The organism is Streptomyces sp. NPDC021224 (assembly GCF_044332905.1).
Lineage (GTDB): Bacteria > Actinomycetota > Actinomycetes > Streptomycetales > Streptomycetaceae > Actinacidiphila.
Window position 1 is genome coordinate 93,670 of the sequence record NZ_JBIRPW010000007.1, and the last position, 113,663, is coordinate 207,332.

Here is a 113,663-nt window from a genome sequence, read left to right on the forward strand (position 1 = left end):
CTGCTGGTCGCCGCGACGGAGGTGGCCGCCAACACCATCCGGCACGGCGGCGGCACCGGCACCCTGCGCACCTGGACGGAAGGTGACCTGCTGCTCTGCGAGTTCCACGACACGGGGTACATCAGCGACCCCCTGGTGGGCCGCTCGCGGCCGAGCCCGGCCCAGAGCGGGGGCCGCGGCCTGTGGCTGGTCCACCAGCTCTGCGACCTGGTGCAGATCCGCTCGACCCCGGAGCACGGCACGACCGTCCGGCTGACCATGGCGCTGTACTAGGCCGTGTCCGGGCCCGCGGCGACCTCAGCCGGCGGCGCCGTCCCCCGCTCCTTTCGGCGGTTCGAGGCCGTGGACCGTCGTCAGTTCGGTGAGGCCGCAGATGGTCAGCACCGGGCCGAGCAGCGAGGCGGCGACGATCTCGATGCGGTGGGCCCGGACGAGAAGTTCGTTGAGCCCGGCGCTGTCGAGGTACTCCACCGCACTCAGGTCGACGACCAGTGGCCCGGGACCGCATCCCAGAGCCTGGTCGGCGGCCGCTGCCAGCTCGGCGCAGTTGCTCAGGTCCACCTCGCCCGCGGCGCGGAGCACGACGGCGCCGTCCTGGCGCTTGCTGTAGGTGAGGGTCAAAGGCGTGGTCATCGGCTGATCCTCGTGTGCAGGGCGACGGTGGTGCCGCCGGCGTCCGACGTGACGGTGACGTTCTGCATCAGCGCCCGCATGAGCGTGAACCCGCGGCCGCGGTCCGTGCCGGGATCGGGGCGTGGCGTGCGCCATCCCCCGGTGTCGGAAACCGTCAGGTGCATGTCGTCCGCCCGCGCCTCCGCCCGCAGCCGGACGGTGTCCCCGGGGGTGTCGCGGTGCCCGTGCTCCACGGCGTTGGCGCACGCCTCGCCGACGGCGACCAGGACGTTCTGCACCGTCTGCGGCGGCAGCGCGCACTGGTTCAGCCAGTTGCGCAGGGCCCGGCGCACCGGTGCGAGCTGCGCCGCCTCGGCGGGGAAGGCCACGTTCAGCGGCGCCGGGTGCCGGTAGAGCAGCAGCGCGACGTCGTCGTCGTACCCGCCGGGCGGGGCCATCCGGTCCATGAGGCGGGCCGCGAGGTCCTCGACGCCGATGTGCCGCCCGTCGCGCACCGCCGACCCCGCCCGGTCGATGCCCTCGGTGAGCGGGCAGCGGCGGCGCTCCACCAGGCCGTCGGTGTACAGCAGGAGGGTCGCGTGCGGCGGCACCCGGTCGTACGCGCAGGGGCGGGAGTCGGCGGGACGCACCGCCAGCGGGAGGGAGCGCCCCTCGTCGAGCAGCCGGACACCGCCGTCGGGGTGGACCAGCACGCCCGGCGGGTGGCCCGCGCTGGAGTAGGCCAGCCGGCCGCTCGCGGGGTCGAGGACGCCGCAGAAGACGGTGGTGCACATCGCCCCCGGGAGGTCGGCGGCGAAGCGGTCGAGCGCGAGCAGCACCCGGTCGGGGCGCGGGTCCTGCAGCAGCAGCGCGCGGCACGCGCTGCGCAGCTGGCCCATGACCGCCGCGGCCTGCAGGCCGCGGCCGACGCAGTCCCCCACGACGATGCCGATACGCCCGTCGGCGAGCGCGACGGTGTCGTACCAGTCGCCGCCCACTTCCAGCGGGCGGGCGGCCGGCTCGTACCGCACGGCGAAGCCCTCCGGCAGTTCGGACGGCCCCAGGATGGCGCGCTGGAGCGCCAGGGCCGTCTCCCGCTGCTGGTCGATCTGGTGGGCCCGGGACAGGCCCTGCGCCAGGTGCCCGGCCAGCAGCGACAGCAAGGTGACGTCCTGGTCGGTGAACGGCCGGTGCTCGCCGAGGTCGAGCCACAGCACCAGCGGGCCCCGCGGGTGCTCCAGTCGGACGCCGACGCCTCCGCCGCGGGCCGACGGGGTCAGCGACGGGCCGTCCCGCAGGGCGCAGAGGGCGGCCTGCTGCTCGGCCCCAAGGGTGTCCCAGTCCGGAGCCGTGCCGATCGCCGCCGTGACGGGCCTGCCGCTCCCGGGGAAAAGCACCGCCAGCCCGCGGCTGGCCTGCCACAGGCCGGCCAGCTCCTTGAGCGCGCCGTCCAGCGACTCCGCCGTGCTGCCGGCCCTCGACAGTCCCACGGTCAGCGCCGCGACCGCCGTCTCGCGCCGGATGGCGTACCGCTCGGCGGTGACGTCGTGGAAGGTGCCGACCAGCACCCGGTCGCCGCTGTCCGGGTCCTGGACCCGGGCGAGGCTCGCCGACACCCACAGCCGGCGCCCGTCGCGGTGGCGCACAGGCAGGACGCGGTTGCCGCCCGCCCCGTCCGCGGCCGCGGTGAAGGCACGGGCGACCGCCCGGTGGCCTTCGGGGTCCGTAGCGGCGTCCGGCCACCAGGGCGGCTCCTGGGCGTACGGCAGATGCTCGGGCCCGTACCCGAGCACGTCCGCGAAGGCGGGGTTGACCTCGATCACGGCGCCGTCCCGGTCGCACACGAAGAAGGCGTCCTGCATCGAGTCGGTCAGCGCCGTGCGCCAGCGGGCGTGCCGGGTGCGCAGCCGGGCGAGTTCGACGTTCGCCCGCACCCGGGCCAGGAACTCGACGGCGGAGAACGGCTTGACGAGGTAGTCGTCCGCCCCGGCCTCCAGGCCTTCGACGGACGCCTCCTGACCGGCCCGCGCGGACAGCAACAGGACGGGGACGCCCGAGGTGCGCGGCCCGGCGCGCAACTCCGCCACCATCCGCAGCCCGTCCATGACCGGCATCATCACGTCGGCGACCAGCAGGTCGGGCGCCCGGGAGCGGACCTCCTCCAGCGCGGCCCGGCCGTCGGCGACCGTGCGGACCCGGTGTCCGGCGCCCCGCAGCAGCCGGGCGAGGTACTCGCGCATGTCGGCGTTGTCGTCGGCCACCACGACGTCGACGGGTCCGCCGCTCACCGTGTGGCCGGGCGCCGGCACCGGCCCGGCGGGCTCGGCGGCCGCCTCCGGGGTGGGCAGCCAGCGCAGGGCCTCCTGCACGAAGGGTTCGGCGGCGGACCCGACCGCGGGCCCGTCGCCGTCCCCGGCCACCGCGTCCGCCGGCAGGTGCGCGTGCCCGTAGGGCAGCCGGACGGTGAAGGTGGTGCCCTCGCCCTCCCGGCTGGTGGCGCCGATCGTGCCGCCGTGCAGCGTGACCAGCTCCCGGACCAGGGCCAGTCCGATCCCGCTGCCCTCGTTGGAGCGCGAGCGGACGTTCTCCATGCGGTGGAAGCGCTCGAAGAGCCGGGGGATCTCCTGTTCGGGCAGTCCGATGCCCGTGTCGGTGACGGTGACCACCGCCTCGCCGTCCCCGTCCCGCACGGTGAGCCGGATACCCCCGTCGAAGGTGAACTTGAGCGCGTTGCTGAGCAGGTTGAGGATCACCTTCTCCCACATGGCGCGGTCCAGGAAGACCGGTTCGGGCAGCGTGCGGCAGTCCACCTCGAAGAAGAGCCCGGCCCGCTCGACGGCCGACCGGAAGACGCTGGCCAGCTCGGCGGTGAGCGCGGCCAGGTCGGCGCCCTCGTAGCGGGCCTGCAGACGCCCCGCCTCGATGCGGGAGAAGTCCAGCAGGGTGTTGACGAGCTTGCCCAGCCGCATCCCGTTGCGGTGGATCACCTCGACCTCTTCGCGCACCTGCGGGGCGGCGTCCGCCAGCCGGGCGCGCAGCTCCTCGGCGGGACCCATGATCAGGGCCAGCGGGGTGCGGAACTCGTGGCTGACGTTGGAGAAGAAGGCGGTCTTGGCGCGGTCCAGCTCGGCGAGTTCCTCGGCCCGCCGCGCCTGCTCCCGGTAGCTGCGGGCGCTTCCGATGACGGCCGCCAGGTGGGACGCGACCAGTTCCACGAAGCCGCGGGTGGCATCGTCCGGCGGCCGGTAGCGGTTCAGCCCGGCGACCAGGAAGCCGTAGGGCCCGCCGCCCTGCCGGAGCAGCGGCACGAGCAGCGCCCGGTCGGGCGCGGACGGCCAGCCGCCGGTCGGCAGGTCCGCGAAGGCCGGCCCGTCCAGGGTCACGACCGCGGCGCGCGAGGCCGCGGGCTCGGCGGCCGGCCACACGGCCTCCGGGTCGCCGGCGCCGCCCGGCAGCCGGGCGGGCGCGGCCGGGTGCCCGGCAGCGATGCCGGTCGCGCCGGCCAGCCGGGCGCCGCCGTCCTCGTCGAACAGGTAGGTCAGGGTGAAGGGAAGGTCGCGGGCGTTGCCCGCGAGCTGCCGGGCGGCGAAGGCGAGCGCCTGCTCCTCGGTGCGCACCACGCTGGGGTCGGATCCCAGGTCCCGCAGGGTGGCCATGCGGCGCTCGGCGATGACGCGGTCGGTGTCCTCCCGCACCACGCACAGCATGCCGACGACGGCGTCGCCGTCGCGCAGCGGGCTGTAGGAGAAGGTGTGGTAGGTCTCCTCGGGGTAACCGGAGCGTTCCAGCAGGAGCAGCAGCGCCTCGTCCCAGGTGGCCTCCCCGGTCCTGAGGACGCTGTGGACGCGGACGCCGATGTCGTCCCAGATCTCCGCCCAGACCTCGCTCGCCGGACGCCCCAGTGCCCAGGGGTACTTGCGGCCGAGGGTGTCGCGGCGGTAAGCGGCGTTGCAGAAGAAGGTCAGGTCCGGACCCCACGCCATCCACATCGGGAAGCGCGAGGACAGCAGGATGTCGACCGCGGTACGCAGGCTCTGACCCCAGGCCCGTGGCGGTCCCAGCGGTGTCGACTCCCAGTCGACGGCGGCGAGGTCCCGGTGGATCTCGCCGTTCCCGGCGAACACCCCGTCCCGTCCGTGGTCCGGCCGGTCCTCGGCTTCCTCCTGTGCTGCCACGTCCGCCCCTCTCCCTCCTCGGTCTCCCCTACGATGTGTCTCTGCCCGCTGATCGGAAACCAAACGGACCGGCCGCGGGACGAGTGAACGGCGCCGCACGGGACAGCAGTCGCCAGGAGGAGGAACTGTGAGCGATCCCGATCCTGACCCCGTCCTGACCGTCACCGCGGCGCCCCACCCCGCGGGACCCTTCCTGATCACCGTCGTCGGCGAGCTGGACTTCTCCAACGCCGCCGACCTCCGTGACGTGATATGCGACACAGACTTCACACCCGCGGGCGTGGTGATCGATCTCACCGGCGTCCAGTACTGCGACTCGACGGGCATCACCGTGCTCGTCACCGCCTCCCAGCAGGCCGGGAAGGCGGGCTCGCCGCTCGCGCTGGCGGGGCTCGGTGACAGCCTCCAGCGGGTCTTCGCCATCGCCGGGCTGTACGAGGTCTTCTCCTCCTACCCCACCGTGGACGAGGCCGTGCGGGCCCTCTGAGCAGACCCTCCGGGCAGGCCCGCCGACCCGCCGGACCGGCCGCCGCGCGGCCGTCAGGCCACCGGGAGCACGACCCGGATCCGCTTGCCGCCGGACACGTCCTCCACGTGCACCGAGGTGGCGAGCCGCAGCACGATCGGCCAGCCGAACCCACCGGCCCGGGAGGCGTCGTCACCAGGTGACCGGCGGGCCCGCGGCCGCTGCGGGCTGGTGTCCTCGACCTCCAGCCACAGGCCGGACCCGTCGGGCGTGAGGCCCGCCCGGAGTGCGGCGAGGCCGCCGGCGTGCCGCAGCGCGTTGCTCACCAGCTCGGACACGACCAGCTCGGCGTCGCCTCTGGCGCGTGCGGTGCAGCCGGGAACGCCGTCCAGGACCTGGGCCACGGTCCGGCGGGCCACTGCCGCGGGGTGCTCGGACGCGCTGACCGGCGTCCCGGCGAGGGGAATGCTGTGAGCTGACATCTGCGGGCCCCCATCGGGTCGGTGCGACGGACGGTGGCGGGTTCGGCTCCGTTCGTACGGCCCCTGTCGTCGGGGGGCCATGAATGGTCCACTTCCCTGTGGTGTCCCTCGTTACACGGGTTCGTTCCCCGACGCCGCCGGACGACTACGGCACGTGCCGTAGTCTCGCTTCGGAGGGGACGATCAGAAAGAGGTACGCAATGGCGCAGGACAGGCCGGACAGGCTGCTGGACCTCCTGACGGACGGGCAGGGCGATTTCGTGGAGCGGTGGATACGCACCGTGACGTCGTCGCTGGCCGGCCGGCTCACGCCCGCGGAGGTCCAGCAGGACCTGACCGAGCTGTACGAGGCGCTGCTCGGTGCGCTGCGCAACGGTGGCGCGGCCACCAGGAGCGAGGAGTACGGAGAGGTGCGCAGCCTGCTGAGCGAGCTGTCGCGCAACCGCGCCCGCCAGGGCTTCAGCCCGACGGAGACGGCGATCAGCCTCTTCTCGCTCAAGGAGGTGCTGGAACCGGCACTCACCGAGAGCGGTGACCTGGCGGCGTACCTCCAGTTCTCGCGGATGCTCGACGATCTCGGGCTCTACACCATCGAGGTGCACGCCAAGGCGCGCGAGGAGATCATCGCCGCCCAGGCCGAGCAGCTGCTGGAGCTGTCCACGCCGGTGGTCAAGCTCTGGGACGGCATCGTGGGTGTCCCGCTGGTCGGGACGCTGGACTCGGCCCGGACCCAGGTGGTGATGGAGAAGCTGCTCCAGTCGCTGCTCGACCAGAACGCCACGCACGCGATCGTCGACATCACCGGCGTCCCCTCGGTGGACACCCAGGTCGCCCAGCACCTGCTCAAGACCGTGGTGGCCGCCCGCATGATGGGCGCGGAGTGCACCATTTCCGGCATACGCCCGCAGATCGCCCAGACCATCGTTGCGCTGGGGATCGAGTTCGGCGACATCACCACCAAGGCGACACTCGCCGACGCCTTGCGGCACGCGCTGCACAGCATCGACCGGGCCGCGCCCGCGACCGTGATCGGCGGCCAGGCGTGAGCGACCGCGTACCGGTACTCAAGATCGGTGACGTCCTGCTGGTCTCCATCCAGGTCGACCTGGAGGACCAGATGGTCATGGACCTCCAGGAAGACCTGTCGCAGCGGATCGTCGACACCGGGGCGCACGGTGTGGTGATCGACATCTCGGCGCTGGAGATCGTGGACTCCTTCGTCGGCAGGATGCTGGCCACCATCGCCGCGATCTCCCGCGTCCTCGGAGCGGACACGGTGGTCGTGGGCATGCGGCCCGCCGTCGCCATGACGCTGGTCGAGCTGGGCCTGTCCCTGGGCGGGGTGCGCACCGCGCTGAACCTCGAGCAGGGCATCGGCGTGCTGCGCCGGGCCCGGGACCAGGGTTCGGCAGGCGGCCGGTGACGTCCGGTGTCGAGCCGGTCGAGGAGTCGGCGGCAGAAGAGTCCCCCATCGTCGCCAACGCCGACGTGGTCAAGGCCCGGCAGACCGTCCGGGCCCTCGCCCAGCAGGCCCGGCTCTCGCTCGTCGACCAGACGAAGCTGGTCACCGCGGCGAGCGAGCTGGCACGCAACACGTTGACCTACGGCGGTGGCGGGAGCATGCGGGTGAGCATCGTCAGCAGGGGCGTCAAACGCGGGGTGAAGGTGACGTTCCATGACGAGGGGCCGGGTATCGCCGACATGGACCTGGCCCTGACGGACGGCTGGTCCTCGGGCAAGGGCATGGGCCTGGGCCTGAGCGGTGCGCGCCGCCTCGCGGACGAGTTCGAACTCGTCTCGGAACCCGGCAAGGGCACCCGCGTCGTGGTAGTCAAGTGGGCACGGTGAACGCGATGTCGCCCGCCGAGGCGGGCGAAGTGCTGTGGCTGCGGGTCGACCAGGGGCTGGCCTCCGCCGGGCGGCGCGAGGCCGCCGGGCTCGCCCGCCGGGCGGGGCTCACCGAGGGCCGCGCCGCCGACCTCGCACTCGCGGTGACCGAGGCGGCCACCAACCTCCAGAAGCACGCGGACGACGGGGCGCTGGCCCTGCGCATCACCGCCTTCGGCGACGGGGCGGCCGTCGAGGTGCTGGCCCTGGACAGCGGACCGGGCATAGCCGACATCGGCGCGGCGCTGCGGGACGGCTCCTCCACCACCGGCACGCTGGGTGTCGGGCTCGGCGCGATCCAGCGGCTCGCGGACGAGTTCGCCCTCCACACCCTGCCGGGCCGCGGTACGTGCCTGTACGCCCGCTTCACCGCCCTGCCGCCCGGCGCCGCGGAGCCGGTCCCGGCCCCGCGCTTCAGCGGGCTCACCCGTCCGATCGGCGGCGAGACGCAGTGCGGCGACACCTGGGCCGTACGGCAGGAACAGGACGCCGGGGGCGCGCCGCACCTGCTGGCGATGATGTGCGACGGGCTGGGGCACGGCCCGCTCGCGGCGCGGGCCGCCGACGCGGCGCGGACGGCGTTCCGCACCAGTTCGGCGACGGACCCGGCGGCGCTCCTCTCCGACATCCACAGGGGGCTCAGGGGCACCCGGGGCGCCGCCGTCGCGGTGGCGCGGGTGGATCCGGCGGCCCGCACGGTGTCCCTGTGCGGGGTGGGAAACATCGCCGCGTGCGTGCTCGGGGTCGCCTCCCGCCAGCCCCTGATGTCGGTACCCGGCATCGTCGGCCACAACTTCCCCCGGTTGCAGACGTTCAGCGCCGCCCTGCCCCCCGGCCACGTCCTGGTGCTCCACTCCGACGGGCTCACCAGCCGCTGGCAGCCGGCCCAGTTTCCCGGGCTCACCTCGCAGGCACCGGCGGTCGTCGCCGCGCAGCTGCTGTGGCAGGCGGGCACCCGGCGTGACGACGCCGGCGTCGTGGTCGTCAAGGTGCCGTCGTGACAGAGGCCGCGGCCCTTTCCGGCGAATCCCCCCTCGTCCTGCTCTCGACCGCCGTCGCCAGCGACCGGGAGATGCTGGCCCTGCGCAGGGACGTGCAGGAGGCCTGCCGCCGGCTGGGCCTGAAGGAGGCCGAGACCGTGCGGCTGGCCACCGTGGTGGGCGAAGTGGGCCGCAGCCTGCTGGGCGCCCGCGGACTCACCGGCCGGCTCATGCTGGTCGACGCCGAACCTCCCCTGGTCACGGCTGATTTCGGCTGGTCGGGGGCGATGCGGCCGCCGAACGGCGCGCTCGACGCGGCGCGGCGGCTGCTGCACAGCTGCGAATGGCACGAGGACCCGTTTCCCCGGGTGATTCTCGGGCAGCCGCTGGAGGTGACGACTCAGCCTCTCGCCGAGCTGGCTGCCGGACTGCGCAGGGAGCTGATGGGGCTGGGTGGCGTGAGCGTGGCGGAGGAACTGCGGAACCAGAACCACGACCTGCTCGCGGCACTTCAGCAGGCCCGCGCGCACCAGGAGGAGCTCCAGCGGCTCAACCAGGAGCTGGAGGAGACCAACAGCGGCGTTCTGGCGCTGTACGCGGAGCTGTCCAGCGAGCTGGAGGCAACCAACAGCGGTGTGGTGGCCCTGTACGCCGAGCTGGAGGAGAAGACGCGGCAGCTCAGCCTGCTCAACGAGGCCAAGACGCGCTTCTGGGCGAACGTGAGCCATGAGCTGCGCTCCCCGGTCAACGGCGTCCTCGGGCTGTCCCGGCTGCTGCTCTCGCCCGGCGCGGACCCGCTCACCGACGAGCAGGCCCAGCAGGTCCAGATGATCGCCTCCTCGGGCAGCACGATGCTGGCCCTGGTCGAGGAGCTGCTCGACGTGGCGAAGGCCGAGTCGGGGCGGCTGGAACCCGAGCTGGTCCCGGTCGACCTGCGGATGCTGCTGCACCAGATGCGCGGCACGCTGCACGGGACCGCCGCGCCCGGGGTGTCCCTGGTCTTCCCCGACGACGCCCCGCAGGAGCCGGTCCTCACCGACGAGGTGATGCTGACCCGCATCCTGCGCAACGTCCTGTCCAACAGCTTGAAGTTCACCGTGGCGGGCGAGGTCGCCCTGCGGGTCGAACGGGTCGGACGTGAGGGGCGGCCGTGGTGCGTCCTGACCGTCACCGACACCGGTATCGGCATACCGGCCGAGGAGCAGGTGCGGGTGTTCGAGGAGTTCTACCAGGTCCGCGGACCGCATCAGCGGGCGCACTCGGGCACCGGGCTCGGGCTGCCGTACGCCCGCCGGCTCACCGAGCTGCTCGGCGGCCGGATGATGCTCGACAGCAGCCCCGGCGTGGGGACCCGGGTGGTCGTTGAGATCCCGGCGGGCCCGCGGCCCGCAGGGCCCTCCGACAGCCCGGCACCGGCCCCCGTCCACCTGGACCTCCTAGTCGTCGTCGACGACGATCCCGCCTTCCGCGCCAGCGTGCGGCCCGTCCTGGCCGAGCTGTCCCGGGAGGTGGTCGAGGTCGGCGACAGCTCCGAGGCGGTCGCGGTGATACGGCGCCGGTGCCCCGACGCAATCCTGCTCGACCTGACGATGCCGCCGCCCGACGGCTACCAGCTGCTGGAGCGGCTGGCCGCGGACCCCGCCCTGAGCGACGTCCCGGTGGTCGTCCTGACCGCGAACGACCCCTCGGGCCTGGAGAACTCCCGTCTGGTGCACGCGCAGGCCGTGCTGGGCAAGACCCACCTGTCCGCGAGGCGGCTCGCGGACGTGCTCGCCCCGGTGCTCGCGCACGGCCCCGCCGACGGCGGGAGGGCGCAGCGGTGACCGCCTCCCCCGCCGACGACGGCGCCGGCGCGACGGTGCTGCTCGTCGACGACAACCCGACCAACCGGTACGTGCTGGGCGCCTATCTGCGGCGCGCCGGGCACGAGGTGGTGGAGGCCGAGGACGGCGCCAGCGCCCTCGAACTGCTGCGCGACTCCCCGGATCTGCCGGAGCTCGCGGTGATCGACGTGCGGCTGCCCGACATGACCGGCTTCGAGGTCTGCGAGATCGTCAAGGCCGACCCCAGGACTGCGCGGCTGCCCGTCATTCATGTGTCGGCCTCGGCCATCAGCGTCACCGACCGGGCCCAGGGCCTCAACCGCGGCGCCGACGCGTACCTCACCGAGCCCGTCGCCGCCAACGAGCTGCTGGCCACCGTGGCGGCCGTGCTGCGCTACGCGCGGGCGCGGCAGCGGGCCGAGACGCTCGCCGGCCGGCTCAGCCTGCTCAACAGCGTCACGCTCGACTTCTACCACGCCGACGACGTCGCCGACCTCGCCACCCGGGCTGCCCGCGGTGCCCAGCGGATGTTCGGCACCGACGCCCTGGTGGTGGTGCGCACCGCCGAGGACGGCCTGGTGCAGATGATCGGCAGGCAGGACGGCGCGGCTCCGGCCGTGGCCGCGGAGACGCCGGAGCGGTTCGCCCGCGAGGTGCTGCGGTTGCAGTCCCGGGCGGACGCCGGTGTGCGGCTGGAGATGGTGCCGGCGGGCCGGCTGGCGGGCACCGACCCGCTGACCGGCGGCACCCGGGCCCTCGCCGTGGCATCGGCACGGGTCAAGGGCACCGGTTCGACGGCGGGCGTCGTCCTGCCGCAGGACGCGCTCGGCGACGACGACCACGAGGTGCTGACGCAGCTGGCGCACGCCTGCGCGCTGTCCCTGGAGGCGCTGCGCTCCTACCGGGAGGAGCACGCCCTGGCGCTGACCCTGCAGCGCACCTTCCTGCCCGCCTCGCTGCCCACCTCGCCGCTCGCCGAACTGGCCGTGCGCTACCTGCCGGCCAGCCAGACCGCCGAGATCGGCGGCGACTTCTACGAGGCGCTGCCGGTCGCCGGCGGTCTGCTGCTGGCCGTGGGCGACGTCGCGGGCCACTCCCTGGACGCCGCCGTGGTGATGGGGGAGATCCGGCACGCCCTGCGCGCCTACGCCCTGGAGGGCCACGGTCCCGACGTCGTCCTGTCTCATCTGGACCGGCTGCTGCAGCAGGTCGACTCCCCCGTGGGCGCGACGCTGTGCGTGGCGCTGGTGGAGGAGTCCGGGCGGGCCGTCCGGGTGGCCAACGCCGGGCATCTGCCCCTGGCGGTGCGCAACCCCGGGGAGAAGGCGTACTTCGTGCACGAGCACGGGCCCATGCTCGGGCTGGGGTTGTCCCATCCGCCGGCGGTGCGCGTCCCCGTCCGCCCCGGCACCCAGCTGGTCATGGTCACCGACGGCCTGCTGGAGCGGCGCGACGGCGACCTGGACGAGGCGATGGAGCGGATGGCCGACGTGCTGAGCGGCGCCACGCAGGACGCCGAGGACATCTGCGAGCTGCTGCTCACCCGCTTCCCGCCGGACGGCCAGGACGACGTCGCACTGATGGCCGCGCGCCTGCTGTGACGCGCGCCCGCGGCCCTACGGCCCCGGTCCCCCGCAGCCCCCGGAGAACGCACCACCCGCCGCCCGTACACGCGCTGTACGGGCGGCGCCTCCTTTCCGGCGGCGCCTTTCCGTTTTCACTTACCCGGCGGGGAACTCCGGCGGCATACATGACGGGAGCAGGGGAATACGCCGGTTGGAGGTTGATAATCATGGGACCGTTGCTCGTCGTTCTTCTTCTCGCACTGCTTCTGTTCGGCGCCGGATTCGCGCTCCATCTCCTGTGGTGGATAGCGGTCGTCGTCCTTGTGCTGTGGCTGCTGGGATTCGTCCTGCGGGGCACCCACTCCAGCGGCGGACGGGGCCGGTGGTATCGCTGGTAGCAGGACATCGGCAATGTGGTGAGGGCGTTCCCCGACGGGGAACGCCCTCACCACATGCCGTTCCGCCCGGCACGGGCGGGGTTACACCGCCCCCTTGTGGCGGTAATTCCTCAGCCGTGCGACCAGTGCCCGGATGACGGGAAGGCGATTTCGGTGCGCTTTCTCGTACCGGAGCAGGTCGGTCAGCTCCGCCGGGCCCAGATCGGGGAAGAAACTCTCCGCCGTCCGGCCCGCCAGATGGTTGTAGTCGACAATGGGCAGCTGCTCCGTCGACGGATCACGGCTCTCGCCCTCGAATTTCGGCATTCGACCTCCCGAGACGCATGGCCGCCTGCCCTCGAACGGGCGCGCGAAACCGTGGGGGTGCGGGAATCAGCCGAACCGGGTCGCCGCGGCACACCGGGTGTGAGGGCGCCGAACCGGGGCACGCGACCTGTTGGCCCCCCAGGGTGCCGATGTCCCCTCGGGGACCGGCGGCGCTGCCGCCCGGTGGCGCCCGGTCGTCCCTCCCCCCCCTGGACGGCCGGGCGCACCTTTTCCGTACGCCGGGTCGCCGCCGCACACCTGTCGGTCGGGCCCGGAGGGCGCGTCAGAACAGCCGGGCGCGCAGCGCGCCGATCCTGCCGACCGCGGCATCGAAGTCGGCCGCGCCCAGCGCGCCGTTCTGAAGTGCGGCGGCCAGGGCGGAGACGATCGCCTGGCCCTGAGCGACATCACCGGACGCGTCGAGGACGAGGTCCATGCCCGCCGCCGCGGCGGTGACCGCGTTCTGCGCCGGGGTGCCGAGGCCGCTCAGCGCGCCCGCGCCGATCGCGTCGGTGACGGTGACCCCGGTGAAGGTGAAGCGGTCGCGCAGCTCGCTCTGCACCACGGTCGGGGACAGCCCCGCGGGACGCGCCGCGTCGAGCTGCGGGTAGACGGCCCAGGACACCATCACCAGGTCGGCGCCAGCGGCGAGCGCCGCGGTGTACGGGATCTCGTCGATGTGCCGCAGCTGGGAGAGCGTGACCGGCAGGGTGACGGCCCGCAGGTCGGTGTTCTGCGCGGCGCTCGCCGACCCCAGGCCGGGGAAGTGCTTGGCGGCGGCCGCGACTCCGGTGGCGCGCTGGGCCGTGACGAACTCCCGTCCGCAGACCGCGACCACCTCCGGATCGGTGCTGTAGGAGCGCTGGTACTGGTCGTCGAAGTCCCCGGCCGTCCGGTAGACGTCCAGCACCGGGGCCAGGTTGACGTTCATCCCGACGCTGCGCAGCAGGTTGCCCGCGCCCGTGCCGGCGCTCGCCGCTGCGCCCGCCGGGTCGGCCGAGGCACCGATCTGCCGGGCGGACTGGACCGGCGCGCCCGGCAGCCGCCGTATCTGCCCGCCCTCCTGGTCGGTCATCAGGAGCAGCGGCGCGGAGGACGGGCTGCTCGCGTTGGCCTGCCGTATCTGCTGGACGGCCGCCGTGATCTGGGCGAGGCTGCCGATGTTGTCGCCGAAGAAGATCACACCGGCCGCCTGGCCCGCGCTGATCTGCGTGAGCAGGCTCTGCGGGACGGTCGTGCCGGAGTACGAGAAGACGACCCGCTGCCCGGCCTGCTGCTGCGGGGTCGGCGCGGCGGCCCCGGCCGGGCGGAACATGCCGCCCAGGCCCGCGGCGGCGGCTCCGGTGCCGGCCGCCAGGACGGTGCGGCGGGAGAAGGGGCGACCGGGACGGCCGGTATCTGCCATGTCGTCCTCCGGGTGGTGAGCGTGCGGCGGCCGGGACGGGGGTGCGCCCGGATGCGGTCCACGCCAAGAGTGAAGGAAGTCTTCTCGTCGTACAAGATGCGTGAAAGAAAGCGCCATTGACCGGTCGCGCAGGCGGCCCGCAGCGAGGACGCTCGCTGCGGCCCGCCCGCGAAGGGGAACAGCGCCGACCGAGAGGACCGGTCAGCGGACCGTCCACCGCTGCAGCGGAGAGTTCCCGTCCGGCTGCTGGGTGATCAGGGCGCCGTTGGCCTTCGACGCCGCCGTCAGGAGAAGACCGCTGCCGACGGAGGCCAGGGTGTACGTGCCGTCCGCCCCGGCGGTGGCCCTCCAGTGCTGGTTGGCCCTGCCGGTGCACGGCCACTGGATCACCTTCGCGCCCGCCGCGGCCGAGGCGCCGTCGACGTCCGCGCACAGGCCGGACTCGGCGCTCGCCAGTTCGTAGGAGCCGTCGGACTGCCGGGTGAAGGTCCACTTCTGGTTCGCGCCGCCGTTGGCGGTCCACGCCGTGAGCTGGGTGCCCGCGGTGGCGCTGTGGTCGGGAGCGTCGAGCGCCTTCCCGCCCGTGGTGAGGGTGCGGGTGCCGTCCAGCGGGGCGGGCGCGGTGCCTGCCGCCGTGACGGTGAGCGTCTGCTCCGCGGCGGTACGGCCGCCGCCGACGGGGCTGCCGCCGGTGTCGCTCCAGGCGCGCACCGGGGTGGTCTCCGGCTGCCGCACGCCGGGCGCGGACAGCCCGATCACCAGGCCGCTGTAGCGGTTGACGAGCCGGTAGGTGCCGGTGGGCGCGCCGTCGCCGGGCGATGTGCCGGGGAGGACGAACCACTGCTGGGCGGTGGTCGGCCCGCCCGCAGGTGCCGGTGTCACGACGGGCGCGCTGCCCCAGGCCCGGCCCCCGGACGGGGTGGCGGGGACGCCGAGCAGCTGCCCCGTCGCGGCGTTGGTGACGCGGTACGAGCCGTCGCCGTCGGCGCCGAAGAACCAGGTGCCCGCCGGGGACTGGGCACCTGCGGCCAGCGAGACGGTGGCGGACGTGCCGGCGCCCTGGGCGAGCACACCGCCCGCCCCGCTGGTGATGCGGTAGGCCGTCGCCGGGTCGAAGGGCGACGCGGCGGGGGCGGCCGCGCCGATCGTCAGGTTGACGTACTGACCGGAGGCGCCGCCCGAGCAGCCGAAGGAGCAGTAGGAGCGGAAGTCCTTGCCGACGACTGCCGTGCCCGTCCTGGTGGCGCTGTCGAGGAACCAGCGGTACCAGGAGGCGGTGCGGTAGGAGCCCGAGTCGCCGAGCAGCGTCCACTTCTGGGTCGCGAGGTTGTCGGTGGCGTAGAACTGCTGCGGGGCGTTGCCCGACTGGTCGACGGCCTGCGGCTCGCCGATGTAGAGGCCCAGGTAGGCGTCGTAGGTGATGTCCATGACGAACAGCGGCGAGGTCGGCGGGGCGGTGCCGGCCGCGATCTGCTGGCCGGTGGTGCCGGGCGTGTCCGGGCGGTACTCCTTGGCGGGCGGGGTGTAACCGGTGTCGCCGGGCGAGGCCACCGGCACCATGTTGCTCTCCCGGCCGCCGACGCCGGGTTCCGTCCAGTGGCCGTCGTACCACTTCTGCCAGGTGCCGGTGGCCATCTTCCCCGCGATCGGCGCGCGTGCCACGTGCTCGTAGAAGGCCTTCCACCCGCCGTTCTTGTCGACCACGCGCGAGCCGTAATACACGTAGAAGTAGCCGGACGCGGCGTCGACGTAGAGCCGCTGGTCGCCGTCGCCGTAGTAGTACGTCTGCTGCGGGAAGGCCGCGGTGTCACCGCGCCGGGTGCTGTACGGCGAGGTGATGGCGTGGCCCTCGATCGTCCAGTTGCGGCCCCGGTCGGTGGACAGCGCCCAGTCGACGGCGTCGTAGTGCAGGCCGTCGCCGAAGGGCTGCGGGGTGAACTCGTTGTGCACCAGGCCGTACCAGTCGCCGGTGTCGGGATCCACCCACACGCCCGCCAGGTCGCAGAAGTTGCGCTGCGAGTAGCCCGAACCTGCCGGGGGGTCGGTGGCCTCCACGCCCGTCGGGCTGTTGTCGCACAGCACGGTCGTGTCGGGGTTGGTGCCGGCGTCGCTGACGGGGTCCCGGGTGGCCGCGTCGAAGTCGGTGCCGGAGTAGAAGCTCCAGGACCGGCCCTGGGTGGAGCCGTAGAGGGAGTGGGCCTGCTGGAAGTGGAAGGTGCCGTCCCTGTCGAGGTAACCGGCCGCCGGGGTGTCGTCCGGGTGCGTCCAGGACCCGAGGGCGCCCACGGTGACGGTGTACGGGGGCGGGGCGGCGGATGCGCCGGTCTGCCGGGCGGCGGCCACGGAGGGCACGGCCGCGGCCAGGGCGGTGGTCAGGACGGTCAGGAGCGTTCTCCAGGTGCGTCGCACGGGGACTCCTCGAAGGTGGGGGGCGCGTCGATGCGGTCGGGCCGGCGTTCCTCCCATCGGGGTTATCGATGCCATGCCCGACATCGCGGGGTGCGGGGCACATCTGTGCCGCTCGCACGGGGGGCGTGACCTGGCGTACCAGGTGGAACACCGCGGACGGCAGGGGCGGGCGGAGGCTCGCGCCACCACGGGGGTACACCCGTCCGACGGCCTTTCAGGCCGAAGCATGGCAGAGGATGTTATCGATGCCAAGGTGCTGTGCACCGGCACCCGGCCGCGGGCGCGGGGCGGTTCAGCGCGCGGGCGGCGGGGCGGTGCTGGCGCGCACCCGCAGTTCCGGCTCCACCCTGGCGCGCTCCCGCACCGCCGCCGGGTCGCTGACCAGCCGCAGCAGATGACTGATCGCGAGGGCGCCCATGGACGCGAACGGCTGGGCCACGGTGGTCAGGGACGGCGAGCAGAACTCGGCGAGCGGGATGTCGTCGACGCCGACCACCGAGATGTCGTCCGGCACGCGCCGGCCCAGCTCGTGCAGGGCCCGGACGACCCCGAAGGCCATCTCGTCGCCTGCGACGAACACGGCGGTGACGTCCGGGATCTTGCCCAGGACCAGGCCGCACCGGTAGCCGGAGGCCGCGGACCAGTCGCCGTCCAGCTGCGGCGGCACCGCCCGGCCCTCGGCCTCCAGCACCGCGCGCCAGGCGGCCGTGCGGCTGGCCGCGTCGAGCCACTGCTGGGGTCCGGCCACGTGCCAGACCGTCTCGTGGCCGAGGTCGAGCAGATGACGGACCGCCAGCTCGGCCACCCGCCCCTGGTCCACGGCGACGACCTCGGTGGCCGCCGTGCGCGAACCGTCGATGGTGAGGGTGGGCACCACGGCCGTCAGGTGCTCGATCCGCGGGCTCACGTGGATCAGCGGCACCGCCAGGACGACGCCCTCCACGTGCTGCTCGGCCAGCCGCAGCAGCGCGGCCTCGATCGCGGAGGTGTCGAGCGAGGCGGTGGTGGCGGTGTTCACCGAGTAGCCCGCCTCGTGCGCGGCGCGTTCGGCGCCCGCCAGGAAGGCGGCCCGCGAGTGGAAGCCGGTCTCCAGGGTGACCAGCCCGATCGTGCGGCTGCGCCCGGAGGACAGCACCCGGGCGGCGTTGTTCTTGCGGTAGCCGAGCTGCTCGGCGGCGGCCAGGACCCGGGCGCGCGTCGCTGCCTGGACGTTCGGATGCCCGCCCAGCGCCCGGGACACCGTCTGGGCGGAGACGCCCGCGACCCTGGCGACGTCGGTCATCCCCGGCGGCCGGGATCCGCCGCCGCCGTCCGGCTCCCTCACCATGTGCGCCCCTTCGCCCCTGTGTCGCGCCATGCTACCGCTCCCATCCACGGGTGTGGCCCGGTACGCGGGGGAAGGCCCGTACCGCCCGGGGGATGAGATTGGCATCGATAACATCCCGTGCCACAGTAGGGGCCGCACCTGGCGGAGCCCGACGCAGAGGGCCGGCAGGCCTCGAGAAGGAGTGGTCCGTGGGGTCATCGGGCAACGACGCGATATCGATAGCGTTCCGCGGCATGGTCGTCCGCCCGGACGAGCTGCGGGACGGGCCCTCCCCCGCCGCGGAACCCGTTGCCGCCTCCGCCTTCTCCCGGCAGCCGCCCGCAGGCGCCGAACCGGCGCTGTCGTGGCGGGACGGCGAACTGCTGCGGGAGGGCCGTCCGCACCGGATCCTCGCCGGATCCCTGCACTACTTCCGGGTCCACCCGGCGCAGTGGGCCGACCGGCTGGCGCGCCTGGCCGCCATGGGCCTCAACACCGTGGACACGTACGTCGCCTGGAACTTCCACCAGCCGCGGCGCGGGCGGCCGCGTTTCGACGGGTGGCAGGACATCGGGCGTTTCCTGGAGCTGGCGCAGGAGGCGGGCCTCGACGCCGTCGTCCGCCCCGGCCCGTACATCTGCGCCGAGTGGGACAACGGCGGCCTGCCCGCGTGGCTGACCGGCACGCCCGGGATGCGCCCGCGCACCTCGCACCGCCCCTACCAGGACGCCGTGGCGGACTGGTTCGACGAGCTGATCCCGCGGATCGCCGCCGCCCAGGCCGGACGCGGCGGGCCGGTCGTCGCGGTGCAGGTGGAGAACGAGTACGGCAGCTACGGCGACGACACCGCCCACCTGGAGTGGCTGCGGGACGCGCTGACCGGGCGCGGGATCACCGAGCTGCTCTACACCGCCGACGGCCCGACCGACCTCATGCTCGACGCCGGGATGCTGCCGGGTGTGCTGGCCGCCGCCACCTTCGGGTCGAAGCCCGCGGACGCGGCGGCCGCGCTGCGCCGGAGGCGGCCCGGCGAGCCCTTCGTGTGCGCGGAGTTCTGGAGCGGCTGGTTCGACCACTGGGGCGAGCAGCACCACGTCCGTTCCCCGCACAGCGCCGCGCAGACACTGTCCGGCATCCTGGACGGCGGCGGCTCGGTGAGCTTCTACATGGCGCACGGCGGCACCAACTTCGGCCTCACCTCGGGAGCCAACCACGACGGGGTCCGTCTCCAGCCGACGGTCACCAGCTACGACAGCGACGCCCCGATCGCCGAGCACGGCGCCCCGACGCCGAAGTTCTTCGCGATACGCGACCGGCTGCTGGCCCTGACCGGCGCCGAGGCCCCTCCCCCGCCCGCCGGTGTCCCGCTGCTCCCGCCCCGCGTGCTGCGGACGGAGCGGGGCGCCGGACTGCTGGACGGCCTGACCGCCATGGCCCGGCCCGCGGTCGGCTCCCCGACCCCGCTGAGCTTCGAGGAGCTGGAGCAGCCCTCGGGCCTGGTGCTCTACCGGGCCGCCCCGCGCATCCCGGCCGGGCGCCACGAGCTGGGCGTGCACGGCCTGCACGACCGCGCCCAGGTCTTCCTCGACGGAGCACCGGCCGGGATTCTCGACGGGGAGACCTCCGCCCTCACCGTCGAGGGCACCGGCGGGCCGGTCCGGCTCGACCTGCTCGTGGAGAACCAGGGGCGTATCAACTACGGCCCCCTCCTCGGCCAGGGCAAGGGCATCCTCGGCGGCGTCCGCGTCGGCCGGCGCCTGGTCCACACCTGGCGGATGCACGGGCTCCCGCTGGACGAGTGGACCCCGCGGGACGTCCGCCGGGCCCCTGCCTCCGCCCCGCCGGACGGCCGGGCCGGTTTCGCCACCGCGCACTTCACCGCGCCCGAACCCGCCGACACCTTCCTGGCGCTGCCCGGCTTCGGCAAGGGCTTCGCCTGGATCAACGGCACCCTGCTGGGCCGCTACTGGCACACCGGTCCGCAGACCACCCTGTACGTGCCCGCGCCGCTGCTGGCACCGGGCCGCAACACCGTCACCGTGCTGGAACTGGAGCGGTTCGGGGAGGCCGTCGAACTGCGCGACCGGCCGGAACTGGGCCCGCCGCAGGAGTACGTCGAGACGTTCTGACCGCGACCGCGACCGCCTACCCCAGCAGCGCCAGCAGCCGGGCCAGCGCGGCGGCCACGGGCTCGGCCAGCGGGCCGACCGCAGCCGCGACCCGCCCGAGCCGTTCCAGCGCCGGGCGGTTCGCGGTCATCGCGGCCCGGTCCGTCACGAGCACCGGCCGGACCTCCTCGACCGTGCGGCTCTGCGCCGGGGTGAGGTGGGCGGCGACGGCGAGGAGCGCGGTGGCCAACTGGCCGACAGCGGCGCGCAGTTCCGCGTCCGGGGCGCGGCCGACGTCGCCGTGGTTGATCCCTATGTTCGTTTCGCCGTGCTGGTGGATGACCGGGCCGTTGTAGGTCGTCCGGTGTGTCGGTTCGGTCACTGTCTGATCCCCGTGTTCGTCCTGCCGTGCTGGTTGAAGACCGGACCGTTGTAGGTGTATTGGTACACAAAGCGCGTGAACTCGGCCTCCGGGTGGTCGATCGCGTGAACGATCTGCCGGGCGATCTCCGCGAGCTGTTCCAGGTTCGGCAGCGTCACGGCCACGCAGGAGCCGCCTGCCGTCTCCACGGCCAGGACGGGCCGCACCTGTCCGGACCTGAGCAGGACGAACAGGAGCACGGCGGTCACGGCCAGGGGGGCGAGCGAGAGTTCGTCGGCTCCGGCGGCGCGCAACGCCAGGACCACCGCACCCGAGACGGCAGCGGTCTTCCACATCAGGCGCTGGCCCCAGGTCCGGGTCAGGGCGGGTCTGACCATGGACGCCTCGACCCGGGTGATGTTGTGCAGCGGGACGGCCGCCGGGCCCACCCACAGCGTCCGGCGCCGGACCGCGATCTCCACGTACGGCCCAAACGGCGCCGGAGCGCGGCCCGAAGGCCCCGACAGCGGTCCGTACGGCCCCGGCCCCGGCGGTGGCGGTGGCGGTACGAAATGTCCCCCGGCTGTCATGCACTCCCCCTCGTACCCACAGGCGCTCCGCCCTGCCGCACGGACGGGCGGCGGTGCCGCGAACCGTCCGCGGCCCGGCGTCCCCCCCCGACGCCGGACCCCCTATCGTCGTGCTCCGCACGCCCGTTCAGCAGGCCGCCGGTGCGCGGCGAATGTGCATTCAGCGCGAGGTCCGCGCCGCCGCCGTCTCGTTCCGGAACTGCCGGGGTGTCGTGCCGTACGTCCTTTTGAAGACCCGGCTGAACTCCGCCGCGCTGGAGAAGCCCCAGCGCGCGGCGAGGACACCGATCGGCAGCTCGCGCAGGGCGGGGGTGGCGAGGGCGGCGCGGCAGCGTTCCAGGCGGCGGCGCCGCACCGTGGCCATGACGCTCTCCGCCTCACTGCCGAACACCTGGTGCAGGGTGCGGACCGAGATGTGGTGGCGGGCGGCGATGACCCCCGGGGTGAGCCCGGGGTCGCCGAGGTTCGCCTCGATGAAGGCCTCGATCCTCGCCCTCAGGGTCCGGCTCCGGGTGTCGGCCGGGAGCAGGCCGGCCGCGTCGAGGTGCCCGGCGAGGAACGCGGCCGCCAGGTCGACGGCGATGGTGCCCAGGCGCAGGGTTTCGGCCACCGTCTGGTCCGCGACCTGGCCGAGGGCCGTGCCCATGAGCTGCCGCAGCAGGGATCCGGTGGCGCCGCGGGTCGGGACCGGCCTTGCGTGCAGCCGCTCCATCCGGTCACCGGGCAGCGGGAAGGAGGCCCTGGGCAGCTGGAGGACCGTGACGACGGAGCGCTCCGCGAGGTCCGGGAACACCGCCTCCAGCGGATAGGCCATGTCGAAGAAGACCAGCCCGCCACGGTCGACGGCCACGCTCGCGCGCTGCTGAGTCACCTGGATGGGGCTGCGGTGGACGAGTCCCAGCATGTAGGCCTCCGCGCCACCGCGCCGGATGTGCCGGGGCGTACGGGTGGCGTCCAGTGCGGGGAAGGAGAAGCGGGCCAGCTGCGCGGCGCCGAGATCGGTGTGCACGATCTCGGCGGGGAAGTCCCGCGCGTAGGGGCTGGCCATGGCGAGCGGCGCGAGCCGGTCCTGGATGACGTCGACGTACCAGCCGAAGCGGTCCTGGGCGGCGAGCGCGCTGTTCGACAGCGTGACCACGGACGGGGTGGTGGATGGCGTCACGCTGCCATGGTCGGGAAGCAGGTCCCGCCGGGGAAGCAGGTCTTCGGCCACGTCGGGGCCCGCGGGCCCCGCGGCGGCCGGGTCAGTGGAACTGCGGGACGAGCAGGTAGAGCCCGTAGGCCACCGCGGCGGCGCACACCGTGAAGCACGCTCCCGCCGCGACGTTGCGGGCGGGGCCGGCCGGACGGTCCGCCGCGCGCCCGGCCAGCGCGCGCACCCCCAGCGCGAACACCAGCACCACGCCGACGGTGGCGCCGAAGCTCACCACCGCGACCTCCGCGAGCGATCCCCATTTCACGTCCATGCGGTGCCTCCTGCTCCCCGGTCGGTGCCTGGTGCGGTCACGCCCCGGCCTCCGCGTCGGCCGGCGGGGTCGCGGCGGTGCCCGGCGCGTTGTTGACGTTCGCGGCGTGCACCGGGTTGCGGCGCGAGAGCAGGACGACGACGACGGCGACGACGGCCGCGGCCACCGCGATCAGCACCGTGCCCAGCGTGCCGCCGTGCACCACCGCGCCCGCCGCGACCGCGCCGACCCCGGCGGCGGCCGGCAGCGTCACCAGCCAGGCCAGCGCCATCCGCCCCGCCGTGTTCCAGTGCACCTCGGCGAGCCGGCGGCCGACTCCGGCGCCCAGGATGCCACCGGAGCACACCTGTGTGGTGGACAGCGCGAACCCGAGGCCGGCAGAGCTGAGGATGACCGTGGCGGACGTCGACTCGGCCGTGAACCCTTGCGGCGACTCGATCTCGACGAGCTGTCTGCCCATGGTGCGCATGATCCGCCAGCCGCCCACGTACGTGCCGCTCGCGATGGCCAGTCCCGCGGTCAGGATCACCCACGTCGGCGGGCCCGCGTCCTGGCCGAGTGCCCCGCAGGAGATGAGGGCGAGGGTGATGACGCCCATCGTCTTCTGCGCGTCGTTGGTGCCGTGCGCGAGCGAGACCAGCGAGGCGGAGGCGATCTGGCCGGACCTGAAGCCCCGTGAGACGCCGTCCTTCGGTGCGCGGGCGGTGACCCGGTACGCCAGGTACGTGGCGGCGAGGGCGGTCAGGCCCGCCACCACCGGGGAGGCGACGGCGGGGAGGACGATCTTCTCCAGCACCTTGTCGAAGTTCACCCCGCTGCGGCCCGCGCCCACCCACACCGCGCCGATCAGGCCGCCGAACAGCGCGTGCGAGGAGCTGGACGGCAGCCCGAGCAGCCACGTCGTCAGGTTCCACAGGATGGCGCCGACCAGCCCGGCGAAGATCATCCCCGGTGTGACCAGGGCGTCGTCCACGATCCCGCCCGAGATCGTCTTCGCCACCTCCGTGGACAGGAACGCCCCCGCCAGGTTCAGCACCCCGCTGATGCCGACGGCGACCTTGGGGCGCAGCGCGCCGGTCGCGACGGACGTCGCCATCGCGTTGGCGGTGTCGTGGAAGCCGTTGGTGAAGTCGAAGGCCAGGGCCGTGACGATGACCGTTCCCACGAGGAAGGTGATGTGGTCCATCCGCTCAGGTAAACAGGGCCGGGCGTCCGGCCGGGCGAAGGACACGGGATGCCGGACCGCCGCCCGGGACCTCCCCCGAACGCACCACGGGAGAACCGCGCCGGTGGAAGCCTCTGCGATGAACCCGGGACCGGACGGGCGCACGCGGCATCACCCCGGGTACGCCGAACCGCCGGGCGCGGCAGGTCGATTGTGCTGGGGTTCTCTGCGCAGGCCGGAGCTATCCGGCCGGCGGTGCCGGGGCGGCCGCCCCGCACCCGGCCGAACAGGTGTCCAGTTCGCGCGGTCCGCGGAGCACCGCGGTGTGCTCCGCCGGCCGCCCGGGGTTGCGGGGGCCACCGCCACCGCGGTCGGCATCGCCCTGCCGTACACCTTCGCCCCCAGGACCCAGACGCTGTCCGTCCAGGGGTCGGCCGACGGGGCGGTCTGGACGACGCTCGTCGGGCCCAGGACCTACCAGTGGGCCCCGAGCTGACCGCCTGACCGCCGTGCCCGCCCGCGGCGCCTCCGTTCGCTGATTACCGGCCCGGTGCGCGGGCCCGGAACCTCCCGGGGTTCCGGGCCCGCGCGCCCGCGCCGCGGGCGGTCCGTCAGCCGCGCGTTCCCGGAGCGCCGTCGTACAGAACGGGGTTGAGGGGGGTGGCGGGGACCTGGCCGACGGCGGCGCCGGGCATCCAGGCGCGGTCGCGCGCCTGGTGCGCGTTGACGGGCTCGGTGACCCTGATGTAGGCGTCCATGTAGATGACCGTCATGACACGGCGGGGCTGCGTACCGCCGTTCGGGCCGGCGTGGTGGAAGGTCCATCCGCGGTGGAAACCGGCGTCGCCGAGGGCGAACGGCTCGACGACGTCCTCGAAGTCCTGCTCGGCCAGGGCCCGCACGAGCTGCCGCTCGGACTCGTCGGAGATCGGCAGGTCGCGGCCGCGCGCGAAGTTGTGGCTGCCGCGCGCGAAGGCCAGCGGGCCCATCGCGAGGGGGGTCTCCTGGAGCGGCAGCCAGACGGTCACACAGCGGTCGGAGGACAGCGGCCAGTAGTACTGGTCGGCATGCCACGGGGTGATGCCGCCGCCCGGTTCCTTGTAGAGGGCCTGGTCGTGGTAGAGCCGGACGGCGTGCACTCCCAGCAGGGCCGCCGCGATACCGGCCAGCCGCCGGGAGAAGACCAGTCGCCTGACCCTCTCGTTCTCCCGCCACAGGTTGGTCACCTGGAGGAACGCCCTGCCGTAGGTGTCGCGTTCGCCCAGCGGCAGGTGCTGGGTGTTCAGCCGGATCACCTCCGCGGTGATCACCGGCTCGTAGCGTCCGACCGTCTCCGGCGAGAGCACACCGGACAGGTGCACGAAGCCGTCGCGGTTGAAGTCGGCGGCCGCGGTCGGCGGCAGGCCCGGATAGGGGACGTCCAGTTCGTCGGTCCCGGTTGCCGTGGTCACGGTCACTTCGGTGTCACTCCTTGCGTCCGGGGGTGGGGCGGGGATCACGGTCGCAGGCGGGGCACGGGTGCTGCCACGTCTGTGTTGCCCACTTCCGGTACTCAGTTGACACTTATCCGGCGGCGCTCATCCGGGCTACGCTCGCCCGCGTGAAGCCGCGCTACGAGCAGCCGCACTCCCCCGACGGCACGACGCTCCTCAGCTACCTCCGCCGGGAGGCGGCGTACGGCTTCGGCTGGCACTACCACCGCGAGTACGAACTCACCCTCGTCACCGAGGGCTCGGGCACCCGCTATGTGGGTACCACCGTCGAGCGCTACCGGCGGGGGGATCTCGTCCTGCTCGGCCCCGACCTGCCGCACACCTTCGTCTCGGACCCGGACGCCGGACCGGCCGGGGCGGCGGTGACGCAGTTCCGGCACGACTTCCTCGGCCCCGGCTTCTTCGCCCTGCCGCAGTTCCACGCTCTCGCGGACCTGCTGGCCCGTTCCGTCCGCGGCCTGCGCTTCGACGGTGCCGACGACGGGACGCGGGCGCTGCTGGCCGCGCTCCCGGCGGCGGAGGCCGCGGCGCAGACGGTGACGCTGCTGGACGTGCTGTGCCGGCTCGCCGCGGACTCCGCCCCCACCGCGATCACCGGCCCCGGCTACACCCCGGCCCCGGGCAGCGCGGTACGCAGCCGTATCGACGCGGTGTGCCGGCACCTCCAGCACACCCACACCGGCCCGGTGCACCAGGACGAGGTCGCCGCCCTGGTGCACATGTCCCCGACCTCCTTCAGCCGCTTCTTCCGCACCGCGATGGGCCGCACCTTCACCGACTACGTCAACCAGCTGCGCGTGGAGACCGCGTGCGCCCTCCTCACCACCACGTCCCTCCCGGTCACGACCGTCGCCACCCGCAGCGGCTACCGCAACCTGTCCAACTTCAACCGCCGCTTCCGCGAACTGAAAGGCCTGCGCCCGACCGAATACCGCGCGGCCCACCGCGAACCCCCGCCCACGTCCTCCGGCCCCCCCCGCTCACCGACCGCGGGCCGATCCCGCTCCGGCCGACGCAGCGTCAGTACTGGAGCGCATGATCGTGGTGTGACGGGTGCTTCCGTCGAATGATTGCAGTTCTTGCTGGATCTCCTCAAAACCTTGCGGAGCCGGGGGCGCCGGACCCAGGATGACCCGGCTGGTGTCGGGGCACGGCGGACAAGTCGAGGGGCGGCGGGCGATGGCTGGACCGGTACCGGGGGCGTTGCTGGGCGGGGTGCGGATGACCGACCGGGTCGTGGTGCCCTTCGAGGGGGCGGGGGCCGGGGTCGGCGGGCTGACCTGGGGACAGCGCAAGGTGTGGACGCTGATGGGGCAGGCGGGCACATCGATGAGCATGGGCGGGGCCGTGCCCGTCACCGACGGCCGTAACGTCGCCCACCTCGCGGCCGAACTGCGGTTCTTCCTCAGCCGCTACGCCTCGATGCGGGCCCGTGTCCGCACCGGCGCGGACGGCGATCCCGTGCAGGAGGTGTACGGCTCGGGCCGGGCCGAGCTGGGGATCCTCGACACCCCGGACGGCGGCGACCCGGACCGGGTCGCGCGGGAACTGGCCGAGCGGTGGGAGGCCACGCCGTTCGACCACGCCGAGGAGTGGCCGATCCGGATGGCGGCGGTGCGCAGCCACGGCCGGGTCACCCATGTGCTGGTGACGATCTCGCACATCGCCACCGACGGGGGCGGCATCGCCGTCATGCTCCGCGAACTGGCCGAGCGCGACCGGGGCACGGGCGGGGCGGAGGGACCGGCGCCCGCGATGGGTCCGCTGGAACTGGCCGCGCTCCAGCGGACACCGTCCGCCCGGCGGCAGAACGACATCTCGCTGCGCCACTGGGAGCGTCTGCTGCGCACGGCAGGACCCCGGCGGTTCGGCCCCCGTGTCGACCGCGGCGAACCGCGCTACCGGCTCGGCGTCTTCACCTCCCCCGCCCTGCACCTGGCCTCGAAGGCGGTGGCCGCCCGTACCGGTGACACGGCGTCCTCGGTGCTGCTCGCCGCGTACGCGGTCGCGGTGGCGCGGCTGACGGGCATCACCCCCGCCCTGATCCAGGTCGTCGTCAGCAACCGGTTCCGGCCGGGGCTGGCCGGGGTGTCCCACCCGCTCTCCGTGAACGGCCTGTTCATGGTCGATGTCGCCGACGCGTCCTTCGACGAGGTCGTGGCGCGCACCCGGCGGGCGCTGGCCGTGTGCTCGAAGCACGCCTACTACGACCCGGGCGCGCTGGACGACCTGCGTGCCCGCGTCGACCGGGAGCGCGGCGAATCCGTCGAGACCTCCTGCCTGTTCAACGACCGCAGGCTCGGCGCGGTCGCCGAACCGCCGGGCCGGGTGCCGCCCTCCCGGCAGGAGCTGGAGGCCGCGCGGGCGGGAAGCGCCCTGCGCTGGGGCAAGCCGTTCGACACGTACCTGGACACGCTGATGGTCCAGGTCGGGGCGGCCGAGGACACGGTGGAGCTGGAGATCCAGGTGGACACCCACCATGTGTCCGCGGACGGCGTGCACGCGCTGATGCTCGACCTGGAGGAGCTGGTCGTCACGGCGGCGCTCGACCCGGCCACCCCGACCGGTGTGCGGGCGGCGGTGCCGGTCAGCGATCTCTGAGCGGCCGTACGGCGTGGCCGGAGATCCACACCACCACACCGCCGTCGTTCTCGCGGATCGCGGCGATCAGCTCCTTCGCGCCCTCCACTCCCTGGTCCGCGAAGCCCTGGAGCTTGTCGATGTCGTCCTTGGTGAGATGGCACTCCTCGCTGTCGCGTCCGCCTCCGTCGTGCCCCCAGAGCCAGGGGGCGATCGCACGCTTGAGGGCGTCGGGCAGCTCGTGCCTCGGGCGGGGGCTGCCCGGCCGCCAGTACAACCTGCGGGGCATGGTGACCTTCCCGGTGCGTCGGGCGCCCGCCACACGCCTGCGGGGGCGCAGATCACGTTCGTCCGCTCAGCTTTCCAGACCTACGGCCCCCGGGTGGCGCACGGTCCCCGGCACGCCGTCTAGAACCGCCCCTGCCGCGGGGCCTCCACGCGCAGCAGCTCGACGTCGTGGGCGGGGAGGGAGGGCCGCCGGAGGAACACCAGCGTGACGGCCAGCTGCGTGGAGACGAAGGCGAAGCCGTTCTCCACAGCGAGTACCGTGATGTTGTGCGCCGACGACAGGTTGCGGTGCGGCACCAGGCCGTAGAGGAAGACGCGGCCGGGCACGAGTCCCTCGGGCAGGACGACGTCCTCGGGGGGCAGCAGCGTCCGCAGCTGCCATCCCCCGGCCACCGCCCGCTCGCTGAGGGACGCACAGTAGGCCTCGACGGCCTCCGCCACCGAGCCGGGCGGCGGGACCGCCGCCGACAGCCGGGGGGCGGGCGGGGCGTCGACGGGCAGGTGCAGGGGCACCACGCGGTCCGGCGCAGCGCCGCGTGCTCCAGGAAGTACGTGAGCAGGCCGCTGCCGGACAGTCCCGGGTCGGCGCGCAGCGGTTCGTGGGTGTCGCGCCGCGGCGTGTTCAGTTCGGCCATCGCCCGGTGCACCGTGTAGCTCGTCAGCTCACGCCCGGCCCACTTGAGCAGGAACCCGGCGGTGTCGTGCGCCAGCAGCAGCGCGACCGCGTCCTGGCTCCCCAACGCCCCGATCAGCGCGTCGCGGTAGAAGCTCACGGGGACGAACTCGCCCGCGTCGTCGAAGCCCTCCCGGATCCGGTGGGTGATCTGCCGGGTGAAGTCCAGCGCGTAGGCGGGTTCCCCCGGCGGGGGCCGCGGCGAGCACCGCGACCCGCACCTGACGCCCGGCCACGCCCTGCTGGTTGGCCGCCGCCGTGATCAGGCCGTTCACGTCGACCGAACTGTTCGCGTCCTCCGGCAGGGAGTTGCTCGCCATGTCCTGGCCCGGTGGACCGGGTCCGGGACCACCGCGTTCATGACGGGACGGCGGAAAGACGTGCGACCGCGGCCATCACCGGTTCGGCGACTTCCTCGCGCCGCAGGTAGGTGGTGGCCGGATGCGTCCACAGGGCCCGGGACGACAGCGGCACCGGCTCGGGCCGTACCCCGCCGGGGCCGGGCGCCACCAGGTCGGCGAGGCGGCGCCGGGGGGCGACGGGGTCGTCGCCGTCCCAGAGGTCCAGCCACCGCTCCACGGTCGGCGGCACCGCGGGGGGCCGGGGCGAAAGCCGCTGCCAGATCAGCGCGTTGGTCGCGAGGGGCGATCCGAGGGTGACGAAGAGCGGGACGGGACCCCCGTACTCGGCGAGGGCCTCCAGGGCCACCACGGAGCCGAGGGAGTGTCCGACGACGATCGCCGGCCGCCGGGGATCCAGGACGTCGAGCACCCGGGCCCTGATCCGCGCGTCCAGCGTCGTCGTCCGGCCGTCCGGACCGGGTCGTTCCTCGCCGCGGCGCAGATAGCGTCCGGGCTGGGACAGGATCCCGAGGGCCCGGGCGGCGCTGGCCCGCTGCACGCCGGTCTGCACCCCGGGTAAGCGGGCGAGTTTCGCGCACACCGCCGCGGCCCGGCGGACCACGCCGCCCACTCCCTCGTGCTCCAGGGGCCGCCCGGCCGGGTCCACCGGCTCCGGTTCCGCCTGGACCCGCAGCCGGGCGAGCGCGGCGGCCTGACCGGGCTCGGACGGGACCGGTAACGCGTCGATGACCTCGCACACGACGGCGAGGGTGAGCCGCGCGAGCTCCTCGTCCTGCTCCGGCCCATCGGGGCCCTGCTCGTGGCGGCCGGATCCGAAGAGGTCGCCGTAGTGGGCGAAGGCGGTGTCCACCGCCCAGTCCATCGTCAGACCCGACACGGCGTCCGCGTACCCGGCCTTCCTCGCGCCCTCGGCCAGCGCGCTCTTCCAGCTGTGCCGCTCCTCGTCCACCTCGCGCGGCCCGCCGATGCCGTGGACCAGCACCAGCTGCGGTTTGCCCGTCGTCCCCACGACCGTCCTCCCCCTGCCCCCGCCCTGTGCCCGACGGCCGCGGAGGCCGTCCTCGTAAGAGCGATGAAACCGTACCAACGTGCGCATCACGCGGTGCGGTAATCGGGTCACATTCACGGACAACCCACGGCCGATCCCCCACGGTCCGCCGCACCGTCCGACGGCGCCGCTCGCGCCGCCCGCCCGGAAGCGGCGCGGCCGGGGCCCGGCACGGCCGTCTTGACGGCGCTCGCGGTTCCCCCGAAGCTTTCGTGGGAGCGCTCCCATCTCCACTTCCACCCCAGAAGGAGCACCCCGTGATCCCCCACTCACTCCGCTCCCACCCGCCGAGACCGCGCGGGCGGGCCCGGCGGCTGCGTTCCCGCGTCCTCGGGACGCTGGCCGTGGCCGGTCTCCTCGGCGCCGCGCTGGCCGCCCCGGCAGGCGCCGCGACCGGCGCCGGCGACGAGGCGCCGGAGCAGATCCGCAACGGCGACTTCTCCGGCGGCACCACCGCACCCTGGTGGTGGACGGACAACAACCCGGCCTCCGTGGTGGACGGCCGGCTCTGCGCCGACATCCCCGCGGGCACGACCAACCCGTGGGACGCCATCATCGGGCAGAACGACCTGCCCCTCCTGGCCGGTGAGAGCTACACGCTCAGCTACACCGCGACCGCCTCCGTACCGGTCACGATCACCACCAACGTGCAGATGGCCGTCGACCCGTACACGACCGAGCTGTCCGAGCACGACCAGCTCACCGACGCCGCGGTGCCGATCGTCCACACCTTCACCGCCCGCACGGACAACGACGCCGCGCAGCTCGCCTTCCAGGTCGGCGGCAGCTCCAAGGCGTTCACCCTGTGCCTCGACGACATCTCCCTGCGCGGCGGCGCGGAACCCCCCGTCTACACGCCCGACACCGGCTCCCCGGTCCGGGTCAACCAGGTCGGCTACCTGCCCGGCGGGCCCAAGGACGGCACCTTCGTCACCGAGGCGACCGACCCGCAGACCTGGACGCTGAAGAACGCGGCCGGGACCGCCGTCGCCACCGGTGCCACCGTGCCCGGCGGCACCGACCCGACCTCCGGCCAGAACGTCCAGACGTTCGACTTCAGCGGCTACACCACCACGGGCGACGGCTACACCGTCACCATCGGCGACCGGACGAGCGAGCCGTTCACCATCGCCGACGACGTCTACGCCGCGCTGCGGACCGACTCGCTCGCCTACTACTACGACCAGCGCAGCGGTATCGCGATCGACGGCTCGATCGCCGGAGCCGCCTACGCCCGCCCCGCCGGGCACCTGAACGTCGCCCCCAACACGGGTGACAACGGCGTGCCCTGCCAGCCGGGTGTGTGCGACTACACCCTGGACGCCGCGGGCGGCTGGTACGACGCGGGCGACCAGGGCAAGTACGTGGTCAACGGCGGCATCGCGGTCTCCGAGCTGATGAACGCCTACGAGCGCACGCTGACCGCCCACGGCGCCGACGGCGCGCCGCTCGGCGACGGCAAGCTGAAGGTGCCCGAGCACGGCAACGGCGTGCCGGACATCCTCGACGAGGCCCGCTGGGAACTGAACTTCCTGATGGAGATGCAGGTCCCCGACGGTCAGCAGCTGGCCGGCATGGCCCACCACAAGCTGCACGACCAGGCCTGGACCGGTCTCCCGCAGGCGCCGGACAAGGACGCGCAGCCGCGCCGGCTCCACCCGCCGTCCACCGCGGCCACCCTCAACCTGGCCGCGGCCGGTGCCCAGTGCGCCCGGCTGTTCCAGCCCTACGACGCGGCCTTCGCCGACCGCTGCCTCACCGCGTCGCAGAAGGCGTGGACCGCGGCCCTGGCCCACCCGGACCTCTACGCCGACCCGAACGACGCCACCGGCGGCGGCGCCTACAGCGACGACAACGTCACCGACGAGTTCTACTGGGCCGCGGCGGAGCTGTTCATCACCACCGGCGACGACACCTACCGCCAGGCGGTCCTCGACTCCCCGCTGCACGGCGACACCGCCGCGGTCTTCCCGCCCGACGGGTTCTCCTGGGGCTCCACCGCGGCGCTCGGCGCCCTGGACCTGGCCACCGTGCCCAGCAAGCTGACGGCCGACCAGCTCGCGGGCGTGCGCGCCATGGTGACGCAGGCCGCCGACGGCTACGCCCGGGACTCCCGCGACGCGCTCTACGGCCTGCCGTACGCGCCCGCGGGCAACCACTACGTGTGGGGGTCCAACAGCCAGGTCCTCAACAACGCGGTCGTGCTCGGCGTCGCCGCCGACCTGACCGGCGACACGGCCTACCGCGACGCGGTCGTGCACGCCCTCGACTACGTCCTGGGCCGCAACCCGCTCAACCAGTCGTACGTCACCGGTTTCGGCGAGCGCAACTCGCACAACCAGCACAGCCGCATCTGGGCACACGAACTCGACGCGGACCTGCCCAACCCGCCCGCGGGCACCCTGGCCGGAGGCCCGGACAACGCGCTGGAGGACCCCACCGCGCAGAGCAAGCTGACCGGCTGCGCACCGGCCATGTGCTACATCGACGACATCGAGTCGTACTCCACCAACGAGAGCGCCATCAACTGGAACGCGCCGCTGGCCTGGGTCGCCTCCTACGCCGACGACCTCGGCATCGCCGGGGAGGGCGGCGGTACGGCGCCCTGCCAGGTCACGTACACCTCGTACCGGTGGAGCGGCGGCTTCACCACCCTGGTGACGCTTCGGAACACCGGCACCGCGCCGCTGTCCCCGTGGAAGCTGACGTGGTCCTTCGCCGACGACCAGCGGATCACCGACCGCTGGCAGGCGGAGATCTCCCAGAACGGACGGGACGTCACGGCGGGGCCGGTGAGCTGGAACGCCACCCTGGCACCCGGCGCGTCGGCCGGTTTCGGCTTCAACGGCACATCGAGCGGCCAGGTGAGCGATCCGAAGGCGTTCACGGTGAACGGCCGTACCTGCGCCACAACCGGGTGACAAGCGGGCGCCGCTGAGCGCCCCCGTCCCCGGCGCCCGTCCCGGTCCGTGCGTGGGCGTCGGGGGCAACTCGGGGGACAGCCCGCGCGCCACCCGGCGCGCGGGCTAAAATCCCAGCGGACGGGTCCGGGGCCATGGCCTCCCGCACCACCGGGGTCCGGGGTCCGGGGTCCGGGGCGCGGGACCGCGCGGTACCGGCGGAGCGCCTTCGGCGCCGGCACGAGAGGCGAGGCTCCCTTGCGCGACCACGAGAACACCCGCGACGCGGGAGTCCGCGCCCCACGCGGCGCACGTACCGCCCGCACCGCGGCCGCCGGGCCGGCGCGCCCGGTGCGGCGCGGTCCGCTGGGCCTCCAGGCCACGGCCGGCAACGCCGCGGTGGTCCAGATGCTCCGCCGGACGGGCGGGGACAGGAGCCTGCGGGACGAGGAGGACACGGCCGAGGCCGACCGTGTCCTGACCCCGCCCGCGCGGACACTGGCGACGGCGGAGACGCGCGGGACGGCGGAGACGTCCGGCGGCGAGGTGCTCCAGCGCGTCTCGACCCGGGGCGCCACCGGGAGTCTGCCGCTGCCCGCGTGGGACCGGCACCCTCCGGTGTGGACCGCCGCCGTCTTCGGCGCGGCGGGCAACGGCGGCCCGCTCCAGCGGATGGGCGGCACGAGCGTCACGGTGACCCTGGGCCCGAGCGTCAACGCGCCCGCGTTCTCGTACGGCGGCTCACGCCCCGGCGCCACCGAGTGCACCCTGGTCAACGAACTGAACGCCCGGGACGGCAGCGGCTGGATCAAGGGCCACCTGTGGAACGACAACCTGGGCGGCCACGGGGTGTCGCAGAACCTGACGCCCATGACCGACAGCACGAACCAGAACTTCAACCACCAGTTCGAGGAACCGCTCAAGCGGATGCTCCTGAAGTGCACCAACCACGCGCAGCAGAACCCCAACTCGCCCTTCTGGTACGGGGTCACCTTCACCGTCAGCACGTACGGCAGGATGTCCACCGACGCGACCACGCTGGAGTACCTCGTCCCCGAGGGGGTCGAGTACACGGCGAGCTATGTGCAGATGGACAGGACGACGAACGCCGTCGCCCCCGTCGCCGCCGCCCCGCAGGGTTTCCCGGCGGTGATCAGCTAGGCGCGGGACCGCGGGGCCGGCGGGGGCGGGGCCGTGGAGCCGCGGGGGACCAGGATGGGGACCTGGGCGGCGTGGGAGACGGCCTCGCGGTGCGTCATCACGTCGAAGAGCGTCTCGGTGACGTCGGCCCCGAAGGAGAAGATGTCGTGCTGCATGGCCGAGAGCGTGGGCCGGGTCAGCTGGCACAGCTGGGAGTCGTCCCAGGCCAGCACCGACAGGTCCTGCGGCACGGACAGGCCGAACTCGGCGATGACGCCGAGTGCGGTGACGGCCATGATGTCGTTGTCGAACACGATCGCCGTGGGGCGCTCGGGTGACAGCAGCAGCGTGCGGCAGGCGCGGCTGCCCTGGTCGGCGGAGAAGTCGGCGACCACGGTGCGCGCGGTCAGACCGAGCTGCTGCGCGGTCTCGGCGAACGCCTTGGTGCGGATGGCGCTGTGGCCGAGTTCGGCGGGGCCGCTGACCCGGGCGATGGTGCGGTGGCCGAGGGCGGCCAGGTACTGCACGGCCTCCGCGGTCGCGGCGGCGTCGTCGGTCCACACCGAGGCGAACGGACCGGCGAGCGAGGGGTGCCCGACGACGACGGCCGGCAGGCCGATCTCCGCCAGCACCGGGATACGCGGGTCGTCCGTCCGCAGGTCGACGAGGATCGACCCGTTGACCCGGTTGCCCTGCCACCACCCGCGCTGGACCTCGATCTCCTCCTCGGGCTCCACCAGGCGGAGCAGCAGGGAGCACGAGTGCCGTGACAGCACGCTCTCGATGCCGGAGATGAACTCCATGTAGAACGGCTCCAGGCCGAGCATGCGGGCCGGGCGGGCGATCGCCAGGCCGACGGTGTGCATCGCGCGTCCCGACAGCGACTGCGCCGCCTGGTTCGGGCTCCACCCCAGCTCGCGGGCCGCCTGGAGGATGCGCTCCTTGGTCTTCGAGGACACGCCCGGCTTGTCGTGCACGGCGATGGTGACCGCGGACGGGGACACCCCCGCGAGTTTCGCCACGTCCTTGATCGTGGCCTTGCGACCCTCCTCCGACGCTGTCGTGCGAGCCACCAGGATGTCCACCTTCAGATCGTTGCCGGAAATACCGGGCCGCGAACCCGGGTAGAGCGCGCGAGTACCTGCGGTCCCCACCCGGCTCGGCCCGATACAACGCCCCTCACTTTAGCCTTTGACCGTTCGGAGCACCATGTCCCCCGGGACGGGCCGCCCGCGGTGGGAGCGCCGGGCGGCCGACGTCGCACCCGAAGGCTACTCGAACGTTTTATGGACAGCTGTCCCCGGCCGCCCTAGGGTGAGGGCGCCTCGCCGACACCGCGGCCACCGGCCGGTCGGCTCTTCCGGACGAGCAACGAGAACCGAGGGACCGCCGTGCCTGAACTCCCGCGTCTGTCCGACCGCGACGCCGCCGCCCTTCCGGTACCGGCGCGCGCCGGCCTGCTGCCGCCCGGATTCCGCTTCGGGGTGGCCACGTCCGCCTACCAGATCGAGGGGGCGGTGGACGCCGACGGGCGCACCGACTCGATCTGGGACACCTTCTGCCGGACACCGGGCGCGGTGACCGGCGGCGACACCGGACGGGTCGCCTGCGACCACTACCGGCTGATGCCGCAGGACGTGGACCTGATGGCCGGTCTCGGCGTGGACACCTACCGCTTCTCGATCTCCTGGCCGCGCGTCCAGCCGGGCGGGCGCGGACCGGCCAACGCGGCCGGGCTGGCCTTCTACGACCGCCTGGTGGACCGCCTGCTGGAGCAGGGCGTGGACCCGTGGGTGACGCTCTACCACTGGGACCTGCCCCAGGAGCTGGAGGACGCGGGCGGCTGGCCGCACCGCGACACCGCCCACCGCTTCGCGGACTACGCCGAGCTGGTCTTCGACCGGCTCGGCGACCGGGTGACGTCCTGGACCACGCTGAACGAGCCGTGGTGCGTCGCGACGTACGGGTACGCCGACGGCATGCACGCCCCCGGCCGCCGCGACCGGTCCGCGGCCATGCACGCCGTGCACCACCTGCTGCTGGGGCACGGCGAGGCGGTGCGCCGGATGCGGGCGCGCGGCGGCCCGGAGCACTCCTTCGGCCTGACGCTCAACCTGACGCCCACGCTGCCCGCCACGCAGGACCCGCGGGACGTCGCCGCCGCCCGCCGCGCGGACGGCTTCGGCATCCGCATGTACCTCGACCCGCTGCTGCTGGGCCGCTACCCCGAGGACGTCGTCGCGGCCCTGCGGGAGGAGGGCATCACGCTGCCGGTCCGCGACGGCGACGCGGCGGTCGTCGCCACCGCGCTGGACGTCCTCGGCGTCAACTACTACTTCAGCGAACGGGTGCGCGCCGACGGTGTCCCCGTCCGCGAGGGCGGCACGACGGCGCTGGGGTGGCCGATCACCCCGGAGGGGCTGACCGACCTGCTGCTGCGGGTGCACCGGGAGTATCCGGCGGTGCCGCTGGTGATCACCGAGAACGGGGGCGCCTTCCCCGACACGCTGCGGGACCCGGCGGGCGGCCGGGTCCAGGACACCGACCGCGTGGCGTTCCTGTCGGCGCACATCGACGCCGTCGCGGCCGCCTGCGCCGAGGGCGCCGACGTGCGCGGGTACTTCCCCTGGACGCTGCTGGACAACTTCGAGTGGGCGCACGGCTACGGCCCCACGTTCGGCCTGGTCTCGGTGGACCGGGAGAGCATGGAGCGCACCCCCAAGCTCAGCGCCCTGTGGTTCGCGCGCTTCCTGCACGGCCGGGCGGAGGCGGCCCGGACCGCGACCGGGCGCGCCCGCTGACCGTGGTGACCGTGCGCACCCCGTTCGGCAGCGTGCGGGGCAGGACCGTGCGCGGCCCGTACGGGGAGGCCGAGGAGTATCTCGGCGTCCCCTACGCCGGGATCGGGGGCCGCTTCACCGCGCCGGGCCCGCCTCCCGGCTGGACCGGCACGCGGGACGCGCTCGCCCACGGCCCGGCGTGCCCGCAGGAGCCGTCCGGTACGGCCGGGCTACGCACCGACGAGCGGGGCTGCCTGCACATGAACGTGTGGCGGCCCGCGTCCGGCCCGGGAGACGCCGGTCCGCTGCCGGTCATGGTGTGGATCCACGGGGGCGCCCACCTCTACGGGCACAACGCGAACCCCGTCACCCGCGGGGCCCGCCTCGCCGCGCGGTACGGCGTCGTCGTCGCGGCGCCCAACTACCGGCTGGGCGCGCTGGGCCACCTGACGCTCGACCACCTGCTGGGCCCGGACTACGCGGACGCGTCGAACGCGGCCCTGCTGGACCTGGCCGCCGCGCTGCGGTGGGTCCGGCGGGCGGCGCCCGCGTTCGGCGGCGACCCCGGCAACGTCACCGTGTTCGGGCAGTCGGCGGGCGGCGCGAACGTCGCGGCCCTGATGGCGATGCCCGCGGCCCGCGGCCTGTTCCGGCGCGCGATCGTCGAGAGCGGCAGCGCCGACCGGGCCCAGGACCCGGAGTACGGCCGGCAGCGCACCGCCGACCTGCTGCGGCTGTGCGGGCTGACCGAGCCGCGTGCCGGGGAGCTGCTCGCGCTGCCCGTCGGGCGGCTGGTGGCAGCGCAGCAGCTCCTGGTCCGCCGCCGTACCCGGCACCGGCCGGGCCCCGGTGTCGTCTTCCAGCCGACGCGGGACGGGCGGATCCTCCCCGCCGTCCCGGTCGACGCCGTCGCGGCCGGGAGTTCCTCGGACGTCGACCTCGTGGTCGGGACCAACCTCAACGAGGCCTCCGGCTACGCCCCGCTGGACGCGCGTGGGGCGGAGATCCGCCAGGATCTGCCGGCGCTGCTGGCCCCCGCGGACTTCCCGCACGTCCACGACCTCGCGGGCCGGCTGCCCGGACGCCTCGGCCGCCTCCTCGGCAGGCCCGCCGGGGCGGCCGAGACCGTCGAGGCGTATCTCGCCGAGCAGCTCTACCGCGAACCGTCGAACCGGCTGCTGGACGCCCGCCGCACGGCCCGCGGCCGCACCTACGCCTACCTGTTCACCTGGGCCGCCCCCCACGCCCGCGAACGGCGCGGCGCGCACCACGGCCTGGAGGCACCTTTCGTGTTCCAGACCCAGGACCTTCCCGGGGCCCGCGCGGAGACCGGGGCGGCCCCTCCGGCGGACCTCGCCGCGGCGCTCGGCGCCTACTGGACCGGTTTCGCCCGCACCGGGGTCCCCGGCGGGGAGGGACTGCCGGTGTGGCGCCCGTACACCCCTCCCGCGCGTGCGACCGCCGTCCTCGACACCCCCGTGCGGATCGCCGACGACCCGCTGTGTCCGTTGCGCGAACTGCTGGAGCGTCGCTGAACCGCAGACGCCGGGAAAGCGGAATCGGATGTTCTCCGCGGCCGCCGCGCAATTGCGCTCCGGGCCCGCCCGCGGTTCCCCGACCCGATGTCAGGACAGTTCCGGAACCGGCCGCCCCGGGGTAGATTCATGGGGAACGCCTGACGCGTTCACCCGTGCCCCGAACAATGCCGCAGCCTATTTCGCGCAATTGCGCTCGCGTCACCGGGAAGCGGCGCGACGACCGCCCCGGCTCCTGTTCCGCCGCATGACCACATCCTCGCCACAGCCGCACGGGAGGCCCGTTGTGAGCGATGCCCGCCTTTTGGCGACCGCCCTGGAAGACCGTGGCCGAAAACTCACCGAAGTGCTGACCGAAATGGCGACCCTGGCGAGCGCGTCCGCGGAGATCGCGGCCGGGGCGCGGGCCCTGCGAGGTGCCGAACGGGAAATGGACGCGGCCGGGGCGATAGACCCGGCACTGCGTCTGACCGTGTTCCTCCCCTCCAACAACATCCTCTACAGTTGCGTGCTTTTCGGACTGATTCCGGCCACCTATCTCGGACAGGTGGACATGCGTCCGTCCTCCCGGGCCAAGGCGACCTACTTCGCGGTCATGGACGTCCTCTCGGACCTGCTTCCCCCCGGTGTGCGGATGTTCGACGAGACGCAGCGGGAATTCGTCCGGCGGGCCCGCGGGTCGGATCTTGTGGTGTTCACCGGCAGGCTCGCCAACGGGCGGGAGCTGTACCGCGGCATGCCGGAGCCGAAGCCGACGTTCCTCGGCTTCGGCTCCGGCCCGAATCCCGTGGTCGTCGGCCCCGCGGCCGACCTGGGCGCCGCGGTCGGCGACCTGGTGACCGCCCGCCTGCACAACGGCGGCCAGGACTGCCTGTGCCCCGACGTGGTCTTCGTCCACGAGAGCCGGTCCGCGGAGTTCGGGGACCGGCTCCGTACGGCCCTGGCCGGTGTCCGGCCCGGCTCCCGCCGGGACGAGGGCCTGGTCAACTGCCCGCTGTCGTACGAGGACGCGTGGCTGCGCGCCACGGCCTTCCTCGACGAGCACCGCGACGCGGTCACCTGGCAGGGCCGCGGCGCCGCCGGGCGGTGGTTCGTCCCGGTCACCGTCGTGGAACGGCGGCTGGACGACCTGGGCGGGGTGCCGGAGCTGTTCGCCCCGGTGTTCAACGTGGTGTCCTACCCGGACGCGGACCGGCTGCTGTCCTGGTTCGAGGCCCCGGCGCAGCGCGACAGCGGCTTCTACGCGAGCGTCTACGGCGAACCCGCCTTCGACGGCAGGGACGTGCTGGGGACCTCGGTGAACTGCGGTACGCGGTCGGCCCTGGCGGCGGAGGACGGCAACCGGCCCTTCGGCGGCTTCGGCCGCGACGCGTCCTGGGTGCAGTCCGCCGACGGGCTGGCCGGACGCCCGCTGCTGGTCTCCGCGGAGGCCGCGCGGATCTCCGTGAAGTCCCCGGGGACGGCGGCCCGATGAGCGGCCGCGCAGCCGCGTGGGACATGCTCCTGGAACTCCTCACCGCCGGGGGCGACCGCCTGGTGTGCGGGGTGCCCGGCGACACCCCCGACCTGCTGGACGCGGCGGACGCCGCGGGCGGCAGCGTGCTGACCACCCGTGACCAGCGCACCGCCGTCTTCGCCGCCGTCGGGTGGTCGCGGGTACGGCGGCGCACCGCGGTCGTGCTGCTGCACGCCGGGCCGGGGTACCTCACCGCGCTCCCCGCCGTCTCGGAGGCATCGTCGCTGCGCCAGCCCCTGCTGGTGCTGGTGGTCGACGCGCCGGAGGAAGGCGTGGGGCGCGGCGGCTTCCAGGAACTGGACCCGATGGACTTCCGCGGCGGTCTTTACGCGTGGTCCCACCGGGTCCGCAGCCCGGCCGAGCTGGGCTGGGCGGTGACACGCGCCCTGCGGACCGCGGAAGGCCCGGTGGGCGGCCCGGTGCTCGTGGCGCTGTCCCGGACGGCGCTGGACGGCCTGCCCGCCGAGCGCTCCGGGTGGGCGCGGGAGTGCCGGGCGCTCGCCGCGGACCCGCCGCCCGCGCCCGCGGCGCCCTCCGCGAGCGGCGTCCGGGAGGCGGCCGCCGTCCTGCGCGGTGCCCGGCGCCCGGTCGTCCTGCTCGGCGGCGGGGCCCGCGACACCCTCGGGGACGGCCTCGCGACCGGCCTCGCGGCGCGGCTGGGCGCACGCGTGCTGGTCACCGCCTCCGGCCGCGGCGGCTACCCGGAATCACGCCCCGAATTCGCCGGGGTCGCGGGCCTGTACGCGAGCCGCGACGGGCTGCGCGCCCTCGGCGGAGCGGACGTGATCCTCGCGCTGGGCACCGCGCTGGAGGAGACCGCCCGGACGGGCTGGACCCCGGCCGAGGGGGCCCGCCTGGTCCATGTCGACCACGACCCCCGGGTGCCGGGGCGCGCCGTCCCCGCCCTCGGCCTCGTCGGGGATGTCCGCGAGACCGCCCTCCTGCTGCTGGACGCCCTGCCCGCGTCCGGTGGCGACCGGCCGCCGCCGGGCGCCGGTCGGGGGCCCGCTCCGGCGCCGGGGGCCCGGGGCACCGTGACCGCGCCCTTCTTCTGGCGCGCGCTGGAGGAGGCGCTGCGCGGGCTCGACCGGCCGGTGGTGCTGACCCAGGAGAACGGCCTGTGCGACCTGTGGGGTTACCACGTGCCCGTCTTCCGGCGTCCGGACCACGTCACCTGTGTGGTGCCGGGCGAGCAGACGGTCATGGGGTTCGGCTTCGGCGCCGCCGCCGGGGTCGCGCTGGCCGGGCAGCCGGCGGTGGGCGTCGGCGGCGACGTGGCGATGGAGTGCGCGCTGTCCTCGATGCTGGTGGCGGCCGACAGGGCACTCGACGTCCTCTACGTCGTGCTGCGCAACCGCTCCTTCGGCTGGCCGTCGCTCTCCCGGGCGGGCGGCCGGACCACCGCGTTCGACGGCGGGCGGGCCTATCCGGAGCTGTTCGCGGCGGCCGGGGCCCACGCGCGGGCCGTCACCTCGGCCGCGTCGCTCGCCCCGGCGCTCGACGCGCTGCTGCGCCTGGGCGGCACCCGCCTGCTGGAGGTCGGGATCACCGGACGGCATGTCGTCCCCGGCGCCGCGGAGCACGGGTCGTGACCGGGCGCCCGGCCCGGGGCGACCCGGGCCGGGCGGGGTGGGTCAGCGGCCGCCCCAGGTGTAGGTGACGGTCGCGCCCGGGGCGACCGTGGTGGTCACCCGCACGCCCGGTGCGCTGATGGTGGTGGTGTGCGCGGCCGTGGTGCCGGGGTTGTGGACGACGAGCGCGGTGCTGCCGTCGGGGTTGGTGAACGCCGAGGCCTGGAGCGGGGCGGGGTCGCCCTCGGCGGCGGTGACGTTCGCGGCGACGCGGACCGCGCCGGGCCGGGTGAAGCGGGAGAAGTGCGCGAGGGTGTAGTAGTTGCCGGTGTAGGTGACGGCGCCGGTGGCCGAGTCGACGTCGACGGTGCCGTTGCAGCCGGTGCAGCCGCCGGTGTGCGGGCCGTGGTTCTCGTCCAGGGCGAGGTTCCAGAAGATCATGCTGCGGGCCCAGTTGTTCATGGCGCCGATGGTGCGGGTGACGCCGCCGCCGCTGCACTCGGTCTCGAAGACGTCCTTGCCCGGGAAGGACGCCTTGAGCGCGGTCTGCGCGGCGGGGTCGCCGTAGTAGCAGTGGTAGGCCGTACCCGAGATCCACTTGGCCGCGGGCGAGCCGAGCAGGTCGAACGGGTAGTTCGGCTCGGGGTCCTCCCCGGCGTCGACGTGCGACTGGACGTCGAAGGGGTGCTCGGCCCAGTTGTGGTCGAAGCCGAGGATCTTCGTGCCGAGTCCCGCCGCCCTCAGCAGCGGGCCGAGCCGTTCGATGACCGCCGCCTCCTGGGCGACGGGCAGGTCGGTACCGGGGTAGTCGGCGCGCAGCAGGGCCTGCGGCTCGTTCTGGACGGTGAGGTAGTCCACGCGGACACCGGCTGCCGCGTAGGCCTGGACGAACTTCACCAGGTACCGGGCGTAGGCGTCGTAGATCCTGGGCGAGTCGATGAGCTTGCCGTCGATCATCGAGTCACCGGTCTTCATCCACGCCGGCGGGCTCCACGGGCTGGCGACGATCTGCAGCCGCGGGTTGAGGGCCTTCGCCTGCCGCAGCAGCGGCAGGATCCGCGCCGTGTCGTGGGCGACGGAGAAGTGCCGGAGCGCGTAGTCGGTCTGCCCGGCCGGTACGTCGTCGAAGCTGTAGTCGTACGTGGCGAAGTCCGACGCGCCGATGGGCTGGCGCAGCATGCTGAGGCCGATGCCCCGCTGCGGGGAGAACAGCTGGGTCATCAGGGCGTCACGGTGCTTCTTGTCCAGCCGGTAGAGCACGGTGGCCGAGGAGTCGGTGACGGAGGCGCCGAAGCCGGTCAGCTGCTGGAACCGCAGGCCCGGGTCGACGCGGACGGTCGTGTCGGCGACCGCGGAGGTGGTGGTGACCGCGGTGGGGGCGCCCAGTTGCGGTCCGGTGGTGCCCGCGTCGGAGACCCACTGCCGCACTCCGGCCGCGGGGGCGCGGTGCGGTGCGGCGGGGCTGGCGGAGGCGGTTCCGGTCTGGGCGGTCACCAGGGCGGTCAGCAGGGTCAGACCGGCGGCCGCGGCGGCCGCGCGGCGCCGGCCCGGTCTGCCGGGGCTGCGGTGGGAGGGGAGCACCGAGCGTGCGGACGTAGGGGGCTTCATGTCGCTCCAGAGGGCGTCGGGGCGCGCGGACGCGGAACACCGCGCGGTGGGGAACGGCCGGTCCGGCGGACCGGCCCCGGCACCGGGGCGGGCCGCCCTCGCGGGGCGGCCCGCCCCGGGCGTCACTGGGTGCGGATCAGGCCGTGGGCGTTCCAGAAGTCGCAGTGGTGGTCGGCGGCGAAACCAGCCGTCAGGCCCGGTCCTGGCAGGCGGAACTGCAGGGTCTCGGGGCGGTCCGTGCGGTAGGACGGCCACGGGCCCTGCCGCGGGTCGGGGTGTCCGGTGGCGACGAAGGCGCCCCACTGGGCGCGCATCGCCCGCGCCAGCCGCTCCTGCGCCGGGTCCAGACCGGTCAGGAACTTCTGCGTCCCGTCGCTGCGGGTGAACGTGAACAGGTATTCCAGCTCGGTGGTGTGGTAGGCGCCCCAGGCGAATCCGGGGGTCACGGCCTCGGCGGGCGCGGTGGGATCCGCGAACTCGTAGGCGTACGTGGGTGTTTGCGGCGCCAGCGCGTTCTCGATCGTCCAGGCGCGGCAGACCCGGTCGGGGTCGGAGGCGATGGCACCGGCCGCGTCGGCCGGGGTTCGGCCGGAGTACAGGTCGAGGATCCGGTCGGCCAGTTGCGGGTAGGACTGCCGCACCCACGCGGTCAGCGTCGCCTCGGTGGCCGGCTGGGCGATGCCCGGGTAGGGGCGGTTCTCGTCGTGGGTGTTGCCGATCAGGACGGGGACGTGCGTGAAGCGCCCCTCCGCGATGGCCTGGCGGGGGTCGAGCGGCAGCACGCTGCCGCCGATCGCCGGGGTGCCGGGGGCGCCGGGCCGGTCGACGAGGGTGGAGACGTCCTTGCCGCGCAGGCACCGCGCCGCGGTGGCCGGGTCGGTGCAGCCGACGGACGCGGCGAACGCCGTCCCGGACTCCTGCGCCGGGCCGAGCGGCTGCGCGTCGCACGCCCCGCTCTCGATGACCGCCCGGGTGAACAGGCCGCGGGCCGGCGGCGCGGCCAGCAGCCGGCACACGGCGCGCCCGCCCGCCGACTGCCCGGCCACGGTCACCTGGCGGGGGTCGCCGCCGAACGCGCGGGCGTTGGAGCGCAGCCACCGGAGTCCGGCGATCTGGTCCATGAGCCCGTACTGTCCGGACATGCCGTCGGAGGCCTCGGCGCCGAGCGCGGGAAGCGCCAGGAAACCGAGCCAGCCCAGCCGGTGGTTGACCGTCACGACGACGGAGCCGGTCTCGGCGGCGAGCGCCGCCGCCTGGTACTGGCTGCCCGACCCGTTGATGCCGCCGCCGCCGAAGATCCAGTACAGCACCGGGGCCCGGCCCGCGCGGACGGCCGGGGTGTCGGGTCGCCAGACGTCCAGGTAGAGGCAGTCCTCGGCGAGCGAGCGCGGGCCGTTGCTGTTCTCCGTCTGCGGGCACGCCGGGGACGGCCGGGAGGCGTCCCGTACACCGTGCCAGTCCGGGGCGGGCTGCGGCGGGCGCCACCGCAGGGAGCCCACCGGCGGCGCCGCGTAGGGGACGCGGCCGAAGAAGTCCACGCCCGGTGCGGCCTGACGCCCCGCCAGCACGCCCTGCTGGGTGCGCGCGTGCGGGGCGCCGTGCGCGGTGCGCGCGGCGGCGTCCGGGACGGCGGTCAGGGTCGCGGCGAGCGCCGCGACGAGGGCCAGGAGGACACCGGCGAGCCGTCTGCTGCGACTTCGGTGAAGAGCTGTGAGCACGTGTCATCTCCTCGACGGAATGCGGGAGCTGGATCGTCCGTACCGGCAAGCCGGTCACCCGGCGTCCGTCCGGGTGTGCGGCCCGGGGCGGGCCTTCCCCTCGCGGGGGCGCTCGCGGGCACGGCGGACCGGGCGGCCGCGGCCGCCGCGGGTGTGCGGGACGCAGGGCCGCCGTCCCCGCCCGGTCTGCGCCTCACCGTAGACGCCGCACCACCACTGCGTCTATAAAACGTTCAAGAACAGATCCCGGGAGCCCCCTACCCGGCCCGCCCTCCACCCCACCGGAACCGACACTGCCACCGGCATCACACTCCTGGTACGCCGCCCGTGACCGCACCACGGCCGCTCCGGCAACCGGGTCTAAAACGGTGCACTCCGGTGCCGCGACCGGCCCCCTGCCCGGGGTCGGCCTCCCGCCCCTCCTCCCGGACGGAGACAACAGTCATGGTCGTCAGCACTCCCGAGACGTCGCCCACCCCCTGCCCACCGGCCGGTGACCGGCTGCTGGCCGCCCTCGACATCGGCGGCACCAAGATCGCCGGCGCGGTCGTCGACGCGCACGGCACCGTCCTGCACCGGGCACAGCGCCCGACGCCGCCGGGCGGCGGGGCCGAGGAGGTGTTCGGAGCCCTGCGCGCGGTGCTGGAGGAGCTGGGCGGACTGCCGTCCTGGGCGCGGGTGGCCTGCCTGGGCGTCGCCAGCGCGGGACCGGTCGACATCGCCCGCGGCAGCGTGAGCCCGGTCAACATCCCCGGCTGGCGGGACTTCCCCGTCGTCGAACGGGTGCGGGGCCTGCCGCAGGCAACCGGTCTGCCGGTGGCGCTGTGCGGGGACGCCGTCGCGATGACGGCGGCCGAGCACCGGTTCGGCGCCGCCCGCGGCTGCCGGGACGCCCTGTGCATGGTGGTGTCCACCGGAGTGGGCGCGGGCCTGGTCATGGACGGTGCCGTCCGCAACGGCCCGACCGGCAACGCGGGCCACCTCGGGCACATGACCGTCGACCTGCTGGGCGATCCGTGCGTGTGCGGCTCCCGGGGCTGCGTCGAACAGCTCGCGAGCGGCACGTCCCTGACCCGGCGGGCACTGCGGAACGGCTGGCGGCCGACGGGCGCGACCGACGGCGCCGCGCTGGCGGCCGACGCGCGCACCGGCGACGTCGCGGCCCTGGCCGCCTTCGACACCGCCGCGCGCGCCCTGGCCGCCGCCGTCGCGGCCGTGGCCACGCTGGTCGAGATCGAGGTGGCCGTCATCGGCGGCGGTGTCGCCGAGGCGCACGACGTCCTCTTCCCGCCGCTGCGGCGGCACCTCGCCTCCTACGCGGTCCTGCCGTTCGCCGCGGGGGTGCGCGTGGAGGCGGCCGCGCTGCGCGCCGACGCCGGTCTGATCGGGGCCGCTCTGCTCGCGGACGGCCCGCGCCCCGCCCGCGGCAGGGAGTTTCAGGGCGCGGGGGCGACGGAGTCCCGGTAGGCGGGGTAGGGCGTGGCACCGGCCACCGGCGGGACCGCCCGGTGGCCGAGCACGGCCAGCAGTCGGCGCACGGCGTGGCCGCCCAGGTCGGCGGCGCCGTGCGCCATCGCGGTGATCCGGGGGCGGGCGAGGACGCACAACGGGGAGTCCTGCCAGGCCAGGACGCTCAGCGAGTCCGGAACGGCGATCCCCATCTCGCCCGCGACGCCCAGTCCCGTCACGGCTCCGGCGGCGGAGTCGTAGAGCACGGCGGTGGGCGGGCGCGGGCCCGACAGCAGCCCCCGGGTGGCCCAGGCCACCTCGGCAGCGCGGCCGGTGGTGACGGCCACCGCCGACGGCTCGACCCGGTGCGCGGTGGCACCGGCCCGGAACCGTCCGGGGCGTCCGCGCACCGGCTGGTCGGCGACGTAGCCGACGCGGCGGTGGCCCAGGGCGGCGAGGTAGCCGAGCATGGCCTCCGCGACCGTCCGGTCGTCCCACCACACCGTGGGGTGACCGCCCGGCGAGCGGTGCGCGGGTGCGGCCGTGACGACGGGGACACCGTCGGCGGCCAGTCCGCCGGTCGCCGCGAGGTGCCCGCTCCCGTCGTACAGCACCGCCCCGCAGATCCGCCCCGCCTGCCACCACTGACGTACCGTCGCCGGCCCGCCGTGCCCGGTCGCCCCGGACGTCAGGAACGCCTGGCACCCGGCGCGGTCCAGTGCCTCCAGGGCGCCGGCGAGGAAGTCGTCCGGGACGAGCCGCCCGCCGCTCCCCGGCGGGACGGCCGCCGCCAGGGCGACGGTGCCGCCGTGTGTCGCGGAGCTGCTGGCCAGGATCCGGGCCAGAGGGCTGGGGCGCCAGTCCAGGGCGGCGGCCGCGGCCTCGATCCGCCGCCGGGTCGCGGGCGAGACGCCAGGCTTCCCGCTGAAGGTGAGGGACACGGCCGCGGCCGACACCCCGGCGCGGCGCGCGACGTCCCGGATCGTCACGCGCCGCGCGAGCGGGTGGCCCGCCCGTGGACCGGTCACCGCACCGCGACCGGGTCCACCGCGTCGGAGGAGTTGACGCAGCGCAGTGCGGCGGGCAGTGCTTCCAGGCCCTCCCTCGTCCAGCCGGTGACGAGGAAGTCGGCGCTCTCGCCGGGCAGCAGGGTGACCAGGCCGCGGTCGGTCCGCGCGTCGGGGTGCAGCCGGTCGGCCTGGAGCAGCAGGTCGCGGACCAGGGTGTGCGCGGTGACGCGCACCAGCGCACCGCCGGGCCGCGGGACGACCTCGGTGGTCATCTCGGCGGCCGGGTAGGCGAAGTCGCGGTCGGGTACGGGGAAGCGCAGCGCGCGCAGCCCGTCGGCGTCGGCGACGAGGAAGTCGCGGCGGGAACCGGCCGGGAGGGTCACCTCCCCCGGCAGATCGACGAGGGCGACCGAGCGGGCGGCGACGGTGACGGGCACCAGGTGCTCGGCGGCCTGCCCGCCGTGGGCGTCGAGCCTGCGCACCCGCGCCCGGCACGTCCAGGGCGTACCGCTCTGGTTGACGGCGGCGAGCACGGTCCGCCCGCCGCGGTCCTGGAAGGTCAGCAGCCGGTCGGCGTAGAGGCGCTTGAGCTCGTGGTAGAGCGGCTTCTCCCGGCCGTCGCCGTCGATGGCGGCCCAGGACGTCACCGGCCAGCAGTCGTTGAGCTGCCACAGGATCGCCCCGGCGCAGCGTGGCCAGTGCGCGCGCCAGTGCTCGACGCCGGTGGCGATCGCCCGTGCCTGGTTGACCTGGGTGAGGTAGTGCCAGGTGTCGAAGTCGGCGGGGAGGGCGAAGTGGTGGGCGAGCCCGCGGTCCAGTTTGCCGTTGCCGTCCTCGGCCTTCTGGTGGTGCAGCATGCCGGGCGAGTCCGGCGTCAGCGGCTCGTCACCGATCGCCCGGCGGACGGTCGCGTACGCGGGCGGGGCCTGCCAGCCGAATTCGGCGACGAAGCGCGGCACGTCGGCGAGGTAGTCGGTGTAGTCCTGGCGGTTCCACACCTCCCAGGAGTGGGCGGTGCCGTGCCGCGGGTCGTTGGGGTGCAGGTCGCGGGAGCCGGACCAGGGGCTGCCGGCCCAGTACGGGCGCGTGGGGTCGGTCTCGGCGACGACGGCGGGCAGCAGGTCGAGGTAGTAGCCCTCGCCCCACGACGCGCCCGCCAGCGCGGGCTCCCAGTCCCAGTCGCGGAAGCCCCACAGGTTCTCGTTGTTGCCGTTCCAGAGCACCAGCGAGGGGTGGGGCATGAGGCGGACGACGTTCTCCCGGGCCTCCGCCTCGACCTCCGAGCGCAGCGGCTCCTCCTCGGGGTAGGCGGCGCACGCGAACAGGAAGTCCTGCCACACCATCAGGCCCAGCTCGTCGCAGACGGCGTAGAAGTCGCCGCTCTCGTAGATGCCGCCGCCCCACACCCGCACCAGGTCCACCCCCGCGTCCGCGGCCTGTTCCAGGCGCCGCCGGTAGTCCCCGGGCGTGACGCGGGAGGGGAAGACGTCGTCGGGGATCCAGTTGACGCCCCGGGCGAAGACGGGCGTGCCGTTGACGACCAGGGTGAAGGCGCTGCCGTGCGCGTCCGCCGCGGTGTCGAGTTCCACGGTGCGGAAGCCGACGGAGCGCTCCCACCGGTCGAGCGGGACTCCCCCGTCGTCCGCGAGGGCGACGGTGCACGCGTACAGGTGCTGGTCGCCGTAGCCGCGCGGCCACCACCGCTGCACCCCGGTGGCCTCGGCGCGCAGGGTCACCTCGCTTGCGCCGGGCGGGAGTTCGGCGCGTACCTCACTACCGGCGACGCCGAGGACGAGGGTCAGCGCGCGATCGGCGCCGCGGGCGGAGCGCACGACGCGGACGTGCACGGAAACGATTCCGGTGCCGTCCTCCCCCACCGTCACCTGCGGGCGGACCTCGGCGAGCCGGGCCGTCGACCAGCGTTCGAGCCGCGGCTCGCGCCACAGTCCGGCGGTGACCAGGGTCGGCCCCCAGTCCCAGCCGAAGGAGCAGGCCATCTTGCGGACGTACTGGTACGGCTCGGCGTAGGCGCCGGGCCGTTCGCCGACGAGGTCGCGGACGCGTTCGGCCTCCTGGTAGGCGGAGGTGAAGGCCACGGTGAGCGGCGCGGGTCCGGCGGCGAGTGCCTCGGTGACGTCGAAGCGGAAGGAACGGTGCATGTTGCGGGTACGGCCCAGCACGCCGTCGCCGAGGCGGATCTCGGCGACGGTGTCGAGACCGTCGAAGACCAGGTCGGCGCATTCGTGGTCGCCGTCCAGGCGGGGCAGTTGGGTGCCGTAGGTCCAGTCGGCCCGCCCCACCCATGCCGCGTCCGCCTCGTTGCGGTCCAGGAACGGGTCGGCGATCAGGCCCGCGGCCAGCAGGTCGGTGTGCACACAGCCCGGCACCGCCGCCGCGACGGCGGCGCCCACCAGGGCGTCCGGTACCTGCTCGGGGTGGGACCTGGTGGTGTCCAGGCGCAGGGTCCAGCCGCGGGTGAGCGGCGTGCTGACCTTCATACGGTCTCCTTGGGCCCGAAAGGGCTCGGCAGTAGAGGGGTGAGCGGCGGCGGTCGCCGGGCGCGGACGGCTACTTGGTCGCACCGGAGGCGAAGCCGTTGTAGATGAAGCGCTGCAGGGCCAGGAACACGACGAGGCTGGGGATGATCACCAGCGCGGCACCGGCGGAGATGACCTCCCAGTGGGCGCCGAACGGTCCCTTGAAGCGGAACAGCGAGGTGGAGATGGTGCCGAGGTTGTCGTCCGGCATGTAGAGGAACGGGATGTAGAAGTCGTTGTAGATCGCGACGCCCTTGATGATCACCACGGTGGCGATGGCGGGCTTCAGCAGCGGCACGATGATGCGCCAGTAGATGGTGAACGAGTTGGCGCCGTCCAGGCGTGCCGCCTCGTCCAGCGAGGTCGGGATGGAGCGGATGAACTGGAGGAAGATGTAGATGGACACGATGTCGGTGCCCATGTAGAGCAGCACCGGCGCCCAGCGGGTGTCCATCACGCCCAGGTTGTTGACGATCTGGTAGGTCGCGACCTGGGTGGTGACGCTCGGCACGAGCGAGGCGACGAGGAACAGCGCCATCACGAGCTTCTTGAAGGGGAAGTGGAAGCGGTCGATGGCGTAGGCGGTCATCGAGCCGATCAGCACCGTGCCGAGGACGGAGAAGAAGAGGATGAACGAGGTGTTCCACAGCGCCCGCAGCATGTGGCCGTCGGTGAACGCGACCGCGTAGTTGTGGAAGTTGAACCAGTGGTGCGGTGCGGCGAGCGCCCCGCCGTCGGCCATCTCGCCGCTGGTGCGCAGGGAGGTGAGCAGCACCGCGGCCAGCGGGACCAGGACGACGGCGCTGGCCAGGACGAGGGAGAGGTACTTCAGCAGCACGGCGACCCGGCCGCGGACCGGCGTCCGGCCGCGGGACCGCGGCGCCCTGGTGATGGCGGGACCGTCGAGCACCGTCATGACTGTTCCACCCTCTCGTCGGGGAACAGCAGGCGCTGCGCCCAGGTCACCAGCAGCACGATGAGCAGCAGCACCACGGCGGCGGCCGACGCGAGTCCGGTCTTGTTGAAGTTGAAGGCGAGCTTGATCGTCTGGATGACGAAGGTCTCGCTGTTGTTGGAACCGCCGGTCATGATGAAGGGGATCTCGAAGACCGACAGCGATCCGGAGATGGCCAGGATCACGCTGAGGCTGATGATCGGCCGGATGCTGGGAGCGATGACGTAGCGGAACTGCTGCCAGCGGCTCGCGCCGTCCAGGGCCGCGGCCTCGTACAGCTGCGGGGGGATGGACTGGATGGCGCCGATGAACAGCACCATGTTCAGGCCCATGAACCGCCACACCGACACCCCGGCCAGTGAGGTGTTGACCAGGTGCGGGTTGCCCAGCCACAGGTGCGGGCCGGCGCCGAACCAGTGCAGCACGGTGTCGAGCGTGCCGCCGGGCTGGAAGAAGTACAGGAACACGAAGCCGACGGCGACACCGTTGATCAGGTACGGGAAGAACAGGATGCCCTTGAACAGGTTCCGCAGCCGGGTGTCGAAGCTGAGGACGGTGGCGAAGTACAGCGCCGCGCAGATCTGCACGGCGGACGCGCCGAGGTAGAACAGGCTGACCCAGAAGACCTGGAACAGCTGCGGCCGGGTGAACAGGTCGGTGTAGTTGGCGAGTCCGACCCAGTTGCGGGTGGGGCTGATGCCGTCCCAGTCGGTGAAGCTGTACGAGAACATGTCCGCGACGGGCAGCAGGGTGAAGGTCACCAGCAGCGCGAGCGGGGCGAGCAGGTACAGCCAGGGGGTGCCCCACCAGGCCCCCGTCCTGCGCCGCGGGGCCGGGCGGCGGCGCGGCGGGCGGGAGCGGGCCGCGTCCGGCGGCGGCAGGGTGCGGGCGGGAGTCATGCGGCCCGCGGTCCGCGGTGCGCTCATGTGGTCCTTCTTCCGGTCGCCGCGCGGTGGAGGCGGCAGGGGTGTGCGGCAGTCATGGGGGTGGGGCTGCTCCGGCCCGGGCCGGGCCGGGCCGGGCCGGAGCAGCGGTGCGGCGGGGGCGGTCAGCCGAGGGTGCCCTGGGCGTCGGACCACTTCTTGTTCAGGTCCTGGAAGATGCTGTCCTTGTCGCCGCCCGCGGCTCCCCGGGCGACGTCGACGATGTGCTGCGGGTAGTCCTGGTTGTTCAGGCCGATCTCGGAGGCCTTGTCGATCTCGTCCACCAGGGCGGTCCTGCCGTACGCCATGTGCACGAACTGCACGCCGCCGTCCTGGAAGGGCTGGAGGTCGGCGGGCAGCGGCGAGCCCTTGACCGAGGAGATCGACAGCGCCGCCTGCGCGTCGCCCGACTTGTTGATGAACCAGTCGATCCACGCCCGCGCCGCGGCCTTGTTCTTGGAGTGGATGTTGATGCCGTACTGGTAGTCCGGGCGGACGACGGAGCAGAAGTGGCCGTCCTTCTGCGTCGGGAAGGGCATGAAGCCGATGTCGTCGGGGTTCTTCCCGGCCTTCTTCGCGGCGTCCTGCATCTGCACCACGGCCCAGGAGCCCAGCCACATGGTGGCGACCTTGCCGGTGCCGATCAGGGCCTTGGAGTTCTCCCAGTTGGTGGTGTTGGGGTCGGCCTCGGACAGCTTGTCGTGGACGACGTCGTACAGGAGCGAGTCGACGACGTTCAGGTCCTGCCCGGGTGCCCAGGGCTCCTTGGTGGTGGCGAGCTTGTCGTTGGCGGCCGGGTCGCAGCTCGGCGAGCCGAGCGCGTTGCCCCAGTTCGTCATGGGCCAGCCGTCGTGGTAGTTCGTGTAGTAGGGGGTGGCGCCGGTCTTGGCCTTGATCGCCTTGAGGTCGTCGACGAACTGCTGCGGCGTGGTCGGCCAGGTGGTGACACCGGCCTGCTTCCACACGGCCTTGTTGTAGACGAAGCCGTTGGCGGTGCCGATGTTGGCGATGCCGTAGACCTTGCCGCCGACCGTGGCGTGGTCGGTGAAGTCGTAGGTCTTCGACAGGTCGGCGGAGGTGCCCAGCGGGGCGAAGAAGGCCGGGTACTGCTTGAGCGGCACGGAGTTGGGGATGGACAGCACGTCGCCGTAGTTCGTGCTGTTCATCCGGATCTTGACGTCGCCCTCGTAGTCGGTGAGGCCCTGGAACTTCACCGTCACGTGCGGGTAGATCTTGTTGAACTCCGCCGCGTACTTCTTGGCGGTGCCGTCCTGCACCTGGTCGGTGCGGTTGGTGAGCACGGTGATGGTGCCGGTCACCTTCGCCGGGTCGGTGGGCACCGGCACCACGTCCGAGGACGCGCTGCCGCCGCCTCCGCTCCCGCTGCCGCAGGCGGACAGTCCCAGCGCGAGCACCACGCCCGTGGCCGCAAGTGCTGTTCTTCGCATGCCGATCCCACTCCCTTGTCACTGAACGGAAAGCGCCGCACTGCATGCCGCGCAGCGACGGACGTCTCGTCGTCGGGGCGAAGCGGCTCGATGGCTGCTTAACGTAGACGGAACACAGGCGGGGTGTCCATAGAACGGTCTAGTTTCGTGCAAGCGCGCCACTTCGGCCGCCGACGACCGGCAGACAACTGTCTCTTTACTTAACTTCTCTCACCAGGAGGCACTGTTCGGCCTTCCGGTGTACGGGGACGGCGCCGGTCTTGACGATCCCGGCGCCGGGTCGCTTGAATCGGTCGGGTAAAACGTACGATCAGGTGCTCAGGAGGATCCCGGCAGAGGGTGCTGCTGGAAGAACTGCCACATCAGGCTGTCGGCGCTGATCTCGTGCGTGACGGTCCCGTTTCCGTTGTCCTGCGGGGAGCCCGGCCAGGTATGGCCGCCGTCGGAGACCGTGTAGAGCTGCACCTCGGCGCCGTCCCGGCAGCCGCTGTACACCGTCCTGCTCACATGGGTGCTGACCTGGCTCACGGCGGGCCCCGCCGTGCACCCGTCGAGCCCGGCCCACGTCTGCTGCGCCACCGGCACCGAGTACTGCCAGGCCGTGGTGTCGCCGCCGCCGTTGTACGGGTTCGTGGCGTCCTGCTGCCCGTGGAAGGCGATCACCGGGACGGCGCGCGAGGGGGTGCAGGTCGACGGGTCCGGCCTGCTGCGGTCGGCGGGGTCGGGCCGCCCGGCCCGGACGCCGGCCACCGGAGCGATCGCGGCGATCCGGTCGGCGAGCAGGCAGCCCAGGGCGGAGGTCATCCGGCCGCCCCCGGAGTAGCCGGTGGCGTACACCCGGGCCGGATCGACGCAGGCGTTCGCGGTGAGGGTGTCGATCACCTGCCGCAGGAAGCCGACGTCGTCACGGGTGCCGCTGGGCGTGACGTACGGGACGTTCCAGATGTACCCGCTGCCGCTGGGCACCACCCCGGTGGGCGCGGCCACGATGAAGCCGCCCGCGTCGGCGGTGGGCGCCATGTCGCTGTACGCGAGCTGCCCGGCGCCGGTGGACTGGCTGCCGTGCAGGTCGAGGACCAGCGGCAGCCGCTCCCCCGCGGCGCGGGCCGGGACGTGCACCAGGACCTGGTAGGTCACGCCGCCGAAGGACACCGGTGTGTTGTACTGCCCGCTGCCCAGGCTCGGGGTGCACGAGCCGGGCGGCGTGGTCGTGCCGCCCCCCTGCGGCAGGTGCCAGAGCTGCCAGGCGTTGGTGTTGCGGTCCCAGATCTGCAGCCGGGTCCCGTTCGCCGTGGCACCCCCGGGCGCGTCGAGATAACGCCCGGACTGGGGGTTGCGCAGATGCCCGTCGGACTCCGCGACCCACTGCTGCGCACCCGAACCGTTGCAGTCCCACAGCTGCAGCTTCGTCCCGTTGGCGGTGCCCTGACCCGTCACGTCCAGGCACTTGCCCAGCGCGCGGACCGTACCGTCGGAACCGGCCGACCACACCTGCGCGGCCGTCCCGTTGCAGTCGTACAACTGCACCGCCGTCCCGTTCACCGAACTGCCACCCGCCACATCCACACACCGGCCACCCACACCCGTGAACGCACCCGAACCCCCACCCGGAGGCGTCGTCGGAGTGCCGGTCGGGATGTGGATGTCGCCGCGGCTGAGCACCCGGGAGTCGTAGTAGCCGGCCTTGACCGAGTCGTTGGTGTTGTAGCCGGAGTTGGTGAGGTAATCCAGCCACACGTTCCAGTAGACCCACTTGGGCTGGGCCGACAGCTGCGCGGGCTGCGGGACGCTGCCGACCTCCGCGAGGGCCATCGGCTTGTTGCCGCCGGCGATGGCCGACAGCGCGTTGTACCAGTCGGTGGCCGGGAACTTCTGCCACCACACGTCCAGGCCCACCACGTCGACGTAGTTGTCACCGGGGTAGTAGGCGGCCGCCTGGGACGCGGCGCCCTGGACGTCCTTGAGTGCCCAGACCCAGATGATGTTGTCCAGGCCCTTGGACTGCAGGTAGTCGTGGGTGATCTGGAACAGCCGCGCGCTGCCGTTCGGCCCGGGACGGCCGCCCCACCACGCCCAGCCGTCGTTCATCTCGTGCAGCGGCCGGAACAGCACCGGGATGCCGGCGTCCTTGAGCTGCTGGAAGTAGGGCACGAACTGGTCGAGCTTGTGCTTGTAGTCGGTGTTGAGCGTGGTGCCGTCGGTGATGACCTGCTGCCACTCGGCGTCGGACAGCTTGCTGCCGTTGACGGGGTTGGAGCCGCCCTCGAAGTCGCAGGTGGCCACGTCGGGGCGGCAGGCGTGCATCATCAGGCCGGGCAGCGCGCCCGCGTTCCACTCGGCCTCGGCCTCGTTGATCACGGTCTGCCGGTTGTCGATGTCGTTCTGGCTGAACCCGAAGTCGCCGTTCCACAGGCCCGGGTACTTCCCGGTGATGTCGTGGACCTTGCCGATCCACTGCGCGGGGTTGCTGTTGGCGCCGCCCTGCTGCCCGGACAGGACATGGTTGCCGGTCAGGCTCTTGAGGTAGGCGATCTCGTCGGCCTTGGTCACACCGGACGCGGCGGGCGGTGCCGCGGCGGCGCTCCCGCCGGTCACGGTGAGCGTGACGCCCGCGACCACTGCGGCCACCGTGCCGGCCAGCAGCGCGCGGGTTCTGGCGCGTAGGGACATGGAGGTGCCTTTCGTGAGGGGAGGGGTGATCTGCCGAGCGCCCTGCTCACGGCCCCGGCCGTGCCCGGTGCGGGGCCGTGCGGAAGGGGGGCGGCGTCACAGTAGACCCGGGGTGTGCCGGTGTCCATATATCGTTCAAGTAAAATTCCCGGCCGCCTCGCCGACACGATCACCCGCATACCGCCTGACCTGGGGTGTCGCTACTGCACAGCTTCTTCGCCTTTGAGCGTGGGAAGTGCCGTGGCGGGGCGTGGAGCCCGTCGGCGCGCGCGGTCCGCGGGCTGCCGGGGCAGTCGCGAAGGGCGGCGAGCCCCCCGCCGCTGGCACGTTTTACACCCGGATTGGTCCGCTCCATTGACACCGGCAGGGCGCAGTCCTAGCTTCTGGCGTCAGTTCGGTGCGCGACCGCGATGCCGTCACGGCCCAGTCGGCCAGGCCCGGTTGCCTACGCACATGCAACGTTCCACCCCCATGACTGCTCATGAGAGGGTTACCCCTTGAGGTCGAAGATCTTCAGGCGCAAGGCTGCCGCCCTGCTGGCCGTGATCCCACTGGCGGGCGCCGCGTGGCTGGCCACCTCCTCGTCACCCGCGTCCGCGACCGGCGCCTCGACCCCCGGCGCGGTGGTCGACTACCTGCACCAGATCAGCGGCAACCACACGATCAGCGGCGTGCACAACAAGGAACCGCTGAGCAACCCGTCGCAGTACACCGCCCAGGCGCACTCGATCACCGGCAAGTGGCCGGGACTGTGGGGCGGCGAGTTGGGATTCACCACGACCGACATCGCCAACCGGCAGACGATGATCAACCAGGCCAAGACCGAGTGGGCCAACGGCTCGCTGGTGAACCTCACCTGGCACATGTGCCGGCCCGACGTCGCCACCTGCGCCTTCGACGGCGGTGTCAACGGCACGTCGATGTCGGACGCCGAGTGGAGCCAGCTCGTCACCGACGGCACCACGCTCAACAACGACTACAAGGCCAAGCTGAACACCGCCGTCCCGTATTTCCAGCAGCTCAAGGACGCCGGCATCCCGGTGCTGTTCCGGCCGCTGCACGAGATGAACGAGGGCTGGGCGTGGTGGGGCGGCCGTCCCGGGCCGAACGGCAGCGCGCGGCTGTTCCAGATCACCCACGACTACCTGCGGTCCAAGGGCCTGACCAACATCATCTGGGTGTGGAACGTCAAGGACAGCGACGCCAACGGCGGTTCCGGCGGCGTCTCCAGCTTCTACCCCGGTGACAACTACGTCGACGTGGCCAGCCTCGACCCGTGGGTGCACGGCTTCCCGACCGGCGACTGGTACCAGGCGATCCTCAACACCGCGCACGGCAAGCCCGTCTCCCTGGCGGAGGTCGGCACGGTGCCCACACCGTCGCAGCTCGCGTCGCAGCCGCAGTGGACCTGGTTCATGATCTGGGCCGACTACATCACCTCGGCCAACTCCAGCTCCGGGCTGCAGGCCACCTTCAACTCCTCGCGCGTCCTCAGCCAGGGCCAGTTCACGCTTCCCGCGGGCGGCGGCACGACGCCTCCGACGACGCCTCCGGGTGGGGGTTCGGGTGCGTTCACGGGTGTGGGTGGCCGGTGTGTGGATGTGGCGGGCGGCAGTTCGGTGAACGGGACGGCGGTGCAGTTGTACGACTGCAACGGGACGGCCGCGCAGGTGTGGTCGGCCGGTTCCGACGGTACGGTCCGCGCGCTGGGCAAGTGCCTGGACGTGACGGGTCAGGGCACCGCCAACGGGACGAAGCTGCAGCTGTGGGACTGCAACGGTTCGGGTGCGCAGCAGTGGGTCGCGGAGTCCGACGGGCATCTGCGCAACCCCCAGTCCGGGCGTTATCTCGACGCGCCCGGGGGTGCCACGGCGAACGGGACCCGGCTGCAGATCTGGGACCGCAACACCAACGCCTGGCAGCTCTGGCACCTGCCCGCCTGAGCAGACCAAACCAGGGCGCCGGACCACCGGCACCCGCGCACGTCCCGCCCGCCCCGGCCCGTCGAACGGATGGCCGGGGCGGGCGCGACACGGCAGGATGCCCCGCATGACACTGCCCACTCCCGAACTGCGCACCGCCCGCCTGCGGCTGCGGCCCTTCACCGACGCCGACGCGGAGCCCCTCTACGCGCTGCACCGCAGCGCCCACGTGCTGCGGTACTGGGACTCGCCGCCGTGGACCGACCCGGCCCGCGCCCAGCGCTTCCTCGCGACCTGCCGGACGATGCAGGAGGACGGCACGGGGGCGCGGCTGGCCGTCGAGCGTGCCGACGACGGCGCGTTCATCGGCTGGTGCGGTCTGACCGGCTGGAACCCGGACTTCCGCAGCGCGTCCCTGGGCTATGTCTTCGACGCCTCCGCGTGGGGCCACGGCTACGCGACGGAGACCGCCCGTGCCGTCCTGCGGTGGGCGTTCGACACCCTGGACCTGAACCGCGTCCAGGCCGAGGCCGACACCCGCAACGCGGCCTCCGCCCGGGTCCTGGAGAAGCTCGGCTTCGTCCTCGAAGGCACCCTCCGCGAGGACTGCGTCGTCGACGGCGACGTCTCCGACTCCTGGATCTTCGGCCTCCTGCGCCGCGAATGGGACCCCACGACCGTTCCGGCAGCCGGCCGGCAGGCCGCGGCCCCGCCCGGCGCCGGGGCCGCCCGGCGCTGACGGCACCGCTCGCCTGCGACACGGCGGGCGCCCCGGCCCCGTGGAGGACTCCCAGGGCGCACGCGCGTGTCGGCCGACGGGCGGGCCGGTCCTACCGGGTCAGGATGGTGCCGTTGGCGAAGCTGTCGCCGCCGTCGCTCGACACGTAGTGCCAGCCGACGACGGTCAGGTGGTTGCCGGAGGCCGCCACGGCGCCGACGCCCAGCGGCAGTTGCGGGTCGCTCTCGGGCAGGCCGAGGGACTTCCAGCCGCCCGTGGAGGTGAGGCTCAGGCCTACGGCGCCGTCGTCGATGCCGCCCACGACGACGACTCCGTTCCTGCCCCGCAGAGCCACGGACTGGAGGGCGAACGTGCCCCGCGGCAGTCGCACCTCGGTCCACGCGGTGCCGTCCCAGTGCAGGGCGAGGCCCGCCGGTCGCTGCTTGTCGGTGTCGCGGGACCAGCCGACGGCCCATACGTCGTCGGGGGTGCGGGCGGCGACGTCGAAGAGGACGGCGGAGTCGGGGAAGGCCGGGGTCGGCGTGCGGGTCCAGCGGTGTCCGTCCCAGTGCGCGGCGACGGACTGGCCGGTGGCCTCGTCCACGCCGACCACCCAGACGTCGTCCGGCGCCACCTCGTCCACCTGGTTCAGGCTCCAGTCCTGGGATCCCGGGATCCGTACGGAACGCCACCGCCTGCCGTCCCAGTGCTGCACCACGGGGACGGCCGCAAAGGTGTCCTCGGTGTAGCCCTGCCCCACCGCCCAGGCGTCCGTCGCGGAGACCGCGCTCACCGACAGGAGGGCGGCCTCGACGGTTCCGGCGGGCAGGCCCTTGTCCGCGGTCAGGCGCCAGTGGCCGCCGGTGTAGCGCCCGACCAGCACGCCCTGGCCGTCCGCCCCCTGGTCGCCGACGAAGAAGGCCGAGCCGTCGGCGGCGGTGGCGATGTCGTTGATCCTGCTGTTCCACGCGCCCGCGCCCGGCAGCGACAGCTGCCGCCATTTCCCGCCCTTGCCGAGATCGCGCTCGTACAGGGTCGGGGTGAACGAGATCCCCCCGTCGGGGTCGGTGACGACGGTGGCGCCCCCGGCCCAGGTGACCGAAGGGCCCTGCTGGGCCACCGTCATCATCGACACCTGCCCCGTCGGCGTCTCCACCCACGGCCTGCCCCCCACCGGCTCGGCCGCCGCCGTACCGCTCAGCGCCAGCGCGCCGACCCCGGCTCCCGCCAACGCCGCCGCGATTCCGCGTCTGACGGTCACTGCTGCGTGTGCCATCGTCCGTGCTCCCCCTCGGTCGGTTCGGCGCATCGGGCGTGTGCCGGGCCGGCGGCCCGGCGCCCGTGCACAGTGAGAGAGGCCGTGGCCCGGACAACGGTTGCAGGGAACTCCTCCGTTCACCGGTCGTCGGGACACCGCCCGGCCGCCCGGCCGCCCGGCCGTCCGCCCGGGTGCCGCGGCCCCCGGGCCCCGGGGCCGTGGTCTACTGCCGTCCGGACGTCCCACCCGACGGAGGCACCCGCCATGACCACTCCCTCCCCCTCCACCCCGGAGCGCGCGGCCGCCTTCGGGCGCGTCGCCGAGGACTACGGCCGGCTCCGCCCGGCCCCGCAGCACGAGGCGATCGACTGGATGCTGCCGGAGCGCCCGTCCGCGGTCCTCGACCTCGCGGCCGGCGCGGGCACCCTCACCGCGCTGCTGCCGTCCCGCGTACCGCGGGTGTACGCGGTCGAGCCGGACGACCGGATGCGCGCGGTGCTCGCCGAGCGCCTCCCGGACGCCGATGTCCGGCGCGGCACCGCGGAGTCGATCCCGCTGTCCGACGCGGCCGTGGACGCGGTGATCGTCTCCTCCGCCTGGCACTGGTTCGACACCGACCGGGCCGTTCCGGAGATCGCCCGGGTGCTGCGGCCCGGCGGGCGGCTCGGCATCGTCTGGAACGGTGTCGACCGCGACGTCGAATGGGTGGACCGCTGGACGGGCGCCCTCGGCCGCAGCGGCGGCGGGCAGGCGCCCGGGGGCCGCTCGGAGCGCCGCGGGGAGATGCTGCGCGCGGCGCTGGAGCACGCGGACTCGCCCTTCGACGCGCCGGAGCACGCCGTCTTCACCACCACCCGCCGTACGACCCCGGTCGAGGCGGCGGCGCTGCTCGGCACCTACAGCCGTGTCATCCTGCTGCCCGAGGAGGATCGCCGTGCCCTGCTGGCCCGAGCCCTGGACACGCTCTGCGCCGAACTCGGCATCGGCCCGGACGACGGCTTCGACCTCCCGTTCCGCGCCCTCACCTGGCGGACGGCACGCCGGTGACTCCTGTTCGCAGAGGCTCGCTTGAGGAAATATGTAGGCCGGTCTATTCTCGCCCCATGGGACAGAAGGGCGCCGAGACGCGGGACCGGCTGACGGAGGCGACGCGGGAACTGATCGAGACCGGCGGATACTTCAGCGCCGGGCTCAACCAGGTGGTCGCGGCCAGCGGGGCGCCCCGCGGGTCGCTCTACTTCCACTTCCCCGGCGGCAAGGACGAGTTGGTCGGGACGTCACTGCGGCAGGCCGGGCGGTCGGTCAACGGCGCCATGGAGGCGCTGGCCGACTCCCCCGCGTCCGCGGCGGAGTTCGTCGACGCGGTGCTGCGGCACCTCGGCGACCGGCTGGAGGAGTCGGGCTGGCGCAAGGGGTGTCCGGTGGCCACCGTGGCACTGGAGGTGGCCGCGACCAGCGATCCGCTGCAGAAGGCCTGCTCGGAGGTCTACACCCAGTGGGAGGCGACCTTGCGCGCACGGCTGGAGGGCCGCGCGGACGCCGACGACCTCGCGGTCACCGTCCTGGCGCTGATCGAGGGGGCGCTCCTGCTGGCCAGGACGCACCGCAGCCGCGCCCCGCTGGCGTCCGTCGCCCGTCAGATCACCGCATTGCTCGGCTGAGACCGCCCGCCGCCACCGCCGCTCCCGGCGGATCCCGGTGGCGGGCCTTTTGCGGCCCTCAAAATATGTAGACCGATCTATTAGGAGGTCGTCATGGACGCGATCGTCTTCGGCGCCACCGGCTTCATCGGCCGCTCCCTGGTCGCCGAACTGCTCGGCAGGGGACAGCGGGTGGCGGCCGTCGTCCGCAACGACACCCTCACCCCCTGGCTCACCGGCCAGGGCATCGGCACCGGCGGCCTGACCGTCGCCACCGCCGACATCACGCGACCGCTCGGCGGACTGCCCGACGCGCGGGTCGTCTACAACTGCGCGGCCCGCTACGCCTTCGGCCTCGGGGTGGACGAGGCACGGGCGGCCAATGTCACCGGGGCGCTCAACGTGCTCGAATGGGCCGCCACGCTGCCGCGGCCGCGCAGGCTCGTGCACGTCAGCGGTTACCGGGTGAGCGCGCCCGAGGGCCGCCCCGACTACGCCGGGCTGGGCGCGTACGAGGCCTCGAAGTTCGAGGGGGATCTCGCGGTACGCGCTCGGGCCCACGCGCTGGACGTACCCCTGACCCTCGCCAATCCCAGCAGCGTGATCGGGCCGGGGCAGTACGTCGGCCCGGCCGCCCTCGTGGAGAACCTGTGGAACGGGCGGCTCCCCGCGCTGCCCGGCGGTCCGGACGTCTTCGTGCCGGTCGTCACCGTCGGCTACTTCGCGCGCTTCCTCGCGGAGATCCCCGCGGCGCCCGCGGGCGAGCACTACTGGGTGCTCGACGACGCCACCCCCCTCCTCCCCGGGCTGATCGGCACGATCGCCGACCACATGGGCGTACGGGCGCCCCGCCGCTTTGTCCCCGTCGGCCTGTTGCGGCGTCTGCCGCGCAAGCTCACCGGCGCGGACCCGGAGACGCTCTCCTTCCTGTCGGCGGACCGCTACCCGACGGCCTCCGCCGCGGCCTTCGCCGCAAGCGCCGGCCTGGAGATGCCGCCGGTCGCGGACGCGCTGCGCACCTGGGCCGACGACCTGGTGGCCGCCCGCTTCGGCGCCGCCACCCCCGGGATACGGCCGTACGGCTTCCGGTCCGTCGCGGGCTCCCGTACCTGGGTGACCGGCGAGCGCCACCGGCCGGACCACGTCCTGCTGCACGGGCTGCCGATGAACGCCGACCTCTGGGCACCTCTCGCCGCGCGCCTGACCGGCCCGGTCCTGGCCCCCGACCTGCCCGGACTGGGACGGTCGGCCGCCTCCTCCCGGCCGGTTGAGGAGTGGCTGGCCGACCTCATGCGCCCGGTCAGGACCCGGCCCGTACTGGTCGCGCACTCCCTGGCCTGCGGGCCCGCGCTGCGCTTCGCCGCCGCGCGTCCGGAACGCATCCGCAAGCTCGTGCTCGTCTCCCCCTCGTTCCTCCAGGCCCCCGCCGGGCGGCTCACCCGCTCGCGGATCGCGGTGCCGGCCCTGCGCCGCATGTCTGCCGCCCGGCTGGCCGCGGCGCTCGGCCTCCCGGAGGGACCCGAGGTGGCCGGCGCCGCAGCCGACCTGCGGCGCCCGGGAGCCGCGCGCCGCGTGGTCGGGGCCCTGCGCACGGACCACGCCGCACGCGAGCTGTCGCGCTCGCTCCTGCCCCGGGTGGAGGTCCCCGTCGAGATGGTCGTGGGCGCCGCCGACCCGCTGACCGTGCCGGTCGGCACCCCGGTGACCGAGATCGCCGGCGCAGGCCACTACCCGCAGCTCACCCATCCGGCGCAGCTCGCCCGCCACCTCGGCCCCGCGGCGGCCGTGCCGCCCCGGTGAGCGCAGAGCGCGCCGCCCGACGCGGCCGGGCGCCTTCCGGCGGGGCCCCGCCCGCGTCCGGGAAGCCGGCTGTCCGCACGGGCGGGAACGCCCTGATGACGCCTCACCCGCTCGCCGGGTCACCGGTGGCGGCGGTTCGGCCGTCCGCCGAGACTGGGGGCGTGGCCAGGCCCGATGAGCGGCATCCGGCGGGGAGCGACCTGCTGCGCGCGGCCGTCGTCTCGGTCGGCACGACCGCGGACGTGCTGCGCACCGCGGACGAGCTGGTGCGCGCCGTCGTACCCGGACTCGCGGACTTCGCCGCGGTCGACCTGCTGGACGGCGTGGTGGACGGCGACGTGCCGCCGCCCGGCCCGGTCGACGGTGCGGCGGCGGGCCTGCGGCGGGCGGCCTCCTGCCGCGCGGGCGGCGGCGTGCCCGGCGAGGTGCCCGTGGGCGCCGACATGACGTATCCGCCGGGCAGCCCGTACGCCCGCTCGCTGACCGGCGGGATGCCGCTGCTGGAGTCGGGCACGGGGCCCGACACGCCGTGGCTCGTCCCCGACGCGCGGCCCGCGCACGCGCTCGCCGCCCTGCCGCTGACGGCGCACGGGACCGCGCTCGGCCTGCTCCACCTCTACCGCGGACCCGGAGCGCCCCCGTTCGCGCCGGGCGACCTGGAGCTGGCCGCCGCGGTGGCGGTGCACGGCGCGGTCTGCCTGGACAACGCCCGCCGGGAGGCGCGCTCGGCGCGTTCGCGGCAGTCCCTGCGGCACGCGCTGCTGCGCGACGTCGTCCCGGCCCACCCCTCCATGGAGCACACCCGGCGCTATCTGCCGGGGCGGCTGTACAAGGGCAAGGGCGGCAGCTGGTGCGACGTCATCGCGCTGTCGAGCGCGCGGGTCGCGCTCGTCGCGGGGGACGCGACCGGTCACGGCATCCAGGCCGTCGCGCGGGCCGGGCGGGCCCGTACCGCCGTGCGCGCGCTGCTCAGCATGGATCTGGCGCCGGACGAGCTGCTGACGCACCTGGAGCACCTGGTACGGCAGATCCTGGCGACGAACGCGGCCTCGGGCGAGCGTCCGGGACCCACCACGACGTGCCTGCTGGTCTTCTACGACCCGGTGACCGGTCGCTGTCAGGCCGCGAGCGCCGGGCACCCGCCGCCGCTCGTCGTCCGGCCGGACCGGCCGCCGGAGGCGGTGGACATGCCCGTGGGGCCGCCCTTCGGCGAGCACGGCACCTTCGAGTCGGTCGGCCTCGACCTGCCCGAGGACGGAGTCCTCGCCCTCTACACGCGCGGTGTGGTCAGCACCGACGACGGCGCCGACGGGCCGGACGCCCTGGTGCGCGCCCTGGGCCGTCCCGCGGAGGATCTGGACGCGCTGGCCGCGCACGCGGTCGACGCGATCGGGCCGGTGCGGTCCGGCGAGGAGGACGGCGTGCTGCTGCTCGCCCGGCCGCGGCCCGTGCCGGGGCGCGACGTCGTGTCGTGGGAGGTGCCGCCGGAGCCCGCCTCGGTGTCGCGGGCCCGCGACCTGGCCGCCGAGCAGCTGACGCTGTGGAACGCCGCCGAGGAGGCGCCGACGACGCAGCTCATCGTCAGCGAGCTGGTCACCAACGCGATCCGCTACGGCCGTCCGCCGCTGACCCTGCGGCTGATCCGTACCGACCGGCTCGTGTGCGAGGTCACCGACACCTCCAGCACGTCGCCGCACCTGCGGCACGCCGGCGGGCTGGACGAGGGCGGCCGCGGCCTCTTCTTGGTGGCCCAGCTCGCCGACACCTGGGGCACCCGCTACACCACCCAGGGCAAGACCATCTGGGCCGAGCAGCCGCTCTCCGGCTGACCGGCGGCACGTGCGCCGCGGACGGGGGCCGTACGCCTGGTGCCGCGGGCGGTTCAGCCGCCCGGACCCATACCCGGGGGCGGGGGCGGCGGCTCGGCGCGGCGGTGCCGACCGGCGCGGTAGACCGCCCAGCTCGCCACGCCCGCCAGTGCGCACACGCTCGCGGCGAGCAGCTGCGCGGCCGCCGACAGGGCGAGGGCCGCGAAGAGCAGCACCAGCGCGAGGACGCTCGCCCACGCGGTGACCCGGCCGGAGCGCCCGGCGCGCGGCGGGGGCTCCACCGGGGCCGGTTCGACATCGGGCGCGGGTGGTGCCGGTGGGTGCAGCGGCTCCGGGCGGGTGCGCCCGAAGTCCGCGAGCGTCTTGGAGAGCTTCGGATCCTCGCGGGTGAGCAACCGTTCGAGGTCGGCGATCACTCGTCGTTCGTGCAGGGAAAGGACCATCGTGCGCCTCCTCACCCGAGGGGCCCGGCTACCGTCGCCGGCGTTCACTGACCGTAGCGGCGGCTTCGGCCGCTCATGTCCACCGACTACCCGGCGACATACCCGCCCAATCGGGTGAATCCCGGGCTTTTCTCCGGACCGCGCACCGGGGGGCGGCAGCGCCGGGCCGGGGCCACGATGGAGGGATGGACACGCACACGGGGTGCGCGCTCGTGGTCGTCGACATGATCAGCACCTACGACCACCCGGACGCGGATCTGCTGGTCGCGTCGGTGCGGGAGGCGCTGCCCGCCGTCACCCGGGCACTGGCCGGGGCCCGGCGGCACGGCACCGAGGTGATCTACGTCAACGACAACTTCGGCCGCTGGCGCTCCCACCACGACGAGCTGGTGGCGGCCGCGCTCCGCGGCCCGCACGCCGACCTGGTGCGGCCCGTGGTGCCCGACGAGGACTCGCTCTTCGTGGTCAAGGCCCGTCATTCGGTCTTCTTCCAGACACCGCTGGAGTACCTGCTCCAGCAGCATCGCATCGGCCATGTGGTGCTGTGCGGCCAGGCGACCGAGCAGTGCGTGCTCTACTCGGCGCTGGACGCGCACATCCGGCATCTGGACGTGACGGTGCTGCGCGACGCCGTGGCCCACATCCACGCCGACCTGGCGGACGCGGCGCTGCGGATGATGGAGCGCAACATGGGCGCCCGGCTCACGGACACCGACGCCATGCGCTGGTGACGCCCGCCGGGCCGGTGACAGCCCGGTGACGGCCCGGACGCGGATCGCCCGCCGTACCGGGGTTCGGCCGGCTCCTCACGGGTAGCCGCAGGGCCTACGCACCAGGTGGGAGGTGGGTCGCATGGCCGGGACCGACCGGCAGGACATCACGCACGCGCTCCTGGACGGCTACGGCCGCACGTACGCCGAGCAGGCGGGGATCCGTATGCGGGACACCCCGCAGCCGCTCTACCGGCTGCTGGTGCTCGCGGATCTGCTGAGCGCCCGGATCAGGGCCGACATCGCGGTGGCCGCGGCGAAGGAGCTGTCCGCGGCGGGCATGCGCGATCCGCGCGGGATGGCGGACGCCACGTGGCAGCAGCGGGTCGACGCGCTCGGCCGGGGCGGCTACCGCCGCTACGACGAGAGCACCGCGACCCGGCTCGGCGAGGGCGCCGACCTGGCGCAGGAGCGCTACGGCGGCGATCTGCGCCGGCTGCGCGACGCCGCGGACGGCGACGTGGCGGAGATCCGCGGGCGCCTGCGCGACTTCCCCGGCATCGGTCCGGCCGGTGCGGACATCTTCCTGCGCGAGGTGCAGACGGTGTGGCCGCAGGTCGCCCCCTACTTCGGCGCGAAGGCCGAGCAGGGCGCCGGTGCGCTGGGACTGCCGCGCTCGCCGGGGAGGCTCGCCGGTCTCGCGGAGGACGCGGAGACCGATCCGGCGGTGCTCGCGGCCGCGCTGGTACGGGTCTCGCTGGACAGGAAGGGCCCCGAGACGGTCCGCGAGGCCGCGCGCTGAACGCGTCCGCCGCGTGCCGCCCGGCCGGGCGGCGCGCGGCGGACGGGCCGTCAGTGGACCAGCAGGTAGACGTAGCCGCCGGAGCTCTGGCACAGGAAGTTCGGGCCCCAGAGGTTGTAGCCGGCGATCCCGGCGGCCTGGCACTGGTCGTAGGTGTAGTAGACGCCCTGGGTGCGCCATTCGCCCGCCGCGTGGGCGGAGGTCGCGGTGGCGAGGGGGGCGAGGACGGCGGCCGCGGCTGCGGCGACGGCGGCCGTTGCGATACGTCGCTTCACGTGCCAACTCCTTTTGTGTCGAGACGTGCTGACATAACGTCATATCTCATGGGAGGTGGTGCGATGTCGCTCGCATGCTAGCCGCCGCCGCACCAAGAGGTCCAGACCAATAGGAAGCCTCGTTCGCCCCCCTCCCCGCACCCGCCCCGCCGTTCACTGCGGCCTCGGGAGCCGACGCCGCCGCAGCAGGCCGGGGAGGGTCACGAGCGCCGAGCACCAGCACGGACGCGCCGACGACACGCAGTCCGGTGTCCGCGGCCGTGACGAACGCGGTGACGACCGCGGGACGGTGCGCCGGGCCCGCCACGGCCAGCGCCTGGGCGACGGTGTGCGGGTCGCCGTGCGCGCGGACGGCCTCCGGCAGGGCCGCGGTGAAACGCGCGGTCAGAACGGTGCCGATGACCGCGACGCCCAGCGCGCTGCCGAACTCCCGGGTCGTCGCCTGGAGTCCGGCGCCCACGCCCGCCCGGTCCGGCGGCAGCGAGCCCGCGATGGCGCCCGAGAGCGTGGGCAGCGCGAGGGCCACACCGACGCCGGTGACGACGAGCCAGCAGGCGTACACCGCGTACGGCGTGCCGGTGCCGCTTAGGGACAGACCCAGCAGGCCGCCGCCGGTGAAGGCGAAGGCGAGCGCGGTGGTCGCGTCCAGCCCGATCCGCCGGACGAGGGCGCCGGTGTACCGGGCGGCGACAATGACCGGCCCGGTCAGCGGGATCACGCCGAGCCCGGTGCGCAGCACCCCGAACCCCTTGCCGTACTGGAGGAAGGAGGCGTTGACGTAGAAGAGGGCGAACATCCCGAAGAAGACGGCCGTCATGCCCAGGCAGGCGGCGCGCAGCCCGGGCACGCGCAGCAGGCGCGGGTCGAACAGCGGGTCCGCGACGCGCAGCTCCACCAGCGTCCACGCGGTGAACAGCAGGGCGGCTCCCACGAAGCCGCCGATCACGACCGGGCTCCCCCAGCCGGACTCCGGGCCCTGCACGATGCCAACCAGCAGCGCCACGGACGCGGCGACCAGCAGCGCCGTGCCCGGCGGGTCCAGGCGGCGGGCGTGCCGGGCGGAGACCGGGACGAGTCGCGCGGTGAGCGCGGCCAGCAGCAGGGCGGCTGGCACACCCGCGGCGAACAGCCAGCGCCACGACCCCGCGTCCAGCACCGTGCCGCCCCCGACGTTGCCCGCGACCCCGCCGACGCCGGTCATCGCGGCCCAGGTCGCGACGGCCGCGCCCGCGCGCTCGCGCGGCACCGCGTGCAGCAGCACCGCGAGGGTGTTGGGCAGCACGGCCGCGGCGCCGACACCGGTGACCGCGCGCCCGGCGAGCAGCAGCGGCAGCCCGGGGGCGAGGGCCGACAGCAGCGCGCCGCACGCGAAGAGCACGAGTCCGGCGAGCAGCACGCCCTTGCGGCCGAACCGGTCGCCGGCCGCGCCACCGGGTATGACCAGGCACGCGAAGACCACCACATAGGTGTCGACGATCCACACCAGCGCGGAGGCCGACGGGTGCAGGGCGCTCGCCGCGAGCATCGGGACGGTGAGGTTGACGGCGGCGACCGTGCCGACGACGAGGACGACGCAGGCGCACATCAGCGCGAGCGCCGCGCCCTGGTGGCGCGCGGGCGGCGCGGCGGGCGGTACCGGGGGCGGGGCCGCGGGCGCGCGGTCCGCGGGGCGTTCGAGTCCGTTGGTTCCCATGCCCGCGACGCTAGAAAGAGCGGACACTTTCCCGCCACGCAACTTTGACAAGCCACCGTTGCGTGGCACGCAATCTACACTCCCCGTGTGACCGTTCCGTCCGCCGAACTCGACCTCAACCTCCTGCGGGTCTTCGACGCCCTGCTGGCCGAGTCGAGCGTGACGGCCGCCGCCGAGCGGCTGCATCTGTCCGTCCCGGCGACCAGCCGCGCCCTCGCCCGGCTGCGGCGGGCCATGGGCGACCCGGTGCTGGTGCGGGCCGGGCGCGGCATGGCGCCGACGCCGTACGCGCTGCGCGTCGCACCGCGGGTGCGCTCGCTGCTGGACGAGGCCGCCGCGCTGGTCAGCGCGGACCGCGAGGTCAGGCCCGCGGACCTGGAGCGCACCTTCACCGTCCGGATCAACGACGGGGTGGCCGCGACGCTCGCTGCCGCGGCCGTGGCGGCGATCTCGGCGGCCGCGCCGGGCGTGGTGCTGCGGTTCGTGGCCGAGGGCGCCGAGAGCGTGGAGGCGCTGCGGGACGGCAGCGTCGATCTGGACATCGGCGTCGGCGAGGACGCGGCGCCCGACGTCCGGTCGGCGCGGCTCTACCGCGAGCAGGTCGTCGCGGTGGTGCGCGCCACGAGCCCGCTGGGCCGCGGGCGTCCGCCGACCCTGCGCGAGCTGTGCGGGCCCCCGCACGTCTCGGCCTCCCGCCGGGGACGCGGCCGGGGCCCGCTCGACGACGTCCTGGAGGCGGCGGGGCTGCGCCGCCGGGTCGCCGTCGTGGTGCCGACCTTCGCGGTGGCGGCGCTGCTGGTGGCGTCCAGCCCGTACGTGGGGCTGGTGCCGCGGCGGCTGGCCGAGTCGTACGCGGACGGGCTGGGGCTGCGCTGGTTCCCCGTCCCGGCCCCGCTGCCCGCGATCGACGTGCGCCAGCAGTGGCACGCCCGGCTCGACGCCGACCCCGCCCACCGCTGGCTGCGCACGACCCTGGCCGCCGCCCTGGACTGACGTGCGGTCAGCCGAGCGGTCCGGCCCCCCTTCCCGCCGCCGCGCCCCGCACCAGGACGGCGAGGGTGCTGCGGGCCGCGCCGCGCAGGGCGGGGCGGCGTGCGAAGGTCGCGGTGAAGGCGAGGACGGAGACCGTGCCGCCGTAGAGGACGGCGGCCACTGCGGAGAGGAGCCCGATCACCATCGGGCACGCACCCTTCTTCCCCCACTCGGCCCGCCCGGGAACGAAGAGCCGGGGCGGGCGACGATGCGTCCTCCCCAGGATACCCGCGCCGTCAACTCCCCCGCGGGGCACGGAAGTAGCCTGCGCCCCATGCCGTTTCCCGATGAGCCGGGCCGCCCGCTCGCGGTGGTCGGGCACCGGCCCGAGTGGGCCGCGGAGTTCGAACGGATCGCCGCGCCGCTGCGGCAGTCGCTGGGCGGCGCCGCGCTCGCGATCGACCATGTGGGGTCCACGTCCGTGCCGGGGCCGGCCGCCGAGGACTGCGTGGACGTGCAGGTGCGGGTGCGGTCGCTGACCGGGCAGGACGACGAGCGGTACACCGCGCCGCTCGCCGCGCTCGGCTTCCGCCGCCGCCCCGAGCCGTGGAACCGCGCCGAGATCTGCGGCGGCCGGGAGTGCCGCAAGCTGGTCTTCGCGCCGCCCGTCGGCGCCCGCTCCTGCAACGTCCACCTGCGCGTGTACGACGGGCCGAACACCCGCTTCGCGCTGCTCTTCCGGGACTACCTGCGCGCGGACGCCGAATCCCGGCAGGCATGGGGTGACTTCAAGCAGCGGCTCGCGCTCGCCGTGCCCGACCTGTCCGGCTACGGGCAGATCAAGGCGCCCGCGACGCTGGTGCTGATGGCGGCGGCCGAGCGCTGGGCCGCCGCCACCGGCCGGCGCGTCCCGCCGCCCGCTACGCCCGGTCCTCCACCACGTCCGCGACCACGCAGCTGACGTTGTCGGGGCCGCCGCGGCCGTTGGCGAGGCCGACGAGTTCGCGTACCGCGGGCTCGGGTCCCGCCGCCGAGGCGAGGATCCGGTGGATCTCCTCGGTGGGCACGGCGGCCGGCAGTCCGTCGGAGCACAGCAGGTAGCGGTCGCCGCGCCGGGCGTCCTGGAGCTTCAGATCCGCGGTGGCGTCGGCGCCGCCGCCGAGCGCCCGCACCAGCAGCGACCGCTGCGGGTGGGAGGCGGCCTCGTCGGGGCTCAGCCGCCCGTCGTCGATCATCGCCTGCACCGCGGTGTGGTCGTGCGTGATGCGGAACAGCTCCCCGTCGCGCAGCAGGTAGACACGGGAGTCGCCGATGTGGACGAGGGCGAGCTGCGACCCGGTCCACAGCATCGCGGTGAGCGTGGTCCCGGACCCGCCGGCGTCGGCGGCCGCGGCGGCGCCGTGCACGGCCCGTCCGGCCTGCTCGACGGCGTCCTCCAGGGCGCCCAGCAGCTCGCCCGCCGGGAGGGCGGCGGCGTCCAGGTGCTCGAACGCGCCGACGGCGGCGGCGCTCGCGGGGCCGCCCGCGCCGCCGTAGCCGTCGGCGACGGCCAGCAGCCGGGAACCGGCGTAGGCGGTGTCCTGGTTGCGCTCGCGGACCAGGCCGCGGTCGGAGAGGACGGCGTAGCGGATGGCGAGCGGTGCGGTGGCGGCGGTCATGGACGGGTCCTTCCCCGAGAGGTGGCCGACGAGGAAGGCGGCGAGGTCGCGCCGCGCGGCGGTGTCGGCCTCGACTCCGGCCCAGAAGGCGCGTACCTCCTGCGCGGCCTGCCCCTCCGGAAGGGCGCAGACGTGCCGGATGCGGGCCAGCGGCATGCCGAGGCGCCGCAGCCACGCCACGAGCCGGGCCTGCTCCAGCTGCCCGGGCGCGTAGTAGCGGTAGCCGGTGGCCGGGTCGACGCGCGCGGGGGTCAGCAGGCCCAGCTCGTCGTAGAGGCGCAGTGCCTTCGGCGAGAGCCGGGAGGCCCGCGCGAACGCGCCGATGGTCAGCAGTCCCATGCCCGCCCTCCTCGTACCGGGCGGTGTCGCCCGGCCCGTCCGATGCTGTGTCCTCCCCCAGGGTGAAGGTCAACGGGCCGGGCGGGGAAGGTCAGACGGTCGGCGGCGGGGTGGTGCGGAAGCGGTTGATGGCGTCGGCGTGCCGGGCCCGCAGCTCCTCGTCGCGCACGCCGAGACCCTCGCGGGGGGCCAGGCACAGCACGCCGACCTTGCCGTGGTGCAGGTTGCGGTGCACGTCGTACGCGGCCTGGCCGGTCTGCGCCAGCGGGTAGACGCGGGAGAGGGTGGGGTGGATGCGGCCCTTCGTCACAAGGCGGTTGGCCTCCCACGACTCGCGGTAGTTGGCGAAGTGGGTGCCGACGATGCGCTTGAGCGACATCCACAAGTAGCGGTTGTCGTATTCGTGGGTGTAGCCGGAGGTGGAGGCGCAGGTGACGACGGTGCCGCCCTTGCGGGTGACGTAGACGCTGGCGCCGAAGGTCTCGCGGCCGGGGTGCTCGAAGACGATGTCGACGTCCTCGCCGCCGGTCAGTTCGCGGATCCGGCCGCCGAAGCGCTTCCACTCCTTCGGGTCCTGGGTGTGCTCGTCGCGCCAGAAGCGGTAGCCCTCGGCGCTGCGGTCGATGACCGCCTCGGCCCCCATCGCCCGGCAGATCGCCGCCTTGTGCTCGCTGGAGACGACGCAGACGGGGGTGCCGCCGCCCGCCAGGACGAGCTGGGTGGCGTAGGAGCCGAGTCCGCCGCTGGCGCCCCAGATGAGGACGTTGTCGCCCTGCTTCATCCCGGCGCCGTTGCGGGAGACCAGCTGCCGGTACGCGGTGGAGTTGACCAGACCGGGGGCCGCGGCCTCCTCCCAGGTGAGGTGGCCGGGCTTGGGCATCAGCTGGTTGGACTTGACCAGGGCGATCTCGGCGAGGCCGCCGAAGTTGGTCTCGTAGCCCCAGATGCGCTGCTCGGGGTCGAGCATCGTGTCGCCGTGCCCGTCGGCCGACTCCAGTTCGACGCTCAGGCAGTGCGCCACGACGTCGTCGCCCGGCTGCCACCGTGTCACGCCGGGGCCGGTGCGCAGGACGACGCCCGCGAGGTCGGAGCCGATGACGTGGTAGGGCAGGTCGTGCCGGGCCGCGAGGTCCCCGCGGCGGCCGTAGCGCTCCAGGAAGGCGAAGGTCGGCACGGGCTCGAAGATCGACGACCACACGGTGTTGTAGTTGACGGAGGAGGCCATGACCGCGACCAGGGCCTCGCCGGGCCCCAGTTCGGGCACCGGCACCTCGTCGAGGTGGATCGACTTGCGGGGGTCCTTGTCGGCGGTGGCCATGCCCTCGAACATGCCGGTCTCGGTGCTGTGCAGCGTCGCGGCCCGGTAGCTGCCGGGCAGCCGGAGGGCGGCGATGTCCCGGGCGCCGGTGTGCCCGGAGACGACGGCGTCGACGATGTCCTTCACCGCGCGGCCCCCTGCGCGCGCAGGTAGTCCGCGAGCGCGGGCACGGTGTCCAGCGCGGTCAGGTCGTCGTCGGTCCCGACGGCGACGCCGTAGCGCAGCTCGACGGCCTGGATCAGCCGGACGAAGCCCAGCGACGTCAGGCCGAGCAGCCCCAGCGACTCGGGCTCCTCCAGCGCCTCCTCGGCGCTGATCAGCCCGTCGCTGGCCTCGGCGACGAGAGCGGCCAGCTCGTGGTGGAGCCCGGAGTCGGGGGTGGCGGGGGCGGTCATGCGCTCTCCTCCTGCAGCAGCTCGTCGACGGTGGCGACGACCCCCTCGACGGTGGGGGTGTCGAAGAAGGCGTCGAAGGGCACGTCGACGCCGAGCCGGTCGCGGATCCGGGCGGTGATCTGCATGATCGTCAGGGAGTGCCCGCCCAGGTCGAACAGCGCGGTGTCCGGGGCGATCGCCTCGACCCGCAGCACCTCCCGCCAGATGTCCGTCACGATCCCGGTCAGGTCCGCGTCACCGGTGGGGGCCGGGGCCTGCGCCACGGTGTCCCGCGGTGCGGGCAGGGCGGCCCGGTCGAGCTTGCCGTTGAAGGTGAGCGGCAGCGCGTCCAGCGGTACGAGGTCGCGCGGGATCATGTAGCGCGGCAGCCGCCCGGCGGCGTGGGCCCGTACCGCGGCGGGGTCGGCGCCGCCGACGAGGTAGGCCGCCAGCTCACCGCCGTGCACGGCGACCGCGGCCTGCGCGACGCCGGGCGCGTCCAGCAGGACACGCTCGATCTCGCCGAGTTCGACGCGGTGGCCGCGCAGCTTGATCTGGTCGTCCCAGCGGCCCAGGAACTCCGGCTGCCCGTCGGGGCCGAGGACGACGCGGTCGCCCGTGCGGTACCAGCGGCCGCCGTCCGGGGCGGTGACGAAGCGTTCGGCGGTGAGGTCGGGCCGGCCGCGGTAGCCGCGGGCCAGTCCCGCGCCGCCGATGCACAGCTCGCCGGGGACGCCGGGCGGCACGGGGCGCAGCCGGTCGTCCACGACACGCAGCGCGGTGTTGGCGAGCGGGCCGCCGAGGGTGATCCGGCCGGGGTCGGCGGGGATGTCGGCGGCGGTGGACCAGATGGTGGTCTCGGTCGGGCCGTAGACGTTGACGAGCCGCCGTACGAGCGGGCGCAGCCCGCGGGCCAGCGGCAGCGGCAGCGCCTCGCCGCCGCACAGGGCGGTGACCGGGGCACCGGTCCACCCGGCGTCCAGCAGCAGCTGCCAGCCGGACGGGGTGGCCTGGACGTGCGTGATCCCGGCGTCCTCGACGAGCCGGGCGAGCGCGGCGCCCTCGCGTACGGCCGCGTCGGCGGCGACCACGACCCGGCCGCCGGTGGTGAGCGGCGCGAACAGCTCCAGGCCGCTGATGTCGAAGGACAGGCTGGTCAGGTGCAGCCAGCGGTCGGCCGGGTCGGCGCCGACCAGCTCGCCGACGGCGGCGACGAGGTTGGCGAGCGCGGCGTGGCCGACCTCGACACCCTTGGGGCGGCCGGTGGAGCCGGAGGTGTAGATGACGTACGCGAGCCCGTCGGGGTCGGCCGCAGCGGGCGCGGTGGCCGGCTCGTCCGCGAAGGCGGCCAGGCCGTCCAGCGGCAGCGGTTCCGCGGGGCTCGCGGCGACGCCCGGCAGGGCGTCGGCGTGGCCGAGGACCAGCTTCGCCCCGGCGTCGGCGGCGAGGAAGTCCAGCCGGGCCGGGGGCAGGGAGGGGTCCAGCGGGAGGTAGGCGGCACCGGCCGCGAGGATGCCCAGCAGCCCGGCGACGAGTTCGGTGCCGCGGTGCGCGCACAGCCCGACGACGTCCCCGGCGCCGATGCCGCGGCGGCGCAGCCCGTGGCCCACGCGGTGCGCGGCGGCGACGAGTTCGCCGTACGTCAGGGTGCCGTCGGCGGCGGTCACGGCGACCGCGCCGGGCGCCGCCGCGGCGGCGGACCGCACCTGGTCCAGGACGGTGGTGGCGGGCCGCGGACGGGCGGGGCCGTCGAGCCGCGCCAGCAGCGCGCGTTCGGCCGGCAGCAGCAGGTCGAGGTCGCCGACCGGCCGGTCGGGCTCGGCGAGCGCGGCGGCGAGCAGGGTACGGAAGTGGGCGACGGCACGCTCCCCGTCGGCGGCGGCCAGCAGCCGGGTGGGGATGTGGACGCGCCCGGTGAGGCCGCCCGGCGTGTCGATGAAGTGCAGGTGCATCGCGGCGCGGACGGTCGCGGTGGCGAAGAGCCGGTCCACCGGGGCGGACGCCTGGCCCTCGGACTCCGCGCCGAGCCGGATGTAGCTGGTCGACACAGGGGCCATCGCCAGCCGCGGCGGCAGGTGCGGCACGGCCCTGCCGAACGGCACCTCGCGGTGGCCGTAGACCGCGCGGGCCTCCTCCCGCACCGCGCGGGCCAGCTCGGCGAAGGAGGCCTGCGGGCGGGCGTCGAGCGTGACGGGCAGCTCGCTGACCCACATGCCCAGCTCCCCCGCCGTCTGCGGGGTGCGAGTGGAGACGTCCACGGCCACCGACACCAGCGGGTTGCCGTAGCGGGCGAGCAGGGCGTGGATCCCGGCGAGCAGTACCTCGAAACGGGTGACGCCCAGCGCCTCCTTGCCCGCGGCGAGGGCTTCGTCCAGCTCCGGCGTCCAGCCGAGGTCGAGGTGGGTGGCGGGTTCGGCGGCGGTGGGCGTGGCGGCGAGCCTCGGCAGGACGGCGTCGGCGGGCGGCACCGGCCGCTGCGCCCAGAAGCCGCGCGCGGCGGGCAGGGCCGCCGCGACACGCTCCGTCTGCGCCTGCGCCAGGGCGGCGAAGCTGGCGAGGTCGCCGCTGCCGAGGTCGCGGCCGCCCACGGCGGCGCCCAGGTCGGCGACCAGGATGTCGCGGCCGAGCCCGTCCAGGACGAGGTGGTGGGCGACGGCCATGACGACGGTCCGCCCGTCGTCCACGCGCAGCACCGTGCAGCGGGCGAACGGCCCCGCGCTCCCGCCGGTGTCCGCGAAGCCGAAGCCGGTGGCGAGTTCGGCCGCCAGCTCGGCGGTCAGCCGGTCCGCGCCGACCGTGCGGTGCACGACCGGCGCCGGGGCGCCGGGGCGCAACAGCGGTTCGCCGTCCGTCTCGGCGACGGTCGCGCCGAGCAGCGGATGCCGCCGGACCAGCGCCGCCCAGGCCGCCTCCAGGGCGGCGGCCCCGACGCCGTCCGGCGCGGTCACGATCGCCGGAACCAGGTACGCCGCCGAAGCCCCGATGGCCCGCTCGGCGAACCACAACCCCTGCTGGGCGGGAGTCATGGGAATCCCGGTCGCTGCCTCAGCCATGTGCTGCCGCTTCCTCTCCTGTGAGCTTGCCGTCACCGGCGCTTGTGCCGTCGCGATCGCCACCACCCGGGCCTCCGCCCGCGCTGGGGCTGTCGCTCGCGTCCGTGCGGGCGGGCGCGCCTGCGCACGAAGTCGTGCCGTCGCCGCGGCCTTCGCCCGCGCGTGGGCCGGGGTACGCACCCGAGCCGGTGTTCGCGCCCGCGTGCGGGCCCGGCGTCGCGCCCGCACCGAGGTGCCCAATCGAAGTGGGTTGCGTGGGCGTGCCGGTGTCCGGGGCCGGGGCTGGCGCTGTGGGACCGAACAGGTCCCGGAGTCGGTGTTTGACGACCTTGCCGCCCGCGTTGCGGGGCAGTTCGGTGACGTACGCGATACGGCTGGGCTGTTCGTGGGCGGCCAGGCGGGTGGCGAGGAAGCGGCGCACCTCGGCGAGCCGCAGTTCGCGGGTGGCGACGAGCACCGCGGCGGGGGCCCGTCCGAGGACGGGGTCGGGCAGGCCGAGGACGGCCGCCTCGACGATGTCCGGGTGCTCGTGCAGCGCCGCCTCCACGGCGATCGTCGACACCTTGTCCGCGCCGCTCTTGATGACGTCGCTCTCCCGGTCGACGAGGAAGAGGTAGCCGTCGTCGTCGAGGTAGCCGATGTCGCCCATCCGCGTCCAGCCGCCCCGGAAGACGCGCGCGGTGGCGGCGGGGTCGTCGAGGTAGGAGCGGGGCGCGCCGCCCGCGCCGCGCATCCACACCTCGCCGGTCACCCCGGCGGGGCAGGCCCGGCCGTCCGCGTCGCACACCCGGAGCACCCCGCCCCCGGCGGCCAGGCCGATGGCCGCGGGGCGCCGGGGGCTGAAGACCATGCTGGTCTGAGTGGGCGCGGCCTCGGTGGAGGTGTAGTAGTTGACGATCGTCGCGCCGGGCAGCGCCGCGGCGAGCCCGGTGGCCACGCTGGGCGGGAGCGCGGCGGCGGTGGAGCCGAACAGCGCGACGCCGGAGGTGTCGTGCCGCTCCAGCGCGCCGGAGGCGAGCAGCTCGATCGCCATCGCCGGGACGACGAAGACGCTGCCCACCCGGTGCTGCTCGATCAGCCGCGCGAAGGGGTCGGGCGCGAAACGCGCGGTGACGAGCATCCCGGGGTGCGCGGTGAGCGCGTTGAAGAGCATGGTCTGGGCGGCGTTGGTGCCGATCGGGAAGGCGTGCAGGAAGACCCGGGAGTGCGCGAGGGTCCGCAGCGGCGGGTCGAGCCGCATGCCGTACGTGAGGTTGGCGTGCGCGGCGAGGACGCCCTTGGGCCGCCCGGTCGTGCCGGAGGTGTAGAGGATCTGTGCCGGGTCCCCGGGCCGCGGCCCTCCGGCGGGTCCGGCCTGCGGCAGCGCGTCCACGTCCTGCGGGCCCCAGCGCAGCCGCACGGGGGCGTCGAAGCGCTCGGCGCCGGGTCCGTGCAGCAGGGCGGTCGCGCCGCTGTGCTCCAGCATGTACGCGGCTTCCGCGGGCGCGGTGCGGGTGGAGATGGGTACGGCGACGGCCCCGGCGGCGAGCACGCCGGTGTAGGAGCAGGCGTACGCGATCCAGTCCCGCGCCCCGTACAGCAGCCCGACCCGCTCACCGGGCCGCACTCCCGCGGCCCGCAGCCCGGCGGCGACGGCCTGGGTACGGTCCTGCCACGCGTGCAGCGAGAGCGTGTCGTCGCCCTGCCGCACGGCGACGTGGTCCGGCTGGGCCGCCGACCGGGCCGCGAGCAGGTGCGGCACGGTGAGGGCGGCCCGGGCCGCGGCGGCGGCCGGTCGTCGCCCGCTCATCGCACCTCCCGCGCGCCGGGGTGGTTGCGGACGGCGCGGCCACCACCCCGTACGGCCCCGGGCGGCCCGCCCGTGGCGACAGCCATCCGGCGGACGACGACCGGCGGGTGGCTCCCGTCAGCCCCGGGACGGCGCCGGGCCGCGACGCGGGCTCGCGTGGCAGCGGTGGCGGGGCCGGTGGCGCCGCCCTGCCGCGGGCCCGCCGCGCCGCGGACCGGCCTCGGCGCCTCCGTGGCGCCGGAACGGTTTACTCCCCGGCCTCGGGGCGCCCGCGGCCTCGCGGCATCGCGAGCGGCGCCGGAACCGGGTACGGGCGCGGCCGGTGGCTTCGGTGTGCGGGAACCGGTCACGGTGCCCCCGTTCCGGCGGCGAGTTCCTGGGCCGCCTCGTCGTCCGTCAGGCGTGCGATCTCCGCGACGAGTTCGGCCTCGACGGCGCGGGCGAGCGACTCGACGGTGGGCTGTTCGAACAGCAGGCGGACGGGCAGGTCGAGGCCGACGGCCGCGCGCAGGCGGCCGATCGCCCGCACCGCGAGCAGGGAGTGGCCGCCGAGGGCGAAGAAGTCGTCGAGGGCGCCGACGCGTCCGGCTGTCAGCAGTTCGGCGAAGACCTCGGCGACCAGCCGTTCGGCGTCGGTGCGCGGCGGGCGGAAGGTGCCGGGGGCGGGGCCCGGTGCCGGAGCGGGCAGCGCGGCGAGGTCGATCTTGCCGTTGGCGGTGAGCGGCAGCTCGGGCAGGACGGTGACGGCGCCGGGGACCAGCAGCGCGGGCAGCCGTTCGGCGGCGTGGGCGCGTACCTCCTGCGGTGTGGCGGCGCCGGTGACGTAGGCGACCAGCAGCTGGCCGGCCACGGTGACGGCGGCCTGGCCCACTGCCGGGTGGGCGGTCAGCACGGCCTCGACCTCGCCGGGTTCGACGCGCACGCCGCGCACCTTGAGCTGGCGGTCGAGTCGGCCGAGGAATTCGAGCACGGGCGCGTCGGTGTGCCAGCGGACGCGGTCGCCGGTGCGGTACATGCGGCCGCCGCCGCGCGGGTCGGGGACGAAGCGTTCGGCGGTGAGGTCGGGGCGGCCGAGGTAGCCGTCGGCGAGGCCGCCGCCGGCCAGGTGCAGCTCGCCCGCGGCGCCGCGCGGCACCAGCCGCCCCGAGGCGTCCAGCACGTACGCGCGTACCCCGGCGACGGGGCGGCCGATCGGCGGGCGGCGGACGGCGTCGGCGGCGGTCAGGTCGGTCGCGGTGGCGATGACCGCGGCCTCGGTCGGGCCGTAGGTGTTGACGAGCCGGACCCGGTCGCCGTGCCGCTCGCGCCAGCGGGCGACCGCGGAGGCGTCGGCCTGTTCGCCGCCGAGGATCACCAGCCGCAGCGCCTCGGGCCAGGCCGGGTCGAGGTCGAGCAGCGCGTGCCAGTAGGCCGTCGGAAGGTCCAGCACGGTGATGCGGGGGTCGGCGGCGAGCACGTCGGGCAGGGTGCGGGTGCCGCCGGGCAACAGCACCAGGGTGGCGCCCGCGGCGAGGGAGGGCCAGATCTCCTCGGCGTGGGTGTCGAAGCCGAGGTCGGCGAACTGCACGACGCGGTCGGCGCCGGTCAGCGCGTACGCCCCGGCCATCCAGGCAACGCGTTCGCGCAGTGCGGCGCGCCCGACCAGGACGGGCTTGGGCGTGCCGGTGGAGCCGGAGGTGAACAGCACGTAGCCCGGCTCGTCCGGCACCCGCACCGGGTCTGGCGTTCCGGGCCCGACGCCGTCGGCGGTCAGGACCGCGGCCACCGCGGACCGCGCGGTCATGGCGTCCCGGCGGCGCTCGGGCAGTGCGGGGTCGAGGGGGACGTACCCGGCTCCGGCCCGCCAGACCGCGAGCAGCGCGGCGATCTGCCCGGGGCCGCGCGGCAGGCTCACCCCCACCAGGTGTCCGGGGCGGACGCCTGCCGCGCGCAGGTCCCCGGCGAGTGCCCCGGCGCGCTCCCACAGATCCCGGTAGGTGACCTCGACCGGGCCGCTGCGGACGGCGACCGCGTCGGGCGTCGCGACGACGGCCGCCGCCACCGCGTCGAGCAGCGGCGGGCCGCAGTCGGGGTCCGGGCCGGTGCCGAGCGCGATCAGCTCGGCCTCGGCGTCGGCGCCGACCAGCGGCAGGTCCCGTACGGGGGTGTCCAGTCCGGTCAGGACGGCGCGCAGCACGGCGGCGAAGCGGTCGGCGAACCGCTCGGCGGTGTCCGGGGTGAAGACGTCGGCGCCGGCGGTGAGCAGCACGTCCATGCGGTCCTGCCCGGCGCGGGCGTTGATCGCGGTCGGGGTGACGAAGACGTCCATGGCGATGTCGGTGAGGGTGTGCCGCGGCCCGTCGCCGTATCCCTCGGCGGTGACGCCGGGGAAGCCCTCGGCTCCGTCGAAGCCGGTCGCGGAGACGTCCATCGTGGAGTGCAGGGTGAAGACGGCCTGGAAGAACGGGTTGCGGCCCGGGTCGCGGGCCGGGCCCAGGCCCGCGACCAGCTCCTCGAAGGGGACCTCCTGGTGGGTGAAGGCGCCCATGCACGCGGTCCGGGTGCGACGGACCAGGTCGCGCACGGTGACCTCGCCGGACAGGTCGGCGCGCAGCACCAGCATCCGCACGAAGTAGCCGAAGACCGACTCGGCGGCGACGTCGTCCCGCCCGGCGACCGGGGTGGCCACGCACAGGTCGTCCTGCCCGGTGAGCCCGCCGAGCATCAGCTGGTAGGCGGTCATCAGCACCATGAAGGGCGTGCAGCGCAGCTCGCGGGCGACACGCTGCACCTCCTCCCAGGTGCCGTCGTCGTAGGAGCGCAGCACCGCGACTCCGGCCGAGGTGCGGCGGGCCGGGCGGGGCCGGTCCAGCGGGAGTTCCAGCACGGGCGGCCGCGCCAGGGCCTTGCGCCAGAAGGCGAGCGACGCCTCGCCCGGGGGCCGCTGGGCGCGGGCGTGGTCGAGGTAGCGCAGGCCCGGCGGGGCGGGGGCGGTGCCGCGGTAGGCGTCGGCGGTCTGCCGGTAGAGCAGGTTGAGCGACCAGCCGTCGCCGACGATGTGGTGCGTGACGACGCACAGCACGTGGTCGCCGGGGCCCGCCGTCAGCAGCCCGATCCTGACCAGGTGGCCTTCGGCCAGGTCGAACGGCCGCCGGATCAGCTCCTCGACGGCCGCCCGCAGCTCCTCCTCCCCGGCGGTGACGGCGCGGTGCACGGGGGTGGTGCGCGGCGGCAGCACCTCCTGCGCGGGCTCGCCGTCGCGGTCGGTGAAGCGGGTGCGCAGGCTCTCGTGCCCGGCGACGACGGTGTCGAGCGCGCGGACCAGCCGGTCGGTGTCGAGGTCGCCGCGCAGCCGTACGGCGGCGGAGATGTTGTACGCGGCGTCGTCCGGGTCGAGCCGGTCGAGGAACCACAGCCTGCGCTGCGCGGCGGTCAGCGGGCCGCGGTCGGCGGCGGGGACTTCCCCCGAGGACGTCACGGGCACCTCCCGCCCCGCGGCCACGGGCGGTTCGCGGTCAGGCGCGGACATACGCGGCTCGCACAGTGGCGCTGGTGGCGCTGTCGGTGCCGTCGCCGAGCAGGCGGCCGAGCAGGGCGGCCAGCGCGGGGTCGGCCCAGTCCCCGGCCACCGCCACGGCGCCCAGCTCGGGGAAGCGCCGCAGGTAGTCGGGGTCGTGGACGGTGGGGACGGCCACGACGGGGCAGCCCGCGGCGCGTGCGGCGGCGGCCCCGGTCGCGGAGTCCTCGAAGACGAGCTGGCGGTCGGGCGCGACGCCCAGCAGCCGGGCGGTCGCCAGGTAGACGTCCGGTGCGGGCTTCAGCCGCGGTACGTCCCCGGCGGCGACGACCCGGGTCTCGCCGAACAGCTCCAGCAGACCGGCCCGGCGCAGGACGGCCAGCGCGGTGTCCCGCTCGGTCGCGGTGCCGACGGCGAGCGGCACGCCCCGGGTACGAAGCCCCTCCAGGACGGTGCGGACCCCGGCGCGCGGCACGATCTGCGGGACGCGGCCCACGAGCGCGTCGAAGGCCGGGTGCTTGGCCGCGAGGATCCCGGCGGCGGTGGCGCCCGACGGGGAGAGGGCCGCGATCTCGGCCGCGACCAGCGGGTCGGGGCCGCCGACGAGGTGCGGCAGCCGGTGCGGTGCCTCCTCGCGGGTGAGGGTGACGCCCGCCTGCCGGGCGGCGGCGAGCCAGGCGTCGTGGTGGCAGCGCTCCAGGTCGACGAGCGTGCCGTCGAGGTCGAAGGCGACGGCGGCCACGGGAGCCGGGACCGGGGCGGTCATCGGGCGTCCTTCCGCGGGGCGAGGGCGAGGACGGCGGTCTCGTCGTCCTCGTGGCGGATCCGGGCCTCGTAGCGGGGGCCGAGCATCGACACGAGGTAGCCGAGGTCGTCGATCAGGCCGATGCCGTCCGCCGGGTCGCGGCGGACGTGCTTGGAGCGGACGAGCAGCGCGGTGCGCGCGACGCGCAGGCTGTCCATGACCAGCGCGGACAGGTCGATAGGGGTGAGCATGCGCCACAGGTCGAGGTGCACGGCGGCGTCGAAGGCGCCGTCCGGGTAGTGGGTGCGCACCCCGAACAGGTGCGGGTTGCCGGGGCCGAAGGGGGCGCCGTGGTCGACGGTGGTGGCGCGGCCGGTGGCGGCGGCCGCCGCGAGGTCGAAGCCGATCCACAGGCTGCTCGCGGAGTCCGGCAGGCCGAGCGCCTTGGCGACGCGGTCGGCGGGGACCCGGCCGGGGTGGTCGCGCAGGAACTCCCGGCAGTCCTCGTAGTAGGGCAGCGTGCGGGCGACCCGGCGGTGGTTGTCCGAGGGGTGGGTGAAGAACTCGATGTCGTAGTGGCGGTACTTGTCGACGAGGAAGGGCAGCACGGGTTTGGTCCGCTCCCACTCCGTCGTCCAGTCCCGGAAGTGCGGGGCGTGGTGGCAGACGGCGGCGGGCTCGTACCGGAAGCGGCTGCTGTCGCGGCCGAAGTGCCGGTAGAGGCGGTAGGTGAAGTCGGTGTCCTCGTAGCCCCACTGCACGAAGGACTCGTCGAACCCGCCGACGGCCTCGTAGAGGTCGCGCGGCAGCGAGAGGTTGTGGGTGAAGCCGAACATCCAGCCGGTGCGCCGGTAGACGTCGAAGGCGGCCGGGTCGGTCTGCGGCAGGTCGCGGTGGTCGCCCTCCATCGGCAGCAGGGTGTCGTCGGAGGGCAGCGTGCCCGCCGCCAGCGCGGCGAAGGTTCCCCAGCTGGGCTCGGTGCGGCGGCCGTAGACCACCTCGGGGCCGGTGTCGCCGGGCTGCCGCAAGTGCCGTGCGACGAGGTCGGGGGAGGCGATCGAGTCGGCGTCCATGAGCAGCAGCCGGTCGCCGCGGGCCGCCGCGGCGCCGGTGTTGCGGGCCGCCGACCGGCCGCGGTTGACCTCGTGGCGGACGCGGCGCACGTCGAGGGCGGCCTCGTGGCGGCGGACCACGGCGCCGACGTCCTGCACCGAGGCGTCGTCGGCCACCACCACCTCGAAGAGGTCCCGGTCCGCGGTCTGGCGGGCCAGCGCCCCGAGGGTCAGCTCCAGGCAGTCGACCTGGTTGTAGGTCGGGATGACGATGGACAGCACGTTCAGGCCCCCGGGGATGCGTCGGTGGTTGGCGTCGGGCCGGCGGCCGCGGGCGGGTCGCCCGGACGGCCGCTGCCCTGGAGGACGACCGGCACGCGCTCCCACGCGGCGCGGGATTCCGGCCGGGCGGGGGCGTCGCGGCACAGCACGTAGTGGTGCGGCGCCAGGGTCAGGGCTCCGTCGAGCCGGTCGAGCACGGCGGCGTGCACCTGTTCCGGTGTGGTCGGCCCTTCGGTCGCGAGGTAGCCGACCAGCCGTACGCCGCCGCCCCCGCCGGCAACCGGTCCCGCGGCGGGGACCGGTTCGGTGAGGACCCGGGCGGCGGACGTGCCCGGCAGCGCGGCGAGCAGGGCCTCCACCGCCTGCGGGGAGATCCGGCAGTGGTCGGCGACGGCGGCGTCGGCGGGCTGCCGGAGCGGGGTGACGCCGGTCAGCCGCGCGACCCGGCCCAGGTCCAGGTCGCCGGCCTCGAACAGCTCGGTGAGGACGGTCTCCAGCCCGGCCAGCAGCGCCCGCGCGGTCGCTGCGTCCAGGTACCGGCTGTCGGTGAACAGCTCGACGACCGCCCGCGAGCGCAGCGCCTTGACGTGGAAGTAGATCTTCAGCTGCTCCTCGTCGCGCCCTTCGAGGTCGGTCAGCACGGTGTCGGCGGCCAGCTCCCGCAGCTCCGCGGCGCTGCGGGCCGCGGGCGGGAGCGCCGGGCCCGCCTCGGGGGCGATGTTCACCGTGCTCAGCGTCCCGAGGGCGGCCCCGCGCCGGATCCGCTCGGCCGCCGTCAGCCGTGCGACCTCGCGCGGGTCGCTGTTGCCCCGCAGGTACGCCAGCGACGACGCCCGGTGCGCGGCCCGTACCGTAGCGGCCAGCGAGCCCGCGTCCACCGGCAGCAGCACCGGCGCGACCTGGTAGTAGGTGCCCACCGAGGCGGCGTCCGCGGGCGTGAAGCGGTTGCCGGTGGCGAGCGCGAGCGGGACGGTCCGGGTGCCGGTGCGTACGGCGAGGACCGCCGCGAGCGCGCCCAGCAACGCCGCGGACGGGCTGACCCGCAGCCGTCCGGCGACGGCCTGTGCGGCGGCGGCCAGCGCGACCGACCGCAGGCCGACGCCGGGGAAGAGCGGGCTCTCCCCGGGCTCGGGCAGGTTGGGGAAGACGGTCTGCGGCGCGGTCTCCAGCGCCCGCCGCCAGTAGGCGAGGGAGGCCTCGCCCGCCCGGCGGCCGGGTTCGGAGGCCTCGTACGCGGCCCTGGCCCGGGACTGGACGCCGGGCGGCGGCGTCCGCTCCGTCTCCCCGCCGCGCAGCAGCGCGAGGAAGTCCGCGCGCAGCGCGGTCAGGCCCCACGCGTCGGCCGCGAGGTGCGAGACGACGAGCACGACCTGGCGCGGCCTGCCGCCCGCGGTGACCACGCTCGCCCGCAGCGGCCACTCCCGCGCGTGCCGGAAGGGCTCGTGCCACAGCCGGTCCTCGTCCTGCTCCGCGGTCCGGCGGACCCGGCCGGGGGTGGTCCCGGTGAACTCGACGGTCAGTGCGCCGTGCCCGTCGCACTCCTGCCGGGGCTCGCCGTCCGGGCCGGTGGGGAAGCGGGTGCGCAGCACCTCGTGGCGGCGGACGAGGGCGTGCAGGGCGCCGAGCACCCGCTCGCGGGTCGCGTCCGGCGGCAGGTGCACGCGCAGCCGCAGGCTGATGAAGTGGTTGTGCGGGGCGAGGGCCGCCAGGATGTCCCACACGAACCGCTGGCCCCACGTCAGTTCCGCGGTCCCGCCGTCGAGACCGGTGAACTCCAGCGCGACCGGCTCGCGTACGTCGGCCGCGGCCTCGGGCGCCGCCGTGCCGCCGGTCACGGCGCGTCCGGGGCCGGGGCGGCGGCCGCGCGCCGGAAGAGCAGGAACCAGTCGCCGACGCCGACCAGTTCGCGGACGTCCGGATCGGCGATGGTCTGCTCGCGGGCGGCGAGGACGTAGCCGTGGCGTTCGAGGACCGGGGTGAAGTCGGTGCGCAGGTAGTCGTTCTCCAGGCTGAGCAGCTTGTCGCCCTCGTTGGGCACGATCATCAGCGCGGGTACGTCCAGCCCGGCGAGCAGCGCGATCCACGCCTCGATCGCGGACAGCGGCATCTCGGAGAAGCTGTGGATGTTGACGGCCAGGTCGGGCCGCTCCCCCGCCAGCCTGTCCGCCGTCTCGTCCAGCGGGATCACGGTCGCCTTGGTCACCTGGCGGTACCGCAGGTACTGCTCGCTGAGGAAGGTCGACTCGGGGATCGCGTCGACGCACAGGTAGCGGGCCAGGCCCGGGACGCACTCCGACATCCGGTGGGCGAGGCGGCCGTAGCCCGCGCCGATGTCGAGGACGGTGAAGTCCTCACGGGACAGCAGGTCCCAGTGCCGGTCGAGGAAGTACATCTCGTTGACGGAGTCGAGCAGGTCGCGGCTCGCCGTCGGCAGGCCCTGGAAGCCGAACGTCCAGCAGCCGAACGCGCCGTCCTCACGGGTGCGGTCCAGCAGTTTGTGGGTGTCCTGGCGGCTGATGTACTGGGTGAGCAGGAAGTACTTCAGCCGGGCGTTGTCGCCGACCTGGCGCAGCTGCCAGACGTAGGCGTTGTCGCCGCGGAAGAACTTCAGGTCGAGGTCGCGCAGCCGGCGGCTGCGGCGCCAGAAGCTGCCGGGGCGGTAGGGCGAGTCCAGCCGGCGGTAGCGCGCCCGCAACTGCTCCAGCTCCGGGTTGCGGTCGTCCAGGACGGCCGCCAGCTCGGCGGGCGGCGGTGTGGAGCCGTCGTGCCGGCCGTGTCCGGCGTGGATCCGGAAGCTGGTCAGCTCGGTCGAGGTGCGGGTGAGGGTCAGCCCGAACAGGCCGACGAGCCAGCGGACGGTGAGGAAGACCCGGGAGGTGAAGCGGCTCATCGCGTCACCCCCCGTCCGCGGTGGCGGCGGCGGCCGGGACGCGGCAGGCCTCGCCGCCGCCCAGGACCCGGACGGCCATGTGGCCGAGGGAGACGTGCAGGTCCTCGGTGAGGCCGTAGTCCGCCTGGCCGACGACGACATGGCGGTCGGCCAGCGCCGCGACCTCGCCGGGCGCGCCGAGCGCGGCCAGCACCGTCATCCCCAGCTCACGGGCGGTCCTCGCGGCCCGCACCAGGTTGGGCGAGCGGCCGCTGACGCTCAGCAGCAGCAGGACGTCGCCGGGCCGGGCCCAGGACGGGAGCTGCCGGGAGAAGATCTCGTCGTAGGAGTAGTCGTTGGCGATCGCCGTGACCCGGGCGATGTTCTCGGTCAGGGCCACCGCCTGCCGCTCCGGGCCGCAGCCCTGCGCGGCCGCGGCCAGGTCGGAGGCGATGTGGAGCGCGGCCGTGCTGCTGCCGCCGTTCCCTGCGACCAGCACCCGGCGGCCCTCGCGCAGCGCGGCCACGAGGTGTTCCAGGACGTCGGCCATGGCCGCGACCTCGATCTGCGCGAGCGCCAGCGTGAGGTCGTCGATGTACTGCTTGACCGCCGCCGCGGCCCCCGCGGACGCGGACGGCGCGCGGCCGTCGGCGTCGGTGGTGATCTTCATGGGAGCGCTCCCATCGGCATGTCAAACCCCCGTCGACACATCTCAGACACCGAAGAATCGGGATCTTGTCAGGGGATGTGGCGGGCCGTCAACCACCTTTGCGTATACGGTTTTTAGACATCCTTGACCCCGCGTGCGACGCGTAGCACGCCGCCGCGCCGCCGCCCGCGCGCCCGCGGGCAGGACCGGCGCCGGACGGGCGCCGGGAGCCGGTACGAAAGGGATCCGGCCAGTTCCCCGGCCCGTCACCGCAGGCACGGCGTGCCGCTGCGCCCCGCATCTCCGGACGGACAGCGGCACTCCGGCCGTCCCGCACCGGCCGCGTCGTACGCACCCGTCCCGACACCGTTGTCCACGATTTCGGCCAGGTGTCGAACAGCCGCTCCGCACGGGCCGCACCCGGCCGGGCGGAGACGGGCGGGGAAGCCGGTCGTCCTCCGCCGGAGCGCCGGGGGGCGCGGGGCTGCGGTGCGCGGTCGGACGCGCACACAGCGCGAAGGGACGGCCGTCACAGCGTTCGGCGGCGTCCGGCGGGTACGCGTACCGGGTGCCGCCGGGCGGCGGCACCGCGGGGGCCGGCACGGAGGCGACACGGAGGCGACAGGAGTTGGGCATGGAAGGCGCGCTGCGACCGGTTCTGGTGGTGGGGACGGCCCTGGCGGTGACGATCGCCGTGGGCTACGCGGTCGACAGAGCGCTGCGCGCGGTGGACGCGCGGCACCCCGAGACTCCCCTGTGGCACCTGCTGCGCCGCTGCCGTCTCCCGCTCCAGGTGATCATCTGTGCGGCGATCCTGCGCGGCGGCTACCGCGCGGCGCACGTGGTGCACGGGCGGCATCTGCCGGCCACCGGCGAGGTGCTCACGCTGACGCTCATCGCGGCCACGGCGTGGCTGACGGTCCGGGTCGCGACGGCGGTGACCGACTCGGCGTACGCGCGCTACGCGGCCGTCTCCCGGGACGTGGCCAAGATCAGCCGGCTGCGTACCCAGTCGACACTCATCCAGCGGGTCTTCACCGCGACGGTGGGTGTGATCGCGGCGGCCTCGATGCTGTTCACCTTCCCGGCGATGCGCACGCTGGGGGCCTCGATGCTGGCCTCCGCGGGCATCATCGGCATCGTCGCGGGCGTCGCCGCCCAGTCCACGCTGGGCAACCTCTTCGCGGGGCTGCAGATCGCCTTCGGCGACATGGTGCGGATCGGCGACAACGTCGTGGTGGACGGCGAGTGGGGGACGGTCGAGGAGATCACCCTGACCTACCTCATCGTCCGCACCTGGGACGAGCGGCGCATCACGATGCCGGTGTCCTACTTCACGGGGCGGCCGTTCGAGAACTGGACGCGCGGCGACCCGCGGATGACCGGCACGGTCCTGCTGCACGTCGACCACGCCACACCGGTCGACGCCATGCGCAAGCGGCTGCACGAGATCCTGGAGCAGGCCCCCGAGTGGGACCACCGGGCCTGGAACCTGGTGGTGATCGACACCACCCCGACGACCCTCCAACTGCGCGCCCTGCTCACCGCGAAGGACGCCGGCGACCTGTTCGACCTGCGCTGCGTGGTGCGCGAGGGGCTGGTCGCCTGGCTGCGGGACGAGCACCCGTACGCGCTGCCCCGGGTCAGCACGGCGGACGCGCCGGGTGCGCCGATGAAGGACTGACGGGCGGTCGCGCGCGAGGGCGGTCCTTCCGCGGACGCCGGGAACACGGCGGCGGCGGGCGGATGCGGGCCCGATTGGTCTAGTCCTTGTGCCGTCCGGCCTCTTGACGTGCCCCCTCGCCCGCCGCTACCCCTTGTCGCAGCCGCCGCGGCGTGGCGCACGGGTACGGGCACGGCCGCGGCCGTATCCCCCCGCCCCCTGGAGGCACCCGTCATGCCCCTCCCCCCACGCCGGTCCGCCCGCGCCGCCGCGACAGCGGCCGCGGCCGTCCTCGTCACCGCGGCGGCGGCGCTCGCCGTGCTGCCCGGCGCGGCGTCCGCGGACGACACGCCCGGCCTGCTGGCCAACGGCGGCTTCGAGACCGGCACCGCCGCGGGCTGGACGTGCTCCGGTCAGTCGGCCGTCACCGCGAACGCCCCGCACTCCGGCACGTACGCGCTGCTGTCCACGCCCACCGGCTCCGACATCGCGGCCTGCTCGCAGGCCGTCGCCGTCCGGCCCGGCGGCCGATACACGCTGAGCGTGTGGGTCAAGGGCCCGTACGCGCAGATCTCGGTGTCCGGGACCGGGGTCTCCCGGTCCACCTGGACCGCGGCGACGGCCTGGACACCGCTCTCGCTGGACGTCACCGCGGCGGCCGCGACGAGCGCGCTCACCGTCACCGTCAGCGGCTGGTACGGTACCGGCGCGGTCTCCGCCGACGACGCCGTGCTCAGCGGCCCGGACACCGGGAGCACCACGGCGCCCACGACCACCCCGCCGACCACCGCGCCGACGCCCCTTCCGCCCACCACCGCACCCCCGACCACCGCCGCACCCACCACCGGCGCCCCCACGAGCCCGGCCGGGCAGCTCGTGCAGGTGACCGACAGCAAGTCGCTCAAGGCGGCGCTCGCCGCGGCGCAGCCCGGCCAGACGATCTCCCTCGCGGACGGCACCTACACCGGCAACTTCAAGATCACCGCCGCGGGCACCGCGGCCGCGCCCATCGTCCTGACCGGCTCCCGGGGCGCCGTCCTGACCACGTCCAGCGGCGGCGGCAACGTCGTCCAGCTCACCTCCTCCCCGTACTGGACGATCCGCGGCGTCACCCTGACCCACGCCCAGAAGGGCATCATGATCGACTCCTCCGACCATGTCACCGTGGACGGGGTCGAGGTGTACGGCACGACGATGGAGGGCGTGCACTTCCGCACCTCCAGCAGCTACGGCGTGGTGCAGAACTCCTTCGTCCACGACACCGGCACCTCGGGCAACGGCATGGGCGAGGGCGTCTACGTCGGAACGGCCAACACCCTGACCGACACCAGCGACCACGTGCGGATCAGCGACAACGTCATCGGCCCGAACATCGGCGGCGAGAACATCGACATCAAGGAGGGCACCACCGGCGGCGTGATCTCCGGCAACACCTTCGACGGCAGCGGCCTGACCGGCGCGAATTACGACGACTCATGGGTGGACGTCAAGGGCAACGGCTACACGGTGACCGGCAACCGGGGCAGCCGCACCACCAACGACGGCTACCAGACGCACAGCCAGTTCGACGGCTGGGGCTGCGGCACCGTCTTCCGCGGCAACGCCTCGGACCTGACCGGCGCGACCGGCCCGGACCGCTACGCCATCCACGTGACGAACTACGACGCGGCCTCCTGCCCCGTCACCGTCGCCGCCGACAACACCGTGACCGGCGGCAACGGCCTGGTCAACCCCGGTATCCCGGTGGGCTGACGGGCGGTCGCGCCACCTGCCCCCGCCCGGCGGCGGGGGCGACGCGCAGGGCGGCAGAAGGTGGCCGGCCGCGAGCGGCTGCGCTTCCTCAACGTCTCCCGCATCCGCGGCGTCGAGCCGGGCGACGGCGGCCTCGACGTCACGGTGGAGTACCTGCCGACCGGTGAGTGGCAGGTGCTGGCGGCCGACGTGCTCGTCCTCGCCACCGGCTTCCGCCCCCGCGACCTGACGGCGCTGCTCGGTGAGGCCGCCAAGCTCTGCCTGCGCACCGACGGGGACGCCGTCCGGATCGGCCGGGACCACCGGGTCGCGACGCTGCCGGAGGTCAGCGCGGGCATCTACCTCCAGGGCGGCACCGAGCACAGCCACGGCCTGACCAGCACGCTGCTGTCGACCGTGGCGGTGCGGGCGGAGGAGATCCACCGCTCGGTGCCGGCCGGCACCGGGGCCGTCTGACCCGTTCCGGCGCGCCCCGCCGCCGGGCGGGGCGCGCCGGTCCAGCGGTACGTCAGCCGGCCGCGTTCAGCAGGTCCAGGACGCTCTGCTGGCAGCCGTAGTCGCTACTGCCCGCGCCTCCGGCCCAGTGCGGGCCGTACTGGTCGAGGGCGTTGCGGTCGTGGGCGTAGGCGGAGTCGGCCCAGGTGTTCAGCACACCGCTGTAGGGGCGGCCGGACAGCGCCGTGTTCAGCTTGCCCAGGCCCCGTACGTAGGCGCCCTTGAAGCTGGGGCCGTCGCCGGTGCAGGAGTCGCCCTCGCCGGGCTCGCGCAGCACCCCGTTCTGCGCGAGCCGTACGGTGGAGGCGTCGGCGAGGGTGCGGGCGGTGGTCAGCAGCCCGGTGTCACCGGTGGCGCGAGACAGTTCGGTGAGCCCGCCGAGGATCACCCCCTGGTTGTACGTCCAGGTGGTCTGGCCGTTGTTGGCGCACGCGCCCGTGAGGCCGTCGTTGATCATGTGGTCGCCGTTGATCATCCCGCTGCCCTGGAACCACGCCCACTCCGCCCGCGCCCGCCCCAGGTAGGCGGTGTCGCCCGCGATGCGGTTGTGCAGGGCCGCGGTGAGCTGGAGGTACAGCTCGTTGGTGACGGCGTTCTTGTACGACCGGGCCTGGCTCCACCACACACCGCCGCCGCAGGTGCCGTCCCAGTAGGCGGTCATGTGGTCGGCGTCGGCGCGGGCGGTGGCCAGGTAGCGGCTGTCGCCCGTCAGGTCGTAGGCGTCGACCCAGGCCAGTCCCCACCAGCCGGTGTCGTCCAGGTAGTCGTTGGTGAAGTTGCCCTGCTGGGCGCCGAGGTTGGCGTCGTACGTCTCGGAGACCGCGTAGCGGTAGCTGGGCATGCCGGAGACCCGGACGTTGTCGATGATCGCGGTCAGCGCGTTCGCGCCGGTCCACCAGCCGTTGCCGCCGAAGAGCTTGGTGCCGCGGTCGAACGACGCCATCAGCGCGGTCGCGGCGGCCGTCCGGCGGTCCCAGGCGTTCCAGGTGGTGCGCGCCCACTGCGTGCAGGCGATGTCGGGGCGGTCGCCGGCCTTGCCGCAGGCGCGCAGCGCGCCGACGCCCTCGGTGTTCCAGTCGTCGACGTTGTACATGAGGGTGCGCCAGCCGCGCTGCCCGGTGGGCGTGGTGGTGTCGCCGAGCTTGCTGCCCGAGCTCCAGGTGCGCCCGCCGTCGAAGGAGCGGTCCAGCCACACCTCGTCGCCGGGGTTGCCGTTGTCGACGGACGCCCAGCCCATCGCGTCGGCGTCGTCGAAGTGCAGGGTGAGGGTGCGGGAGAAGATGCTCGCGGTGACCGGCTGCCGGTCCTGGGTGCTCAGTGCGGGGTCGCGGGCGTCGCAGTAGGCGTTGCAGACGGTGGCCGCCGCCGCGGCCGCCGTACCGGTGGGGGCGGACGCGGCGGGCGGGCTCGCCGCGTGGACGCCGGAGGCGCCGAGCAGCAGCGCGGCGAGCGCCGCCGTCAGGGCGGTCAGCGGGGACCGCAGGAGGTGCAGACGCATGATGACCTTTCAGGTCTGGTCGACGGTGGGGTCCGCCGCGGGGCTCCGCCGGTCGGACAACGTTGTCGACAGGGAGGGGGATCCTGAAAGCAACAGATGCCACCAGAAGCGAACTGCGAACGCCGGGCGCTGTCAATGCGATGGGCCCGGCAGGTACGGACCAGTGGTCCGGCCGCGATCCGGCGCCGTGCGCGTTCTCGCGGGGACCGCCGTCGTAGGGTGGGCGCGAACCGGAGGCCCGACGGCGAGGGAGCCATCGATGACGCGGTATCTGATCTCGTTCGACGACGGTGCGATGGACGGCATCACCGAGGAGGAGCTGCCCGCGGTGTCCGAGGCCACGCACGCGGTGGTGCGCGAGGCGCAGGCCGCCGGGGTGTGGGTCTTCGGCGGCGGGCTGCTGAGGCAGCGGGCGAGCGTGGTGGCCACCGACGGTACGGTCGCGGACGGCCCCTTCCCGGAGACCAAGGCCGTCCTCGGCGGCTTCTCCGTCATCGACGTGCCCTCGCGCGAGGAGGCCCTGCGGTGGGCCGCCGGGTTCGCCGCCTCGTGCCGCTGCGCGCAGGAGGTCCGGGAGATCATGGACGACCCGGACGTCTGACGGGAGGCGGACGGCGGCCGTGCAGGGTGCCGTCCGGCGGGAGTTCGGCGGCGGTCAGGATCGAGCGGACGGGCCCGAGGGCCGCGTGCCCGGCGGGTGGGAGCTGGTCGACGACGACACTGCACCCGGCCCACCCCGCGCCGCACCCGGCGGCGAGCGCACGGACGGCGGCGGCCTGGCTGCCCGTCTCGATCCAGTCGTCGACCAGCAGCACCCGGTCGCCGGGGGCGAGCGCGGCGCGCTGGAGGCGCAGGACGTGCTGCCGGCCCCGGTAGTCCGGGGCCGTGCGGCGCTCGGCCTTCGGCCCCGGAAAGAGCGCCTCGCCCTTGCGGACGGCCACGAACCCGACGCCCAGCGCCACCGCGGCCGCCCCGCCGAGCAGGAAGCCGCGCGACTCGACCCCGCACACCGCGGTGACCCCGGCGTCGCGGAAGGGCTCGACGAGGGCGCCGACGACCGCGCCGAGCGCGGCGGCGTCCCGGAAGACGGCCCAGACGTCGGCGTGCCCGCCGCTCCACGCGAACTGCCGCGTCACGAGGTCGCGCGCGCTGTCGGTCACGCCCCGCAGTCTCGGCCCCGCCCGTCCCCCCGCTCAACCGGATATCGGAAGCCCCGGCGGGGCGGGGCGTGGCAGGATGCGGCGCCATGGCGGACGGCGGAACACAGGACGGAACGGACGACGCGGCGGACGACGCCGCGCACGGCGGCGCAGGCGGCGGGGCGAGCGGCGCGCACAGTGCCGCACGCGGCGGGGCCCTCGCCGCGGCGGACGGTGCCACTCACGACCGCGCGGACAGCGGTGCGCACGGCGCGGCGGACGGCGGTGCGCACGGCGGGGGCTTCCGGGCGGGGCAGACCGCGCTCGTCGTGCGGGTGCCGGAGGCGGATCCGGCGGTGGGCGGGTGGCGGGAGCGCTACGATCCCTCGGCCCGCGCCGGGGTGCCCGCCCACGTCACGGTGCTCGTGCCCTTCCTCGACGAGAGCCGCCTCGACCGCGCGACCCGCGCCGACCTCGCGGCGCTCCTCGCCGGCCGGCCCGCCTTCGACGTGGCGTTCCGTCGCTGCGACCGCTTCCCCGGCGTGCTGTACCTCGTTCCCGAGCCGGACGGGCCGCTGGCCGAGCTGACCGTGGCGGTCGCCGCGCGCTGGCCGGAAGCGCCCCCGTACGGCGGGCGGTTCGCCGGTGTCGTCCCGCACCTGACGGTCGCCGACGGCCAGGACGACGCGGTCCTGGCGGACGTCGAGGCCGCGCTCGCCGCCCGGCTGCCCGTCGCCTCGCGCGTCCGCGCGGTGGACCTGATGGCCTTCGACGGCACGCGCTGGCACCTGCGGGAGTCGTTCCCGCTCGGCCGCTGAACCGGCGGTCCGTCAGCCCAGCAGTTCCAGCAGCCGGGCCGCCTGCCGGTCGGCGGTGCCGGGCGGGTTGCGGGGGTCGTCCGGATCGTCCTGGGCGAGCAGGAAGAGCCAGACCAGGGCGAGCAGGCGGCGGCAGGCGCGCAGCCGTACGGTCTCGGCGGGGGTGAGGTCCAGCCGGGCGAGCAGCGCGGGGACGTCCAGCGGGCGGCCGGACCAGGCGCTCACGTGCTCGGTGATCTCGGCGAGTTCGAAGGCGCGGTCGCTGCGGCCGGACTCCTCGAAGTCCACGACGCGGATCCGGGCGCCGTCCCAGAGGTAGTTGGCGAGGTTGCCGTCGCCGGGACCGAGGACGGCGGGCGCGCCCGCCAGGTCGCCGTCGTCCGGCGCCGAGCGGGCGAGCCAGCGCAGCCCGGCGTCTGCGGCCTGCCGTACCGCGCCGCCCGTACGCGGCCGGACCCGCGCCGCCCAGCGGTCGAGGTGCGGCCGCAGCGCGCTCGGCCGGCCGGGGCGCGGCGGCAGCGCGCCCAGGGCTTCGGGCGGCAGGGCGCGGTGCAGCGCGGTCAGGGCGGCGGCGAGGGCGTCGAGCTGCCGCGGCCCGAGTGCGGTGTCCCGCAGCGGGGTGCCGGGCAGCCGGGACATCACCACGACGGGCCGCTCCGCGGTGAGTTCCGCGGCGAGGGGTTCGGGCGCGAGTCCGGGCGCGTACGCCGACAGCAGCGTGAGCGCCCGCCATTCGCGTTCGGCGCGCCCCTCGCCCCCGGGCAGGAAGCGCTTGGTCACGCGGTCCCCCGCGACCTCGACGGCGTGGGTGCTCCAGCGGCCGGACGTCACCGGCGGACGTCCGGCCCGCCGCCGGACTCCGCGGGCGGGCGGCCGTCCTCCAGGTCCACGGTGATCCCGGTGCGGCGGGCGGCCAGGGCGGCGCGGACGCGGCGCAGGAGCAGTCCGCCGAGATGGTCGGGCAGGGCCTCGGGCGCGACGAAGCGGTGGTCGGTCAGCTCGTCGGCGGGGAGGCGGACGGCCGCCTGCTGGGCGTCCGTCAGCCGGCCGCCGTCGAAGACGTACATCACGCCGGGCCCGGGGCGGTCGCCCGCCGGGGGCACGAAGTCGACGCACAGCAGGCGTCCGGGCTCCACGTCGAGGCCGATCTCCTCGCGTGCCTCGCGGCGCGCCGCGGCGCGGGGTGTCTCACCGGCCTCCATGGCCCCGCCGGGGATCACCCAGCGCGGCTCGCAGGCGGGTTTGACCAGCAGCACCTCCCCCGCCGCGTTGCCGAGCAGCAGCGCGGCGCCGACGGAGACCGGCGGGCGGGACGCGTAGGGGGCTTCGGGGCTCAGGGGGTGCGGGGCGGGCTGCGGCATGCAGTTGAGGGTACGTCAGCGGGCGGGCGCCCCGAGCAGTCGTACGGCGTCGGCGGCGGGCGGGGAGAGGTCGGCCTCGCGCAGCCCGGTCAGCGGGATCCAGGCGGCCGCGTCCGTGGTGCCGTCGGTCTCGGTCACGGTCGGCGGTTTGCCGCCGAGCTCCACGGCGTAGAAGAGGGCGGTCAGGTGCCAGTCCACGCCGAGTCTGCTCGCCGCGTAGGTGCGGGCGTCGAGCAGCCGGGCGGTGGTGAGGTCCAGGCCCGTCTCCTCGTGCAGTTCGCGGGTGAGGGCCTCGACGGGCTGCTCGCCGGGGTCGATGCCGCCGCCGGGGAGGTGCCACAGGCCGGGGGCGAAGACGGGCGAGGTGGCGGCGAGGCGGGCCAGCAGCAGGTGGCCGTCGCGCGGCGCGACGGCGTAGGCGGAGACCCGGGTGCGTACGCTCATGCTCGCGCCCCGAGGGCGGTGTTTCTCGGTCGGCCGGTCATGGCGCAGAAGCGTAACCGGGGGCGGGGTTGCCACAGCTGGCGGGGGCGAGAGCTGCGGCGTGTTCGGCGCCACCCGGGAGTCCGGCCCGGTAAATGCGGGCACCTCCGCGGGGTACTCCGAGGTCATCGGCCTCGTCGTCGAGGCGCCCGGGTGGGGTGGTGACAGGCCCTCACCAGGAGGTCCTGACGCACGCGGCACCGCGACGGCCGGACGGCGACGACGTGCCCGCACCTCGTCCGGGGCGCGGCAGCCGCTCAGGGCATCCGCACGGCCAGCAGCGCGATGTCGTCGTCCGCGTCGGCGCCCATGCCGCGCAGCAGCTGCCCGACGAAGGCCTCCACCGGTTCTCCGGCGCGGGAGGCGGCCTCGCGGCGCAGCCGGGTCATGCCGCGGTCGAGCACCTCGCCGCGCCGCTCGACGAGGCCGTCGGTGTAGAGCAGCAGGGTGGAGCCCGCGGGGAGCGCGGTCCGGTGCTCGGTGCGCGCGATCTCGACGCTGACGCCGAGCGGCAGCCCGCCGGAGGCGTCGAGGTGGCGGCTGTCGCCGTCGGCGGTCACCAGCAGCGGCGGCGGGTGCCCGGCCCGCGACCACTCGACCTCCCACGATCCGCCCGCTTCCCCCTTGAGCAGGGCGTACACGCAGGTGGCGGTGGTGCCCGGGTGCAGGGTGTGGCTCGCGCGGTCGAGCCGGGAGAGGATCTTCCCGGCCGGTTCCTGCCGGTCGCAGGCCACGCCGCGCAGCATGTTGCGCAGCTGGCTCATCATGACCGTGGCCTGGAGGTCGTGCCCGGTGACGTCGCCGATGATCAGCGCGATGTCGCCCTGCGGCAGCACGAAGCAGTCGTACCAGTCGCCGCCGACCTCGGCGGTCGTCTGCGAGGGCTGGTAGCCCGCGGCGATGCGCAGCGGGGCGATGCCGGGCAGCGGCGGCAGCAGCGAGCGCTGGAGCCGCTCGGCGATGCGCTGGGTCTCGCGGTGCAGCCGGTAGTTGTCCAGGCTCAGCCCGATGCGGTGGGCCAGGTCCTCCACCAGCGACAGGTGCTCGGGCCGGAACTGCTCCCGCCCGGCGCTCCGCCCGAGCATGAGCACCCCCAGCACCTCCTTGCGCACCAGCAGCGGCGCGGCCAGCAGCGTCTCGGTGTCGAAGCGGTCGTACGGCGCCGGTTCGCGCTCCTGCGCCCCGCCGGGCTCCCCGGAGGACGGGAATTCCGCCCGCGGCACCAGCAGCGGCCCCTCGCCGTGCAGCGCCCTGGCGAGCGGGCCGCGGCCCGAGGGCACCACGACGGGCAGCGCGTAGGAGGAGTCGCCGACGCCCGCGTCGGCGAGCCCGGCCGGGTCGCGGTGCACCACCGCGACCTCGCGGACCTTTCCGTCGTCGACCGCGTGCACGGCGCACCAGTCCCCCAGCTGCGGCACCAGCGTGCGGGCCACCCGGCGCATCCCGGCGTCCGCGTCCAGCGTGCTGGCCAGCGCCGTGGTGGCCGCGGACAGCAGCGCCAGCCGGTCGAGCGCGTCCTTGAGGGCCCGGCCCGTCTCGTCGTCCATGTCCAGCACCTGCTCCCGTGCCGTCCGGCACCGGCCTGCGCCTACCCCGGGCGGGCCGGTCGAAGCGCCGCCGCGTACGGGCCTCGGTCCGGCCCGCGGCGGTGCGGTCAGTGCGCGGCCGGCGGCGGGGTGCGCAGCCGTACCTGCAGTTCGCCGTCCCGGACCCGGGTGTCGAAGACGGGCTGGGGGGCGGTGGCCGGGCCGGCGGCGTTCCAGCCGTCGGCCAGCCGGAAGGCGCTGCCGTGCCAGGGGCAGCGCAGGCAGCCGTCCTCGACGCGCCCCTGCGACAGCGGGCCCCCGTCGTGGCTGCACAGGTCGGCGAGCGCGGCGCAGGAGCCGTCGGCGCCCCGGACCACGGCGAGTGCGACGTCGCCCACCGTCCGCTGGACGGGGCGCCCGTGCGGCAGGTCGTCGACGCGGCCCACCGTGTGCCAGCCGGGCGGCACACGGCGGGCCACGGCCTCGGCGTGGTTGGCGCCGGACGCCTGGCGGTAGGCCATGTGGCCGCCCGCGGCCGCGGCGACGCCCACCGAGCACAGCCCGGCGAACGCGTAAGCGCGCCCGCGGACGGGGTGGCCGGACAGCCGCGCGGTGAGCGAGGCGGCGTACCAGGCGACGGCGGCGCAGTTCAGCGTGGCGTGCAGCAGCCCGACCCGGGCCTGCTCGGGTTCCAGCTCGGCCCAGTCGACGAGTCCGGCCGCGGCGGCGGGCGCCGCGCCGCACAGTCCCACGGCGACGAGCAGCCCGGCGGCCCGGCCCCTGCCGGGCATCCAGTCCAGCAGCGCGGCGGATGTCCACGCGCCGACCGGCAGCTCCACCATGACGGGGTGCAGGGGGTGGCCCAGCCACCGGCCGTGCAGGGCGTCCCGGCCGCCACCGAGCGGGACGGACCGCACGGCCCGCCGCAGCAGCTCCGCGGGGGCGTCCAGCGCCTCGGCCCGCTCGACACGGCCCATCAGCGCGAGGACCCGCCCGGGTCCCTGCGGATCCGGCAGCGCCCGGCGGAGCAGCTCCGCCGCCCGTCCGGTCTTTCCTCGCTTCACCCGCGGTCACCTCTTCCCGGTTGTCCGTCCGACCGTCGCACACCACCGCCGCGGCGGCCCGTCCACCGCCGCCGCCCGGAGGAAGGGCCGGTGGGGCGGGCGCCCGGAAGGACGGCACCGCGGAGGTATTCACAAATGGCCGCGCCGCTTCTCGTCCTGTCGCGGGCCGTGGCCCTCTCCGGGTTCGGCTCCGGGCCGGAGGTCGCGTGGTGGATCGCCGCCGTGGTCCTCGTCGTCCTGCTGCGCGGTTCCGCCGTCCGGGCGGCGGAGGGCGGGGCACGCCGTCGCCGGTACCGCTGGCGACCTTCGGCGAAAGCCCCGCGGTCCCGTCACCGGACGGGACGCCGTGGGGCCTTCCCGCGCCCGCGGGCGGTCCGGGGCCGCGCGGCGCGGGGTTCGGCGCGCCGCTCGCGCGGCTCGTCCGAGCGCGGGCCGCCCTGCCCCGCGAGGTCGGGAGTGCCCACCCGCGGCGGGAGGTCGGGGGTCATGTGGGTGTCGTCGGAGCTGTCCACTGCCGCCTCCTCGCCGTTCACCGGTCCCGGCGGCCGGGCCGCGCGGGAGTGCGGGAGGGGGCGGTGGTGTCGGGGGTCTCCTCGTGAGTGGTGCCGGGCATACGGGGTCTCCTCCGTGGTCGTGGGTTCGCGGTTCTCATGGGTCGTGGGCTGTCGGGGTCCCGCCCGTGCGCGCGCCCGGGCAGCGGGCGCTGCCCGTGGACCGCCGCTCATCCGCCCGCCAGTCCGCGCTGGGCGCGGCTGAGCAGGGTGTTCACCGGGGGCAGCGACAGGGCCGCGCGGGCGGCGTTGGCGCCGGGGGCGCCGTGCACCGCGCCGCCGGGGTGGGCGGAGGACGAGGCCAGGAAGAGGCCGCGTACGGGTGTCTCCGGGCGGCCGAGGCCTGGGACGGGGCGGAAGACCAGTTGCTGGTGGAGCGCGGTGGTGCCGCCGTTGACCGCGCCGCCCTGGAGGGCCGCGTCCCGTTCCTGGAGGGTGGGGGGCGCGAGGATGCGCCGGGCGCGGACGAGGGCGCGAAAGCCCGGTGCGTAGCGTTCGACGTGGCGCTCGAGCCGGTCGGCCATGGCGTTGCGCTCGCGCTCGTCCCAGCTGCCGGTGAGGCCGTCGCCGCCCGCGTCGCCCGCGACGGTCTGCGGGACGTGCGTGTAGGCCCAGGCGGATTCGGTCCCGGCCGGGGAGCGGGTCGGGTCGGCGGTGGTCATCTGGCCGAAGAGGGCGAAGGGGTGGTCCGGTACCCGGCGGGTGGCCAGGTGCGCCGCGAAGCGCGTCAGGTCGTCCACGCCGTCGGCCAGGTGCAGTGTCCCGGCGCCGTGTGCGGGCGGGGCCGTCCAGGGCACCGGCCCGTCGAGCGCCCAGTCCACCTTGAAGGTGGAGAAGTCCCACTGGAAGGTCCGCAGCTGCCGCAGCAGCCCGGCGGGCAGGTCCGCGGGCCGCAGCATGCCCCCGTACAGCAGCGGCGCCGGGACGGCGGCCAGCACCGCGCGGCGGGCGGGCACCTCCTCGCCGCTCGCCGTCCGCACCGCGACCGCGCGGCCGGAGCGCACCACGACCTCGGCGACACGCTCGCCGCAGCGCACCGAGCCGCCGTGCCGCTCCAGCCGCCCGGCCAGCGCGGTGGCGAGCACGCCCGCGCCGCCCACGGGCACGGGGAAGCCGACATCCTGGCCGAGCATCGACATCAGCCACCCGAAGGCGCCGCTGGCCGCGCTCTCCGGGGCGAGGTCGGCGTGCAGGGCGTTGCCCGCGAGCAGCAGCCGGCCGCCTTCGCCCGAGAACTGTTCCTCGGCCAGCCGGCGGGCGGGCAGCAGCATCATCCGTGCGAAGCGCAGGCCGTCCGCCGCCCGCAGCCGCGCCGCCAGCCGGGCGCCGGCCCGCAGCGGCGGGAAGGGGGTGAACAGCGAGTCCAGCAGGCTGCCGCCGACGCGCTGCCACAGCGCGTACCACTCGTGCCAGGCCGCGCCGTCGCCCGCCGCGAAGGAGTCGACGCTCCCGGCCGTGGCGTCCGGGTCGCGGGAGAGGACCGCGCAGCGGCCGTCGGGGAGCGGGTGGGCGAGGGCAGCGGGCGCGTGGCTCCAGCGCAGCCCCTCCTTCTCCAGCTCCAGCGCGTGCAGGACGGGCGAGGCGGCGGCCATGGGGTAGAAGGCGCTGAAGACGTCGGTCACGAAGTCGGGGTCCACGGCCCGGTCGCTGCGGACGGCGCCGCCCGGCTCGTCCTGCGCCTCCAGGACCTCGACGCTCCATCCCGCGTCGGCGAGCACGTTCGCGGCGACCAGGCCGTTGGGACCGGCGCCGACGACGACGGCGTCAGCCACGGCGGTCACCGGCCCGGGCCGGTGCGCCGCCGCTCCGGTCCTCGACGACCTGTGCGAGGCGGGCCAGCATGCGGCGGTGCCGCCAGTGCAGGATCGCGTCCACGGCCGCGTTGTGCGCGCTGCCGGCGAAACCGGTCAGCGGGTGCTCGTCCACGATGACCAGGCTGTCCTTCCCCCACGGGCGGACCTCGATGTCGACGCGGGCGGTGCCCAGCGCGCCGCTGTCGATCTCCAGCGCGAGCCGGGAGGGCCGGTGCTGCTCGCGTACCACCGTGCTGCCGCTCAGCGACCAGGGGCCGAGCCTGACGTCGTACTCCAGGCTCGCGCCCTCCTGCGGCCAGTCGCCGCTGCCGCCGTGCGACTCGGACGTCCCGGCGACCCAGTCGGAGTAGGCGTCGCGGTCGGCGAGCACCTTCCACACGTCCTCACGGGGGCGTCTGACGAGCTGGTGGCGTACGGCCATGTCCGGCCTCCTGGGGTGCGGGGCGGGCGGCCGTCTTCCGCGGTCGCGCTCGGGTGTCCCACAAAGGCGCATTTCCGCCTATTTCGCCGCAAAACACCATGGCGCAGCCCGTTTCGCGGTGGACATTCAGGGCACCCGCAACGGTGGCCGCCCGATTCCGGGAACGTCCCGGTGCGGCCGGAGAGCGCGAGGCAGGGACGCCGGAAAGACACCCGAAGGGAAGGTGCAGACGTATGCGCGCCACCGTGTGGCACGGCAAGCGGGACGTCCGGGTGGAGCACGTCCCCGATCCACGGATCGAGGAGGACACCGACGCCGTCATCCGCATCACCTCGTCCGGGCTGTGCGGATCGGACCTGCACCTGTACGAGGTGCTGACGCCGTTCATGACACCCGGCGACATCCTCGGGCACGAGCCCATGGGCATCGTGGAGGAGACCGGCCCGGCGGTCGGCAACCTCAAACCCGGCGACCGTGTCGTCATCCCCTTCCAGATCGCCTGCGGCACGTGCTGGATGTGCTCGCGCGGCCTGTTCACCCAGTGCGAGACCACCCAGGTCACCGAGCAGGGCATGGGCGCGCGGCTGTTCGGCTACACCAAGCTGTACGGGGCGGTACCCGGCGCCCAGGCGGAGTACCTGCGCGTCCCGCAGGCCCAGTTCGGCCCCGTCAAGGTGCCGCACGGCCCGGACGACGACCGCTTCGTCTACCTCTCGGACGTGCTGCCGACCGCGTGGCAGGCGGTGCAGTACGCCGACGTGCCGAAGGGCGGCAGCGTCGCGGTGCTGGGCCTCGGCCCGATCGGGGCGATGTCCTGCCGGATCGCGAAGCACCTGGGCGCCGGCACGGTCATCGGCGTCGATCTGGTTCCCGAGCGGCTGGAGCGCGCCCGTGCGGACGGCGCGACCGTCCTCGACCTGCGCGAGTACGACTCGCGCGACGAGCTGACCGACGCCGTCAAGGACCTCACCGACGGGCGCGGCCCGGACGCGGTCGTGGACGCGGTCGGCACCGAGGCGCACGGCAGCCAGGCCGCCCGCCTCGCCCAGACCGCGGCGGGCATGCTCCCGTCGGCGTGGGCGGAGAAGCTCATGCAGGTCGCCGGAATCGACCGGATGGCCGCGCTGGACCTGGCCATCGCCCTGGTGCGGCGCGGCGGGACGATCTCGGTCAGCGGCGTCTACGGCGGCGCGGCCGACCCGATGCCGCTGCTGACCATGTTCGACAAGCAGGTCCAGCTGCGCATGGGGCAGGCCAACGTCCGCCGCTGGACGGACGACATCCTGCCGCTGCTCACCGACGACGACCCGCTGGGCGTGGACGGCTTCGCCACGCACCACGTGCCGCTGGACGAGGCGCCGGACGCCTACGCCACCTTCCAGAAGAAGGAGGACGGCGCCATCAAGATGCTCTTCCGGCCGTGACCGGAAGCGGATCCGCCGTGCGCGCGGATTGGACTTGCGAGGGAGGCGGATTTCCGTGATCACAGCAGTGCGGCAGACCACTGAGCTGGCGTCGTCGAGCATCACCGCGTGGGCGGTGGTCTTCGGCATCGTCATCGTCGGCGTGCTGATGCTCGCGTTCTGGTGGGGCGCCCGTGCTCTCCAGCGCCGGCGCGGCCCCGTACGCGAGCCACAGCCGCGGTCGGGGTCGTGGCACGAGCCGCAGGAGGGCGAGACCCACCATTCGGCCCGAGCGGCCCGCGCCCGCGACGACGACCGGGACTGACGCCCGCCGCGCGCCAGGGTCTGTCGTTTGGATCTCCGTGGAGGAAGGAGCGGGGTCCGGTGCTCCCCCAGGGCTTCGCCTGGGAGGTACCCCCAGCTGCAAGGCGGAGGAGGGAGGCAACGCGGTGGGGGTCCCCCCATGGCGAAGCCTCTGGGGGAGTTATCGACCGACGACAACGCTGGGGGCACCTCCCGCCGAAGGCAGGGGGAAGATGTGCGTGCCGGGGCACGCGACGCCGCGGAGATCCAAACGACAGACCCTAGTCCGCCGCCGCACCTCGTGGTGCGGCGGCGGACTTGCGCGGGCGGCGCTGTCAGCGGCCGACGGCGCGGCGCAGCTCCTCCTTGTTCATCTGCGAGCGGCCCTCGACGTTCTTCTTCCTCGCCTCTTCGTAGAGCTGGTCGCGGGTCGGCCCCTGCGCGCCGCTGTGCGAACGCTGCCCGCCCCGCTGCGAGGCGGACTTGGGGTCGCCGGTCGAGGTCCGGCTCGCCGAGCGCGCCTCGCCCGAGCGGGCCCGCTCCTTGTTGACGGTGCGGGCCGCGATCTCCTTCGCCCGCCCGGCGGACTCACCGCGCTTTTGCGCGCTGTCCTTGATGTGCTCGTACTGCCGTTCCCGTTTGCTGCTGGATCCCGCGGGCATGGTGCGGCTCCTCTCGTGTCCTGGGACGGGCGGCGCGGTCGGCCGGAGCCCCTGTCCCCCACCGCTCCCTGTCCGCCGACTACCCGATGCGGAAGGGCGCATTCACCCCGCTGCGGCGGGGTGCGGATAGCCGCGGGCAGTACGGGTACGCGCCCGGTGAGCGAGCCGGGAGGAGGCTGCCGTCATGGCCGCGAAGGACAGACTGGCCGAATACCACCGCCGCCGCGACTTCGGGCGGACCCGCGAGCCCGAGGGGCGCGGCCGCCCCGGCGCGGACGGCGGCGAGGCGTCCTTCGTGGTGCAGATCCACGACGCCACCTCACTGCACTTCGACTTCCGGCTGGAGGCCGACGGCGTGCTGAAGTCCTGGGCGGTGCCGAAGGGGCCGTCGGACGACCCGCACGACAAACGGCTCGCGATGCCCACCGAGGACCACCCGCTGGACTACCGCGGCTTCGAGGGCGCCATCACGGCGGGCGAGTACGGCGCAGGCACGGTCATCGTGTGGGACGAGGGCACGTACGAGAACGCCACCGAGGACCGCCGCGGCCGCCCGGTGCCCCTCGCCGAGGGCGTGGAGCGCGGCCATGTGTCCTTCCGGCTCGCGGGCCACAAGCTGCACGGCGGCTGGTCGCTGACCCGTATCCGCGGCTCCGGCGACGACGGCGGGCGCGAGGCGTGGCTGCTCGTCAAGCGCGCCGACGCGCAGGCCGGGCGGCACGCCACGCCCGACCCGCGGCGCGCCCGGTCCGCGCTCAGCGGCCGCACGCTGGGGCAGATGCGCGCGGCGGCCGACGCGGGCGAGGCGGCGACCTGGGAGAGCGACCGGTCCGGCGACGGCGGGCACGGGTCGTGAGCCCGCGGCTGCTGGACCGGCTGGACGAGCGGGAGCGCGGCATGCTGCGGCCCGCCGGTCCGGACCCGGGCGCCCCGATGCTGGCCCAGCTCAGCGATGTGCGGGACTTCGGCGAGGGCTGGATCTTCGAGCGCAAGCTGGACGGCATCCGCATGCTGGCCTCGCGCGACCGCGAAGGACGGGTGGAGCTGTGGTCCCGCACCGGGCAGCGGCTGAACGCCACCTACCCGGAGGCCGTCGAGGCGCTCGCGGGCCAGGCCTGCCAGGACTTCGTCGTGGACGGCGAGATCGTGGCGCTGCACCGCGGCCGTACGGACTTCGCCCTGCTCCAGCAGCGCAGCGGCCTCACCGCCCCGGCCGCCGTGCGGGCCAGCCCCGTCACCGTCACCTACTACCTCTTCGACCTGCTGCGGCTCGGCGGCGTGGACACCACCGGGCTGCCGCAGCGGGCCCGCAAGGCGCTGCTGCGCGACGCGCTGGACTTCCGGGCGCCGCTGCGCTTCACCCCGCACCGCAACCACGGCGGCCGGGAGCTGCTGGACCAGGCGTGCGGCTGGGGCTGGGAGGGCCTGATCGCCAAGCGCGCCTCGGCGCCGTACGCGCACCGGCGGTCGCCGAACTGGCTCAAGCTCAAGTGCGCCGCGGGCCAGGAGCTGGTGGTAGGCGGCTTCACCGAACCGGCGGGCGCCCGGACCGGCTTCGGCGCCCTGCTGGTCGGCTACCACGAGGGCGGGCGGCTGCGGTACGCGGGCAAGGTCGGCACCGGCTACGACACGCGGACGCTGCGCGCGCTGCGGGAGCGGCTGGACGCGCTGGAGACCGGCCGTTCGCCCTTCGCCGACCCGGTCCGCGAGCGCACCGCGCACTGGGCGCGCCCGGAGCTGGTCGCACAGGTCGCCTTCACCGAGTGGACCCGCGACGGCCGGCTGCGCCACCCGCGCTTCCTCGGCCTGCGGGAGGACAAGCGGCCCGCCGACGTGGTCCGCGAGAAACCGCCGGGGAGGCGCTGACGATGCCGGACAAGCCCTACGAGACGGTACGGGCGGGCCGCCGTTCGGCGCGGGTCAGCCGCCCGGACAAGGTGCTCTTCCCCGCGGACGGGCTGACCAAGGCGGATCTGGCCGCGTACTACAAGACCGTCGCCCCGCGGATGCTGCCGCAGCTGCGCGGGCGCCCGCTCATGCTGGAACGGCACCCCGGCGGCATCGGCGACCACGGATTCATGCAGAAGGACACCCCGGACCACGTGCCGGACTGGGTGCGGCGCGCCGAACTGCCCAAGGAGGGCGGCACCGTCACCTACACCGTGTGCGACGACACCGCGACGCTGGTCTACCTCGCCGACCAGGCCTGCGTGACGCTGCACCGCTTCCTCTCCCGCGCCGACCACGCCGACCGCCCCGACCGGCTGGTCTTCGACCTCGACCCGCCGGACTCCGACTTCGCGCCGGTCCGCGAGGCGGCCCGGCACGTGCGCGGGCTGCTGGACGAACTGGAGCTGCCGAGCACGGTGATGACGACCGGGTCGCGCGGCCTGCACGTGCTGGTCGCGCTGGACGCGCGGTCCGCCGTGGACGAGGTGCGCACCTTCGCACGGGACGCGGCGGAGCTGCTGGCCGCCCGCCACCCCGGCAGCCTCACCGCCGAGCCACGCAAGGCCGCCCGCCGCGGGCGCCTCTACCTGGACGTCCAGCGCAACGCGTACGGCCAGACGTCGGTGGCCCCGTACGCGGTCCGCTCACTCCCCGGCGCCCCCGTCGCGGCGCCGCTGACCTGGGACGACGTGGACGACCCGGAGATGACGGCGCGCCGCTGGAGCCTCCGGGACGCCGACGCGCTGGCCGCGGCGGACCCGTGGCACGGCGCGCCCCGCCCGCGGGCCCTCGGCCCGGCCCGGCGACGGCTGGACGCTTTGCGGGACGGCTGAACCGGCCATCAGGGTGGCACCGTTGCTCCACTGGAGTGCACCCTCAACCTCACCCTAGAGTTGAGGTCGAGAGTTTGCGGGGCGGTCAGACCTGCCCGCGCGCCCGACCGGACGGCAGCAGCTCGCCCAGGTCCGCAGAGAAGTCGGCGGCGACCTTGTCCATCAGCTCCGGGGACAGCGCCCCGTCCAGGACCTCCAGCACGGCGGCGCTGTCCCGGACCGCCGCGTCGTCCGGCACCCCGGCGCGGCCGGAGACGCGCCCGGCGAAGGCGGTCAGGTCGAAGCGCTCCCCCGCCCCCCGGCCGCGTCCGTCGCGCCCGGCGTCCCGGGCCGCCGCCCGCAGGGGCGCGCCGAGGTCCGGGGGCAGTTGCGCGGCGACGTGCTCGGCGAGCCCCGGGGCGACGCGTTCACCGAGGGTGCGCAGCACCGCGCCGGTGGCGCGCTCGGCCGAGTCGCGGTCGGGCAGCCCGGCCAGTTCCTGGACCTTGCCGATCATCTCGTTGCGCTGCATGGCTCACTCCCCGCGCGGCCCGTTCCGTCGTCGGCCGCGGAGGGCGGCTCGGGGCGCGGCTCAGGGCGGCGCACCGGAGCGGGTACCCGTTCGGGCCGGGTTTACCGCCCCCGGACCGCCCTCGTGCCGCGCCCGGGCCGTGCCGCGCCCGTGTCGAGCCCGCGCGGTGATCGGCGCGGGGACGGGCGGGACAGGCGGGACGAGGTCGGCCGGACCGGCGGGTGCCGGGTGAAAGACGATCACCTCTCGGGAAGGACGGGCCCGTTCGACGGGCGCCGCGGCGCCGAAAGCTGACGGGCCGACCCCGCCACTCGTCATGTTGCTGCATGCAATGCGTTGTTGCAAGTTATTCGCAATAGAGGTCTAGGGTGGTTTCCGGAAGATCGCCCACCCGCAAAACCCACCACGGAAAGGGGCCGTGCCTGATGGGCACTTACGCGCTGCCCGACCTCCCGTACGACTACTCCGCGCTCGCCCCGGCCATCACGCCGGAGATCCTGGAGCTGCACCACTCCAAGCACCACGCCGCCTACGTCAAGGGCGCCAACGACACCCTCGACCAGCTCGCCGAGGCCCGCGACAAGGACGCGATCACCCCGACCGGCCTGGTCGGGCTGGAGAAGACCTTCGCCTTCAACCTCTCCGGCCACGTCCTGCACACGCAGTTCTGGCAGAACCTCTCCCCCGACGGCGGCGACCGCCCCGACGGCGTGCTCGCCGACGCGCTCGACGAGAACTTCGGCAGCTTCGAGGCCTTCAGGAAGCAGCTCACCGTGGCCACCACCTCGGTGCAGGGCTCCGGCTGGGGCGTGCTCGCCTGGGAGCCGCTCGGTCGGCGGCTGATCGTCGAGCAGGTCTACGACCACCACGGCAACGTCGGCCAGGGCAGCACCCCGCTGCTCGTCTTCGACGCCTGGGAGCACGCGTACTACCTCCAGTACCGGAACGTCCGCCCGGACTACGTCACCAAGCTGTGGGACCTGGTCGACTGGACCGACGTCGCGGCCCGCTACACCGCCGCGTCGTCCACCGCGGCCTGAGGCGGGGCGGCCCGCAACCGCACGGGGACGGCCCCGGAACGGCCCGCGGGCCGGGAAGCCCGTGCGGCTTCCCGGCCCGCGCGGCAGCGGGAGATCCGGCGGTCAGCGGGCGACCGCGTCCCTGACCCGGTCCACCATCGCCGCGAAGGGGCCGGTCAGCGCCAGTACGGCGGGCCTGCCCGCGGCGGTGGGGTGCGGGTGGGTGGGCGCGAGGCGCTCGATCATGAGCAGCCGCTCGCCCATCGCCCGGCGTCGCTCCTCGGTGCAGTCGCGCAGGAGCGCGGGGAACTCCTCGGACTCCTCGTGGTCGGCGTGGTCACCGACCGCCTTCTCGAACTCCGCGAGCGTCTCGGTGAACGCGGGGCTGTCGAGGTCCATCTTCTCCAGCCGCCGCAGCACCGCCGCGGCCTCCGCCTCCTCGTGGTCGCGGGCCGCCGCCTCGCGCTCGCCCGCGGAGTGCTTCGCGACCGGCCGTACGACCACCTCCTCGGCGACCTCGTGCACGGCCAGCAGCGCCCGCAACGCGTCGAACGCCTCCTTGCGGCCCTCGCCCCGGCTCTCCCGGACGGTGCCGAACAGGTCGCGGATCCGCGCGTGCTGCGTCAGCAGCACCGCGACCACGTCGCCGTCGGGCAGCCGCGCCGCCTGGGTCCGCTCGGCTGTGGCAGAACTCATCGTCCGCTCCTTCTGCGTCGTCGTCCTCGATCGGTTTCCCGGTCCTGTCGGTTCTGTCGGTCCTGTCGGTCCTCGTACGACCGTGCCGCCCCGGCGTACCGGACGGCGTATTCGGGTCCGGTTATCCGCTCCCGCCGCCCGCAAACAGGCCGTGCCGCCGAAGCGCCCGTCCCCCGGGGCGTCCGCGGCTCCCGCCGGAACGCACCGGGGGCGGCTCCCGCGCAGTTCACGCCGGTGCGGCAGGGGCAGGCGGGCGGCCCTCGCGGCGCCGCACACAGGTGTCGGATTCCTGCCAGCCAAGGGCCGTGAGCCGATGGTTCGCTCGTCCCATGCACACCGACACGCGCGGCGACAAGGCCCGCCTCTTCCGCTCCCTCCACTCCCCCGCCCGGCCGCTGGCCCTCGCCAACGCCTGGGACGTCGCGAGCGCCCGCGTCGTCGAGGCCGCGGGCGCGCCCGCCGTCGCCACGACCAGCGCGGGGGTCGCCTGGGCGCTGGGCGATCGGGACGGGAGCGCCGTCCCCCGCGACCGGGTCGTGGACCTGGTCGCGCGGATCGCCGCGGCAGTCGCGGTCCCGGTCACCGCCGACATCGAGGACGGGTACGGCGCGGGGCCCGCCGAGGCCGCCGAGACGGCACTGCGGATCGCCGAGGCCGGGGCCGTCGGCGTCAACATCGAGGACGGCACACTGCCGCCCGCCGAGCTGGCGGCCCGGCTGACCGCGGTACGCGGCGCGGCCACCGGCCTGTTCCTCAACGCGCGCATCGACACCTACCTGCGCGGCCTCGGCGACCCGCAGCGCCGGCTCGACGAGACGCTGGAGCGAGCCCGCCGCTACGCGGACGCGGGCGCCGACGGGGTATTCGTCGCCGGCGTCACCGACCCCGCCACCGTCCGCGCCCTCGCCGCCGGTGTCCCCGTACCGCTCAACGTCATGGCCGGACCCGGCGCCCCCTCCGTCGCCGAGCTGGGCGCCCTCGGAGCCGCACGCGTCAGCCTCGGCTCGGGCGTGGCGCAGGCCGCGTACGCCGCCGCCCGCCGCGCCACCACCGAGCTGCTCGGCGACGGCACGTACCGCACGCTCACCGACGCCGTCCCCTTCCCGGAACTCGACGGCCTGTTCGCCGCGCGGCGCTGAGGGCGCAGGAGTTCGGGAACGTTCGTACGGCCAGTTCGATCTCGTCCCGCCAGGCGGAGGTGGGGACGGTGAGGCGGTGGGCATGCCCACGGTGGAGGCCCAGCGGACGCGGGAGGCCGCGTTGCCGGGGCGGTGGTCGTAGTCGTCGTCTCCTTCGGCACCCCGGCCGCCACACGGACTGACTGGGTGTCGATGACCACCGGGGACGGGTCTCTCATCCTCCGGCCCGCCTCCCGCGCCTGGCACCGCAGGGCCTCCTGGACCTGCTGGTCGAGGCCGTTCTGGCGTCACAGGGTGAAGGAGTAGAACACCGCCGAGCAGGCCGGGAGGTCGTGCGGCAGAAGCCGCCGCTGGCAGTCCGTCCGGTTCTGATGGAGCAGCGCGTTCACGACTTCGCGCAGGTCGCACGCGCCCGGTTCCCCGGTCACGGGGGCCCGACAGGCTCAGTTACCATCGGCAAACCACTCACCCGAAGGAAAACAGACCATGGGCACCGGCGTGACCGTCAGGGTTTTCGAGCAGGAGGACTGGGCCGAGGTCTGGCCGATCGTCCGTGAGGTGGTCCGTGCCGCCGACACCTTCACCTACGATCCGGCGATGAGTGAAACCGAGGCCCGGCACGGCTGGATCGAACCTGGCGACGCCAGCGGGTTGACCGTGGTCGCCGTGACGGAACACGGGCAGGTTGTCGGCACTGCGAAGATGGGGCGCAACCGGCCCGGACCCGGCGCCCACGTGGCCACTGCCAGCTTCATGGTCGCAGCCGACGCCCGCGGCCGTGGGGTGGGGCGGCACCTGTGCGGCTACTCCCTGGACTGGGCGCGCCGCAACGGCTACGCGGGAGTGCAGTTCAACGCAGTGGCCGCCTCGAACCTCTCCGCGGTCCACCTCTACGAGTCCCTCGGTTTCACCATCGTCGGAACAGTCCCCGGTGCGTTCGAACATCCGGCGCTCGGCCGTGTCGGACTCCACGTGATGTACTGCGACTTCGCCTCGGCGTGACCTCCGCCCGACCCGGGACAGAGGGCCGGCGACCCTCGCCCGGAACCTTCCGGCGCGGCGGGCAGCGGGGTGGAACGCGTCCCGCCGGAGCTGCGTGGCTGCTTCACGAGCTGCCGCGTCCGCGGAGACGGGAAGAGGGAGCGAGCGCGCGGCGCTATCACGGCTGGCAACTCGACGAGAAGGGGGAGTCCATGGCTGAAGCGGGCAGACTCGACGGCAAGAGGGCTCTGGTGATCGGCGGTGGCGGAGCGGGGATCGGTCGAGCCGTCGTCCGTGCCTACGCCGCGGCCGGGGCGCACGTGGTGGTCGCCGACATCGACGCGGGTCGGGCGGCCCAGGCCGCAGAGGAGGTGCGGACGGCCGGGCACACCGCTCATGCGGTGAGCGGTGACGTCCGCTCACGCGACCAACTCGACAGCGTGATCGCCGGGGCGGCGGAACGGCTCGGCGGCCTCGACATTCTGGTCACGGTGGTCGGCGGGCAGATGGCGTTCGTTCCCGCTGTCAAGCTCCACGAGATGGAAGACGAGGACTGGGACACCGTCTACGAACTGAACCTGCGTTACGTGGTCCGCGCGGTACGGCACGTACTGCGCCTGTTCCTGGAACAGGGGACAGGCGGAAGCATCGTCGGCATCGGCTCGGTCACCGGATTCATGGCCGCGCCGAAACAGGCCGGGTACGGCGCGGCGAAGGCCGGCCTTTCCAGCCTGGCGCGCACCGTCGCGGCCGAGTACGCGGCCGACGGCATCCGCATGAACGTCGTCGCGGGGGGAGCGATCAGCACCGCGGTCAACGACGCCGGGCCCTCCGGCGAGTGGGTCCCGGAGATCCCGGCGGGCCGCTACGGCACCTCCGAGGAGATGGCCGAGGCTGCCGTCTACCTGGGGTCCAACGCGGCACGCTACATCACCGGCCAGCAGATCGTCCTGGACGGAGGAGTCTCCGTCCGCGGCCCGTTCCCCGAATAGCCGGCCGGACCGGAGACGGACACATGGGGGTATACGTTTCGGTCAGAGGATGGCTGGAGTGCGACGAGAAGCAGTTCGCCGCGGCCCAGGAGATCATCTCGTCCCACGAGGACGGCCATTACTCCAGCGGATGGAGCACACCCCGGCGGCAGGCCAACTGGACGCACTACCTCTTCTACGGCGCCGACATCCGCGAGTCCGCCCTGGAGTGGCTCGCGCAGCAGGTCACCGAGATCGCCCGGATCCCGGCCTCCGACGACGACGGGGACCTTGTCCGGGGTCTGCTCCTCTCCCGCCACGAGGTCCAGGGGACGACGGAGTGGCAGGTACGCGACGGCAGGCTCGTCCTGTCGCCCGCCGACGCCAGACACCGCTACCTCGACGCATAACTCGGACCCGTTCCGCGCATCAGGTGCCGAGCTCCTCGTCTTCTGGCCTGCGACAGCGCAGGTGCCCTGGTCCCCGTGGCTGCTCGACATGATGATGACGGTCGAAAACGGCTCTGCCCGGAGTTCCGTGAAGTGGCCTGGGACAGCAGGTGGCGACCCCGCTGACGATGCTGTCGTGCAGCCACGGCATCACGGCAACGAAGAGTGATCGAGTACGGCTCGTCACCTCGTCGACGCGTTCGCGCAGGCAGGCTCGACGCTGGTGGCAGGTCTTCTCCAGTGCGACGGCAAGGTTTTGGAGCAGGTGCCAGCGGTCGGCGACTTCCGTGGTTCCCCAGCTCAGCCGACGGTCAGGACCGCGTTGCCGCGCGTCCGGCGACCGCGGAGGTCGGCGATGGCATCGGCCGTGCGGGCCCAGTCCCGGATCGAGCCGATCTCCGGGTGCAGCCGGCCGGAGGCGACCAGGCGCACCAGGGCGGTGAGGTCCTGGCCGTAGGTCGCATCCGATGTCGTGTAGTCGAAGTGCGTGATCCGGGCTTGGTTGGGGCCTTTGAAGAAGTCGAAGAAGTTCAGTGTGACGGGCTCGCGGCTGGCCTGGCCGAACCACACCAGCTGCCCGCCGGGGGCGAGCCTGGTCAGCGCGACGGGCAGGCTGTCGCCCCCGACCGACTCCAGCACCACGTCGTAGGGGCCCGTGGCTTCCACGACGGAGGTGACCAGTTCGGCGGCGCCGAGCTCCAGCAGTTTCGCGCCGCGTTCGGCGGTGGCGCTGACGGCCGTGACGGCGGCGCCGGAGGCGGCTGCCA

At 74.5% G+C, this 113,663-nt stretch carries 100 protein-coding genes and 2 pseudogenes (2 of these 102 only partly in view); 46 read left to right on the plus strand and 56 right to left on the minus strand.

Annotated features, from left to right (window positions below; genetic code table 11):
- On the plus strand, positions 1-273 hold the final stretch of the coding sequence (locus ACH4PY_RS19185; RefSeq protein ID WP_398183710.1) for an anti-sigma factor RsbA family regulatory protein. 690 nt of this gene lie to the left of the window's left edge; only the last 273 of its 963 coding nucleotides appear in the window; its start codon lies off the left edge, out of view; the stop codon is at positions 271-273.
- 24 nt (positions 274-297) lie between these two features.
- Here ACH4PY_RS19185 and ACH4PY_RS19190 read toward each other — a convergent pair whose 3' ends face one another.
- Together ACH4PY_RS19190 and ACH4PY_RS19195 are read right to left on the minus strand one after the other, a co-directional pair.
- The gene (locus tag ACH4PY_RS19190; RefSeq protein WP_398183713.1) at positions 298-633 is read right to left on the minus strand and encodes an STAS domain-containing protein; all 336 of its coding nucleotides are present in this window, start codon (positions 631-633) and stop codon (positions 298-300) included.
- Positions 630-4,787: a SpoIIE family protein phosphatase gene (locus ACH4PY_RS19195; protein ID WP_398183716.1), complete on the minus strand. Its 4,158-nt coding sequence runs from the start codon at positions 4,785-4,787 to the stop codon at positions 630-632. Before ACH4PY_RS19195 ends, ACH4PY_RS19190 begins: the two co-directional genes overlap by 4 nt.
- Before the next feature lie 127 nt (positions 4,788-4,914).
- Between ACH4PY_RS19195 and ACH4PY_RS19200 the strand changes: the two genes are divergently transcribed.
- Positions 4,915-5,274 (plus strand): STAS domain-containing protein, encoded by a 360-nt coding sequence (locus ACH4PY_RS19200; protein WP_398183719.1) that lies wholly within the window; start codon positions 4,915-4,917, stop codon positions 5,272-5,274.
- 53 nt (positions 5,275-5,327) lie between these two features.
- On the opposite strand, the gene ACH4PY_RS19205 is transcribed toward ACH4PY_RS19200, so the two are convergent.
- Positions 5,328-5,735: an ATP-binding protein gene (locus ACH4PY_RS19205; RefSeq protein ID WP_398183722.1), complete on the minus strand. Its 408-nt coding sequence runs from the start codon at positions 5,733-5,735 to the stop codon at positions 5,328-5,330.
- A gap of 200 nt (positions 5,736-5,935) precedes the next feature.
- Between ACH4PY_RS19205 and ACH4PY_RS19210 the strand changes: the two genes are divergently transcribed.
- From ACH4PY_RS19210 to ACH4PY_RS19240, 7 genes are all read left to right on the plus strand, one after another.
- Positions 5,936-6,781, plus strand: coding sequence for an STAS domain-containing protein (locus tag ACH4PY_RS19210; RefSeq protein WP_398183725.1), 846 nt, complete (start codon positions 5,936-5,938; stop codon positions 6,779-6,781).
- The gene (locus ACH4PY_RS19215) at positions 6,778-7,158 is read left to right on the plus strand and encodes an STAS domain-containing protein (protein WP_398183728.1); all 381 of its coding nucleotides are present in this window, start codon (positions 6,778-6,780) and stop codon (positions 7,156-7,158) included. Before ACH4PY_RS19210 ends, ACH4PY_RS19215 begins: the two co-directional genes overlap by 4 nt.
- Entirely contained in the window at positions 7,155-7,583 is a 429-nt protein-coding gene (locus ACH4PY_RS19220; RefSeq protein WP_398183731.1) for an anti-sigma regulatory factor, read from the plus strand. Before ACH4PY_RS19215 ends, ACH4PY_RS19220 begins: the two co-directional genes overlap by 4 nt.
- The gene (locus ACH4PY_RS19225; protein WP_398183734.1) at positions 7,571-8,623 is read left to right on the plus strand and encodes an ATP-binding SpoIIE family protein phosphatase; all 1,053 of its coding nucleotides are present in this window, start codon (positions 7,571-7,573) and stop codon (positions 8,621-8,623) included. Before ACH4PY_RS19220 ends, ACH4PY_RS19225 begins: the two co-directional genes overlap by 13 nt.
- Positions 8,620-10,425: a hybrid sensor histidine kinase/response regulator gene (locus tag ACH4PY_RS19230; protein WP_398183737.1), complete on the plus strand. Its 1,806-nt coding sequence runs from the start codon at positions 8,620-8,622 to the stop codon at positions 10,423-10,425. The genes ACH4PY_RS19225 and ACH4PY_RS19230 overlap by 4 nt, the downstream gene beginning before the upstream one ends.
- The gene (locus ACH4PY_RS19235) at positions 10,422-12,026 is read left to right on the plus strand and encodes a SpoIIE family protein phosphatase (RefSeq protein ID WP_398183740.1); all 1,605 of its coding nucleotides are present in this window, start codon (positions 10,422-10,424) and stop codon (positions 12,024-12,026) included. Before ACH4PY_RS19230 ends, ACH4PY_RS19235 begins: the two co-directional genes overlap by 4 nt.
- A 191-nt stretch (positions 12,027-12,217) precedes the next feature.
- Entirely contained in the window at positions 12,218-12,388 is a 171-nt protein-coding gene (locus ACH4PY_RS19240) for a DUF5670 family protein (RefSeq protein WP_398183743.1), read from the plus strand.
- Positions 12,389-12,469: 81 nt separating this feature from the next.
- On the opposite strand, the gene ACH4PY_RS19245 is transcribed toward ACH4PY_RS19240, so the two are convergent.
- From ACH4PY_RS19245 to ACH4PY_RS19260, 4 genes are all read right to left on the minus strand, one after another.
- Positions 12,470-12,694 (minus strand): hypothetical protein, encoded by a 225-nt coding sequence (locus ACH4PY_RS19245; protein ID WP_398183746.1) that lies wholly within the window; start codon positions 12,692-12,694, stop codon positions 12,470-12,472.
- A gap of 283 nt (positions 12,695-12,977) precedes the next feature.
- Entirely contained in the window at positions 12,978-14,099 is a 1,122-nt protein-coding gene (locus ACH4PY_RS19250; protein WP_398183749.1) for a glycoside hydrolase family 3 N-terminal domain-containing protein, read from the minus strand.
- Between the two features lie 201 nt (positions 14,100-14,300).
- Complete coding sequence (locus tag ACH4PY_RS19255; protein ID WP_398183752.1) at positions 14,301-16,508, minus strand: RICIN domain-containing protein; 2,208 nt, start codon at positions 16,506-16,508, stop codon at positions 14,301-14,303.
- Between the two features lie 292 nt (positions 16,509-16,800).
- On the minus strand, positions 16,801-17,835 hold the full coding sequence (locus ACH4PY_RS19260) for a LacI family DNA-binding transcriptional regulator (RefSeq protein WP_398183755.1): 1,035 nt from the start codon (positions 17,833-17,835) through the stop codon (positions 16,801-16,803).
- 188 nt (positions 17,836-18,023) lie between these two features.
- Between ACH4PY_RS19260 and ACH4PY_RS19265 the strand changes: the two genes are divergently transcribed.
- Entirely contained in the window at positions 18,024-19,943 is a 1,920-nt protein-coding gene (locus ACH4PY_RS19265; RefSeq protein WP_398183758.1) for a glycoside hydrolase family 35 protein, read from the plus strand.
- A 16-nt stretch (positions 19,944-19,959) separates the two neighbouring features.
- On the opposite strand, the gene ACH4PY_RS19270 is transcribed toward ACH4PY_RS19265, so the two are convergent.
- The 5 genes from ACH4PY_RS19270 to ACH4PY_RS19290 form a co-directional block, all read right to left on the minus strand.
- Complete coding sequence (locus ACH4PY_RS19270) at positions 19,960-20,304, minus strand: hypothetical protein (protein ID WP_398183760.1); 345 nt, start codon at positions 20,302-20,304, stop codon at positions 19,960-19,962.
- Entirely contained in the window at positions 20,301-20,765 is a 465-nt protein-coding gene (locus ACH4PY_RS19275) for a DUF6232 family protein (RefSeq protein WP_398183763.1), read from the minus strand. Before ACH4PY_RS19275 ends, ACH4PY_RS19270 begins: the two co-directional genes overlap by 4 nt.
- A gap of 268 nt (positions 20,766-21,033) precedes the next feature.
- Entirely contained in the window at positions 21,034-22,035 is a 1,002-nt protein-coding gene (locus ACH4PY_RS19280; protein ID WP_398183766.1) for a helix-turn-helix domain-containing protein, read from the minus strand.
- Between the two features lie 82 nt (positions 22,036-22,117).
- On the minus strand, positions 22,118-22,339 hold the full coding sequence (locus tag ACH4PY_RS19285) for a hypothetical protein (protein ID WP_398183769.1): 222 nt from the start codon (positions 22,337-22,339) through the stop codon (positions 22,118-22,120).
- A 37-nt stretch (positions 22,340-22,376) separates the two neighbouring features.
- Positions 22,377-23,525, minus strand: a complete 1,149-nt coding sequence (locus tag ACH4PY_RS19290) for an anion permease (RefSeq protein WP_398183772.1) — start codon at positions 23,523-23,525, stop codon at positions 22,377-22,379.
- A 304-nt stretch (positions 23,526-23,829) separates the two neighbouring features.
- On the opposite strand from ACH4PY_RS19290, the gene ACH4PY_RS19295 reads away from it, so the two are divergent.
- A complete protein-coding gene (locus tag ACH4PY_RS19295) occupies positions 23,830-24,000 on the plus strand; it encodes a hypothetical protein (protein WP_398183775.1) in 171 nt (56 codons plus the stop codon).
- Between the two features lie 115 nt (positions 24,001-24,115).
- On the opposite strand, the gene ACH4PY_RS19300 is transcribed toward ACH4PY_RS19295, so the two are convergent.
- Complete coding sequence (locus ACH4PY_RS19300; RefSeq protein ID WP_398183778.1) at positions 24,116-24,961, minus strand: phytanoyl-CoA dioxygenase family protein; 846 nt, start codon at positions 24,959-24,961, stop codon at positions 24,116-24,118.
- A 143-nt stretch (positions 24,962-25,104) separates the two neighbouring features.
- Here ACH4PY_RS19300 and ACH4PY_RS19305 point away from each other — a divergent pair, with 143 nt between their 5' ends.
- Both ACH4PY_RS19305 and ACH4PY_RS19310 read left to right on the plus strand, forming a co-directional pair.
- The gene (locus ACH4PY_RS19305; protein ID WP_398183781.1) at positions 25,105-26,067 is read left to right on the plus strand and encodes an AraC family transcriptional regulator; all 963 of its coding nucleotides are present in this window, start codon (positions 25,105-25,107) and stop codon (positions 26,065-26,067) included.
- Positions 26,068-26,176: 109 nt separating this feature from the next.
- Positions 26,177-27,598 (plus strand): condensation domain-containing protein, encoded by a 1,422-nt coding sequence (locus ACH4PY_RS19310; RefSeq protein ID WP_398183783.1) that lies wholly within the window; start codon positions 26,177-26,179, stop codon positions 27,596-27,598.
- On the opposite strand, the gene ACH4PY_RS19315 is transcribed toward ACH4PY_RS19310, so the two are convergent.
- The 3 genes from ACH4PY_RS19315 to ACH4PY_RS19325 form a co-directional block, all read right to left on the minus strand.
- Positions 27,585-27,866 (minus strand): hypothetical protein, encoded by a 282-nt coding sequence (locus ACH4PY_RS19315; RefSeq protein WP_398183786.1) that lies wholly within the window; start codon positions 27,864-27,866, stop codon positions 27,585-27,587. The genes ACH4PY_RS19310 and ACH4PY_RS19315 overlap by 14 nt on opposite strands.
- Before the next feature lie 119 nt (positions 27,867-27,985).
- Positions 27,986-28,381, minus strand: a complete 396-nt coding sequence (locus tag ACH4PY_RS19320) for a hypothetical protein (protein WP_398183789.1) — start codon at positions 28,379-28,381, stop codon at positions 27,986-27,988.
- A gap of 514 nt (positions 28,382-28,895) precedes the next feature.
- Positions 28,896-29,909, minus strand: a complete 1,014-nt coding sequence (locus ACH4PY_RS19325) for a hypothetical protein (RefSeq protein WP_398183792.1) — start codon at positions 29,907-29,909, stop codon at positions 28,896-28,898.
- 353 nt (positions 29,910-30,262) lie between these two features.
- Between ACH4PY_RS19325 and ACH4PY_RS19330 the strand changes: the two genes are divergently transcribed.
- On the plus strand, positions 30,263-32,869 hold the full coding sequence (locus ACH4PY_RS19330) for a glycoside hydrolase family 9 protein (RefSeq protein ID WP_398184644.1): 2,607 nt from the start codon (positions 30,263-30,265) through the stop codon (positions 32,867-32,869).
- A gap of 237 nt (positions 32,870-33,106) precedes the next feature.
- Positions 33,107-34,009 carry a hypothetical protein gene (locus tag ACH4PY_RS19335; RefSeq protein ID WP_398183794.1) on the plus strand — a complete coding sequence of 301 codons (903 nt, stop codon included), beginning with the start codon at positions 33,107-33,109 and terminating at the stop codon, positions 34,007-34,009.
- On the opposite strand, the gene ACH4PY_RS19340 is transcribed toward ACH4PY_RS19335, so the two are convergent.
- Entirely contained in the window at positions 34,006-35,061 is a 1,056-nt protein-coding gene (locus ACH4PY_RS19340) for a LacI family DNA-binding transcriptional regulator (RefSeq protein ID WP_398183797.1), read from the minus strand. The genes ACH4PY_RS19335 and ACH4PY_RS19340 overlap by 4 nt on opposite strands.
- A gap of 336 nt (positions 35,062-35,397) precedes the next feature.
- Here ACH4PY_RS19340 and ACH4PY_RS19345 point away from each other — a divergent pair, with 336 nt between their 5' ends.
- The 4 genes from ACH4PY_RS19345 to ACH4PY_RS19360 all read left to right on the plus strand — a co-directional run bounded on the left by ACH4PY_RS19345 (position 35,398) and on the right by ACH4PY_RS19360 (position 41,411).
- Positions 35,398-36,789 carry a GH1 family beta-glucosidase gene (locus ACH4PY_RS19345; RefSeq protein WP_398184646.1) on the plus strand — a complete coding sequence of 464 codons (1,392 nt, stop codon included), beginning with the start codon at positions 35,398-35,400 and terminating at the stop codon, positions 36,787-36,789.
- An 11-nt stretch (positions 36,790-36,800) separates the two neighbouring features.
- Positions 36,801-38,303: a carboxylesterase/lipase family protein gene (locus ACH4PY_RS19350; RefSeq protein WP_398183800.1), complete on the plus strand. Its 1,503-nt coding sequence runs from the start codon at positions 36,801-36,803 to the stop codon at positions 38,301-38,303.
- A 247-nt stretch (positions 38,304-38,550) separates the two neighbouring features.
- The gene (locus ACH4PY_RS19355; RefSeq protein ID WP_398183803.1) at positions 38,551-39,777 is read left to right on the plus strand and encodes an aldehyde dehydrogenase family protein; all 1,227 of its coding nucleotides are present in this window, start codon (positions 38,551-38,553) and stop codon (positions 39,775-39,777) included.
- Positions 39,774-41,411 carry a thiamine pyrophosphate-binding protein gene (locus tag ACH4PY_RS19360; protein ID WP_398183806.1) on the plus strand — a complete coding sequence of 546 codons (1,638 nt, stop codon included), beginning with the start codon at positions 39,774-39,776 and terminating at the stop codon, positions 41,409-41,411. Before ACH4PY_RS19355 ends, ACH4PY_RS19360 begins: the two co-directional genes overlap by 4 nt.
- Before the next feature lie 42 nt (positions 41,412-41,453).
- Here ACH4PY_RS19360 and ACH4PY_RS19365 read toward each other — a convergent pair whose 3' ends face one another.
- Both ACH4PY_RS19365 and ACH4PY_RS19370 read right to left on the minus strand, forming a co-directional pair.
- The gene (locus tag ACH4PY_RS19365; protein WP_398183809.1) at positions 41,454-42,998 is read right to left on the minus strand and encodes a glycoside hydrolase family 30 beta sandwich domain-containing protein; all 1,545 of its coding nucleotides are present in this window, start codon (positions 42,996-42,998) and stop codon (positions 41,454-41,456) included.
- A 122-nt stretch (positions 42,999-43,120) separates the two neighbouring features.
- Positions 43,121-44,716: a carboxylesterase/lipase family protein gene (locus tag ACH4PY_RS19370; RefSeq protein ID WP_398183812.1), complete on the minus strand. Its 1,596-nt coding sequence runs from the start codon at positions 44,714-44,716 to the stop codon at positions 43,121-43,123.
- Positions 44,717-45,160: 444 nt separating this feature from the next.
- Here ACH4PY_RS19370 and ACH4PY_RS19375 point away from each other — a divergent pair, with 444 nt between their 5' ends.
- Positions 45,161-46,183 (plus strand): ROK family protein, encoded by a 1,023-nt coding sequence (locus tag ACH4PY_RS19375; protein ID WP_398183815.1) that lies wholly within the window; start codon positions 45,161-45,163, stop codon positions 46,181-46,183.
- On the opposite strand, the gene ACH4PY_RS19380 is transcribed toward ACH4PY_RS19375, so the two are convergent.
- The 6 genes from ACH4PY_RS19380 to ACH4PY_RS19405 form a co-directional block, all read right to left on the minus strand.
- Entirely contained in the window at positions 46,153-47,193 is a 1,041-nt protein-coding gene (locus ACH4PY_RS19380; RefSeq protein ID WP_398183818.1) for a LacI family DNA-binding transcriptional regulator, read from the minus strand. The two genes, ACH4PY_RS19375 and ACH4PY_RS19380, sit on opposite strands and share 31 nt — an antisense overlap.
- Positions 47,190-49,673, minus strand: a complete 2,484-nt coding sequence (locus ACH4PY_RS19385) for a glycoside hydrolase family 2 protein (RefSeq protein ID WP_398183821.1) — start codon at positions 49,671-49,673, stop codon at positions 47,190-47,192. The genes ACH4PY_RS19380 and ACH4PY_RS19385 overlap by 4 nt, the downstream gene beginning before the upstream one ends.
- Positions 49,674-49,743: 70 nt before the next feature.
- Positions 49,744-50,628, minus strand: coding sequence for a carbohydrate ABC transporter permease (locus ACH4PY_RS19390; RefSeq protein ID WP_398183824.1), 885 nt, complete (start codon positions 50,626-50,628; stop codon positions 49,744-49,746).
- On the minus strand, positions 50,625-51,593 hold the full coding sequence (locus tag ACH4PY_RS19395; protein ID WP_398183827.1) for a carbohydrate ABC transporter permease: 969 nt from the start codon (positions 51,591-51,593) through the stop codon (positions 50,625-50,627). The genes ACH4PY_RS19390 and ACH4PY_RS19395 overlap by 4 nt, the downstream gene beginning before the upstream one ends.
- Before the next feature lie 122 nt (positions 51,594-51,715).
- A complete protein-coding gene (locus tag ACH4PY_RS19400; RefSeq protein WP_398183830.1) occupies positions 51,716-53,038 on the minus strand; it encodes an extracellular solute-binding protein in 1,323 nt (440 codons plus the stop codon).
- Positions 53,039-53,356: 318 nt separating this feature from the next.
- Positions 53,357-55,708: a glycosyl hydrolase gene (locus tag ACH4PY_RS19405; protein WP_398183834.1), complete on the minus strand. Its 2,352-nt coding sequence runs from the start codon at positions 55,706-55,708 to the stop codon at positions 53,357-53,359.
- Positions 55,709-56,205: 497 nt separating this feature from the next.
- On the opposite strand from ACH4PY_RS19405, the gene ACH4PY_RS19410 reads away from it, so the two are divergent.
- The gene (locus tag ACH4PY_RS19410; RefSeq protein WP_398183837.1) at positions 56,206-57,651 is read left to right on the plus strand and encodes a glycosyl hydrolase; all 1,446 of its coding nucleotides are present in this window, start codon (positions 56,206-56,208) and stop codon (positions 57,649-57,651) included.
- Between the two features lie 106 nt (positions 57,652-57,757).
- The gene (locus ACH4PY_RS19415) at positions 57,758-58,369 is read left to right on the plus strand and encodes a GNAT family N-acetyltransferase (RefSeq protein ID WP_398183840.1); all 612 of its coding nucleotides are present in this window, start codon (positions 57,758-57,760) and stop codon (positions 58,367-58,369) included.
- A gap of 91 nt (positions 58,370-58,460) precedes the next feature.
- Here the strand turns inward: ACH4PY_RS19415 and ACH4PY_RS19420 are convergent, their stop codons facing one another.
- Entirely contained in the window at positions 58,461-59,624 is a 1,164-nt protein-coding gene (locus ACH4PY_RS19420; RefSeq protein WP_398183843.1) for a hypothetical protein, read from the minus strand.
- 246 nt (positions 59,625-59,870) lie between these two features.
- On the opposite strand from ACH4PY_RS19420, the gene ACH4PY_RS19425 reads away from it, so the two are divergent.
- The 4 genes from ACH4PY_RS19425 (at position 59,871) to ACH4PY_RS19440 (ending at position 64,875) form a co-directional block, all read left to right on the plus strand.
- Positions 59,871-60,653 (plus strand): class I SAM-dependent methyltransferase, encoded by a 783-nt coding sequence (locus ACH4PY_RS19425; protein WP_398183845.1) that lies wholly within the window; start codon positions 59,871-59,873, stop codon positions 60,651-60,653.
- 56 nt (positions 60,654-60,709) lie between these two features.
- Positions 60,710-61,267: a TetR/AcrR family transcriptional regulator gene (locus ACH4PY_RS19430; protein ID WP_398183848.1), complete on the plus strand. Its 558-nt coding sequence runs from the start codon at positions 60,710-60,712 to the stop codon at positions 61,265-61,267.
- A gap of 93 nt (positions 61,268-61,360) precedes the next feature.
- Entirely contained in the window at positions 61,361-63,046 is a 1,686-nt protein-coding gene (locus ACH4PY_RS19435) for an alpha/beta fold hydrolase (protein WP_398183851.1), read from the plus strand.
- A gap of 161 nt (positions 63,047-63,207) precedes the next feature.
- The gene (locus tag ACH4PY_RS19440) at positions 63,208-64,875 is read left to right on the plus strand and encodes a SpoIIE family protein phosphatase (RefSeq protein WP_398183854.1); all 1,668 of its coding nucleotides are present in this window, start codon (positions 63,208-63,210) and stop codon (positions 64,873-64,875) included.
- A 53-nt stretch (positions 64,876-64,928) separates the two neighbouring features.
- On the opposite strand, the gene ACH4PY_RS19445 is transcribed toward ACH4PY_RS19440, so the two are convergent.
- The gene (locus ACH4PY_RS19445) at positions 64,929-65,318 is read right to left on the minus strand and encodes a DUF3040 domain-containing protein (RefSeq protein ID WP_398183857.1); all 390 of its coding nucleotides are present in this window, start codon (positions 65,316-65,318) and stop codon (positions 64,929-64,931) included.
- A gap of 185 nt (positions 65,319-65,503) precedes the next feature.
- On the opposite strand from ACH4PY_RS19445, the gene ACH4PY_RS19450 reads away from it, so the two are divergent.
- The gene (locus ACH4PY_RS19450; RefSeq protein WP_398183860.1) at positions 65,504-66,049 is read left to right on the plus strand and encodes a cysteine hydrolase family protein; all 546 of its coding nucleotides are present in this window, start codon (positions 65,504-65,506) and stop codon (positions 66,047-66,049) included.
- A 121-nt stretch (positions 66,050-66,170) separates the two neighbouring features.
- A complete protein-coding gene (locus ACH4PY_RS19455; RefSeq protein ID WP_398183863.1) occupies positions 66,171-66,830 on the plus strand; it encodes an endonuclease in 660 nt (219 codons plus the stop codon).
- A gap of 50 nt (positions 66,831-66,880) precedes the next feature.
- Here the strand turns inward: ACH4PY_RS19455 and ACH4PY_RS19460 are convergent, their stop codons facing one another.
- Both ACH4PY_RS19460 and ACH4PY_RS19465 read right to left on the minus strand, forming a co-directional pair.
- On the minus strand, positions 66,881-67,105 hold the full coding sequence (locus ACH4PY_RS19460; RefSeq protein WP_398183866.1) for a hypothetical protein: 225 nt from the start codon (positions 67,103-67,105) through the stop codon (positions 66,881-66,883).
- A gap of 46 nt (positions 67,106-67,151) precedes the next feature.
- Positions 67,152-68,798, minus strand: a complete 1,647-nt coding sequence (locus ACH4PY_RS19465) for an MFS transporter (RefSeq protein ID WP_398183869.1) — start codon at positions 68,796-68,798, stop codon at positions 67,152-67,154.
- 87 nt (positions 68,799-68,885) lie between these two features.
- On the opposite strand from ACH4PY_RS19465, the gene ACH4PY_RS19470 reads away from it, so the two are divergent.
- Positions 68,886-69,791 carry a LysR family transcriptional regulator gene (locus ACH4PY_RS19470; RefSeq protein WP_398183872.1) on the plus strand — a complete coding sequence of 302 codons (906 nt, stop codon included), beginning with the start codon at positions 68,886-68,888 and terminating at the stop codon, positions 69,789-69,791.
- Between the two features lie 7 nt (positions 69,792-69,798).
- On the opposite strand, the gene ACH4PY_RS19475 is transcribed toward ACH4PY_RS19470, so the two are convergent.
- On the minus strand, positions 69,799-69,975 hold the full coding sequence (locus ACH4PY_RS19475) for a hypothetical protein (RefSeq protein ID WP_398183875.1): 177 nt from the start codon (positions 69,973-69,975) through the stop codon (positions 69,799-69,801).
- 129 nt (positions 69,976-70,104) lie between these two features.
- Between ACH4PY_RS19475 and ACH4PY_RS19480 the strand changes: the two genes are divergently transcribed.
- Complete coding sequence (locus ACH4PY_RS19480) at positions 70,105-70,731, plus strand: GrpB family protein (protein WP_398183878.1); 627 nt, start codon at positions 70,105-70,107, stop codon at positions 70,729-70,731.
- Here ACH4PY_RS19480 and ACH4PY_RS19485 read toward each other — a convergent pair.
- From ACH4PY_RS19485 to ACH4PY_RS19535, 11 genes are all read right to left on the minus strand, one after another.
- Entirely contained in the window at positions 70,691-71,767 is a 1,077-nt protein-coding gene (locus tag ACH4PY_RS19485; protein ID WP_398183881.1) for a MerR family transcriptional regulator, read from the minus strand. The genes ACH4PY_RS19480 and ACH4PY_RS19485 overlap by 41 nt on opposite strands.
- 91 nt (positions 71,768-71,858) lie before the next feature.
- Positions 71,859-73,211, minus strand: coding sequence for a crotonyl-CoA carboxylase/reductase (ccrA, locus tag ACH4PY_RS19490; RefSeq protein WP_398183884.1), 1,353 nt, complete (start codon positions 73,209-73,211; stop codon positions 71,859-71,861).
- The gene (locus tag ACH4PY_RS19495; RefSeq protein WP_398183887.1) at positions 73,208-73,480 is read right to left on the minus strand and encodes a phosphopantetheine-binding protein; all 273 of its coding nucleotides are present in this window, start codon (positions 73,478-73,480) and stop codon (positions 73,208-73,210) included. Before ACH4PY_RS19495 ends, ccrA begins: the two co-directional genes overlap by 4 nt.
- Entirely contained in the window at positions 73,477-76,512 is a 3,036-nt protein-coding gene (locus ACH4PY_RS19500) for an amino acid adenylation domain-containing protein (protein ID WP_398183890.1), read from the minus strand. The genes ACH4PY_RS19495 and ACH4PY_RS19500 overlap by 4 nt, the downstream gene beginning before the upstream one ends.
- Positions 76,505-78,301 carry a class I adenylate-forming enzyme family protein gene (locus tag ACH4PY_RS19505; protein ID WP_398183893.1) on the minus strand — a complete coding sequence of 599 codons (1,797 nt, stop codon included), beginning with the start codon at positions 78,299-78,301 and terminating at the stop codon, positions 76,505-76,507. Before ACH4PY_RS19505 ends, ACH4PY_RS19500 begins: the two co-directional genes overlap by 8 nt.
- 346 nt (positions 78,302-78,647) lie before the next feature.
- Entirely contained in the window at positions 78,648-81,809 is a 3,162-nt protein-coding gene (locus tag ACH4PY_RS19510) for a condensation domain-containing protein (RefSeq protein WP_398183896.1), read from the minus strand.
- Positions 81,796-82,563, minus strand: coding sequence for an HAD family hydrolase (locus tag ACH4PY_RS19515; RefSeq protein WP_398183899.1), 768 nt, complete (start codon positions 82,561-82,563; stop codon positions 81,796-81,798). Before ACH4PY_RS19515 ends, ACH4PY_RS19510 begins: the two co-directional genes overlap by 14 nt.
- The gene (locus tag ACH4PY_RS19520; protein WP_398183902.1) at positions 82,560-83,876 is read right to left on the minus strand and encodes a glycosyltransferase; all 1,317 of its coding nucleotides are present in this window, start codon (positions 83,874-83,876) and stop codon (positions 82,560-82,562) included. Before ACH4PY_RS19520 ends, ACH4PY_RS19515 begins: the two co-directional genes overlap by 4 nt.
- A gap of 2 nt (positions 83,877-83,878) precedes the next feature.
- Complete coding sequence (locus tag ACH4PY_RS19525) at positions 83,879-85,711, minus strand: condensation domain-containing protein (protein WP_398183905.1); 1,833 nt, start codon at positions 85,709-85,711, stop codon at positions 83,879-83,881.
- Positions 85,708-86,766, minus strand: a complete 1,059-nt coding sequence (locus tag ACH4PY_RS19530; RefSeq protein WP_398183908.1) for a putative sugar O-methyltransferase — start codon at positions 86,764-86,766, stop codon at positions 85,708-85,710. The genes ACH4PY_RS19525 and ACH4PY_RS19530 overlap by 4 nt, the downstream gene beginning before the upstream one ends.
- 4 nt (positions 86,767-86,770) lie before the next feature.
- A complete protein-coding gene (locus ACH4PY_RS19535) occupies positions 86,771-87,415 on the minus strand; it encodes an SIS domain-containing protein (RefSeq protein ID WP_398183911.1) in 645 nt (214 codons plus the stop codon).
- Positions 87,416-88,028: 613 nt separating this feature from the next.
- On the opposite strand from ACH4PY_RS19535, the gene ACH4PY_RS19540 reads away from it, so the two are divergent.
- The 4 genes and pseudogenes from ACH4PY_RS19540 to ACH4PY_RS19555 form a co-directional block, all read left to right on the plus strand.
- On the plus strand, positions 88,029-89,078 hold the full coding sequence (locus tag ACH4PY_RS19540) for a mechanosensitive ion channel family protein (protein ID WP_398183914.1): 1,050 nt from the start codon (positions 88,029-88,031) through the stop codon (positions 89,076-89,078).
- Between the two features lie 213 nt (positions 89,079-89,291).
- Positions 89,292-89,684 (plus strand): annotated as a pseudogene (locus ACH4PY_RS19545) (carbohydrate binding domain-containing protein); the annotation flags it as partial.
- A 102-nt stretch (positions 89,685-89,786) separates the two neighbouring features.
- A complete protein-coding gene (locus ACH4PY_RS19550) occupies positions 89,787-90,809 on the plus strand; it encodes a NosD domain-containing protein (protein WP_398184649.1) in 1,023 nt (340 codons plus the stop codon).
- Between the two features lie 45 nt (positions 90,810-90,854).
- Positions 90,855-91,265, plus strand: a pseudogene (locus ACH4PY_RS19555) (L-lysine 6-monooxygenase); the annotation flags it as partial.
- Positions 91,266-91,317: 52 nt separating this feature from the next.
- Here the strand turns inward: ACH4PY_RS19555 and ACH4PY_RS19560 are convergent.
- Positions 91,318-92,802, minus strand: coding sequence for a glycoside hydrolase family 76 protein (locus tag ACH4PY_RS19560; RefSeq protein ID WP_398183918.1), 1,485 nt, complete (start codon positions 92,800-92,802; stop codon positions 91,318-91,320).
- A gap of 259 nt (positions 92,803-93,061) precedes the next feature.
- Here ACH4PY_RS19560 and ACH4PY_RS19565 point away from each other — a divergent pair, with 259 nt between their 5' ends.
- Positions 93,062-93,403 (plus strand): YciI family protein, encoded by a 342-nt coding sequence (locus ACH4PY_RS19565; protein WP_398183920.1) that lies wholly within the window; start codon positions 93,062-93,064, stop codon positions 93,401-93,403.
- Here the strand turns inward: ACH4PY_RS19565 and ACH4PY_RS19570 are convergent.
- The gene (locus ACH4PY_RS19570; RefSeq protein ID WP_398183923.1) at positions 93,381-93,962 is read right to left on the minus strand and encodes a phosphoribosyltransferase; all 582 of its coding nucleotides are present in this window, start codon (positions 93,960-93,962) and stop codon (positions 93,381-93,383) included. The two genes, ACH4PY_RS19565 and ACH4PY_RS19570, sit on opposite strands and share 23 nt — an antisense overlap.
- 86 nt (positions 93,963-94,048) lie before the next feature.
- Here ACH4PY_RS19570 and ACH4PY_RS19575 point away from each other — a divergent pair, with 86 nt between their 5' ends.
- Positions 94,049-94,759 (plus strand): 2'-5' RNA ligase family protein, encoded by a 711-nt coding sequence (locus ACH4PY_RS19575; RefSeq protein ID WP_398183926.1) that lies wholly within the window; start codon positions 94,049-94,051, stop codon positions 94,757-94,759.
- A gap of 12 nt (positions 94,760-94,771) precedes the next feature.
- Here the strand turns inward: ACH4PY_RS19575 and ACH4PY_RS19580 are convergent, their stop codons facing one another.
- The 8 genes from ACH4PY_RS19580 to ACH4PY_RS19615 all read right to left on the minus strand — a co-directional run bounded on the left by ACH4PY_RS19580 (position 94,772) and on the right by ACH4PY_RS19615 (position 101,979).
- Positions 94,772-95,590 carry a phosphotransferase family protein gene (locus ACH4PY_RS19580; protein ID WP_398183929.1) on the minus strand — a complete coding sequence of 273 codons (819 nt, stop codon included), beginning with the start codon at positions 95,588-95,590 and terminating at the stop codon, positions 94,772-94,774.
- Positions 95,587-96,120: an NUDIX domain-containing protein gene (locus ACH4PY_RS19585; protein ID WP_398183932.1), complete on the minus strand. Its 534-nt coding sequence runs from the start codon at positions 96,118-96,120 to the stop codon at positions 95,587-95,589. The genes ACH4PY_RS19580 and ACH4PY_RS19585 overlap by 4 nt, the downstream gene beginning before the upstream one ends.
- A gap of 15 nt (positions 96,121-96,135) precedes the next feature.
- Positions 96,136-96,564 (minus strand): NUDIX hydrolase, encoded by a 429-nt coding sequence (locus ACH4PY_RS19590; protein ID WP_398183935.1) that lies wholly within the window; start codon positions 96,562-96,564, stop codon positions 96,136-96,138.
- A gap of 296 nt (positions 96,565-96,860) precedes the next feature.
- Positions 96,861-98,150 (minus strand): PP2C family protein-serine/threonine phosphatase, encoded by a 1,290-nt coding sequence (locus tag ACH4PY_RS19595; protein ID WP_398183938.1) that lies wholly within the window; start codon positions 98,148-98,150, stop codon positions 96,861-96,863.
- A 107-nt stretch (positions 98,151-98,257) separates the two neighbouring features.
- Positions 98,258-99,193 carry a Rieske 2Fe-2S domain-containing protein gene (locus tag ACH4PY_RS19600; protein WP_398183941.1) on the minus strand — a complete coding sequence of 312 codons (936 nt, stop codon included), beginning with the start codon at positions 99,191-99,193 and terminating at the stop codon, positions 98,258-98,260.
- Between the two features lie 329 nt (positions 99,194-99,522).
- Positions 99,523-99,705: a hypothetical protein gene (locus ACH4PY_RS19605; RefSeq protein WP_398183944.1), complete on the minus strand. Its 183-nt coding sequence runs from the start codon at positions 99,703-99,705 to the stop codon at positions 99,523-99,525.
- 209 nt (positions 99,706-99,914) lie between these two features.
- A complete protein-coding gene (locus ACH4PY_RS19610) occupies positions 99,915-101,516 on the minus strand; it encodes a phytoene desaturase family protein (protein WP_398183947.1) in 1,602 nt (533 codons plus the stop codon).
- A complete protein-coding gene (locus tag ACH4PY_RS19615) occupies positions 101,509-101,979 on the minus strand; it encodes an SRPBCC family protein (RefSeq protein ID WP_398183950.1) in 471 nt (156 codons plus the stop codon). Before ACH4PY_RS19615 ends, ACH4PY_RS19610 begins: the two co-directional genes overlap by 8 nt.
- A gap of 233 nt (positions 101,980-102,212) precedes the next feature.
- Here ACH4PY_RS19615 and ACH4PY_RS19620 point away from each other — a divergent pair, with 233 nt between their 5' ends.
- Together ACH4PY_RS19620 and ACH4PY_RS19625 are read left to right on the plus strand one after the other, a co-directional pair.
- Positions 102,213-103,403 carry a zinc-dependent alcohol dehydrogenase gene (locus tag ACH4PY_RS19620; protein ID WP_398183953.1) on the plus strand — a complete coding sequence of 397 codons (1,191 nt, stop codon included), beginning with the start codon at positions 102,213-102,215 and terminating at the stop codon, positions 103,401-103,403.
- A 55-nt stretch (positions 103,404-103,458) separates the two neighbouring features.
- Positions 103,459-103,707: a DUF6479 family protein gene (locus ACH4PY_RS19625; protein ID WP_398183958.1), complete on the plus strand. Its 249-nt coding sequence runs from the start codon at positions 103,459-103,461 to the stop codon at positions 103,705-103,707.
- 313 nt (positions 103,708-104,020) lie between these two features.
- Here the strand turns inward: ACH4PY_RS19625 and ACH4PY_RS19630 are convergent, their stop codons facing one another.
- Positions 104,021-104,347, minus strand: a complete 327-nt coding sequence (locus ACH4PY_RS19630) for a plasmid stabilization protein (RefSeq protein ID WP_398183961.1) — start codon at positions 104,345-104,347, stop codon at positions 104,021-104,023.
- Between the two features lie 184 nt (positions 104,348-104,531).
- Between ACH4PY_RS19630 and ACH4PY_RS19635 the strand changes: the two genes are divergently transcribed.
- The 3 genes from ACH4PY_RS19635 to ligD (ACH4PY_RS19645) are packed head-to-tail and all read left to right on the plus strand — an operon-like array spanning position 104,532 to position 107,130.
- Entirely contained in the window at positions 104,532-105,203 is a 672-nt protein-coding gene (locus ACH4PY_RS19635) for a DNA polymerase ligase N-terminal domain-containing protein (protein WP_398183964.1), read from the plus strand.
- Between the two features lie 41 nt (positions 105,204-105,244).
- Positions 105,245-106,213, plus strand: coding sequence for a non-homologous end-joining DNA ligase (gene ligD / locus ACH4PY_RS19640; RefSeq protein ID WP_398184652.1), 969 nt, complete (start codon positions 105,245-105,247; stop codon positions 106,211-106,213).
- A 2-nt stretch (positions 106,214-106,215) separates the two neighbouring features.
- Positions 106,216-107,130, plus strand: coding sequence for a non-homologous end-joining DNA ligase (gene ligD, locus ACH4PY_RS19645; protein ID WP_398183967.1), 915 nt, complete (start codon positions 106,216-106,218; stop codon positions 107,128-107,130).
- Between the two features lie 85 nt (positions 107,131-107,215).
- On the opposite strand, the gene ACH4PY_RS19650 is transcribed toward ligD (ACH4PY_RS19645), so the two are convergent.
- Positions 107,216-107,641 carry a DUF2267 domain-containing protein gene (locus ACH4PY_RS19650; RefSeq protein WP_398183969.1) on the minus strand — a complete coding sequence of 142 codons (426 nt, stop codon included), beginning with the start codon at positions 107,639-107,641 and terminating at the stop codon, positions 107,216-107,218.
- A 425-nt stretch (positions 107,642-108,066) separates the two neighbouring features.
- Here ACH4PY_RS19650 and ACH4PY_RS19655 point away from each other — a divergent pair, with 425 nt between their 5' ends.
- Positions 108,067-108,681: a superoxide dismutase gene (locus tag ACH4PY_RS19655; RefSeq protein WP_398183972.1), complete on the plus strand. Its 615-nt coding sequence runs from the start codon at positions 108,067-108,069 to the stop codon at positions 108,679-108,681.
- A 102-nt stretch (positions 108,682-108,783) separates the two neighbouring features.
- Here ACH4PY_RS19655 and ACH4PY_RS19660 read toward each other — a convergent pair whose 3' ends face one another.
- Positions 108,784-109,356, minus strand: coding sequence for a hemerythrin domain-containing protein (locus tag ACH4PY_RS19660; protein WP_398183975.1), 573 nt, complete (start codon positions 109,354-109,356; stop codon positions 108,784-108,786).
- A gap of 329 nt (positions 109,357-109,685) precedes the next feature.
- On the opposite strand from ACH4PY_RS19660, the gene ACH4PY_RS19665 reads away from it, so the two are divergent.
- Positions 109,686-110,495 carry an isocitrate lyase/phosphoenolpyruvate mutase family protein gene (locus ACH4PY_RS19665; protein ID WP_398183978.1) on the plus strand — a complete coding sequence of 270 codons (810 nt, stop codon included), beginning with the start codon at positions 109,686-109,688 and terminating at the stop codon, positions 110,493-110,495.
- Positions 110,496-110,782: 287 nt separating this feature from the next.
- On the opposite strand, the gene ACH4PY_RS19670 is transcribed toward ACH4PY_RS19665, so the two are convergent.
- Positions 110,783-110,923, minus strand: a complete 141-nt coding sequence (locus ACH4PY_RS19670; protein ID WP_398183980.1) for a transposase — start codon at positions 110,921-110,923, stop codon at positions 110,783-110,785.
- A gap of 58 nt (positions 110,924-110,981) precedes the next feature.
- Here ACH4PY_RS19670 and ACH4PY_RS19675 point away from each other — a divergent pair, with 58 nt between their 5' ends.
- From ACH4PY_RS19675 to ACH4PY_RS19685, 3 genes are all read left to right on the plus strand, one after another.
- On the plus strand, positions 110,982-111,497 hold the full coding sequence (locus ACH4PY_RS19675; protein WP_398183982.1) for a GNAT family N-acetyltransferase: 516 nt from the start codon (positions 110,982-110,984) through the stop codon (positions 111,495-111,497).
- Positions 111,498-111,688: 191 nt separating this feature from the next.
- Positions 111,689-112,468, plus strand: coding sequence for an SDR family NAD(P)-dependent oxidoreductase (locus ACH4PY_RS19680; protein ID WP_398183985.1), 780 nt, complete (start codon positions 111,689-111,691; stop codon positions 112,466-112,468).
- A 23-nt stretch (positions 112,469-112,491) separates the two neighbouring features.
- Entirely contained in the window at positions 112,492-112,857 is a 366-nt protein-coding gene (locus ACH4PY_RS19685; RefSeq protein WP_398183988.1) for a hypothetical protein, read from the plus strand.
- 339 nt (positions 112,858-113,196) lie between these two features.
- On the opposite strand, the gene ACH4PY_RS19690 is transcribed toward ACH4PY_RS19685, so the two are convergent.
- A protein-coding gene (locus ACH4PY_RS19690; protein WP_398183990.1) for a zinc-binding dehydrogenase crosses the window boundary here: on the minus strand, positions 113,197-113,663 show its 3' end. 472 nt of this gene lie beyond the right edge of the window; the window shows 467 of its 939 coding nt (coding positions 473-939); its start codon lies beyond the right edge, outside the window; its stop codon occupies positions 113,197-113,199.

Coding starts and splice junctions, on each gene's coding strand:
- ACH4PY_RS19190 (WP_398183713.1), bottom strand. CDS start 633: ATGACCACGCCTTTGACCCTCACCTACAGCAAGCGCCAGGACGGCGCC.
- ACH4PY_RS19205 (WP_398183722.1), bottom strand. CDS start 5,735: ATGTCAGCTCACAGCATTCCCCTCGCCGGGACGCCGGTCAGCGCGTCC.
- ACH4PY_RS19210 (WP_398183725.1), top strand. CDS start 5,936: ATGGCGCAGGACAGGCCGGACAGGCTGCTGGACCTCCTGACGGACGGG.
- ACH4PY_RS19240 (WP_398183743.1), top strand. CDS start 12,218: ATGGGACCGTTGCTCGTCGTTCTTCTTCTCGCACTGCTTCTGTTCGGC.
- ACH4PY_RS19245 (WP_398183746.1), bottom strand. CDS start 12,694: ATGCCGAAATTCGAGGGCGAGAGCCGTGATCCGTCGACGGAGCAGCTG.
- ACH4PY_RS19250 (WP_398183749.1), bottom strand. CDS start 14,099: ATGGCAGATACCGGCCGTCCCGGTCGCCCCTTCTCCCGCCGCACCGTC.
- ACH4PY_RS19260 (WP_398183755.1), bottom strand. CDS start 17,835: ATGGTGAGGGAGCCGGACGGCGGCGGCGGATCCCGGCCGCCGGGGATG.
- ACH4PY_RS19285 (WP_398183769.1), bottom strand. CDS start 22,339: ATGGACGTGAAATGGGGATCGCTCGCGGAGGTCGCGGTGGTGAGCTTC.
- ACH4PY_RS19290 (WP_398183772.1), bottom strand. CDS start 23,525: ATGGACCACATCACCTTCCTCGTGGGAACGGTCATCGTCACGGCCCTG.
- ACH4PY_RS19310 (WP_398183783.1), top strand. CDS start 26,177: ATGGCTGGACCGGTACCGGGGGCGTTGCTGGGCGGGGTGCGGATGACC.
- ACH4PY_RS19315 (WP_398183786.1), bottom strand. CDS start 27,866: ATGCCCCGCAGGTTGTACTGGCGGCCGGGCAGCCCCCGCCCGAGGCAC.
- ACH4PY_RS19355 (WP_398183803.1), top strand. CDS start 38,551: ATGACCACATCCTCGCCACAGCCGCACGGGAGGCCCGTTGTGAGCGAT.
- ACH4PY_RS19360 (WP_398183806.1), top strand. CDS start 39,774: ATGAGCGGCCGCGCAGCCGCGTGGGACATGCTCCTGGAACTCCTCACC.
- ACH4PY_RS19365 (WP_398183809.1), bottom strand. CDS start 42,998: ATGAAGCCCCCTACGTCCGCACGCTCGGTGCTCCCCTCCCACCGCAGC.
- ACH4PY_RS19375 (WP_398183815.1), top strand. CDS start 45,161: ATGGTCGTCAGCACTCCCGAGACGTCGCCCACCCCCTGCCCACCGGCC.
- ACH4PY_RS19385 (WP_398183821.1), bottom strand. CDS start 49,673: ATGAAGGTCAGCACGCCGCTCACCCGCGGCTGGACCCTGCGCCTGGAC.
- ACH4PY_RS19390 (WP_398183824.1), bottom strand. CDS start 50,628: ATGACGGTGCTCGACGGTCCCGCCATCACCAGGGCGCCGCGGTCCCGC.
- ACH4PY_RS19395 (WP_398183827.1), bottom strand. CDS start 51,593: ATGAGCGCACCGCGGACCGCGGGCCGCATGACTCCCGCCCGCACCCTG.
- ACH4PY_RS19400 (WP_398183830.1), bottom strand. CDS start 53,038: ATGCGAAGAACAGCACTTGCGGCCACGGGCGTGGTGCTCGCGCTGGGA.
- ACH4PY_RS19405 (WP_398183834.1), bottom strand. CDS start 55,708: ATGTCCCTACGCGCCAGAACCCGCGCGCTGCTGGCCGGCACGGTGGCC.
- ACH4PY_RS19415 (WP_398183840.1), top strand. CDS start 57,758: ATGACACTGCCCACTCCCGAACTGCGCACCGCCCGCCTGCGGCTGCGG.
- ACH4PY_RS19420 (WP_398183843.1), bottom strand. CDS start 59,624: ATGGCACACGCAGCAGTGACCGTCAGACGCGGAATCGCGGCGGCGTTG.
- ACH4PY_RS19425 (WP_398183845.1), top strand. CDS start 59,871: ATGACCACTCCCTCCCCCTCCACCCCGGAGCGCGCGGCCGCCTTCGGG.
- ACH4PY_RS19430 (WP_398183848.1), top strand. CDS start 60,710: ATGGGACAGAAGGGCGCCGAGACGCGGGACCGGCTGACGGAGGCGACG.
- ACH4PY_RS19435 (WP_398183851.1), top strand. CDS start 61,361: ATGGACGCGATCGTCTTCGGCGCCACCGGCTTCATCGGCCGCTCCCTG.
- ACH4PY_RS19445 (WP_398183857.1), bottom strand. CDS start 65,318: ATGGTCCTTTCCCTGCACGAACGACGAGTGATCGCCGACCTCGAACGG.
- ACH4PY_RS19450 (WP_398183860.1), top strand. CDS start 65,504: ATGGACACGCACACGGGGTGCGCGCTCGTGGTCGTCGACATGATCAGC.
- ACH4PY_RS19455 (WP_398183863.1), top strand. CDS start 66,171: ATGGCCGGGACCGACCGGCAGGACATCACGCACGCGCTCCTGGACGGC.
- ACH4PY_RS19465 (WP_398183869.1), bottom strand. CDS start 68,798: ATGGGAACCAACGGACTCGAACGCCCCGCGGACCGCGCGCCCGCGGCC.
- ACH4PY_RS19475 (WP_398183875.1), bottom strand. CDS start 69,975: ATGGTGATCGGGCTCCTCTCCGCAGTGGCCGCCGTCCTCTACGGCGGC.
- ACH4PY_RS19480 (WP_398183878.1), top strand. CDS start 70,105: ATGCCGTTTCCCGATGAGCCGGGCCGCCCGCTCGCGGTGGTCGGGCAC.
- ACH4PY_RS19485 (WP_398183881.1), bottom strand. CDS start 71,767: ATGGGACTGCTGACCATCGGCGCGTTCGCGCGGGCCTCCCGGCTCTCG.
- ACH4PY_RS19495 (WP_398183887.1), bottom strand. CDS start 73,480: ATGACCGCCCCCGCCACCCCCGACTCCGGGCTCCACCACGAGCTGGCC.
- ACH4PY_RS19500 (WP_398183890.1), bottom strand. CDS start 76,512: ATGGCTGAGGCAGCGACCGGGATTCCCATGACTCCCGCCCAGCAGGGG.
- ACH4PY_RS19505 (WP_398183893.1), bottom strand. CDS start 78,301: ATGAGCGGGCGACGACCGGCCGCCGCCGCGGCCCGGGCCGCCCTCACC.
- ACH4PY_RS19510 (WP_398183896.1), bottom strand. CDS start 81,809: ATGTCCGCGCCTGACCGCGAACCGCCCGTGGCCGCGGGGCGGGAGGTG.
- ACH4PY_RS19515 (WP_398183899.1), bottom strand. CDS start 82,563: ATGACCGCCCCGGTCCCGGCTCCCGTGGCCGCCGTCGCCTTCGACCTC.
- ACH4PY_RS19530 (WP_398183908.1), bottom strand. CDS start 86,766: ATGAGCCGCTTCACCTCCCGGGTCTTCCTCACCGTCCGCTGGCTCGTC.
- ACH4PY_RS19535 (WP_398183911.1), bottom strand. CDS start 87,415: ATGAAGATCACCACCGACGCCGACGGCCGCGCGCCGTCCGCGTCCGCG.
- ACH4PY_RS19540 (WP_398183914.1), top strand. CDS start 88,029: ATGGAAGGCGCGCTGCGACCGGTTCTGGTGGTGGGGACGGCCCTGGCG.
- ACH4PY_RS19560 (WP_398183918.1), bottom strand. CDS start 92,802: ATGCGTCTGCACCTCCTGCGGTCCCCGCTGACCGCCCTGACGGCGGCG.
- ACH4PY_RS19565 (WP_398183920.1), top strand. CDS start 93,062: ATGACGCGGTATCTGATCTCGTTCGACGACGGTGCGATGGACGGCATC.
- ACH4PY_RS19575 (WP_398183926.1), top strand. CDS start 94,049: ATGGCGGACGGCGGAACACAGGACGGAACGGACGACGCGGCGGACGAC.
- ACH4PY_RS19585 (WP_398183932.1), bottom strand. CDS start 96,120: ATGCCGCAGCCCGCCCCGCACCCCCTGAGCCCCGAAGCCCCCTACGCG.
- ACH4PY_RS19590 (WP_398183935.1), bottom strand. CDS start 96,564: ATGAGCGTACGCACCCGGGTCTCCGCCTACGCCGTCGCGCCGCGCGAC.
- ACH4PY_RS19595 (WP_398183938.1), bottom strand. CDS start 98,150: ATGGACGACGAGACGGGCCGGGCCCTCAAGGACGCGCTCGACCGGCTG.
- ACH4PY_RS19615 (WP_398183950.1), bottom strand. CDS start 101,979: ATGGCCGTACGCCACCAGCTCGTCAGACGCCCCCGTGAGGACGTGTGG.
- ACH4PY_RS19620 (WP_398183953.1), top strand. CDS start 102,213: ATGCGCGCCACCGTGTGGCACGGCAAGCGGGACGTCCGGGTGGAGCAC.
- ACH4PY_RS19630 (WP_398183961.1), bottom strand. CDS start 104,347: ATGCCCGCGGGATCCAGCAGCAAACGGGAACGGCAGTACGAGCACATC.
- ACH4PY_RS19635 (WP_398183964.1), top strand. CDS start 104,532: ATGGCCGCGAAGGACAGACTGGCCGAATACCACCGCCGCCGCGACTTC.
- ligD (WP_398184652.1), top strand. CDS start 105,245: ATGCTGCGGCCCGCCGGTCCGGACCCGGGCGCCCCGATGCTGGCCCAG.
- ligD (WP_398183967.1), top strand. CDS start 106,216: ATGCCGGACAAGCCCTACGAGACGGTACGGGCGGGCCGCCGTTCGGCG.
- ACH4PY_RS19650 (WP_398183969.1), bottom strand. CDS start 107,641: ATGCAGCGCAACGAGATGATCGGCAAGGTCCAGGAACTGGCCGGGCTG.
- ACH4PY_RS19655 (WP_398183972.1), top strand. CDS start 108,067: ATGGGCACTTACGCGCTGCCCGACCTCCCGTACGACTACTCCGCGCTC.
- ACH4PY_RS19660 (WP_398183975.1), bottom strand. CDS start 109,356: ATGAGTTCTGCCACAGCCGAGCGGACCCAGGCGGCGCGGCTGCCCGAC.
- ACH4PY_RS19665 (WP_398183978.1), top strand. CDS start 109,686: ATGCACACCGACACGCGCGGCGACAAGGCCCGCCTCTTCCGCTCCCTC.
- ACH4PY_RS19675 (WP_398183982.1), top strand. CDS start 110,982: ATGGGCACCGGCGTGACCGTCAGGGTTTTCGAGCAGGAGGACTGGGCC.
- ACH4PY_RS19680 (WP_398183985.1), top strand. CDS start 111,689: ATGGCTGAAGCGGGCAGACTCGACGGCAAGAGGGCTCTGGTGATCGGC.
- ACH4PY_RS19685 (WP_398183988.1), top strand. CDS start 112,492: ATGGGGGTATACGTTTCGGTCAGAGGATGGCTGGAGTGCGACGAGAAG.